Raw genomic sequence first — 112,835 nt, 5'->3', positions numbered from 1 at the left:
GAGACTGCTCCGGACCGCGGGCATCGTGGCCAGTCGCAGGGCGGGCAGGATGATCTACTACCGGCTCGCCGACGTCCATGTCCGAATGCTCCTCGACCTCAGCCGTGAGCACCTACGGCATGGCTGAGGCCGTTCGCCGTCGGCCTGAACGTGCGGCGGTAGGCCATCGGTGAGACCCCGACCGTGCTCTGCATGTGCTGCCGCAGTGAGGCGGCGGTGCCGAAACCGGCCTGGGCGGCCACGGCGTCCACGGCCAGGTCGCTGGTCTCCAGCAGGCGGCGGGCCAGTTCGAGCCGCTGCAGGACGAGCCACTGGCCGGGGCTGAGCCCGACCTCGTCGCGGAAGCGGCGGGTGAACGTACGGCGGCTCATCCTGGCGTGGGTGGCGAGGTCGACGAGAGACAGGGGCAGGTGCAGGCGTTCCAGCGCCCACGCCCTGGTCGTGGCGGTCGTCGCCGCGGCCTCCTCGGGCACCGGGCGCTCGATGAACTGGGCCTGGCCGCCGTCACGCCACGGCGGGACGACACAACTCCTGGCCACCCGGTTGGCCACCTCGCTGCCGTGGTCACGACGGACGATGTGCAGGCACAGATCGACCCCGGCGGCGACGCCCGCTGAGGTCAGCACGTCCCCGTCGTCGACGAACAACACGTCCGGGTCCAGCTTCACCTGGGGAAACAGCTTCTGGAACCGTTCGGTCCAGCTCCAGTGCGTGGTCGCGGGCCGTCCGTCGAGCAGTCCGGCGGCGGCGAGCACGTAGGCGGCGGTGCAGATCGAGACGAGCCTGGTGCCCGGCCTGATCAGGGCGAGCGCGTCGGCCAGGGGAGGCGGCAGCACCCCCTCCACGGCGATCGGGCCGAGCCGGTGGGTCGCCGGGATCACCACGGTGTCGGCGGTGGCCAGCACCTCGGCCCCGTGGTCCACGGAGATCGAGAAGTCGGCGTCCGTCTCGACGGGGCCACCGTCCAGGGTGCAGGTGAGCACCTCGTAGAGGTGTTCTCCCGCGGCGTTCCTGGCCATGCCGAAGACCCGGGACGGGATGCCGAGCTCGAAGGGGATGACACCGTCCAGGGCGAGTACCACGACTCTGTGCATGACCCGATCCTTACACACAAATGATTCGGGCCACCATGACTGGGTGATTCTTTGCGTTTCGTCACCTCGCCCCTCCGGACAGTGGGGGTACTTATCGCCATGTGATCAAGTTTTTGGCGGGGACGGTGGCTCTGTCCTTCGGCGCACTGGGCTTCGCGGCTTCGACACCCGGCGGCTCGTTGCGCCCCGGCGACTTCGCCACGCCCGTGAAACGGCTGCAGCAGGAACTGCTGAGGCTGGGGTTCGCGCCGGGACTGGTCAACGGCTACTACGGCTCGGAGACCCAGGCCGCCGTCTGGGCCTTCCAGAAGTCACAGGGGCTCGTGCCGCGTGACAGGGTCGGCAGGCGGACCTGGCGCGCCCTGGCCCACCCGCGCGTCCCGGCGCCGCTGGTGCCCGGCGGTGAGCCGCGGCGGGTGGAGATCGACCTGGAACGTCAGCTCCTCACCGTCTACCGGGGCCGTCACCGGGCACTCGTCTCCCACGTCTCCCCCGGCGCCGGACCCGCCTTCTGCCGGAACGGCCTCAGCTCGGCGGAGGAGGCCCCGACGGGGGACTTCCAGGTCGCCGAACGCCTTCCGCGTCCCGGGGTCGATCCGCTGGCCCCGATCTACGAGACGTTCTCCTTCGCGGCCTCCGGACCGGGCGGCGGCGGACCCGCACCGGGCGGCGGACCCGAGGCCGGGCCGAGCGGTGGCAGGCCCGAGGCCGGGGCGGACCGTGACAGGCACGAGGTCAGGCCGAGCGGTGGCGGGTCCGAGGTCAGGCCGGTGCGCCGGATGAGGGAGGTCCCCCTCCCGGACGGAACGCCCCGTCCCCGGCCGACGGTCCGGCGGTCCTACCCGATCAACACGGTCGCGCCGGTCAGGCCGGCCCCCACGGTCAAGCCCGTCTACCCGATGGCCACGGTCAAGCCGATCCGCCCGGTCCCCACCGCCGGGCCGTTCCATCTGCGGCCCCCCGCCGAGCCCCCCGTCGGGCCCCCTGTCGGACCGATCGACATCGGGCCGATCAGCCGGGCCCCCGCCGTACGGCCCGTCCTGCCCGAGGTCCGGGCGCAGGCGAGCCCGGAGCCCGCCGCGTCCGCGGTCCGCGGGTGCGTCCGGGTTCCCACGCACGTCGCCGAGCGGCTCTTCGGCCTGGTCGAGCCGGGTGATCCGGTGTACGTCCGCCGCGGCTGAGAGCCGTCACGGCGTCGCCAGGGACAGGGGGAGTTTGAGGACGAGCCTGGCGCCCTGACCGTTCGTGCTGGTGGCCGCGTACAGGACGCCCTGGTGCGCCGAGGCGATGTCCCTGGCGATGGGCAGGCCGAGACCGGTCCCCCCGGCGTCGCGGCTGCGGGCCGAGTCCAGGCGGGCGAACCGCTGGAAGATCCGTTCGCGTTCCTCGGGCGGGATGCCGTGTCCGTCGTCGGCGATCTCGATGACGGCGTCCCCGTCCTGGCGCGCGACGTGGACGTCGACCTTGTTGGCCGCGTGACGGTCGGCGTTGGCGAGGAGGTTGGTCAGCAGGCGCGTCAGCTGGAGCCTGTCGCCCCTGACGACCACGTCCGGGGCGAGGTGCGTGCGGATCTCGTGCCGGGAGGGGCGGCGCCGTACCTCACCGGCGACCAGTTCGCCGAGGTCGATGGATTCGGGGTCGCCGGTGACCCCGGCGTCGAGATGGGCGAGCAGGAGGAGGTCGTTGACGATCGCCTGGAGGCGTTCGGCGTCGTTGAGCGCCGACCGTATCGTCTGGGAGTGGTCCTCGAACTCCGGGTCGGACAGGGCGAGTTCGAGCTTGGTGCGCAGTCCCGTCAGCGGGGTGCGCAGTTCGTGCGAGGCGTCGGAGACGAAGCGGCGCTGGCGTTCGGCGGCCTGGTCGAGCCGTTCGAGGGTGGTGTTGATGGTCCGGGTGAGCGCGCAGAACTCGGTCTCGTCGTCGCCGACGGTCAACCGGCGGCCGAGGTCGGAGGCGCTGATCGAGGCCATCTCCTCGCGCATCTCGTCGACCGGTTCCAGGGTCCGTCCGACGGCCCGCCAGGTGCCCCAGCCGAGCAGCGCCAGGAGCACGAGGGACAGACCGGCGAGCCCGAACTCCAGGGTGTGGCCCGTGACCAGCGCGGACTCGGGCGTCGCCGCGTAGACCATGACGCCCCCGGCGGGGGCGTTCGTGTCCAGCAGGCCCACGACGACGAAGCACGTCCTTTCACCCGCCCGGGTGGCGCACGACCTGGTCTCCACCCGGTTGTCGTTGTCCGGAGGCCAGGCCCGGGTGATGGCGGGACGGCCCCTCATCGCCAGACTGGCCGCGAGGACCCGGCCGTCACGGGCGACGACCTGCAGGCGCCTGACCTGCTGCGTCGGCAGGATGTCGTCGTTCACCCTGCGGTTGACCTCGTACGCCTGCCGGGCGGCCTGCGAGACGAGTTGCACGGCCCGGTCGGAGAGCCAGGCGCGTATGGCGAGCGACGTCGCGGCCGAGCCGATCCCCAGGATCACCGCGAAGATCATGACCGTGGTGAGCGTCGCCCGGGCCCGGATCGAGCGAGGCCTTCGCCATGAAGCCACGCTTCCCCCCAAAAGATCCTCTTCTCCTATTTATAGGTTGTGGATCTTCACAGGAGAGCAAAGGCGAAATAGCCCTTATGTCCTTTTAAACGAGTGCGGCAATCGGATGGTCGATCAGTCGGAGAGGGCGATCGTCGCCAGCTCCCCACGGGAGGCGACCCCGAGTTTGGGATAGGCCTTGTAGAGGTGGTAGCCGACCGTGCGCGGGCTCAGGAAGAGCTGGGCGGCGATGTCCCGGTTCGACAGTCCACGGGCCGCGAGCCGTACGATCTGCAGTTCCTGCGGGGTGAGCAGGGCCAGCAGGCCGGGCGCCGAGGTGGCGGGGGCGGTTGAGCCGGTCGCGTTCAGCTCCGCCCTCGCCCGGTCTGCCCACGGCGTGGCCCCCAGTCGTTCGAAGACCTCAAGCGCGGCGCGCAGGTGGGGCCGGGCGTCGGCCTTCCTGCGCGTACGGCGCAGCCACTCCCCGTACAGCAGCGCGGTCCTGGCCCGTTCGAACGGCCGTCCCTCCACCCGCAGCGCCTCGGCGAAGTGCTCCTCGGAGTCGTCGAGCAGGGCCTGGCAGCGCGCGAGCAGGGCGCACGCCCACGGCTGCCCGATGCCGAGCGCCCACCGGCGGAAGCCGTCCAGGGCCTCGGCCGCCCGTTCGGGGGCGCCGAACCGTACCGCCGCCTCGACCAGGTCGGGAACACTGCGCTTCCCGGCCACCTGGTAGCCGCCCGCGACCGGTTCGAGACGCGAGAGCGCGGCCTCGATCCGGCCCCGCCCGAGGTCGAGGACGCCGAGCGCCCAGGTCGCCCACCCGTGGCCCGCCGGTCCCGCCGCGAGTGCCTCGTCGGCCAGCGCGCGGCAGCGCTCCTCGTCGCCTTCGAGCGCGGCGAGGTAGGCGAGGAAGGCTCCCAGCTGCGCGGCCCACTGCGTCTGCCCGGTGTCGCGCGCGATGCGCAGGCCCTCGGTCGCGGTGGTCAGCGCGTCGCGGTGCCGTCCGTGGAACATCTCGGTCTCGGCGAGGAAGAACAGCAGCGTGGGCAGCGTCCCGATGCCGCCCGTCGACCTGGCCTCGGCGACCAGCGCCCTGGCCGTCTCGCCGACCTCCTCGTCCTGCCCGGCGACCAGCCCCATCCCGCAGACCTGGACCAGGTCACCCGGGCGCGCGCCCGCCTCGCGGGCCTCGGCGATCGTCCTGGCCAGTGAGGGCGCCGTCCCGCTCCGCGTCAGCGTCGCCGTGACGAACGCGGCGACCGGCGCCAGCGGGTCACCGTCCGACAGGGACAGCGCACCGAGCCGGGCGGCGGCGTGGTCGACCTCGGCCGCGCCGATGTACCAGGCGCCGTGCAGGGCCTGGAACAGCATGCGCGCCGCCTCCGTGCCCCCGGTCAGGGCGGCCCCCTCGACCAGCGCCTCGTAGGCGGCGCGCACGGTCCCGCGCAGGAAGTCGGCGGTCGCGCGGACGTGCGTCAGCCGCGCCCCGAGCGCCGCCGTCCCCGAACGCTCCCCCGCCTCCGCGTGCTCCCCCGCCTCCGCACGCTCCCCCGGGCCCACGTGCTCTCCCGGCTCCGCACGCTCCCCCGGGCCCACGTGCTCTCCCGGCTCCGCGTGCTCCCCCGGGCCCAGGGCGAGTACGGCCAGCAACCGGGCGGCCTGTTCCGCGAGCGTCCCCGCCCGGTCGAGCTGGCCCGCCCACGCCGCCGTCTCCGCGGCCAGGGTGAGCCGTCCGGCCCGGGTGTCCGGCCGGAGGCTCAACCTGGCGGCCCGCTCGTAGGCGCTCGACGCGGCGGCGTACCCGCTGCGGTCGCTCGCCCGCGCGGCCGTACGCTCAAGCTCGGCGGCCACCTCCTCGTCGGGGCCGGTCGCGGCCATCGCCAGATGCCAGGCGCGCCGGTCGGCGTCCTCCCGGCCGTCAAGGGCCTCGGCGAGCGCCCGGTGTACGGCCAGCCGCAGACTGGGCGGGATCCCCTGGTAGACGGCGGCCCTGACCAGGGGGTGCCGGAAGGTCACGGTGCCCGCCTGGACCCTGACCAGGTCAGCGCTCTCCGCCGGATGCAGGTCTTCGAGGAAGTCCCCGAACGTGGCCGCGGCCCGCAGCACGACGCGCAGGTCACCGGTGTCCTCGGCCGAGGCGACGGCCAGCAGCCCCTGGGTCGCCTCGGGCAGCCGCTTGACCTGTCCGAGGAAGGCGTTCTGGACCCGGTCGGTCAGCGCCGGCGCCGTACCGTCTCCGGCGGCGGCCTTGGGCAGCTCGATCAACGCGAGCGGATTGCCCCGCGCCTCGGCGAGCACGCGGTAGCGGGTGACGGGGTCGATCTCCGGGCCGAGCAGGGCCGCGGAGGCGGGGGCGTCGAGGCCGCGCAGCACGAGCTCGTCGATTCCCCGGGCGGTGAACGGGTCACGCGCGGCGAGGATCAGCACGACCCCCTCCGCGTCCAGCCGTCGCGCGGCGAACAGCAGCGCGTCCGTCGAGGCCCGGTCGAGCCACTGGGCGTCGTCGACGAGCACCAGCAGCGGCCCCTCCTCGGCCAGCTCGGACAGCAGGGAGAGCACCGCGAGGCCGACCAGCAGCCGGTCCCCGGCCTGTACGGCGGCCAGCCCGAAGGCGGCCCTGACGGCGCGTTCCTGCTGCTCGGGCAGCACGTCCAGCCGGTCGAGCACCGGCCGCAGCAGCAGGTGGAGCCCGGCGAAGGGCAGCTCGGCCTCCGACTCGATCCCGGTGCCGCGGAGCACCCGCGCATCCCCGGCCGCGGCATGGTCGAGCAGCGCGGTCTTGCCGATGCCGGGTTCGCCCCGCACGAGCAGGGCGCCGCTACGGCCCGCGCGGGCCTCGGAGAGCAGCCGGTCGATCACGGCCTGTTCGGCGGCCCGCCCGTACAACATGCCCCGAACCCTACTCAACCAGGATCAGGTGCCCGCACAGGAGTCGTGGGTGGCGTCGAAGCCCTTCAGGCTGTCGAGGTCGTCCTGCTTGAGCGGCTTGAGACCCTTCCAGTCGTCGCCGATGGTGAGGACGAGCCTGGGCGTGGTCGCCCGCCGTACGAGCAGGCCCGAGGACTTGAGCACGTCCCGGGTGAGGGTCGGCGCCGCGGGGGCGCCGTTCGGCGAGTAGGCGATCGTGGTCTTCGGGTACGGCTTGTGCGGCGCGTCGGTGATCTTGGCGATGTGGTAGCCGCGCTCTTCGAGCTGTACGGCCACCAGCGAGCCGAGACCCTTCCTGGCGGTCCCGTTGCGGACCTCGACCTGGATCTTCGACCGGGAGACCTTGGCCTGGCCGCCCCTGACGCCGGACCCCTTGACGGCCGTGTCCTTGGCGACGATCTGGAAGAGCTTCCTGCTCTGCGGCTCGACCCACTCGACCCGGCCCGGATAGGTGACGGAGTAGCGCCACGGTGTGGTGATGAAGTGGATCTGCCCGGCGGCCAGGCCCTGGGCGCTGGTCGCCAGGTCCTTCATCACGCTCGGGGTGAGCGCGGGGTCGGTGGTGACCGACTTGGTGGCCGCGTCGAGGAAGCCGAAGAGCCGGGCCGGGTCGGTGAGCGTCTCGCCGCTCATCACCTTCTTGATCATGGAGGCGATGAACATCTGCTGTCGCTGGATGCGCCCGATGTCCGAGCCGTCACCCAGGCTGTAGCGGGCCCTGACGTAGCCGAGGGCCTGCTCGCCCTTGAGCGTCTGCTTGCCCGCGGGCAGGGTGAGCAGGGCCTTCTTGTCGCGGATCGGCTCGGGGATGCACACCTCGACCCCGCCGACCGCGTCGACCATGTCCTTGAAGCCGGTGAAGTCGACCTTCACGAAGTGGTCGATGCGGATGCCGGTGAGCGTCTCGATGGTCTTCCAGGTGCAGGTGATCCCGCCCGAGTTGAACGACTCGTTGATCATGCCCAGGTGTGCCCGCTGACCGGTGAGCCCCGGCTTCGCCTTGCAGTCGGGGAGCTGGACCATCGAGTCGCGGGGGAAGCTGACGACCATCGCGTTGTCCCGCTTCGGGGAGATGTGCGCGAGCATGATGGTGTCGGTGCGCTCGCCGGGGAACTTCCCGTATTTCGCGTTCTTGCCGCCGCGCTGGTCGGAGCCGACCACCAGGACGTTCAGCGCCTTGGTCGCGACCTTCACGGGACGGGCGCCCAGTTCCTCGTCGGGGACCTCGATGTGTTTGACGTTGCCGCTCAGCCTGAGGTAGGCACCCGCGACCGTCGCCACCGCCAGGACGACGACGGTGGTGACGATGGACACCAGCCACCACAGCCATTTGCGACGTCGCCGTGGGGCCTGGCCTTCCGGCTTCGTGGGCGCCTCTGTCAGCCCGCTACTCACGTGTCTCCCGGGGAGGATGGGTCAGGGACACGCCCATGACCGTGGAGCCGGTTCCCGGCCGTCGCTGAGTGTACTAATCCTCCGTAAGGGTGGGATAAGAACCGGGAATCACCCCATCTGCCCAGAGTGGTGGGGCGCCCCGGCCTGCCCGTCGATCGGCAGGGTAGCGCGTGCGCACGCTCCATGACCTGTGGACCGGTGGCTTCCGTAGAACCTTCGGCGGGAGATGTCCTGTTACGATCCGCCGGTGATGATCCGTGATGGACTGCCGGAGGATGTCCCCGCGGTCCTGGCGATGTTCGACAGCGCGGTCGCATGGCTGACGGCGCGGGGCCGTACCGGACAGTGGGGCGACCGGCCCTTCTCCGAGGACCCGGCCCGCGTCGAGAAGATCACCTCCTGGGCGCTCTCCGGCGGGATGCGCGTGGCCGAGGTGGACGGCGGGCCCGCGGGATGCCTCGTGCTCGGCAACGCCGTCGAGTACGTGGAACCCGCGCCGGAACCCGAGCTCTACGTCCAGGGACTGGTGGTCGACCGCCGCTTCGGCGGCCACGGCGTCGGCGCGGCCCTGCTCGCCAGAGCCCGCGAAGAGGCGATCGAAGGCGGGGCCGTACTGCTGCGGGTGGACTGTTACGCCGGTGACGACGGCCGTCTCGTCGCCTACTACGAGAGCCAGGGCTTCACCAGGGCCGAGCCGTTCACGGTCGGCGCGTGGCCGGGGCAGGTCCTGCAGATGAGGCTGTGACCTGGACACGCTTGTAGACGGGGCTGTACCTGGGCATGCTGGGCGGCTCCCGTGGACGGGAGCGTGACCTGGACATGGGGATGGGCCCTGCGGACGGGACCGTGGACGGGAGTGTGACCGAAGTCGCGGTTGACCTCAAGCCAGCTTGAGGTTGCACGGTTGGGGGTACGAGCCGTGCACCCCGAGGAGGCCACCGTGCTGGACATCGCAGTGATCATCGCCAGTCCCCGCGAGGGCGGCGTCGGCACGACGATCGGCCGATGGTTCCTCACGCAGGCCGGCCGCCGGGCCGACCTGCGCCTCGACGTGATGGAGCTGAGCCGCACCCCGCTTCCCCCCGCCCAGCCGTCCCTGACGGGCGACACCGGGCAGGAGGCCGCCGCGCTGGCCGCCAGGATCGCCGCCGCCGACGGCTTCGTGGTCATCACCCCGGAGTACAACCACGCCTACCCCGCCTGCCTGAAGCTGGCGATCGACGCGGTCCGCCACGAGTGGGCCGCCAAACCCGTCGGGTTCGTCTCGTACGGCGGTCGCTCCGGGGGCCTGCGCGCGGTCGAACAGCTCCGCCTCGTCTTCGCCGAACTGCACGTGGTGTCCCTGCGCGAGACGGTGAGCTTCCACCACACCCCCGTGCTGTTCGACGCCGAGGACAGACCGACCGGGGGCGACGGCGCCGACGGCGCGGTCAAGATCATGCTCGACCAGCTCATCTGGTGGGCGACCACCCTCAAACAGGGCCGACAGGCCAGGCCGTACACGCCCTGAACTCAGGACTCCAGGGGGTAGACGCGTAGCCAGTCGACCTCCATCCAGGCTTCGCCCTGGTCGCCCTGGCCGGGGAACCAGTCCAGTTGCAGGCAGACCGACATGGGGCTGCGGGCCGCGTTCGGCGAGCGGAACCACTCCTGACCGTCGAGGTAGCCGACGACCCCCTCCGAGGTGTTCTCCACGGCGTAGGTGTGCCAGTCGGTCATGTCCACCTGGGCGTGCGCCTGCTCCTGGCCCTGCGGTGTGTGCAGGAAGAAGTTGGGGCGCTGCCGCTGCGGGTCGTTGATGACCTCAAGGAAGTCGATCTCCTCCCCGGTGGAACTGCGCACGTTCCCGCCGCCCTCCTGCGGCCACAGCAGGGCGACCGGGTGATAGGACCCGGCCCCCGGGTACAGCCGGATGCGCGTCTCCCAACGGCCGTAGGTCTGGACGTGGCGGGCGGCCAGCCCGGCGGTCGTGCCGTCGGCGCGGCCGTACAGGTAGAGGGCGCCGTCACCGAGGAAGAGCTGGTCCGGGGAGCGGCGGCCGTTGCCCGCGTGTCCCGGGGAATCGTAGACGACCCACTCGTCCTCGTCGAGGTAGTCGTCGAACTCGGCGCACCAGGTGGGCGCGCCCCAGCCGAGGGCCTCGGCGTTCTCCGAGGGGGAGCAGTCGGCGCCGGACAGCACCTGGCCCTGCGCGACGGTGAGGGTGCTCACCGCCAGCGCGGCCACCAGGCTGAGCACGGCTAATCGTAGGTTCGACCTGGACATCAGGATCGCCGCTCCTGTGGTCTGGCGCAGAGCGCGGAAGGACTGAAGCTCCAGCAACCCGGTGCCTTCGGCGACCAGGTCCCGGACGGGTTCGCGGGACGGCCCTCACGCCCGGCGGGTGGCCCGAAGGCCCACCGGGAGGTCACGGCCGCCGACCACGGCGTGTTCGCCGCCGCGGTGGGGAACTCGGAGGTACGGCTGTGCCACGGCCCGAGGCTCCAGCACGCGGCGAGCTGGTCGGCGCCGCAGACCCCGGAACCGATGGAGTGCCGCAACGGCGGCAACGGGACGACGACCACGGAGAAGGGGGACGAGGGGAAGGGCACAGCGGCGGGCGCAGTGGTGGATTCGGCAGCGGGTCCGGAGGCGGGCACTTCGGACGGTGCTGTGGCGGGTGCCGCGGTCGGTGTCACGGTGGGCACCTCGGACGGCACGGTGGCGGGTATCGCGGTCGGCACCGTGGTCGGCACTGTGGCCGGCACAGCGGGAGTGGCCGTGGGTACGGCGGTCGCGTCCGGCGTGGCCGTGGGTACGGCGGTCGGGGCCAGAGCCGGAACCGAGGTCGGAACCGGGGTCGGGGTCGGCGGGACCGGTTCGGGTGGGGAGGCGACGGAGACCGAGGGGCTCTTGGTCGTCGACTCGGAGTTCGTGCCGGTCTTCGCCTTCTGCCGCGTCTTCCTCCGGGCCTTCTCGTGGGCCTTCTCACCGCCGCTCTTCTTCGCACCGCCCTTCTTGTCACCGGCCTTCTTGGTGGTGTCGTTCTTTCCCTGGTCCTTCTTCTCGTCGTGTTTCGCGCCGGGCTTCTTCGCCGTGGGCTTCTCGCCGGTGGAGTTCTTCGGCGGCTTCGGGGAGGCGGTCAGGTCGTCGCCCGGCTTCTGCGCCGTGGCCGGGGCGGGCGGCGTCGTGGCCACCTGCGGAACCTCACCCTTGCCGGGCTTGCCGAGACCCGGGGTGGGAGCGGGGACCGGGGACGCCGGATCGTCGATCGAGAGCGAATCGATGTCACTCGTCTTCCCGGCGGGCGCCTTCAGCGCCGTGACAGCGGGGGTCTCCTGCGTCGTGGGGACGTCCGTGTCGGAGGAGGGCTCCTTGTGTGCCGCCTTGGGGCGCGCGAGCGGCTTCGACGAGGAGGTCCCCTTGCCGGTTTCGGAGACTTTGGTGGACTTCCCGGCGGACTTCTTGGCGGGCTTCTTCGCGGAGCCACCACCGGAGTCACCGGCAGAGCCACCACCGGAGTCGCCGTCGGAACCGCCATCGGAGTCGCCGGTGGAACCGCCGTCGGAGTGATCGGCTGGCTGGTCGGATTCCGGAACGTCGGGGTCGGACCCCTCGGCGGGCGCCACCTCCCCGGCCTCCTCCGAGCCGCCGGAGCCGCCGGAACCCTTGGAACCTTCAGAGCTCTTGGAGCCCGCAGAGTCTTTGGAATCCCCAGAGCTCCCAGACCCCCCGGAGTCCTTGGACCCCCCGGAGCTCCCGGAACCTCCGGAACCCTTGGAATCCCCGGAGCTTCCGGAGTCCCCGGACCCCTCAGCGTCCCCGGACCCCCCGGACCCCCCGGAGTCCTTGGAGATCGACGAGCCCTCCGAGTCGGAGAGCGCGGAGGTGTCCGACTCGGTCTCGGGAGCCGTCTGGGAGGTGGTCGAGGTCTCACTCGTGGGTTCGGCCAGGGCGCTCCACGGGTGGGCGGCGACCGCTCCCGCCGTCGCGGAGACCCCGGCGAGCAGCAGGCCTGACATCAGGGTGACGCGCCGGGACGGGATGCGTCGGGGCATGGGCGGTCCTCCTCGATCTAGGGGGTGGGGTCGGAACCGGCGATGGGCTTCCAGCCCGCGGCGGTGAACTCGGGACTGCCGGGCAGGGCGACCTGGGGCACCGTGGTCGTGACCGGATCGGGGATGTTGACCCAGTCACCCTGGCTCGGGCCACGCATGGTGGGGTTCCAGCTCATGAGCAGGTTCATGGCGTACGGACTCGAATAGGTGGGGTCGGTGTCCCCGACGCCCTTGGTCGCGGTCACCTGGACCAGGACGGAGACCTGGACCAGGTCCTTCGAGCGGGAACGCCACTGGACGCCGATCGTCCTGGTCCGCATCGCGGCGTCCTCGGGCAGCGGCCCGGTCCTGGGCAGGCCGAGGGTCTGCCGCCATCCGGCGACCGCCGCCCGCGCCCCGGCCAGGGCCGTGTCCCGCTGCTCCGGCGGGGCGTACAGGACGGCGGCATGCTCGGCCTGGGCGACGTCCAGCGTCCAGGCGCCCTCAAGCGCGGCGGCGGCGGCCGAGGCCGCCCCCAGGTCCGTGTGCGGGAACCCGACGGGATAACCCGCCTCGCTCTCGTAGCCGGACGGCTGCGCGAGCACGACGCCCCCGCCTCCGTCCTCGGCGGTGGAGACCGTCGAGACCACCTGGGGTTCCTGGCCGCCTCCCACGACGCGCCACATCACGGCCGCCAGCAGGATGGCCCCGACCATGGAGACGACGACGAGGAGCATCCTGCGGTTGTTGCGTGGCGGGCCGAGGTCCCAGTCCAGGTCGCCGTTCTTGGCCACTAGCGGCTCCGGTCCTGGCGCTGGCCGAACGCCTGGCCCGCCGCGGCGGCCAGACGCAGGTAGGCGCCCCTGGTGGTCGGGCGCAGCCGTACGAGGTCGACCTCGGCGCCCTCCTTGAGATGCGGGTCGTACGGCACGCGGATCACCGAGCGGCAGCGGGCGGCGAAGTGCCGTTCCAGCAGGCTGACGTCCACGTCGGACTTGGGCTCGACGGCGTTGAGCACGACGATGGCGTTCCTGACCAGGTCGGAGTGGCCGTGGGCGGTCAGCCAGTCCAGCGTCGCGGCGGCCGAGTTGGCGCCGTCGACGGCGACGAGGCTGACCAGCACGATCTGGTCGGCCAGCTCCAGCGTCGCCCCCATGGCGCCGTGCAGCAGCCCCGTCCCGCAGTCGGTGATGCAGATGGAGTAGTAACGCTCGATGAGCCCGGCGACCGTCCGGTAGTCGTCGGCGTCGAACGCCTCGCTCACCGCCGGGTCGCTGTCTGAGGCGAGGACCTCAAGCCGGGCGGGCGACTGGGAGGTGAAGGCGCGCGCGTCGGCGTAACGCATGATGTGCGGGGCCTCGGCGAGCATGGTGCGGATGGTCGCCGCGGTCTCCGACTTGACCTTCAGCCCGAGGGTGCCCCGGTCGGGGTTGGCGTCGATGGCGATCACCCGGTCGCCCCGCAGGGAGGCCAGGGTGTTGCCGAGGGCGACGGTCGTGGTGGTCTTGCCGACCCCGCCCTTGAGACTCATCACCGCGATCCGGTGGTGGCCGCTGGCCACCGGGGTCTGGGCCTGGGCGATCAGCGTGCGGCGTTCCAGTTCGGCGCTCGACTCGGCGGGGGTGATCCTCCCGCCGGAGACCTGCCACACCAGGCGGCGCCAGCCGCCGGTCGGTTCGGGACGTCGGTTGATGAGCAGGTGTTCGGCGGTGAGGGGGACCGTCTCCTGGAACGGTTCGCCCTGCGGGGGCGGCGAAGCCTGGATCTGGGGGGACGTCTCCGTCATGGCCAGGGTCCTTTCACAGAGGGCAGCGCGGGAGGTCAGCAGGTCTGCCAGCGCACCGTGGTGGTGATCGAGTCGTCGGGTCCGTGGACGGTCAGGGAGGTCGTCGCGGTGAAGGGCGTGCCGCACCAGTGGCGGATGCGGTGGGCGCGCAGGGCGATCACGTCGGGGCGGCCCGGCCGTGTGGTGCCGCTCGACGGGCGCACCGTCAGGCCGGGGGCCGTGACGCGCCACCGCAGGGGGGAGCCCGTCACGGTGAGGAGGATGTTCCCCTGACCGAACTCGTCGAGCGTCACCAGGGGAGGGACGCGCACCCGCTTGGCGAGTTCCCCCGACCCTCCCGGCTCTCCCGAGGCGGACCCGGACGACTCGGCCCCGGGGAACGTCAGCTGGGGCGAGGCCGTCGGCCGGTCGGGTGTCTGGCTCTGCGTGGTCGTCCGCAGGGAGGTCACCGTGTCCCGCGACCCCATCACGGGCGCCAGGAGGTTCATCCCCAGCAGGGTGCCCGTCGCGCCCGCGACGATGACGATCACGACCTTGACGGTGGTGTTCCTGAGCCACGTCCCGAGGGGGGCGAGCGCCTCCAGGACGCGGACCCCGAGGGGATACCCCTCCGTATCGTCCGGCTCGCGTCCCGTCGCGGGCTTCGGAGCGGGCTTCTGGGGGGACTTCTGGGAGGACTTCTGGGAGGACTTGGCGACGGCGGGCAGGGACGGCATGGTGGCCGAGGCGTCCGTCTCGCGCTCGGCGGTGTTCCGCGCCCACGCCTGGGTGAACAGGGCGTCGTAGAGCGGGGTGTTCTGCCCGGGGACGGGCGGCGCGAGTGGTGGCCCCGAGGGCCCCGGGGGCACCGAGGGCCCCGGGGCGGGCAGCACGGGCAGGGACGGCAGCGTGGGACGGTCCCCGTGCCGCTCGGGGGACCTCGGGGTCTCGGAGGACTTGGGAGGCCTGGAGGACGTGGGGGAGCGGTCTCCCGAGGCCGGGCCGTACGGCATGGAGCGGTCCCGGCGGCTGCGCCGGTCGGTTTCGGTCTCGGGCGCCGGACGATCCCGGCGGTCAGGGCTCTGCTTCGGCCCGGTACGGCTCACGCCCTCGGGACGGACGGTCCGGTAGGGCATCGTGGAGCGGTCCTGCCTGGCGGGACGCGTCCGGGGGTCCACGGCGGCGGGGGGCCCGGAGACGGGTTCGGTACCGGTTTCCGCGACGGCCGTGGGCGCGGCGAGCGGTCCCGCTCCGGCGATGCCCGGGGAACGCCTGGCCGGGGGCTTCGGCGGGGACGGCGGCGGCTCGGGCAGGGCGTCCAGGAGCTGACGCCGGACCTGCGGGGGAAGCGAGCGGATGCGCGGATGGGAGACCATCTGCGGGACCGTGTAACGGATGTTGATCGGCCGCGCGCACACCGGGCACTTCAGCATGTGGGAGATCAGGTCCCCCCGTGCCTCCGCGTCGATGTCGGCGGCCGTCCACTCCTCCTCGGGGAAGATCCGCTCGACGAGGGGGCCCAGCTCGGGGCAGGTGCGGCGGTGGTTGGCGAGGGCGTCGAGCCCGCTGGCCAGGATCTCCAGCAGGTCCTGGGTGCGGGTGGCGAGCCTGGTGACCTCCTCGACCGGCATGGCCAGGACGTGCGCGAGGTCCTCAGTGGTGAGTCCGTGGCGGTACATCAGCCTGAGCGTCTCGGTGCCCAGCGGTTCGACGAGCGACCAGACGCGCTCGGTGACCTCCTCGTCCGGCATGCCGGGCCCCGTGTCGGGGACGTAGATCTCCCGGTGGTCGGGGGACGCCAGGCAGTCACGCCGCAGGGCGGAGAACAGCCGTCCTCTGACGCCGACCCTCTCCGGCGGGGACGGCTCGGCCAGGCACGCGGTCAGCACGGAGGCGACCGCGGGTAACGCCCGGCCTGAGGCGAGGTGGGAGGCGGCGTAGTCCAGCAGGTGCGCGCCGTGTTCGCTCACCCACGCCGCCCCCTCGCCGCCGGCGCCGGGCGTGACACGCCCGACGCCGGTGGAGGTGCTCATGGTCCGGTGGGCCCGTCCTGGTCCGGCTCGACCTGGCCGGGGCCGTTCTTGATGTAGCGACGGGTCTCGTACGGCCCCGCGTCGGACGGGGTCTCCCGCCGCTGCTGCTTGGAGTGGCTCGTCTGCTGGTCGGGCTGCGGCTGGGCGGGTACGAGGCCGCCGGACTGGTCGTGCTTGTCGGGCTGGGCCGGGGGCTGCTGGCCGTACTCGCCGTTCTGGCCCTGCTGGTTCTGCTGGTCGGGCTGGCCCTGCTGACCGGGCTGGTCGTCCTGGCCGTAGGGGTCGTACTGGTCGTTCTGGTCCGGCTGCTGCTGCTCGGGCTGCTGCTCGGGCTGCGCGGGGGCCTGGTCCGTCACCACGAACTCCAGGTTCCGCTCGGGCAGGCCGGTGAACTTGGTCCAGTTGCTGACCTCGCCGGGCGCGGGCTCGGCGTAGAGCCAGCGGACGAAGGCGGGCCACCGGCAGGAGTCGCGGGGGATGACCGCGCCGTCCTGGTCGGCGCCGAGCTCGCGCAGCTCGTCCTCGGTGTAGTCACGGCACGGCGGGGTTCCCGGCGGGGCGATGTTGAGGTCCCACACGCCGTTCTCGTCGGTGTAGCGCATGTTCTTGTCGAGCCCCAGGGCCTCCTGGGCCCGCTTGAGCAACTCGGGGTCCTTGAAGACCGGCAGCGTCTCTACTCCCGCTCCCATGGGGGCGGGCTGGAGCACGGTCTGGTCGGGCTCCTGCTCGGGGGTGAACGCCTCCCCGTTCTCGTCGGTCGTCTCGGTCGTCTCGGGCGCCGACTGCGCGTCCGGGTGGTGTTTGCCCGAGGACTTCGGAGCGGCGTCCGAAGTCTTGGGAGCGGCGTCCGAGGACTTGGGAGCGGCGTCCTGGGGCTGGTTGACCGGGTTCTGGGGCTTCTGCTTGGCGGTTGTCTTGGGCGGCGTGACCGGCTTGGCCGTGCCGTTGGGCAGGGCGGGCTTGAGGGCGCCGGTCGGCTTGGCGGCCTTGGGCGGCTTGGGAGAGTCCGGCTGCGGCTTCTCGTCACGGTCGGCGACCTTCGGCGCGTCCGCGCCGATGCCGAGCTTCGGCTTCTCCGCGAGGGTCGCGGGCTTGTCGATCACACTGCCGTTGTCCGAGATGCCCCCGCTGACCTTCTTCGTCGGCGGGGGTGGGGGCGGGTCGGCCTTGGTGTTCGTCTTCGGGGGCTGGACCGGGGCGGAGACGGGTGCCTTCTGCGTGGTGCCGCCGCCTCCACCACCTCCGCCCCCGCCGCCCGTGTTGCTCTTCGGGGGGGCGTCGTTCTTGACGGGCTTGACCGTCGGCTGCGGCGCGGCCTTCGGCGCTGTGTCCTTGGCGTCCTTGGTGTCCTTGGCCGTCCCGGACTTGGGGTTGCTGGGACGCTGGAGCGGGGCCGTGGCACTGGCCAGCACGGGCAGGCCGATGCAGCCTCCCGCGCTTCCTGAGACGGCGTGCCCGTCGGCGGTCGCGGTCAGGCAGACCTTCGCACCGGCCAGGGCCGTGCCGAGGGGACCCTTCTTGCTGATCGTGCTGCCCGCGTCGGAGCCGGACAGCGACGGGGCCTCGCCCGCCTTCCACGCCTGGGCGAGTTCGTCCAGGTGATAGGTCCCCGCGGCCAGCCGTACGGACTGCTCGGCGGGGGGCTGGGAACGGGCGGCGATGACGGTTCCCAGCCCGGCGCCGGCACCGAACACGCCGATCGCGATGCTCGCGGTGATCACCGTCGCACGTGAGGGCTTACGTGAAGGTGTCATATGGGCGTTCCTCTTCTCCCGGTGGGACGTCAGTCGCCGTGGCTCTCCAGGACCTCACTCCACTCGCCCAGTACACGGACGGGGTCGGTGGAGCCGGCGGGGGGTACATATGTCACGTACATCCGTCCATAGGTGGCGCTCGCCGAGTGGGTGAACGCCTTGTTGCGCGTGCGGACTGCGGCGGAACCCTTCAGGGTGACCTTCGCCCCCGCGCGCTCGGCCATGCGGGTGTCGGTTGAGCGCGCCGAGTACCAGACCAGGGCGCCCCCGTCCCCGGTTCGCAGCGCCCGGATCGGGCCCTCCTGACGGTAGGTCAGGCTGAGGATCCATCCGGCGTCCTCAAGCTGGGCGCGTTCCTGCTGCCAGAACTTCACGGTCTCGCTGGTCCACGGCCCGTCCTCGAATCTCTGGTCGGGCTTGGCGCTCTCCAGGCTCTCCAGGTGCTCCTCGGCGATCTGGCGCGGGGTCGCGACCAGGCCGGTGGCGTTCTCAGGAAGGCTCGTGGCGTAGCCTTCGGCGTCCGTGGCGATCTTGGGGAAGGCGGGCAGGATCGCGCGGGTGTCGAGTCCCGAGGCGACCAGGCGCCAGCCCGCCGGGGTCGAGCTCATCAGGTCGACGACCCGGGCGATGCCGGTCTCGTGGGCGACCGCGACGAACCAGTCGGGGGAGCCCTCGACGTGCCGGGGCACCCACACCTGCGGGTTCGGCCAGGTGCCCGAGGCGACCGTTTCGCCCTGCATCTTGGCGGTCTTGAAGCTGGCCCGGGTCATCTCGACCGCCAGTCCGCCTTCGAGCTTGCCCATGGCCGCCGAGTCCATCCGGGTCTGAACCGCCGACAGGTTCTTCTGGTACGAGCCGTGGATGCGGTAGGCCTGCCGGACGGTGAGCTGGGGGGACTCCTCGGGCTTCGCGGTCGTCCCGATGGCGGTCTTGCCCGGTGGCGCGGTGGCGGAGGCGCCGTCCCCGGCGCCGCTCCGGTCGACGTAGACCGAGGTGGAGGGGGCGGGCTTGCCGGCGTCGGTGTCCGAGGGGCTCCGCGTCGCCGCTCCCCAGCCCGCGCTCGACGTCTGCGGCGAGGGGTCGGCCACGAGGGTCTGCGGGGTCGCGGAGTTGGCCCTGATCAGCCAGACGCCCGCGCCCGCGACGACCACGGAGAGGGTTCCGAACAGTACGGCACGGCGCCAGTTGAACGTCGGCAGGCTCTCGGGGTGCCAGTCGGACTCGTGCTCAGATTCGTCTCCGGTGGAAGTGCCGCCACGACCGGGAGGCCAGGCTTCCTCATCTGGGAAATCTGATGCACGCCATGACATAGGTCCAAATATTAGACTGACCGTGATCCATTGGGAAGGTAAAGCGCAATGGTAATCGGCACTTATGGTTATTAAGTTATAAATAATACATAATCATAGATATGTGCTGTCCGAAACCCCTCCTTTGCGGCCGGGTGCCGAGGCCGTACGGGGGGTGCCGGAACCTCTCTGGAGAGGTTCGCGGCCTGAGGTTTGCGCTGGTCTGCGCTATTTGCTGGTGATCTGATATTTCCCTGAAGCGGGGTTTCCGTTCTCCTTGCGTTGTATTTCCGTTTTCCGGGGGTGGGGGCGGGGAGGGGGAAATCGTTTCCAGCCCCGAGGTGCCGTCCCGGCCCCCCGGCGGCCGGACGGAATGGCCCGCGCCCTTTCGAGGCGCCCGATCGGGCGAGCTGAACACGACAATTAGGGGCTGTCCCTTTTCCCGAACGCGCGAGGGTTTCCCGGCGGGTCAGCCGATCCGCGCGGGCTCGTCGTCCTGCGCGCGGCCCGCGTCGTCGAGGACCACCTCCGGGATCTCCTTGGGAACACCGCGCAGCGTGAACAGCACGGCCACCGCCAGTACGGCCAGCAGCGCGGCCCCCGTCACCAGCGTGGTCCGCATGCCGTCGAGGAAGGCCAGCCTCGCGGCCCGCCCGACGGCCTCCGCGACCTGGGCGGGCAGGCCGGCCGCGACCTGCAGCGCCCCGCCGAGTGACTCCCCGATCTGCCCGGCCACCCGGTCCGGCACCCCGGCGGGCAGCCGCAGGCCGTCGCGGTAGGCGCCGTTCAGCACACTTCCCAGTACGGCGATGCCCAGCGCGCCGCCCATCTCCTGACCGGTCTCCGCGATGGCCGAGGCAGCCCCGGCCCGCTCCCTGGGGACGGAGGCCAGGACGGTGTCACCGGTGACGGCGAAGGCGAACCCGTTGCCGAACCCCGCGAGGACCATGGCGAGCAGCATGTACGGGTAGCCGGTGTCCGTCCCGAACCGGCTGTACAGCACGAACGCCGTCGCGCCGAGGGCCAGCCCGAGGGCCACGACCCGGGCCCTGCCGAGCAGGCCGACCAGCGGGGTCGCCAGGGCGCCGCCGACCGCCGCGCCGAGTCCGCCGGGCAGGCTCGCCAGCCCCGAGACCAGCGGCGACCACCCCAGGACGAGCTGGAAGTACTGCGCGAAGGCCAGTGAGGCGGCCAGCATGGAGAAGATGCACACGACGTTGGCCCCGACCGCGCCGGAGAAGGCGCGGTGGTGGAAGAGCCGCACGTCGATGAGGGGTTCGGCCAGCCGCCGCTGACGCCGGACGAACAGGGCGAGAACCACCACGCCGACCACCGCCGCGACCAGGACGCCGGGGGCGGTCACCCCGTCGTGGGCGGCGTTCTTCACCGCGTAGATGACCGCGACCACCCCGACGATCGACAGCGGGACGCTGACCGGGTCGATCCGCCCCGGGTTCGGGTTGCGCGACTCGGGGAGCACGAGGGCGCCGGCGACGACGATCAGCGCGGCGACCGGGACGTTGACCAGGAAGACCGACCCCCACCAGAAGTGGTCGAGCAGCAGGCCCCCGATCACCGGGCCGAGGGCGAAGCCGAGCGCCGAGACGCTGCTCCAGACGCCGACCGCGGTGGCCCGCTCGCGGGGGGAGGTGAAGACGTTGCGGATGATCGACAGGGTCGAGGGCATGACGGTCGCGCCCGCGACGCCGAGCAGCGCCCTGGCGGCGATCAGCAGCTCCGGCGTCGGGGCGTAGGCCGTCAGCGCGGAGGCGCAGGCGAAGGCGACGAGCCCGGCCAGCAGCAGCCTCCTGCGCCCGATCCGGTCGCCGAGGTTGCCCATCGTGACCAGGAGCCCGGCCAGGGCGAAGCCGTACACGTCGACGATCCACAGGAACTGGGTGGCGGAGGGGCGCATGTCCCGCGTCAGCTTCGGCGCGGCCAGGTGGAGCACGGTCAGATCGATGCTGAGGAGCAGTACGGCGAGACAGGCGACGGCCAGTGTGCCCCACCGGCGGGAGGAGGAGATCATGGGAGGAGCGTCGGTGACGGCGTTGACGGGACGCTGACCGGACGCTGACGGCCCGTCCGGTTGCGCTTCCGTGGATCAGGGAAGCCCTCCGGTAGGCGGGAACGGGGACGACGGAGGGGAAGGCAATGCGGGTAGCGGTGCTCGGGATGGGTCGGATGGGCAGGGCGATGGCCCAGCGACTGCTCGCCCGCGGTCACACGGTGCGGGTCTGGAACCGTACGCCGGGCAGGGCCGCCGAGGTGGTCGACGCGGGCGCCACCGAGGTCCACTCGCCGCTGGACGCCGCGCTGGACGCCGAGGCCGTGCTGCTGTCCCTCGCCGACGACCGGGCCAGCCGCGACGTGATGGGACGGCTCGTCTCCCTTGGGCAGGACGAGGCGACGGTCATCGCCGACACGAGCACCGTCTCCCCTTCGACCTCCCGTGAGCTGCGGGACATCGCGCCCGGCCGCCGTTTCGTGGCCGCGCCGGTCATCGGGGCGCCGCAGGCCGTGGTCGAGGGACAGGCCACGGTGCTGATCGGCGGCGAGCGGGAGTACGCCCGCGACCTCGACCCCGTCTGGTGCGACCTGTTCGCGGTCCAGCACTACTGCGGGGAGGACCCTGGCGGCGCGCTGACGTTCAAGCTGCTCAGCAACTACCTGCTCATGGCCGGGCTCGCCGTGCTCGGTGAGGTGGTCGCGACCGGTCAGGCGGCCGGGCTCGACCAGGAGAGGCTTCGCGACTTCCTGAGCCGCTGGCCGACCGTGGCCCCCGCCCTGCACAACCGGCTCGACGACGTCCTCGACGGTGACCACAAGGGCTGGTTCACCACCCCGCTCGGCGCCAAGGACGTACGGCTGGCCGTCGAGCTCGGGGAGTCCCTCGGCCTCGAACTGCCCGTCGCCCGGCTGGTCGAGCGACGTTACGAGGAGGCCGCGGAGAACGGCTGGGCGGACCGCGACATCGCGGCGGTCGTCGAGCTGGTTCGCCGCCGTCCGGAACCCCCCAGGTGACGGCCGGAAAACACGGCTGATTTCCTTCAAACGCTGATAAACCCCGGCTTGACAGGAATTCCCAACATCCCTACTGTCTGTGTAGGTAATACAGGAAATAGCGCACATATCCCTGATTAGGGTCTGTGCGGGACAGCACTTCCGTGGCCACTCTCGCGATAGGGGCGACGAGATCGATGGCAAGAACGAGAGCTGATCTTTCCGGCGCACGCGGGGCGGCGACGTCCCGCACGGAGCCTGGTGGCACGCCCACCACCTGTCGGACCTGTACCGAGAGCTGAGAGGCCGGGGGCCGCCGCAGCGGCTGACCCGTTTCGTTTTCCGTGGCGCGTGCCCCTGGGGCCGGGGCCGCCGGATCGCCGTGTCCGTCTCACGGGCGCCGTCGCCACAGGCCGAAGGTTGGGCCGACTCCTCCAGAAACCGGGGTTGAATCATCATGCGGACGTTGACGGAGCACACGAACACGCTGCTGGGGATATTTCCCAAGAAAATCGAAGAACTTAAAAAGGACGGGCTTTATCGCAGTTTCGTCCCCTTCTCCCATCTGGCCGCCGAACGCGGCCACGCGGTACACGGCACAGACGGTGCGGGCCGGGTCCAGGTCTGGTGCAGCAACGACTACCTCGGACTCAGCCAGCACCCCGAGGTCATCCGGGCGCAACTCGACTCGACCGTGGAACACGGCACGGGCAGCGGCGGATCACGCAACATCGCGGGCACCAGCGCGGCCCACGTCGAACTGGAGACCAGACTCGCGGCCTGGCACGGCAAGGAACGCGCGCTGGTCTTCTCCAGCGGCTACATCGCCAACTTCGAGACGCTGAGCACCGTCATCTCCGCGCTCCCCGGCATCGTCGTCTTCTCCGACGCCAAGAACCACCGCTCCCTCATCGAGGGAATCCTCCGTACGGGATGCGCGAAACACATCTTCCCGCACAACGACCTCGACGAGCTGGAGAGGGCGCTCGCCCAGTACGACCACGACCGTCCCAAGCTGATCGTGTTCGAGACCGTCTACTCGATGGACGGCGACGTCACCCCGGTGCGCGCCATCTGCGACCTCGCGGAGAAGTACAACGCGCTGACCTTCGTGGACGAGACGCACGCCGTGGGCACCAGGGGCCCGACGGGCGCCGGAGTGTGCGAGGAGGCCGGGGAGAACAGGCCGACCTTCGTGCAGGGCGTCTTCAGCAAGGCCTTCGGGACGGTCGGCGGATACGTGGCGGGTCCCGACGCGGCGCTGGACTACGTCCGCTCCCACGCGCCCGGGTTCATCTTCACCACCTCGCTGCCCCACTCCAGCCTGGACGCCACGCTCAGAAGCCTGGAACTCATCCAGGACGGCGACGCCCTCAGGCGCGCGCTGGCCGACAACGTGCGTCACCTGAAACAGGCGCTGCGCGCCGCCGGGATCGGCTTCCTCGACGCGGACAGCCACCTGGTCCCGGTGCTGGTGCCCGGCGCCGAACGTGTCAGGCGGGTGGCGCGCGTGCTCTTCGAGGAACACGACGTCTACGTCACCCCGATCAACTTCCCCTCCGTGCCCAGGGGCGCGGAGCGCTTCCGGATCACCGTTCCGCCCTTCAGGACCTCCGGCCAGATCGACGACTTCGTGGCCGCGCTGCGCAAGAGCCTGGACTCCTGAACGCCTCAGAATCCGACGAGAGGGCCAACCATGACGATCAGTGAGATCACCCCGTTCATCGGCGCCGAGCTGACCGGCGTCACCTACGAGGACCTCGAACGCCCAGAACTCTTCGACCAGCTCGTGGACAACCTGAGACGGCGCGAACTCGTGGTCGTGCGCGGCGTCGAGCTGACCCCGAAACAGCAGATCACCCTGGCCAGACGCCTCGGCAGACCCGTCCCCTTCCTGCTCAGGGAGTATCGCCATCCGGAGTTCGAAGAGATCATGATCTCCTCGAACGAGGTGCGGAACAACAAACCGGTCGGGGTGGCCAGGGTCGGCAACTTCTGGCACCAGGACTCCTCCTACATCGCCGACCCGGCGCCCTACACCATGCTGCACGGCGTGAACGTGCCCTCGACCAGCGGGCACACGCTCTACGCCAGCGCCGTGGACGTCTACGAACGCCTCCCCGAGGAGTGGAAGCGAAAGATCGCCGGGAGGAACGCCCTGGCGACCGTCAACAAGCGCCTGCGGATCGGCAAGGAGCACGTCGGCCTGTCGGTCGCCGAGTTCCGCGCGCTGATCGACATCGAACACCCGAAGGTCGAGCACCCCCTGGTGCGCGAGGACCCCTTCACCGGACGCCCCTACCTGTACGGCTCTCCCGAGTACCTCGACTCGGTGGTCGGCTTCGACGCCAACGAGAACGCGGCCTTCTTCGCGATCGTCGACGAACTCGTCCAGGACCCCGAGCACGTCTACACCCACCGCTGGACCCCCAACGACCTGGTCATCTGGAAGACCGCGACGACCTACCACTGCGCGACCGCCGTCGAGCCGGGCGTCGGGCGGACGGTGCACCGCGTCAGCATCCAGTCCGGTGACTGATGGGCGGCATCGTCGACTTCGAGGTCCGTCTCCCCAGGGGACGGGCCGCCGTCCACCTGATGCACCGGGCCTCCGGCGTGCCGGTCGAGGCCATCAGGGAGATCACGCACACCGAGGAGTTCCCCGTCCTGGGCGAGACGGAACAGTCCTGGGAACTCGCCGCCGAGGCGGCCAGGGCACTGCTCGGCCGTACGGCGGTGCGACCGGGGGACGTCAGGCAGGTGATCTTCGCGGGCTCCGGTGAGTGGGACGTCCCGTTCTGGTCACCGGCGGCGCGGGTGGCCGCGGAACTCGGCGTCGAGGACGCGCACTGCTTCGAGGTGGCCAACTTCTGCAACGCGGGCACGACCGCGATCAGGATCGCCCTCGACCGGCTCGCCGGGCAGCGCGGCGACGGGTACGCGCTGGTGCTCGTCGCCGACCGGCTCAGCCAGCTGGTCGACCACGCCGACCCCGGGTCCAAGGAGCTGTTCAACTTCGGCGACGCGGCGGCGGCCGTACTGCTGTCGAGGCGGGAGGCCGTTTTCGAGGTGCTGCACACCGCGGTGCGGACCGACCCGAGCTGGGCCGACTACTACCACGGTGAGCAGCGGGACGGGCGCCTGGTGATCCGCAGGGGGCCGCACCGCTCCGGGCTCGCCGACGCCTACGTGGACAACTTCACCCGGCTGGTCGAGGAGACCCTGCGGGCCGTCGGCGGCAAACGGGACGACGTCGCCCACTTCCTGATCAACCAGGGTGACCGGAGGATGCACGAGCGGCTGCTGCGGGAGCTCGGGCTGCCACGGGAGAAGAGCGTCTTCAACTACCACAGGCTCGGCCACATGGGAGGCGCCGACACCCTGATCGCCCTGGACGGGCTCAGGGAACGGCGGGCGCTGCGGCGCGGGGACCTGGTCCTCCTGGCCACGAGCGCCATGGGCTTCAGCTGGGGAGTCACCGCATTGGAGTACGCGCGATGAAGATTCTGGTCGTCCACCAGGTTCCCTACCGGAAGATCGACTACCACCTCGCCATCGACCACGAGGTCCACGACGTCACCTACGTCGGCCGCGCGGAGCGGATCGCCGAACTGCCCGAGGGACTGCGCTGCCGGAGACTTGAGGTCGGCCCCGCCGACGACCTGGCCGGGTGGATCATCGAGAACGTCTCCCCCGCCGAGGGGTTCGAGCAGCTGCTGTCGCTGTCGGAGGACGGCGTCCTGCTGGCCTGGCGGGTACGGCGCCACCTCGGGATCGAGGGCCCCTCCCTCGACCGGCTGCGCCGGGTGCGCGACAAGGTCAGCATGAAGGAGGCGCTCGAAGGCTCGGGGGTTCGTCACCCGCGTTTCGTGGCGGCCGACGCCGTACCCGGTTCGCTGCCGTGGAGCGGCAGGACCGTCCTCAAACCCCGGCAGGGCGCCTCAAGCCAGGAGGTCGTCATCCACGAGACGGCCGAGGCGGCGCTGGCCGCCTGCCGCGCGCTCGGCGACCCCGGCGGGTTCGAGCTTGAGGAGTACGTGGACGGCGACGTCCTGCACGCCGACGGGCTGGTCCAGGACGGCGAGCTGGTCGACGTCGTGTTCAGCAGGTGTGTGCGGACGCCGCTGGACTTCGCGCAGGGGACGCCGATCGCCTCGCACCAGATCCAGCACGACGAACGCCACCGGGTCTTCGCCGAACGGGTGCTCAGGGCCCTGGAGATCGACACCGGCTGCGTCCACCTTGAGTTCTTCGAGACCAAGGAGCAGGAGCTGGTCTTCCTTGAGGTCGCCAACCGGCTCGGCGGCGCGGGCATCGTGACCTCGCACCTGCGCCACACCGGGGTGCACCTGCCCTCGCACGAGATCGCCATCCGGCTCGGCTGGCCCAGGCCGCGACCGCGCCCGGCGAGCGGGCGCTACCACGGCTTCGCCATCTTCCCCGGCCACCACCTGAAGCCGGCGGAGGGCTACACGGTGGACGTGCCCGACCACATCAGGAACCACCCGTGGGTGGACAAGGTACACAGCCTGGACGGCAGGCAGCCGCTGCCCGACCACATCTCCTACCAGGAGTGGGAGATCCCGGTCTTCATCGAGGCCTCACACCCCGACCCCGGCGTGCTCAGGCAGATCCTCGGCGAGTTCGTCCTGGCCCCCCTCGTGAGACCGGGAGGCCCGCCGGTGAGGCCGGGAAGCCCTTCCACCGAGCCGAAGGGCCCGCCTGTCCGGTCGGAGGGCCCGCTCGTCAGGCCGGAGGGCGTGCGGTGAGGCACTACCCGACCGACCTGTTGCTGGCCGTCGAACACGCCGAACGCCATCCCGTGGAGGCGCTCGCCGAACACGGGCTGACCGGCCTGCTGAACGGCACCGCGCTCACCGAGGCCCTCGACGAGCTGTTCGACGGCCTCGGCCGGTATCCGTGGCGGCCCCTGCCCGACGGTGACGTCGAGGAGTTCGCCCCCGTCGGCACGGTGCCGCTGGACGACGAGGAGCCGGGGGCCACCCTGCGCGGCCTGCTGTACGGCCTGGCCACCGGCAACCGGGTCGTCGTGCGCACCGGGCGCCGGGACCTGTGGCTCGCGGTGACCGGCCTGCTGACCGGGGCGGGCGTGCCCCTGCCCGACGTCACGGTGACGGACCGGGACGACCGTACGGCGGGGCCGCCCGTGGAGGTCCCGCCGCCCCGGGTCCGGGGCGCCTTCCCCACCGAGGCCGCCAGGCGGGCCGCCGAACTGGCCGCCGACGCCAGGGCCGGGTGGGTCGGGCGGCTGTTCACCCGCGACCACCTGGCCGGTGTCTCCCTGGCCGTGGCCCGGGGCCGGGACGCGGCCGAGGAACCAGGACGGATCGGGGCGAAGCTTCGCTACCTGGCCGGGCGGGCCCGCCGTACCCAGTACTACCGGGACCTGCCCGCCGTCACCGGGCGGCAGGACCTGACCCGGCTGCCGATCCTGGACAAGGCGGTCCTCGACGCCCACACGCCGCCGGTCAGCCGGGACATGTCCAGCGACGCGCCGCCGAGCGGCGAGATCCTGCGCAGCGGGGCGACCACCGGGGAGCCGCGCTACATCGTCTACTCCCTCACCGACTGGTCCAACATGGTGCGCGAGGCCGTGCCCATGCTGTACGGCGTCGGCCTGGAGAAGGGGGACCGGCTGGTCAACGCCCTGTTCGGCGGCAGTCTCTACGGCGGCCTGATCACCAGCAGCTGCGAGCTGTCGCGGATGCCGATCGAGTGCTACACGACCGGCCAGCACATCACGGTCGACGACCTGCTCGCGCTGGTGCGGAACTTCTCCGTCAACGCCGTCGTCGGCCAGCCCGCGCTGATCCTGCCCCTGCTGCGCGAGGCCGCGGCCCGCGAGCCTGACCTGCGCCTGGAGAAGGTCGTCTACGGCGGCACCGCGATGACCGAGACCGACAAGGCGTGGCTGCGCGAACGGCTCGGGGTCCGGGTGATCTCCAGCATCCTCGCGGCCAACGACGGCGCCCAGCTCGGCTACCAGTGCCCCGGCCTCGACGGCACGCTGCACCACCTGTGCGACGACTACAACCTGGTCGAGGTGGTCGACGAGGAGGGCCGCCCGGTGCCGGACGGCGAACCCGGCCACCTGCTCGTCACCGCCCTGCAGAAGTTCGAGGGGCCGCTGGTCCGCTACCGGATCGGCGACGTCGGCCGCGTCCTGCCCGGCCGTGACTGCGGCTGCGGGACCCCCGGCAGGATCCTGGAGTATCTCGGCAGGTCGGACGGCCTGATCAAGGTCAAGGCCCGCACGGTCCTGTACGACGAGATCCTCACCGCGCTGGCGGTCTTCCAGGTCTCCCGGCTCCAGGTCGAGATCACTTCGAGCGACGGCACGGACACGGTGGTCGTCCGTACCGAGTCGCCGCTCGACCTCGACCCGGAGAAGGTACGGCACCTGCTGGGGAGCGAGTTCGAGGCGCTGAGCGACCGGCACGCCTTCGGCGACGGGCTTGAGGTGTTCCGGCTGCTCGTCGAGTGCCACCCCGAGGGGGGCCTGCCGAGGAACCCGGTGAGCGGGAAGGTCAGACCGGTGATCGACCGGCGCGTCGGATCCGGAGCGGTCTCATGACCAATCGCGTCACGGAGCTGTACAACGAGGAGCTGTTACGCGGCGGCAGTCCCCTCGCGGAGATCGACCTGCACGACGAGGAGCGCTTCCCGTACCTGGCCGGCATCGACCGCCGGTATCTGAACCGGCCCGTCTTCGTCGGGGAGGGGGAGCTGAACCGGTTCGCCGACGACGTGGTCCGCGCCGTGGACATCCTCATGTCGCTGCCCGAACGGCTCTACGACGGCGACCTCGACCGGCTCTGCCGGACCCTGGGCGTCGAACCGCGCAGGGCCCGGCTCATGCGCCGTCTCGGCGGGGCCAGGCCGTACCGCTTCGGCCGGATCGACGCCTACCACGACGGCGAGTCGTTCAAGATCCTGGAGTTCAACGCGACCAGCGAGACCGGCGGCCTCGAATGGGTCGGTCCCGCGACCAGGGCCATGCTCGACCACGACGCGCTGCGCGCCTTCGCCGAACGGCACCGCCTCGGCTTCGTCGACGCCCCGGAGAAGGTGGCCGAAGCCCTGCGTCAGGTCACCGGGAGCCGGGATCCGGTGGTCGCCCTGATCGAGGGGGAGGGCGGGCTGGCCGACTACGGCGTGGCCTGGCGCCCGCTGCACCGGCTCCTGCGCGACCTCGGCCTCGACTGCCGTCTGGGCGAGATCACCGACCTGGACTTCGGGAACGGCCGGGTCCTGTTCCGTGGCACCCCGGTCGACGTGGTCTACCGCGTCTTCGAGGTGGACCAGGTCGTCGACCACCCGGAGGGCCTCCGGCTCACCGAGCGGCTCCTGGCCGCGCACGAGGAGGGGAGCGTGGTCGTCTGGACCCCGCTGGAGACGGAGATCTACCGGCAGAAGGCCTGCATGACGCTGCTGTCCGACCCCGGTCTCGGGGTACGGCTCTCCGCCGAGGAACGGGCGCTGATCGACCGTGTGCTGCCCTGGACCCGCTCCCTTGGGGAGCCCGGCCTGTTCGAGGAGTGCGTGGAGCGCAGGGAGCGTCTCATCCTCAAGCCGAACGACGCCTACAGCGGGCGGGGCATCGTCGCGGGCTGGGAGGTCGGCGAACGCGAGTGGCTGCGGGCCCTGCGGGACGGGGCGGAGACGGGCGCGATCGTGCAGGAACGGGTCGTGCCGCGCCACGAACCGGTCGTCGATCCGGTGACCGGCCGCGTCGAGCCGTGGGAGGCCTGCTGGGGGCTCTACTACACCCCGGCCGGGGGGTACGCGGGCGGCGGCTGCCGCTTCCAGAAGGTCGGCCAGGTGGACATCAGGGCGCTGGGGCCCGGCACGAAGACCAAGGTCGCGGGCGTCCTCACCTACCCCGACGCGGTTGAGGGGGTCGGCTCGTGGTGACCGAGGACACGGCCGTACGGCGGGCGGAAGGGGGCCTGGGGCGCAACTTCAACTACCTGCTCTCGGCCTACTCGATCCAGACGCTCGGCGAGGGCGTGGTGATCGCGGCCCTGCCGCTGCTGGCGAGCAAACTCACCGACGACCCCCGGCTCATCTCCTGGGTGCCGCTGGCCACCGAGCTGCCCTGGCTGCTGCTCGCCCTGGTCGGCGGCGTGATCGTCGACCGCTACGACCGGCGCCTGCTGATGATCGGCGCCCAGACGGCGCAGACGCTGCTGCTCGTCACGGTCGCGTTGATCGTGACGCTGGGCGGCACCAGGATCTGGATGATCTACATCCTGGCGTTCGGGCTGTGCGTCGGCGACATCCTCTTCATGGGGTCGAGCCGGGCGCTGATCCCCACGGTCGTGCGCGGCGCCGACCTGGAGACCGCCAACGGGCGCAACGTGACGGCCGAGACGCTCGGCCGGATGTTCCTGGGGCCCGCGCTCGGTTCGGCGCTGTTCGTACTGTTCATCCCGCTGCCGCTGTGGGTGAACGCCGCGACCTACGTCGTCTCGATCGTGCTGATCTCCCGGATCCGCAACGCGGCCGGTCACTTCAGGGTGCCTCCCGCCCCGGAGGCGGCCGAGGGGCGGCGCGGGGTGGTGGCCGAGATGATGGAGGGCGTGCGCTGGCTGGCCGGGCACCGGGTGCTGCGTGTCGTCGTCCTGCTGGCCGCGACCAGCAACTTCAGCGTCTTCATGGCCCAGTCGGTCACCGTGCTCTTCGCCAGGGACGTCCTGGGCGTGGGGGACGCGGGATACGGCGTCCTGGTGGCCGCGATGGCGATCGGCGGGGTCGCCGGAGGCCTGGTCAGCCGTCGGGTCGTCGGCCGCTTCGGCACCCGTTCCGTGGTCATCGGGGTCTCGGTCGCCAGCGCGCTGAGCCTGGTGGCCATCGGCCTGTTCGGCAGGCAGCCCGTGGTGGTGGTCGCGCTGTTCGGCGTCTGGTCGGCGGGACTGTCCGTATGGAACGTGATGGCCCAGTCGCTCAGCCAGCGGCTGGTCCCCAACCGGCTGATGGGCCGGGTCGGCAGCGCGACCAGGATGATCGCCTTCGGCGCGCTGCCGCTCGGCGCCCTCGCCGGAGGTCTGGTCGCCGCCGCCTACGGCCTGACGGCCCCCTGGGTGGTCGGCGGGGTGGTGCACCTGACCGTCGCCCTGCTCACGCTGCCCGCCCTGCTGCGCTGGCCCTCGGTGATCGAGGCGCCTCCGGCCTGACCGCTGCGGACGGCCCCGCCGCCGGCGTCACCACGCGCCGGGCGCCTGGCCGTACGGCGCGGCCCGGGTGTACGGCACGGCCTGGCCGTACGGCGCGGCCCCGTGGGGCGCCTGGCCGTACGGCGCGGCCTGGGTGGCCCCGGCGGCGCCGGGAGCCGGCGTGGGGGCCGGGGTCGCGGTGACCCGGCCGTGCAGGACGAGCGCCCAGGTGAGGGCGGCGAAGGCGGCGACGTTCGCGACCGTCCTGACGATGTTCCAGGTGACCCACCGCGCCTCGAAGGCGTGGCGTACGGCGGCCAGGTCGGCGATGTCACCGGGTTGGCCCGCCTTGGCGAGCTGGTCGTTGAGCGGCACGTTGACGGCGCTGGTGACGACGAACATGACCGCGTACAGGACGAGGGCCGCGATGATCCAGGGCAGGAGTTCCCGGCCGGTGCTCAGGTGCAGCACCAGCGCCGCGACGGTGAACGCGAGGCCGCCCAGGAAGCAGACCATGAACCAGCCGTTGATGATGGCCACGTTGATCCGCTGCATCGCCTCGACGAAGGTACGGTCGTGCGAGCGCGCCAGACCGGGCATCACCGCGTAGGAGAAGGCGGCGAACAGCCCGGCCATGAGGCCGGTGGTGAGGGTCGCGGCCAGCAGGGAGACCGTCTGCAGAAGCTTGATCATGGTGCTGTCTCCCGGTCTCAGATGTTCCAGACGCCGGTCGCGGCGGTCGCGCGGGCGTAGTCGGCGAAGTCGCGGGGCCGCCGCCCCAGGGCGCGCCGCACGCCGTCGCCCAGGTGGGCGTTGCGGCCGTCGAGCACGGTGGTGAACAGGTAGGTCAGCAGGTCGACGACCTCGGCGGGGACACCCTCGGCGAGCATCGCGGCGGCGTGTTCCCTCGCGGAGACCTGGGTGAGGCCGACATGGCGTCCCGACGCGTCGCCGATCTCGGCGACCGCCTCGGCGAAGGTGAGCAGCCTCGGGCCGGTCAGCTCGTAGACCTCACCCACGTGCCTATCCTCGGTGAGCGCGGCGGCGGCGACGTCGGCGATGTCGTCGGCGTCGACGAACGGCTCGGGCACCTGCCCGACCGGCAGTACGACCTGACCGGCCAGCACCGGGTCGAGCAGGTACCCCTCGCTGAAGTTCTGGGCGAACCAGCTCGCCCGCAGGATCGTCCAGTCGGCTCCCGACGCCCGCACCGCCTCCTCCGCGGCCTGAGCCTCCTCCTCGCCCCTGCCGGACAGCAGCACCAGCCGCCGCGCGCCCTGGGCGACCGCCAGTTCGGCGAAGGCGCCGACCGCCTCGGGCGCGCCTGGGGCCGCCAGGTCCGGGTGGTAGGACACGTAGACCGCCCGCACTCCCTGGAGCGCGGGAGCCCAGGTCTCCCGGTTCTCCCAGTCGAAGGGAACCCCACCGGAGCGGGAGCCGATCCGCACGGGCAGGTGGCGTTCCGTCAGCCGCCGCACGACGCGGCTGCCCGTCTTGCCCGTGCCGCCCAGCACCAGTGTCGGCGTGTGCTCTCCCATGTTCCCCGTCTCCCCGTGGTCTTTTCGGTCTTCCGAAACGTGCTGACCTCTTAAGGATCATTCACTCTGAAACCCGGAACAATGCCGTGTTATGCAACGTTCGTTAACACACAGGTTCACGAACGGGGGTTCGCGGTGGAGCGGCGGGACATGGAGATCTTCCTGGAGCTCGGCAGGGAGCTGCACTTCGGGCGGACGGCCGAGAACCTGCGGGTGTCCACGGCCAGGGTCAGTCAGACGATCAGGCAGCTGGAACGCCGCATCGGGGTCCGGCTGTTCGAACGGACCAGCCGCAGGGTCGAGCTGACCCCGGTCGGCCGTCGCCTGCACGAGGACCTGGCCCCCGCCTACCAGCAGATCCTCGACGGCGTGGCCAGGGCGGTCGCCGCGGGCCGGGGCCTCGACGGAGTGCTGACCGTCGGGTTCATCGGCACCGCCGTCGGCCGGTTCGTCTACGAGGTCGCCGACGTCTTCCACACCCGCAACCCCACCTGCCAGGTCCAGGTCAGGGAGAACGCCTACAGCGACGGCACGACCCTCCTCGACGAGGGGAGGATCGACCTCCTGGTCGCCGTGCTCTCGCCTCAGGAGGGTTCGGGGCTCAGCGCCAGCCCGGTCCTGTTCCGGGAGGAACCGCTGCTCGCGGTCTCCGCCCGCCATCCCCTCGCCCGCCGCGACGCGGTCACGCTCGACGACCTCGCCCACGAGAACGTCCTGCGTCCCCGCCTGCTGCCCGACTTCGCCGACGAGGCCCTGGTGCCGCGCCGTACGCCCGGTGGCGCGCTCATCGAGCGCGGACCGGATTTCAGCACCATCCAGGAGATGTGCGCGCTCGTCGGCGCGGGCAAGGGCGTCTTCCCCGTCCCCACCCACGCCGCGGAGTACGACGCGCGGCCGGACGTCGCCTACGTTCCGCTCACCGACGGAGCCGTCTTCGAGTGGCGGCTGCTGTGGCGTACCGGGGCGGAGACCAACCGCGTCCGCGCCTTCGTCCAGGCGGCCCAGGAGTACGTGGCCGGCAGGCGGGACCCGCTCATCAACCGGTGACTCAACCGGTGAGCAGGGCGGTCAGTGCGGCCGTGGCCTCGGCCAGGGACTTCTCCGCGAACGGCTGGAAGCGGGCCAGTTCCGGGAGCCTGTCCGCCAGCGTCATCTCGGCGCGGACGAGGTGCAGGTGCTCCCCGGCCACCCCGAGGTCGCCGAAATAGGCCCGCAGGTAGGGCTCCTGGAAGTCGAAGGCCTCCCTGGGCGTGCCCGGCCCGTAGGCGCCGCCCCGCGCGAGGACCACGACCACCCTCGTCCCGGCCAGGCTCCCCTCGGGGAAGGCGCCGGGGAAGGAGACCCGGTCGATCCACGCCTTCAGCGCGGCGGGGACGGCGAAGTTGTACATCGGCACGCCGAACAGCACCGTGTCGGCCGCCAGCACCTCGGTGATCAGCGGCAGCGTCAGCGCCCACTCCCGTTCCTCCTGCGCGTTCTCCACCAGGGCGCCGACCTCGGAGGGCGGGACGGACTTCTTGACCTCGACCCGCCTGCCCAGGACGCAGTAGGCCGAGGAGATCGGCGGCACCGGCTCGACGGCCAGGTCCCGGTGGCGGTACCCGGCGGTGCCGTGCCGTTCGCACCACAGGTCGGCGAACAGCGTGGTCAGCCGCCTGCTGACGGACTCGCCGGAGTCGTCGGCACTTGAGTCGATCCGCAGCAGGGACGGTCGCGTGTTGACGGTCATCGGTTCTCCCCGTGTCACCTTGTTCGTGTCGTGTTCGTCATGGAACTGACGAGGGGGAGTGAGCGAAGGTGACCGGGATGGACGGCAACGACGAACTCGCGGAGCGGTTCGAGGCGCACCGGGGCCACCTGAGGGCCGTCGCCTACCGGATGCTCGGTTCGTCCGCGGAGGCGGACGACGCCGTCCAGGAGGCGTGGCTACGGCTCGTCCGTGTCGACGCCGGGGAGATCGGCAACCTCGCCGGATGGCTGACGACGGTCGTCTCCCGCGTCTGTCTCGACATGCTGCGCTCCCGCGCGGCCCGCAGGGAGGACCCGCTCGGACAGCCGGTTCTCGGACAGCCGGACGACGGGGGGAGCGACCCCGAGCGGGAGGCTCTGCTGGCCGAGTCGGTCGGCCGGGCGCTGCTGGTGGTGCTGGACACCCTGGCCCCCGCGGAACGCGTCGCGTTCGTGCTCCACGACCTGTTCGCCGTGCCGTTCGACCGGATCGCGCCGGTCGTCGGACGCACCACGGTCACCACGAAGAAGCTCGCCAGCCGGGCCCGCCACAAGGTCGCGCCGCCCAGGGCCTCCGGTTCGGCCTCTTCCGCCGACCGGCGGGTCGTCGAGGCGTTCCTGGCCGCCTCCCGTGAGGGGGACATGGAGGCGCTCCTTGCGGTGCTCGCCCCCGGGGTGGTGCGCCGCGCCGATCCCGCCACCCTGCCGCCGGGCGTCCCGGCCGTCTCCCGGGGCGCGCGGGCAGTCGCGGGGGAGGTCCTCGTCCTCGGCGGACGGGCCAGGTACGCCGAACCGGCCCTCGTGGACGGGACCGTGGGCGCGGTGGTCGCCCCGTACGGCCGTCTCCTGCTCGTTCTCACGTTCACGATCGAGGAAGGAGTGATCACCGAATACGAGGTGATCGCCGATCCCACCCGTCTCCGCGTCCTGTCCCTCTCTCCATTCCTTTCGCAGAAACATGAAAAATAGAAGAAGGAAAGGTTTGCCCCGTGAGAACGGTTCGTTTCGCGCGTTGTGCGGTCGCGGTGACTCACTTTCCCGATGCGCAGCGTGTTCAGGGGTGAAAAGCGCTCTCTCGCGCCGTTGGATGTCCGGGATCAGGCGACTTTTGGCAGCTTGTTCGCTTGACAGTCCAGGGAGCCTGTGAATCGGGTCGCGTTTACCGTCCGTCACATTTTCCTCAGTTGTAAAGTTTCTTTTCCGTTACCGTTTGACGGTTCCCCAACGATTGGACGCGGGTTATCGTGGCGATCGCGCCAACAGGGCGAAATCCACCACAAAACGCGACCGGTGCGTCCGGCCAGGCGTCGATTCATTCGCCATGGACACACGGGTGTCTTCGGCGTGCGCGAGGAACCACCGGAAGCCGCGGAGAGATTGAGGTCCGATGTCATCGAAGCGTGAGAGGCGAGGTTTATGGGCACGGGCGGTCGCCGTCGTGGTGCCCGCCCTCGTCATGGTAGGCCTGGTCCCCGCGACGCCCGCCGCGGCGAGCGTCCCCGTCATCTCGCAGGTGCACTGCGTCGGCGACGGAACCAGTGGTCACCGCGTCAAACTGATCTACGCCTACGAGTCGGGTTCCAACCGGTTCACCGAGAAGGAACCGCTGATCCGGCAGGCCGCGTGGGTCACGCAGGAGAACGTGAACGACAGCGCCCGCCGGGACGGCGCCGAGCGCTGGGTCCGCTTCGAGACCACCGGCTCGACCGGCTGTGACGTGGACATCGACTCCGTCGAGGTTCCCACCGGCTCGTCCGACGGCGACTGGACCGGGGCCCTGAAGACCCTCGGGTACACCGACACCGACCACATCTACATCGCCTACTTCGAGAACAGCACCGGCTGCGGCGGCACGGTCAGCGACGGCCGGATCAACGACGACAACACCATGGGAACCGGCAACCGCCACAACTCCTACGCCACCTGGATCAGCCTGTCGCCGGGCTGCTCCACCGGGCACGAGATGACCCACGAACTCGCGCACGCCCTGGGCGGAACCCTGCTGGGCTCCCCCAACCACACCTCCGGGGGTCACTGCACCGACTCCAACGAGACCCTCTGCCAGGGCGGCTCGACCGTGGTCTGCTCCGACCCGCTGGACGTCCGGCTGCTGGACTGCGGCAAGGATGACTACTTCGGCGTCGTCCCCGTGGGCACCTACCTGTCCACCCACTGGAACGCCGCCAAGGACAGCTCCTACCTGGAGCACGGCTCCACGGTCCCGGCCATCACCACGGTCCCGCCGCTGGCACCACAGTTGTTCTCGGCCGTGGACGTGGAGGGCACCGAGATCGTCTTCACCTACGTGCCGAGCACCCCGGTCTACGGTTCCGGCGTCACCCGTGAGGCCCAGGTGCTGCGCAACGGCACCGTGGTCGCCACCGTCCCGATCTGGCAGCGTTCGGTCCGGGTGACGGGTCTGCTGGCCAACACCAGCGCGACCTACACGATCCGGGAGAAGATCACCTACGGCGGCGTCTCCCGCACCTCCGCGCCGTCCGACGGGCTGATCGTCCTGACCGGTTCCGGCAGCAACCCCGCGGGCGCCGTCGACAACGGGATCACCACGGTCTTCACCAACGACGTCGTCGACTCCACCGGCCCGAACCAGGCCATGGACCTGTACTCCTTCAGCACCGCGGACAACGCCGCCATCGTGGAGTGGCCGCAGAACAGCCTGAAGAACCAGCAGTGGAAGCTGGACGCGGCGGGCGGCGGCTCCTACACGATCACCAGCGCGCACAGCGCCAAGTGTCTGAGCCCGCTGGCCGGCAGCGGCACCGCGGGGACGGCCATCGTCCAGGTCCCCTGCACCGGCGCGACCGCGCAGAAGTGGACGTTCCCCTCGATCTCCGGGATCACCTACCAGATCAAGGCGAGCGTCGGCACCAACCAGTGCGTCGCGGCGAGCGGCGGTGGCACCACCGGCGGGACCGCCCTGGTCCTGGCCACCTGCAACTCCTCCGACTCGACCCAGCGCTGGACCAGCAACCAGGTCGGCTGACCCTCCCCGACCGCTTCTCCCCGATCACCGAGCCGTACGACCAGCCCCCCGGTCGTACGGCTCGGCCATGCACACCTCGTCGAACCTGTGTACGAACCTGTGGAAACTGGGGATAACTCGTTCGAGGGCCAAGGTCCGTACGGACTTCGGACCTGTCAGGCGGCCCGCCTGAACCCGAAAGCATGGAGGTTGTGCCAGATCAGCGCGTAGCCATCGGTGCTGACCCCCAACGGCGCCGCGGGCAGGTCGCCGCCGAGCACCTTGCCGGTCCTGTCGTCCAGGGCCAGGTAGAGAGGCTCGGCTCCCTGCTCCTGCTTGACCTTGAGGTAGGCGATTCCGCCGAAGGCCGACTCGACCGACACCTCACGCTGGTTTTCCACAGCGGGGACGCGGAGCTCACCGGTCCTGGAGTCGATCAGCGTCAGTGGCCCGTCGCACAGCACGGTATCGCTGTCGGCGTCGAAGGCGGACGTCGCGCATCGCACACCCACCGAGTTCGAAACCTCGAACCCGCCCAACCGCTCACCCGTCATCAGGTCGTACAGCGAGTGCGTGGAGGACATCCCGTCCGACTGCCAGGTGAACAGGGAGTCGCCGACGATGGTTCTGCCCTGCACGTCTCGCGGTAGCCGCCAGAGCAGGCTCCCGCCCTTGGACAGGTCGAAGCCGTGGACGACCGCCGCCTCCTCGTCCAGGAGCATCCCCCTCGGCCAGTACACCGCCTTGTCCTCGATGACGCCGAGCAGGGAGTTCTCCTCCTCGGCACCGATCGGCAGGGCGACAGCCTGCTCGCCCGCGAGGGTGGACAGCTTGGACACGTTGACAAGACCGGCTCCGTCCGCCTCGCCTTCGGCGACGTAGCCACCGACGAAGAAGGTGCCGCCCTCCGGCGAGCGCCAAACCTCCGCCCCTGTCTCGTCAACCACCAGGTCGGACATCTGGATGGACTCGGCGGTCAGCCCCGACGCGGCCAGTTGCCGCTTGTGCCGTACCACTGCCACCGGTTTGCCGTGATCGGTGTCCACGCGCAGGGTCGCGTCCTCGTCTTCGATCGGGATGCTCTTGAGCTCTTTGCCCGTGGCGGCGTCGATCACCTGGAGGGCGAGGGCGTCGGCGGCCCGCCCGAGTACGGCGAAGGACTTGCCGACGGCGACGGCGTCACGGATGGAGCCGAGGGGTATCGTCCACGCCTGCTCCGTCGCGAGGCCCGGCAGGGCGGGGCCCTCGTAGGCGGGTCCTGCCGGTGCGGGTTCCGTCACGGCCGGAGCGGATCCTTCCGGCGTGGGCGCCGAGCACGAACAGAGCAGTAGGACGAGCAGCGGAGCCAGTAACCGACTGGACATTCCTGGAACGTATGTCCAAGATCATCCCTTGTCAACGAGGTCAAGCCAGTTCGTCGGGTACGGAGTTCGGATCTTCGGACCGGTCAAGACGGCGCCGCGCAGGTGAAGACCGCCTAGTTCCCATAGTCACGGAGGACGACGTTCTCGGCGACCCTGCGCGTCTTCGCGACCATCATCTTCTTGCCGGGCAGGTACGGCATGACCTTGTAGTACCGGTGGAGGAACGCGGTCAGAAGGCGGCTCTCCGGGACCATGTACCCGGCCACGCCCTCTCCCATCTTCTGGCAGCCCTTGGCGTACTCCCGCATCGTCTCCTCGTAGCGGGCGAAGGCCGTCCTGTGGTCGCCACGCGCGGCGGCCAGCTCCCCGGCCAGGACGTACGCGCCGACGAGGGCGAGCCCGGAGCCCATGCCCGAGAGCGAGGAGGGACAGTAGGCGGCGTCACCGACCAGGGCGACCCGGCTCTTGGTCCAGCGGTCCATGTGGACCTGGCCGACCGAGTCGAAGTAGAAGTCGGGAGCGTGACGCATCTCCCGCAGCAGCCGGTCACTCTCCCAGCCGTTGCCCGCGAAACGCTCGGCCAGCACGGCCTGCTGCCGCTCCACGTTCCTGCGGACGCCCTCCAGCAACGGTGAGGCGAAGTAGAAGACGGCCCTGGCCTCGGCGTTGCCGTTGGAGCTGTACATCGCCACCAGCTTGCCCGAGGTCAGGTAGGCGTGCCCGGTGCGGTCGAGGCCCAGGTGGTTGCCGGTGGTGAAGATCGCGCAGTAGACGCCCAGGTGCTTGACGTAGTCCTCCTCCGGCCCGAAGGCCAGGCGGCGGGTGTTCGAGTGCAGCCCGTCGGCGCCGATGACCAGGTCGAACCTGCGCGGCGCGCCACGCTCGAAGGTCACGTCGACCCCGTGGCCGTCCTCGGTCAGCGAGGTGATGGAGTCCCCGAAGACGTACTCGGCCCGGTCCCTGGTCGCCTCGTAGAGGACGCGGGCCAGGTCACCGCGGAGGATCTCGACGTCCCCGGAGAACAGGTCGTCGGGCATCCTGGTCTGCGGCCTGCCCGCGCCGTCGACGTACCACGTGGAGGTGATGTCGGTCTGGACGGCTTCGAGGTCGGTGAGCACCCCCATCCGGCGCAGGATCGACAGGTGCGCCTTCCCGCGGAAGTCAACGGCGTAACCCCCCTCCCGCAGCGCCGGGGCACGCTCGACGATCGTGACCTTGAAACCGTGGTGGGAGAGCCAGTAGGCGAGCGCGGGACCGGCGACCGAGGCGCCGGAGACAAGGACGTTTCTCATGCCGCACAGCTTCACGCGACACGCTCACCGCGGGCTCACCGCGAACTCACCGCCTCCGTCCCGAGGCTCACACGACGTTTCCGGGAGCCGCCTTGGCCCCGGGTCATGCGTGTCCGTCTTCGTTCCGGGAGCCGTCCTGAGCCTGCCGGCCTGGTTCCGAGGCCCACATGACCACAGAGGTCACACCGCCCTGGCCCCGGAGCTCACCGCCTCGACAAGGCTCTCGGGCAGGCCGATCAGGCGCAGCGCGTCCGCCCCGGGGGCCCCGGTCACGGCCGTCGCGGACTCGGCGGCCTGCCGGAAACGCGCCCTGGCCGTGGCCCGGTCGCCACGCGTCTCGGCGAGGCTGCCGAGTCCGGCGAGCAGCCGTACCCGGTTGCCCACGCTCCTGATCCAGAGCGGGTCGATCAGCTCAAGCGCCTCGGCGTAGTGGCTCTCCGCCTCGGCGAGGTCGCCGTCCCGCAGGGCGATGTCCCCAAGCCCGCGCAGGGCGGCCCCGACGTAGTTCGAGCTGCCCGCCCTCCGGGCCAGGGCGGCGGCCCTGTCGTAGTCGGCGCGGGCCGCGGCCAGGTCGGTCTCGACGAGCTGGTCACCCCGGTTGACCAGCAGGTCGGCGGCGTCCTCCAGGGCTCCGAGCTGGTCGGTGAGGTCGAGTGCCTCGTCGATCAACGCGACCGCCCGGGTACGGTCGCCACGCGCGACCGCCAGACCGGCGAGCGCGTCCAGGGCCAGCGCGGTACCCCACCGGTCGCCGAACGCGCGGAACTCCTCGACGGCCCCCTCCCAGACACGCGCGGCCTCCGCCATACCGGGCAGGCCGCTCTCCCCGAGGGAGTCGCCCTCGCCGAAGAACTCCCCCAGAGCCCCGAACCCCAGCACGTACCGGGCGACCGCCCGCGCCCACCCGTGAGGGCAGTCACGTTGGGCGGTGACCAGCGCGAACGTCTCCAGCGCGCCCTCCCCGCCCGTGTTGTGCATCATCCACAGCAGCAGGACGGCCGGATACCGCCCCGGCCGGTCACCCGGCCAGGCGGCGGCCAGCGCCCGCCCCGCCGCCGCGCGGTGCCGCCGCCACACCTCCCGACCCCCGGGACCGGAGGCGGCCAGCAGCACGCACACCGCGTACTCCTCGCCGAGCCCGGCGGGCGGCCGTTCACCCATCACGTCGAGCAGCGCGACGGCGTACGGCGCGACCGAGGGGGAGACGCCGCGAATCCACAGGTAGGCCGAGGCCGTGGCGAGCAGCTCAAGGCCCACGGCCGTGTCCGAGGACTCGACGGCCCAGCGCACCGCCGCGGGCAGGTCGCCGTGCTCACGCGCCAGGATCCCGAGCCACTCCAGCTGCCGTGTCCGCAGCAGGTGCGGGGCGGCGGTCCTGAACAGGTCGAGGACGGCACGCGCGTGGGCACGCCGTACGGGCTCGGCCTCCCCGGCCGCGTCGAGCTGTTCCGCACCGTAGGCGCGGATGGTCTCCAACATCCGGTAACGCCCGCCGACGACCTCAAGAAGAGACTTGTCGACCAGGGATTCGAGCGTCTCGCCGTCGATGCCGCACACCCGTGACGCGGCCTCGGCGCTCGCGCCCCCGGTGAAGACGGTGAAACGCCGCGCGGCCCGCTGCTCGGCCTCCGGCAGCAGGTCCCAGCTCCACGCCACCACCGACCGCAGGGTCCTGTGCCGCTCCTGGGCGGTACGGCTGCCGCGCGCCGCGACGGCGAGCCGGTCGTCGAGCCGCCCCGCGAGGTCGTCGAGTTCCAGGGTGCGCAGCCTGGCCGCCGTGAGCTCGATGGCCAACGGCAGATTGTCGAGGGCCGCGCAGATCCGCCGCACGACCCGTTCGGTACCACCGTCGGCGGTGCCGACGGCCGGGGCGACGGCGAAGCCACGACGTACGGCACGGGCCCGGTCGGTGAACAGCCGCACGGCCGCCTCGTCGTCGAGGGGCCGTACCTGCCACAGGTGCTCCCCGGTGATCCCGAGCGGTTCCCTGCTCGTCGCCAGCACCCGCAGCCGGGGGCAGGCGGCCAGCAGCCGGGCCGCCAGCGGAGCCACCTCCTCCACGAGGTGCTCGCAGTTGTCCAGGACGAGCAGGAGCACCCGGTCGGCGAGCGCCGCGATCAGGCGGTCGGCCGGCCGCCGCTCACCGACCTCCAGACGCAGGCCGTTCTCCCGCAGGCCGAGCGCGCCCAGCAACGCCTGCGGCAGCTCGGCGCCGTCCCGCAGCGCGGCGAGCTCGACGAAGCACACGTCGTCGGCGGCCCTCCCCGAGGACCTGGCGCCCGCGGCGGGTCCGGCGACTCCCGGAGCCCCGGCGACCTCGACCGAGAGCCGTGTCTTGCCGACGCCGCCGGGACCGACCAGGGTGACCAGCCGGGCCGTCCGCAGCAACTCGGCGACCTCGGCCACCTCCCCGGCCCGGCCGACGAAGGACGTCAGCTGGGCGGGCGGCGCGACGGGCGGGGGAGACGGGTCGGCGGCCAGCAGTTCCCGGTGCAGCGCGAGAAGTTCGGCCGAGGGGTCGGCGCCCAGCTCGTCGGCCAGGTGCCTCCTGGTCTCCTCGAACGCCGCCAGCGCCGCGGCCTGCCCGCCCTCGGCGAACAGCGCGCGCATCAGCAGCCCCGCCAGCCGTTCCCGCAGCGGGTGACGGCCGACCAGTTCCCGCAGCTCGGGCACGAGCGCGCGGTGCCCGCCGAGCCGCAGCTCGCCCTCCATCCGGTCCTCAAGCGCCGTGAGCCGTAGCTCCTCAAGACGGACGGCGGCCGGACTGCCGGTGAGGTCGGCCAGCGCGGGCCCCCGCCACAGCGCCAGCGCCTCCCGAAGAAGTGCCACCGCGCGTTCGGCGTCCTCCTCCCGCAGCGCGGCCCGCCCCTCACGTGCCAGCCGTTCGAACCGGAAGGCGTCCACGTCGTCGCGGGGCACCACGATCCGGTAGCCCGCCCCGGCCCGTTCGATCGTCGCCGCCGTGCCGAGAGCCGTACGCAACCGGGACATCTGCGACTGCAGGGCGTGCGCGGACAGCGCCTCGTCGGGGTTGACCTCGTCGGCCAGCCGATCGGCGGAGACCACCTCACCGGGGTTCACTAGCAACAGCGCGAGCAACCCGCGACGGGCGGGACCTCCGAGCGGAATCTCACTCCCGTCATCGCGCCACGCACAGGTCTGCCCAAGGAGCCCAAACCGCATATAAGTGATTATCCCCGTTACCGGTCTCCGATCACGCGGGACCACGGCTGGAGAACAGGCCGGTCATCACGGTGCCTCGTGGGAGACGACCCGGACCGCGACCGGCGCCGAAGGACGGTCACCCGATGGGACCGAGGTAGGTCCCTCCGGAGACGTCGACGGTCTGCCCGGTCACCCAGCGGCCCTGGGGGCTCGCCAGGAAGGCGACGACGTCGGCGACGTCCTCGGGCTCGCCGAGCCGTCCCAGCGCGGTGATCGCCTCGAAGGCGGCGACCACCTCGGGGATGGACGTGTGACCCGCGGTCATGTCGGTCCGCACCACACCGGGCGCGACCGTGTTCACCGTGATCCCGCGCCCGCCAAGCTCGTTGGCCAGGGACGGCGCCATCGCCTCGATCGCCGCCTTGCTGACGGTGTAGCCGATCTGCATGGGGACCGCGATCCTGGTGGCCGTCGAACCCATGTTGACGACGCGGCCCCCGTCGTTCAGCAGCGGCAGCGCGCGCTGGATCACGAAGAACGGCGTGCTCACGTTGACCGCGAGCAGCCGTTCGAACTCCTCGGGGGTGACCTGGGAGATCGGGTTGATCGACGCGATGCCCGCGTTGTTGACCAGGATGTCCAGGCCACGCCCGGCCAGCCCCTCGGTCAGCCCGTCGAACAGCAGGTCGATCGCGCCCGGCTCACCGAACCTGGCCCGTACGGCGAACGCCCGGCCGCCCTCCTTCTCGATCCGCGCCACCGTCTCGCGGGCCGCCGCGTCGTCACCGCCGTAGTGGACGGCGACCAGGGCCCCCTCGGCCGCCAGCCGTACCGCGACCGCTCTGCCGATGCCCCGCGAACCACCCGTGACCAGCGCAGTCTTGCCGGCGAGAACACCCATCAGAACTCCTCGATCTCGGCCGGCCCTCGGTGTGGCCCGGCGACCCCCCAACCATGAAGCCCGCCCCTCACCGCGCCCTCACCACGGGCTCACCGCTCCTCCCCTGATACCGGGTCACTCATCGTCCTGGAGGGGTCCCAGCCGGGCTGTCAGGAAGGCCTCGGCGTCGGGCCAGGGGAGGGGCGGGGGGATCGGGTACGTCGTCCTGATTCTGCTGAGTTCCCGGTGGGTGCGGGCCAGGCCGGCGAAGTCGCGTGGGTAGGCCCGGGGATCGACGCCGGTGAACACGCCCACCTTCTCCGCCCGTGCCAGGACCTGACGCCACTGCTCGATCGAGGCCAGCCCGACGGACTCGACCCCGTGGGAGAACAGCAACAGCCTGATCTCGGCGAAGGGGTCGGAGCGGTCGAGATAGCCGGTCAGGCTCGCGAGTGAGGGCTCGGTGTTGAAGACCATCCAGTACGGCACCGACCCGCTGCGCAGCGTCCACCACGGTTCGAGGAGCAGGAAGCACTCGGCGAGCAGCCGGTCGGCGGGCAGGTCACGCCGTCGGTACCGGTCCCGGTAGAGGTCGGCGACCACGGGGCTGAGCTCCTCCGGCTCCGTGAAACGCAGCCGCAGCAGCCGCCAGCCGTTGCGGGCGGCCAGCTCCCGCAGGTCGGGAAGCAGTGAGGGCTCGAACCCCCATTCGGCCTCCGGGCTCTCCTCGTCAACCGGCGGGTAGTCCCACCCGCGATGCGGAGAGCCGTAGCGGCGTAGGTAGTCGGCGACGCGGGGGCCGCCCTCCTCGTACTCCCGTGGCGTCGCCCCGCCGAGCGCGCCGTGCTGGAAGACATGGCGGGGGCCGACCCGTGTCACCGGCCTGCGCAGGCCGCATTCGACGACCACCAGGGTCGCGCCGGGCTCCAGGCTCGCCTCAAGGAAACGCCGGTAGGCCTCGGGCAGCCGCCGCCACTTGACCCGGAAGTAGGTCATCCCCGCGATCATCAGCCGGTCCTGGTTGGCGTCGTGCATCTGGTGCAGGACGAGGTCCGGGTTCGCGCTGGTCAGAGCGTTTCCGGCCTCCTGGGTGGCGAGGAGGTCCCGGCGGGGTTCGTCCGGATGGACGCCGCGACGCCGTACCGGGATCAGGAGGGTCTGCGGCAGCCAGGGGGCGGCCACGGCGGCGGCCAGGTGGACCAGGGCGCCGTTGGACGACCCGACGAAGGCCACCTGGCCACGGCGCCGGGGGTAGTGGCCGGTGACCCACCGCGCCAGGTCGTCCGACCTGATGTCGCCGACCCGGTTGGGTGGTACGGCCTCGGCCCAACCACTGGCGGCGTAGGCCTTTTCCTGGAGCGGACGCGGAAGCCTGTTGGCCAGGCCGAGTACGGCGGAGGCCCACGGCTCCGCCCACGCGGGCCCCTGCCCGATGAGCGGCACGTCACGGCCGTGCAGGAAACGGGAGAGCGCGCGCAGCATGCCGGTCGCCGAGTCGAACGACGCCACGACCTTGCCCGGTTTCACGGCCCGACCTCCCTCGGAAGGTTCGTCACGGCCTGGCCGGGGAGAGGGCTGACAGGCGTCAGCCGGTGGGGCGCTCTCACGTTCGCACCTCCGCCAGGAAGTCCGTCACGATCCGGGCGAGACCCCGAGGGTCGCGGTAGGGCGTCATGTGGGGCAGCCCTTCCATGATCACCAGGCGTCCCCGTGGCAGCAGCCTGGTCGCCTCCTCCGCCCAGGGCTGGGGCACGAGCCTGTCGTACTCTCCCCGCACGACCAGGGTGGGAACGGTGACGAGGGGCAGTTTGTCCTCGATCCGGTCGCGGATCGACTCACCGAACGTCGCCAGCACCCGTCGTAGCCCCGCGTCGCGGTAGTCGGCCACGTTCAACGGCACCATCCGAGGGTCCTCCCGTACGGAGTTGCGCAGCCACTGACCGGCGAGCCGTACCGGGGAGCGGGAGTGCGGATCGACCGTGGGACCGGCCAGCACCAGGGCCGAGACCAGCTCGGGATGACGGACGGCGATGTCGACCACCACCTGGCAGCCGAAGGAGCCACCGAGCAGGCAGGGCCGTTCCAGTCCCGCCTCGGTCACCCAGGCGGCGACGACGTCGGCCAGAGCGGGCAGGGTCAGCGGGCGGGACGGCTTGGCGCTCGCCCCGAAACCGGGCAGGTCGAGGGCCCACGTGTCGTGCCGCTCCCCGAGCGCGTCGACGAAGGGCAGCAGTTCCCTGCTGGACACCCCGGCCCCGTGGACACAGACGACGGCACCACCGGGACCCCGCCGACGGTGACCGGCGACGGTGAGCCCGTCGACGACGAGGTCCCGCCGGTTCACCCGCACCCGCACTCCCCTCCCCGAACCTTGTGGGCCCCAAGGGCCTTCGAGCCTTGTGAGTCCCGAGTTCCCGAGGCACTACCCCCGGTTCCGGCGGTGAATCGGTGGGACGCAGGCCCCGGAGCCTAGCTACGGGTGAGTTCCTCGGGGCGGTGGAGTTGGGCGGTGAACCAGTCGATGGTCCGGCGTAGTCCCTCGGCCGCCGGGACGGTGGCCTGCCAGCCCAGCCGGGCGGCGGCCAGGCCGGTGTCCGGGCGGCGCACGGCCGGGTCGTCGGTCGGGCGGGGGACGAAGACGATCGGTGAGGACGATCCGGCCAGGTCACGGATGGTGTGGGCCAGTTCGAGCATGGTCACCTCGGCGGGGTTGCCGATGTTGACCGGGCCCGCGAAGTCACTGTCGGCCAGGGCCAGGATGCCGGCGACGGTGTCGTCGACGTAGCAGATGGAGCGGGTCTGGGAGCCGTCGCCGGTCACGGTGATCGGCTCGCCGTGCAGGGCCTGGCGGATGAAGGTGGGGATGGCGCGGCCGTCGTACGGACGCATCCGGGGACCGTAGGTGTTGAAGATCCGCACGATCGCGGTGTCGGTGCCCGCGGCGTTGCGGTAGGCGGTGGCCAGGGACTCGGCGAAACGTTTGGCCTCGCCGTAGACACTGCGCGGGCCGACGGGGTTGACGTTGCCCCAGTAGGTCTCGCTCTGCGGGTGTTGCAGGGGGTCGCCGTAGACCTCGCTGGTTGAGGTCAGCACGAAACGGGCGTGCTTCTCCTTGGCCAGGCCCAGGGCATGCAGGGTGCCCAGGCTGCCGACCTTGAGGGTGTCGATGGGGTGGCGCAGGTAGTCGACGGGGGAGGCGGCCGAGGCCAGGTGAAGGACGAGGTCCACGGCACCGGGAACATGGACGAAGCCGGTCAGATCGGTCTCGATGAGCCGGAAGGCGGGCTGACCCATGAGGTGTTCGACGTTGTCGGGCGATCCGGTCAGGAAGTTGTCCATGCAGATCACCTCGTCGCCACGGGCCAGGAGGCGTTCGCACAGATGGGAGCCGAGGAATCCGGCTCCTCCGGTGACCAGGACTCTCATGATGGGCTCCTTTCCTCTGCGGCCGGCAGTGTGGCGATGGCGGCCAGGACGTCGGCGGGGCTGATGGTCAGCAGACCGGGGTCGGGCCGGGTCGCGAAGGGGTTGCCGGTGCCGCCGCGCCAGAGCACCACGTGGTGCCCTCTCCCGGGCGGGGGACCCCAGCGGGCGGGCGGGGTGGGGCCGAAGAGCACGACGGAGGGGGTGGACAGCGCGGTGGCCAGGTGCGCGACCCCGGTGTCCCCGCACACCACCAGCCGTGCCGTCCCGACCAGCGCCGCCAGCCGCTCCAGTCCGGTACGGCCCGCGAGCACGGCTTCGCGAGGCAGCCCGGCGAGGGCGGCCACGGTGTGGGCGAGGTCGCGTTCGGCGGCGTCCCCGGTGATGAGAACGCGGTGGCCGTCACCGGCGAGGGCGGCGGCGACCTGGGCGAACCGGTCGGGGGGCCAGCGGCGGGCGGGAAAGGCCGCCCCGGGATGGACGATCACATGCCCCGGCCTTTCGGCCTCCCCGGCCCATCCGGCGTTCACAGCCGTGCCCGCCGGCCCGGCGACTTCGACGCCTCCGGTGAGCCCGGCCGGTTCGGCCTCCCCGGTCGTCTCGACGGACGGAACGGGCAGTGCCAGGTCGGCGGGGTCGGCGGCGATGCCGTACCACTCAAGCAGGGCGCACCAGCGCTCCACCTCGTGCCGGTCGTCCCGCCAGGCGGGGCCGGACACCTCCGGCAGGGTGGGATGGGAGTGGGTGAGCAACCGGCCGGGGGCGGTGCGCAGCAGCGCCGTGGTGCTCTGCGGTCCCGCGCCGTGCAGGTTGACCGCCACCTCGGCCCCGAGGAAGGGGACGGGCCCGGGACCGTGGACGTTCAGGACCTCGTCGACGGCGCCGGTCAGCCGGGCCAGCCCGGCCAGTACGGCGGGCGCGGCCAGCACGATCCGGTGCCGGGGCCAGGCACGGCGCAGGCCGCGCAACGCCGGTACGGCGGTCAGCAGGTCGCCAAGGCCCAGGCCCCGCAGCACCAGCACCGTCGGCTCACCCGCATGCCGCGGCCCGGGAACCCCGGTGCCCGAAGGTCCCGGGACGGACGGCGGTGTGTTCTCCCCGAGAGCGGCGCCGGAGGGACCGGACGGCGGTGTGCCTGCCGGGAGCCGGCTCCGGGGGCCGGGGGCGGTCACGGCCAGGAAGCCTCGGTCGAGGGGCACACGACCAGTTCCCTGACCTCGCATCCCGGCGGCTGGGACAGCGCGAACAGCACGGTGGCGGCCACGTCCTCCGGCGGGTTGAGCAGGGTGTCGGGGCCGGGTTTGTACTGCTCGGTGCGGCCGTCGAAGAACGGGGTGCGCATCCCGCCGGGCACCAGCAGCGTCACCCCGACCCGTCCGGCCAGTTCCGCGGCCAGGGCGCGGGTGAACCCGACCACCCCGAACTTGGAGGCGCAGTAGGCGGTCGCGTCGCTGAGTGCCCGCAGTCCCAGCGTGGAGGCGCAGGTCACCACCCGTCCCCGGGAGGCGGTCAGGTACGGCAGCGCGGCCCGGACGACCGTGGCGGTGCCGATCAGGTTGACCTGGACGACCCGTTCCCAGGCGTCGGCGGGCACGTCCTCCAGCCGCCCGCAGGCGTCGATCCCGGCGGCGGTGACGACCCCGTCCAGACCTCCGGCGTGGTCGGCCAGTTCGGCCACGGCCCGTTCGGTCTGGGCGCGGTCGGTCAGGTCGGCGATCACGTGGTCGAAGCCGTTCTCCGGCGGGTTGACGTCCACGACCAGAGGACTGCCGCCCTCCTTGGCGACCGCGACGGCCACCGCCCGACCAAGCCCGGACGCTCCACCGGTTATCAGGATATTTCCAAGCATGTGAACCTCTTCTCAACGTCAGGAACGAGTGGTGCGCAGGGCGGTGATCAGCCCGGTGGTCGAGTAGCCGGGCACGGTCGGCAGGATCACGACGTCGCCGCCGCAGCGCCGTACGGTGTCGGCCTCGGGAAGGTCGGCCTCGGTGTAGTCGCCGCCCTTGACCCACACCTCGGGCCGGAGCCGTTCGACGACGGCGGAGGGCGTGTCCTCGTCGAAGACGACGACCGCGTCGACGCACTCCAGCGCCCGCAGCACCTCGACACGGTCCTGCTGGGCGATGACGGGACGGCCGGGGCCCTTCAGACGCCGTACCGACGCGTCGGAGTTGACGCACACGACCAGCGCGTCCCCGAGGGCCCTGGCACGGCGGAGCAGGCTGACGTGACCGGCGTGCAACAGGTCGAAGCACCCCCCGGTCGCCACGAGCCTGCCACCGGAGGCCCGGACGAGGGCGGCCGCGTCCGCGCCGTTCGCCGACACGCGGGGCGGGGGGACACCGGCGGGGGAGACGGACCGGACCGCCGCCGCCCCTCCGGCCTTCACGAACCGGGTGGCCTCGCCGACCGCCGCGGTGACCGCCTCCTCGACGGGCACGCCACCCGCCAGGGCGAGGGCCGCGGAGACGGCGAACCTGTCGCCCGCGCCGCACGGGTCACGCCCGCAGGCCACGTCGGGCGGGGCGATACGGACGTGCCTGCCGTCCCGGCGCGCCAGCACGGCTCCCCGGTCTCCCAGGGTGACGGCCACCGCCCCCACCCCGAGTTCACCGGCCAGCCGCAGGGCGACGTCCTCCGGCGTCGCGTACGGCCGCCCGCACAGCCTGGTGGCCTCGGCCTCGTTCGGCGTGGTGAGGGCGCAGCCCGGCAGCGGGACGGCGCCGCGCGGATGCGGATCCCACACGATCGGGGCGTGGAGACCCTCAAGAAGGAGGTCCTCCAGCAGGGGACGGCACACCTCGGCGACACCGCGCCCGTAGTCGGAGACCAGGACCGCCCGCGCGCCGCGCAGCACCGCCGACAGGCGCCGCCGGAGCACCCGGTCCGTTCCGATCCTGGCCAGGCCGTCGCCCGAGTCGATCCTGACCAGGGTCTGGCCCCCCGCCCTGACCCGGGTCTTGCGGACGGTTGCGCCCCGCAGCGGCAGCCGTACCACCCGGACGCCCTCCGGGAGCAGGCCCGTCAGGTGACGGCCCGAGGTGTCGTCCGCGAGGGCGGTGACCAGGGTCACCTCGGCGCCGTCGCGGGCGGCGAGCAGCGCGGCGAGCCCGGCCCCGCCAGGACGCCGGTGCTCCACACGCACGTCGACGACGGGCGCCGGAGCCTCAGGGCAGAGCCGTTCCGCGCTGCCCTCGATGTCCACGTCGAGCAGGCAGTCGCCGACGATCACGATCGGGCCCGTCACGAGTGGTCCTCCTCGATCACGTCGCAGAGCATGTGGATCACCGCGAGGTGCACCTCCTGCACGGTGGCCACGTCCTGGACAGGGACGGCCAGCGTCTCGTCGCACAGCTCGGCCAGCGGGTTGGGGGCCGGGCCGGTCAGCGCCCACGTGGTCAGCCCGCACTCCCGCCCGGCCTGCGCCGCGGCCAGTACGTTGCCGCTGGCGCCGCTGGTCGACAGGCACATCAGCACGTCCCCCGGCCTGCCGTGCGCGCGCACCTGGCGGGCGTAGGCCTCCTGGGTGCCGAAGTCGTTGGCGATCGCGGTGAGGCTTGAGGTGTCGGCGTGCAGCGGGATCGCCGCGTACGGCCGCCGGTCGGCGCGGTAGCGGCCGACCAGTTCGGCGCTCAGATGCTGCGCCTCCGCGGCGGAACCGCCGTTTCCGCAGGTCAGCAACCGGCCTCCGCCGTTGAGCACCGCGGCGAGCTTGCTGCCCCACGCCTGGATTCTGGAGGTCTCCCGGTCGACGGAGACCAGGGTCGTGCTCAGCCGGAACAGATGAGGATGCATGTCCGCTCAACCTTCCGCGACGGCGAGCCGGTCGAGCCGGCCGCTGATCAGAGCCTGGTAGACCGACTCGGTCTGGGCCGCGATCCGCGGCCATCCGTACCGCTCCCTGGCCCGCCGTACCCCGGCGGCGGCGAGCCGTTCGCGCAGGCCCTGGCGGGCCAGCAGGTCGTTCAGGGCACGGGCCAGGGCGTACGGCCTGCGCGGCGGCACCAGCAGCCCGCATCCGGCCACCGTGTCCAGGTGTCCGCCGACCGCCGAGGCGATCACCGGAACCCCGCACGCCATCGCCTCGACCGGCACGATGCCGAACGGCTCGTACCACGGCACGGTCACCAGCACGTCGGCCGAGCGCAGCAGCGCGGGCACCTCTCCCCGGCTCACGCTGCCGACCAGGCGGACCCGCCCGGCCAGCCCGTACCCGGCGACCAGGAGCCGCAGCCGCCCGACCTCCTCGTCGTCGGGGGAGCCGCCGACGATCACCAGTTCGGCGTCGGGCACCCGGCGCAGCGCGCGGATGACCGTGTCGACGCCCTTGCGGGCGACCATCCGGCCGATGCTCAGCACACGGGGACGCCCACCGGCCGGGGCGGCGGGACCGTCGGGGTGGAAGCGTTCCAGATCGACCCCGCACGGTACGACCGTGACCTTCCTGTCCGGGATCCCCATCGCCCGCAGTTCGGTGACCTCGTCGGAACAGGTGGCCACGATCGCCGCGGCCCGCCGCCCGATGTCGGTCTCCGTCGCGATCCGCTCGGGCGGGCTGGTGTCGGCGGCGCCCTGCCAGCGTCGCTTGACGGTGCCCAGCGCGTGGAAGGTCTGCACCACGGGAACCCCGGCCTCACCGGCGGCCGTCAGCGTGGCCATGCCGCTCATCCAGAAGTGCGCGTGCGCCACGTCCGGCGGTTCGGCGGTCCAGCGGCGCGTCAGGTGGGCCGCGAAGGCGGGCATGTGCGGTGGCAGGTCGTCCTTGGGGATCGGCCTGGCCGGTCCTGCGCTCACGTGCTCGACACTCACCCCGGGCGCCATGACCACCGTTTCCGGCAGGCCGGGGGCGTCCCGGCGGGTGTAGACGACGACCTCGTGGCCGCGACCGGCCAGGGCGGTGGCCAGGGCCGCGACGTGGACGTTCTGCCCACCGGCGTCCACGCCGCCGATCGTCGCCAGTGGGCTGGCGTGCTCGGAGACCAGGGCGATCCTCATGACGCCTCCTCCTTCACCGTCAGACGGCGTACCGTGTCCTCTTCGTCCTCGCCCTCCTCCACCCAGTCCTGCGGCGCCGCCAACCGGCGTACCGCGTCGACGACCTGGGCCGGGGTCACCGAGGACAGGCACGGGTGCCCGGCGACCGGGCAGACCTGGGCCCGGCTGCCCCGGCAGGGCGCGTGCTGGTCCCCGAGCAGGGTCACCGCCACCCCGTAGGGCGCCCACCGGGCGGCGGGGACGGTCGGGGCGAACAGGCTGACCACCGGGGTCGCGACCGCGGCGGCCAGGTGCGCGGGCCCGGTGTTGGCGACCACCACCGCCTCCGCCCCGGCCAGCACCCCGGCGAGCTCCGCCAGCGAGGTCCTGCCGCCCAGGTCCACGGCGTGCGATCCGGCGACCCGCGCGGTGAGCGCCGTCTCGCCGGGGGTTCCGGTGACCACGACCCGGTACCCGGCCGCGGCCAGGTGCCGCACCGCCCGCTCGCAGTGGTCGGCCGGCCAGGCGCGGGCCGGTACCGAGGCTCCCGGGTGCACGACCACGTACCCGGCGGGCCCGGTCAGGTGCCCGACCGGGGGCAGCGGATGCCGTACGGCCAGCCGCCCGTCGTCGCCGGGAGGCAGCTCGAACCCGGCGGCACGGGCCAGGGCGAGCATCCGTTCGGCCTCGGGGACGTCCACCTCCTCGTCGACCGTGTGCCGCACGTCCAGCAGGGAGCCGGGGTAGTCGTTGCTGATCGCGGCGATCCTGGGCACCCCGGCCAGTCGCAGCAGCGCCGCCAGCGGCAGCGCCGACTGGTGGAAGGAGGTGAGGATCAACGCCTGCCGCGGCGCCACCCGCCGGACGGCCTCGATCAGCCGGGCGGCGTGCTCGCCGGTCAGGGGCGGCGGGGCCGGGTCGATCCACGGGGTGCGCCACCGGATCACCTGGTCGACCCCGGGCAGCAGTTCGGCCGCGGCCTGCCCGTTCGGTCCGGCCAGCACGACCACCCTGGCGGCGTGGTTGGCCACCGCCCGGATCGCGGGACCGGCCAGCAGCACGTCCCCCGCGTTGTCCGTCCGCGCCACCAGGACCGTCCCGGTCCGCGACCACGGAGCCGAGAGCGCCTTCGCGGCGGAGGACGAGGCGGTCATCGGCGCACCCGCCATTCGCCGCGCAGCCGATGGGCGCACGCGGCCGGCGGGATGAGCACGCTCGTGACCGTCATCCGCCTGATCTCCTCACCGGTGCGCGGCCCCGGGGCGATCCGCGCCCAGGCGAACTCGGCGGTCAACGCCAGCCACCCGGCCCCGGCCAGTGCCGCGCCGCCCCGCAGGGCGCGGGCGGCGCGGCCGTCGCTCCCCAGGGCGAGCGCGCCCGCCAGCAGGCCCACCAGTCCGAGGCCGGTGGTCAGCGCGTGCCTGCCGAGCCGTCCCCCGCCCTCGCCGACGGCCGCCCGCCAGCCGGGGCCGTGCACCCGGCGCATCAACGCGTCGTCGGCGTTGCCCCGCTGACGGCGCAGGCTGGCCCACGGCCCGTCGTCACGGACCGGGTGCCGCACCAGCCGTTCGCCCCGCACCAGCAGCCAGCCCGCCGTACGCAGCCGCAACGCCAGGTCGGCGTCCTCGCGGTAGGCCCGTGGGAAGCGTTCGTCGAAGCCGTTGACCTTCTCCAGCGCCGCCCGCCGGTAGGCCATGTCGGCGGTGATCCACGCGGCCCCCGCCAGGCCGGCGGTGTTGCGTTCGTCGTCGGTCGGCGCCCTGCCCTGCGGCAGCGGCACCTCGACCCGGCCCTGGCTGCCGGCCGCCTCCTCGGGCAGACCGGTCAGGTCGGCCGTCACCGCCCGCGCCCAGCCGGGCGCCGGGACCACGTCGTCGTCAAGGAACACCACCCACGGCGTCCCGGCCGCCCGCCACCCGGCGTTGCGCGCCGCCGCGGGGCCCCGGCCGCCCGAGCGCACCACCCGCACCCGGTCCGGCCCGGCCCCCGGCAGCTCGCCGACGGCCGTAGGGGGGCGGTCGTCGACCACGACGACCGTCACGTCCGCGCCGAGCGCGGCCAGTGTCGTGGCCAGGCTGGGACGGCCGATCGTGGGAATCACCACCGTGAATTCGCCGGGAGTCTCCGAAGCGCTCATGTGGCGAACACCGCCTCCCGGCGCACGAGGTACGGCCCCAGCACCAGCACGTCCACCGGCGCCGAGCCGAAGCACTCAAGGGCGTCGCGGGGATCGTCGACCATCGGCCTGCCCGCGGTGTTCAGGCTCGTGTTCACCACCACCGGCACCCCGGTCCGGTTGGCGAACTCCTCAAGCATCCGCGCGAGCAGCGGTTCGGTCTCCCGTTCCACGGTCTGCACCCGGGCCGTGCCGTCCACGTGCACGACCGCCGGGATCCGCTCCCGCCACACCGGGTCCACGTCGTGCACGAACAGCATGTACGGACTCGGCAGCGGCCCCCGGGTGAAGATCTCGCCCGCTCGTTCGGCCAGCACCATCGGCGCCACGGGCCGGAACTGCTCACGGCCCTTGACCTCGTTCAACCGTTCGGTGTTGCCCGCCCTGCCCGGGTGCGCCAGCAGCGAGCGCCGTCCCAGCGCCCGTGGGCCGTACTCGCTGCGGCCCTGGAACCACGCCACGATCCGGTCGGCGGCCAGCTCGGCCGCGACCGTCGCCGCCACGTCCGCCGGCTCCTCGTACGGCACGTGCGCCGCCCGCAGCCAGGCCGCCAGCTCCGCGTCCGACCACTCGCGGCCCAGGTCCGCCCCCGGCATCGGCGCGGCCGGTTCGCCGAACTCCCGCGCCAGGTGCAACGCCCCGCCCAGGGCGGTTCCCGCGTCCCCGGCGGCGGGCTGCACCCACACCCGTTCGAACGGGCCCCGTTCGGCCAGGTAGGTGTTGGCCACGCAGTTCAGCGCCACCCCACCGGCCATCGTCAGCACGCGCCGCCCGGTCCGTTCGTGCAGCCAGCAGGCCAGTTCGAGCAGCACCTCCTCAAGCCGGGTCTTGCACACTGGCCGCCAGGTCCGCGTGCTCCTCACCCCAGTCGTGTCCCGGCCGCAACGCCTTGGCGTACGCCGCCCAGTCGATCGGCTCGACGCGGAACCCGCCGTCCCCGGTGGTGTAGATCAGCTCCCGCAGCTCGTCCAGGAAGCGGGGCGCGCCGTATGAGGCGAGCGCCATCACCTTGTACTCGTCGCTGGAGCGCATGAACCCCAGGTGCTCGGTGACCGCCTCGTACATCAGCCCCAGCGAGTGCGGCAGTTCCTGGGCCGCGAGCACCCGCAGCCGCCCGTCCTCGTACACCCCGGCCAGGTGCGAGAGGGCCTCTCCCCGCCCGTCGCACACCAGCACCGCCGCGTCCTCGTACGGCGCGGCCAGCCCGGCGGAGGCCGCGTGCGCCACGTGGTGGGGTACGTACCGCACCTGTGCCGCGTCCAGTCCCGGCAGCACTCCCGCCAGGAACGCCGGGGCCCGCCGCGCGTACGTGGTGCGCAGTTCCTCCCACCGCTCGTCCAGTCCGGCCTGACCCGGTCGTACCAGGTTCGGGTCGTAGGAGTAGGCGACCGCGTCCAGGTCCTCCGGGCGCAGCCCCGCCCGTTCCAGGCACCAGGCCGCCGCCTTTTCGGGCAGCTCCCACGCCGAGAACGGCACCGGCCGTTTACCGTGTTTGCGCCGGCTGAACCGTTCCTCCTCCGCCGCGGCGACCGCCTCACCGTCGACGATCAACGCCGCCGCCGGATCATGAAAGATCGCATTGATCCCGAGAAATCTCATAGGTCCACCTCTCCTGCGCACCGGATAACTACCGACGAAGTCCTCCTCAAAACCGACAAATCAAGAAAAATCATGAAAATGATCGAATATTAGATATATGTGGATTTCTATAGTTAATCGAGGTTTGCTGTCGGAGATGGCGAACGACAAGGCGTTCTTCGGGAAAGCATCGGGAATGATCACCCGCGTCGGACGGTGATCGCAGCCGGGGGTGACGGGTGAGGTACGGGAAAGCTCGGGTAGGGGGGTCGGGTGAACGTCCGAGCCGTACCGGTGATCGCGCTGGCCCTCACGCTGGGCCTGTCGGGATGCGCCACAGAGGGAAAGAGCGCCGCGGAGCGGACCGTCGAGCGTTTCTACACCGCCGTCCGCGACCACGACGGGCAGCGCGCCTGCACCCTGCTGGCCCCCGAGGCGGTCGAGGGGCTGCGCACCGGCGGTGAGGTCTGCGCCAAGGCCGTCCTCGGCCTCGACCTGCCCGGCGGGCAGGTGCGCGAGACCGCCGTCTGGGGAGACGAGGCCCAGGTACGGCTCACGCACGACACCGTCTTCCTGCACCGCTTCCCCCTGGGCTGGCTGGTGCGGGCGGCCGGGTGCAGGTCACGGGGTGACCTGCCGTACAGCTGTGAGGTGAAGACCTGAGATGCGCGCCATGTTCGTCGTCACGATGACCGTCATCACGGCCGGGCTGGTCTACTTCTTCGCCATCGGCCTGCTGCAGCGTTAGGGGGCGCCGTGAGACGTTTCGTGCGGGACAACGCGTTGAGCCTGTTCTTCCTGGTGGCCTTCCTGCTGGCGGTCGTCGGCCAGTCCGTCGCGGGGGTGGCGGACGCCAACGCCGACCAGCTCGCCAACGGCGGGTCGGCCGTCTCCTGGTGGCAGTACGTCACCTCCTCCGACTTCGCCGTCGACGTGGCGGAGAACTGGCAGTCGGAGTACCTCCAGTTCCTGCTGTTCATCGTCATCACCGTCTGGCTGGTGCAGCGGGGCTCGCCCGAGTCGAAGAAACCGGGTGAGGAGGGTACGGGAAGCGACGCCGAGCAGAAGGTCGGGCGGCACGCCGTGCCCGGCAGCCCCGAATGGGCCGGGGCGACCGGGCTGCGCCAGACGCTGTACGGGAACTCCCTCGGCCTGCTGATGGGGGCGATCTTCGTGCTGTCCTGGCTGGCCCAGGCGGTCGCGGGCACCGCGAGCTACAACCGTCGGCAGTTGTCACAGCTGCAGGACCCGGTGAGCCTGGGAGGGTACGTCGCATCCCCGGACTTCTGGAACCGTACGTTGCAGAACTGGCAGTCGGAGCTGCTGGCCGTACTGTCGATGGTGGTGCTCTCGATCTACCTGCGTCAGCGTGGCTCACCGGAGTCCAAGCCCGTCGGCACCCCGCACGAGGAGACCTCAACGGAGAACTGAGCGTCTCAGGGCTTGGGCGTGTCCTTCCGGTCGTCGGGGACGTTCGGCTCGGGGCCTTCGGGGTCGATGCCGACGGGGGCGTCCGCTCCCGCGGCGTTCTCCCGGTCGTCCGGCACCTGGGCCGGAGGCTGTGGCGAGGTGTCCTCGGGGTCCGTCTCGGTCATCGTGATTTCTCCGTTCCGCTTTGCGGCCTTCCATTGCCGGGCGATCGAAATGTTGTCCGGTGATCGATCTCCGGAATTGTCGATGGCGCGACCCAGCCATCGATACCCCGGCATATGCGTATTTCGCATATGCCGCTATGAAATAATGGGAAAAGTTCTACCGATCGTGTCGGTCACGGAACCTGTTCAGCACCGCCGCGAGGGTGATGCCGTAGACCACGTGCCCGACGGCCATGACCGCCGGACGCCCCGGCCGGTCCGCGGAGATCGGCGGCAGGGCCGTCACCCCCGGTACCCACCCCTGGTAACTGGCCAGCCAGATCGCCAGGCCGTACCCGATCCCGACCGGCACCGGAGTCCGGTGCCCCCTGCTGACCAGGCGGAACAGCGCCCCCGCCGTCATCCCGAAGCCGAAGTGGGCCAGGGCGCCCAGCACGCCCTCACCCGGTTTCCTGCGGTGCGGGTGGCCGGGCAGGACGGCGCGGGCGATGTGCTTGGGCGGCTGGTCCGCCATCAGCCCCGCCCGGCTCCCCGCCAGCATCACCGCGCTCATCGCGGCGGTGGCCAGCGCGCCGCCGACCCCGCCTTCGAGCAGCCCCCGCCCGTTCATGTCAGCTCCGGCAGGACCTGGGCGGCGTAGAAGTCGAAGAAGGCGTCCTGGTCGGGGCCGATCTGGTTGACGTAGACCTCGTCGAACCCGGCGTCGACGTACTGGCGGATGGCGGCCAGGTGCCGCCGCGGGTCGGGACCGCAGGGGGAGGAGGCGACCGCGTCGTCCTCCCCGACCATCTCGGCGAGCTGCGCGAAGTGCCGGGGCAGCGGCAGCAGCTGCGACGCCTCCCCCTTGATGCCCTGCGTCGGCCACAGCCGGTGCACGTGCGAGCGGGCCTGCGCCTCGTCGGAGGCGTAACAGACCTTCAGCCCGCCCTGCGTCGTCTTGCCCGCGCCACCCGACTTGTGGAACGTCTCCACCAGTTCGGCGCTGGGACCGGTGGTGATGAAGCCGTCACCGATCCGCCCGGCCAGCTCGGCGGAGTGCTCGCCGAGACCGGACACGTAGATCTCGGGGGGCTCGTCGGGCAGGGTGTAGAGCCTGGCGGTGTCCACCTCGTAGTACTGGCCGCGATGGGTGACCAGCTCGCCGCTCCACAGCCACCGCATGAGCTCGACGGCCTCGGCGAGCATCTCCATCCGTACGGCCGCCGGCGGCCACCGGTCGCCGAGGATGTGCTCGTTGAGCGCCTCGCCGGTCCCCACCCCGAGCCGGAACCGGCCCTCGGTGAGCACGGCGCTGGTGGCGGCGGCCTGGGCGACGACCGCCGGGTGGATCCGCACCAGGGGACAGGTGACGGCGGTGGTGATGGGCAGCGAGACGGCCTGGGAGAGGGCGCCGATCACGCTCCACACGAACGGGCTCTGACCTTGCTCGTCGAGCCACGGGTGATAGTGGTCGGAGATCCACAGGGCCTGGAACCCGGCCTGTTCGGCCAGCTTGGCCTGCCGTACCAGCTCCTTCGGATCGTGTTCCTCACAGCTCAGGAAATAGCCGAACCTGGTCATCGTCGGCTCCCTTCGACGGGGTGGTCCTTCCCCTACCCCGCCCGTCGGGGTGAAACAGATCAGCCGGTGAATAGCCTCTGGAGGCGTGTACCCGAGTTCCGCTCTTGGTGAGTTCCTCCGTTCACGTCGGGCCAGGCTCAGGCCGCAGGACGTGGGGCTGAGCGCCGGAGTGAGGAACCGGCGGGTCGAGGGGCTGCGCAGGGAGGAGCTCGCCTCCCTCGCCGGGGTCAGCGTCGGCTACTGCACGCGGCTCGAACAGGGCCAGAGCCCGGACGTCTCCGAGAAGGTCCTGGACTCCGTGGCCCGCGTCCTCGGGCTGAACGGCGAGGAGGTCGCCCACCTGCACCGGCTGGCCAGGGCCTCCCGGGGCGGGGAGCGGGCCAGGCCGGAACGGCTGCGCCCCGGGGTGCGGCTCATGGTGGACTCCCTCACCGAGATGCCCGCCATCGCGGTGGGCAGGCGGGGCGACATCCTGGCGCACGCCCTGCTCGCGCCGCACCGGCCGTTCGAGGGGGAGGAGAGGCCGAACTTCGTCCTCATCGACTTCCTGGAGACCGAGTTCTCCCGTGGGCTCCACGTCGACTGGGAGCAGAAGGCCCGCGACTCGACGACCAGGAAGACGCCGAGAAGGACCACCGCGGCCGACAGCGCCAGGACATCGCCGGTGGAGACGCCGTAGACCAGGGCGAACAGCCCTCCGCTCGCCAGGATCGCGCCGGGGACGTCAAGCCTGGCCCGAGCCGGGGCCGTCGTCTCGCGGACCACGGCGACCGCGCCGAGCATCACCAGGACGCCGATGCCGAACAGGATGAGCATGGTCCACCGCCAGTTCAGGCCGCTGGTGATGAGGCCGCCGCCGATCGTCCCGATGACGAACCCCAGCGAGAGCAGGGCGCCGTTGACCCCCAGGGCCCTGGTACGCCGTGGCCCCTCCGGGAAGGCGGCGGTCATCAGCGCCAGGGCGGTCGGGCCGATCATGACCGCCGCGACGCCCTGTCCGGCCCGTGCCGCCACGAGCAGCCCAGCACCCGGCGCGAGCCCGGCGAGCAGTGAGAACGCGGTGAAGGCCGCCACTCCGGCGATGAACAGCCTGCGCCTGCCGACCATGTCGGAGGCCCGTCCGAACAGCGGCATCAACGCGGCCGTCGGCAGCAGGCACGCGGTGACCACCCACTGCAGGGCCGCGGCGCCGGAGAAGTGCAGCTCCCGGCCGATCTCCGGAAGCGCGACCGTGATGACCGAGTAGTCCAGCCCGGTCATGAACGTCGCCCCGCACAGGGTGATGAGAATGAGCCGGCCGCGAAGCCCCAGCCTCGCGTCGGGAGGTGTCGTCGTCATGGCGACCAGACTGCGGGCGGCGGCGACGACCAACCAGCACCCCGCCGAAGGTACACCTGCCAGGTGCGGGCAACCGTACGGCCGCGCGGAGCCCGGAGGGCGGCGAGGGTCAATGTTGGGGCGCCGCTGACCGTGGTCGGGGGCCTCATGCCAGGTCGGGCCGATATATCTCCTGGTGGGCGCGAGTGTCGTCCGGGTTCGGGGAGGGGTTTTCGTGAGTGGTGAGTACGGCCGGGTGCCGATCCTGATCAAGGACGTGCGGGTGTTCGACGGGGTGTCCGACGGGCTCAGCGAGCCTCGGTCGGTGTACATCCGGGACGGCAGGATCGCTCGGGAACGGGACGCGCCCGGCTTGGACGCGGTGGTGATCGACGGGGACGGACGTACGCTCATGCCCGGTCTCACCGACGCGCACGTGCATGTGTTCGCGGCCGGGAGCACGCACGCGGACCTGATGACGGGCAGCACCGGCGTGGGGTACTACAACGCGGTGGCCGAGGCCGGACGGATGCTCATGCGGGGCTTCACCGCGGTGCGGGACATGGCGGGAGACGTCGCCTCGCTGCGCCTCGCCCTGGACGCGGGCGTCCTGCCCGGACCCCGCATCTACCCGAGCCAGGCGGCCATCTCCCAGACGTGCGGCCACGGCGACTTCTCCGACATACACAACGACGCGACGATCTTCGGCGGGCCGGGTTCCCGCGCGGAGGAGATCGGGTTCATGCGGGTCGCCGACGGCAGGGACCGGGTGCTCGCGGCGGTCCGCGAGCAGTTCAAGCGCGGCGCCAGCCAGATCAAGGTGATGGCCGGCGGCGGGGTGACCTCCACCTACGACCCGCTGGACGTCGTCCAGTACACCGGAGACGAACTGCGCGCGGCGGTCGAGGCGGCCGCCGACTGGGGCACGTACGTGTCCGCGCACGTCTACAACGACACCGGCATCCGCCGTGCCATCAAGGCCGGGATCAAGGCCATCGAGCACGGCCACCTGGCCGCCGACCAGGACACCCTCGCCCGGATGGCCAAGTACGGCGTCTGGCTCAGCACCCAGCCCTTCCTCGAAAGCGACCACGTCTACACCGACCCCGTCTCGACGGAGAAGAACAAGGAGGTGTGCGAAGGCGTGGCCCGGACGTACGAGTGGGCGCGCGAGTGCGGCACGAAGATCGCCTTCGGTACCGACCTGCTGCTGAACCCCGCCGAGAGCGACCGGCAGAGCGAGATGTTCACCCGTCTGACCACGCACTTCGGGTTCACGCCGGTCGAGGCCCTGAAGATGGCCACCTCAGGCAACGCCGAGCTGTTCCGTCTGTCGGGCGAACGCGACCCCTACCGGCAGGCGCGCTTCGGCGTGATCGAACCCGGTGCCTGGGCCGACGTCCTGGTCGTCGAGGGCGACCCGACCCATGACCTGAGCCTTCTCTCCGACCCCGGCAAGAACCTGGCCGCCATCATCAAGGACGGCCGTATCTACAAGAACCGTCTCACCACCACCGGCCACGGCGGATAGCACCTTCCGGTGAAGCCTCCACCGCTCAGGCCGGTGGAGGCTTCACCGCGGAGACCGTACGGCGTGCCTTCGGCGAATCGGCGGAGGCCGCGCCGCTGGAGGCCTGGCCGACGTCGACCGCTGACGGTTCCCAACGGCCGGAGGCCGGGTCGGCCGTCCTTGAGCCATGTTCGCCCGGGGGACGTGGACCATCCCCACGGCTGTGATACGTTGATGGCAGTTGCAGTTTTGGTACCCATGATGAACTTGTGTGCACCTGACGGTTTGTAGCGTCGGGTGCATTTTTTGTTTACCGGTCTTCTCCGGTGTGGGCTTATCACGGCGACGCGAAATTCGTGTCAGTACGGATTTCGGCTCTACACCTACCAAGAGGAGATCAATATGGCTTCCGGCACCGTGAAGTGGTTCAACGCGGAAAAGGGCTTCGGCTTCATCGAGCAGGACGGCGGCGGCGCCGACGTCTTCGCCCACTACTCCAACATCGTCGGCCAGGGCGGCTACCGCGAGCTGCGCGAGGGCCAGAAGGTGACCTTCGACGTCACGCAGGGCCAGAAGGGCCCGCAGGCCGAGAACATCGTCGCCTCCTGACGACGAACACCGGGATCAGGGCCCGCGCCTTCACGGCGCGGGCCCTTTTTCCTTTTCCACCAACGGAGTCGCGTCTCCCACCGAGGTCATGTCGTACGGCGGGCACGCAGGGCCCGGACCTTGTGGCGGTTGCCACAGCGCTCCATCGAGCACCAGCGCCGGGCACCGGGCCGGGAGGAGTCGACGAAGACCAGCGGGCAGGTCTCGCTGGCGCACTCACGGAAGCGCTCGGCCAGCGGCCCGGACAGCAGCTCGATCATCTCCCGGGCCATCGTGGACAGCGCCTGGGACGCCAGAACCGGCGCCGCCCACCCGATGGTCGTGCCGCTCCCGGTGAGTTCGGGGACCAGTGGCGGTGAGGCGGCGGCCCGGTTGACGGCCGCGACCGCCTCGGCGGGCAGCGGGCGGCGCGCCGCCCTGGCCCGTGCCGCCGCCCAGATCGCCTGGCGGAGGGTCCTGGCCGCGACCAGGTCGTCGGCTGTCACGGGGGCCGTGACGACCGCGTCCAACGGCGGCTGGGCCAGCCATTCGACCAGGTCGGTCGGCTCATGGAGGGTCTCGAACACCGCGTAGCGGCCTTCGCCCCCGGTGTAGGCGAAATCCAGGCAGACGGCGCCCGCGTCGAAGCGGAAGGAGCCGCCCTTGGGGTCGTGGAGCACCCGTCCGGTTGCGTTCATGCGCATGTAACCACTATAACTGGTGTCAGTCGAAACCAGTATTACCGGTGTCATGCAGGAGGAAACACATGGGCGTCCGGCACATCAACCCCGAGGGTCTCCACCGCAGCCCGGCCTTCAGCCAGGCCGTCGTGGTCGAGCAGCCGACGAAGACCATCTACATCGGCGGCCAGAACGGCGTCGGCCCCGACGGCAAGGTCGTCGGCCCCACGGTCGGGGAGCAGGCCGCGCAGATCTTCCACAACCTCTCGACCATCCTGGAGAGCGAGGGTGCGACCCTGGCGAACATCGTGCACTGGACCATCGCCGTGGTCGACGGCCACTCCTTCGACGAGGGCGTGGCGGCCTTCCGTCAGGTCTGGAACTTCGCCGCCCCGCCGCCCGCCATCACGCTCCACATCGTCGCCGGTCTCAACCCCGGATGCCTCGTGGAGATCGACGCCGTCGCCGTCGTGTGACCCGGGTCAGAGGTCGAGCCCGGTGAAGTAGGCGGCGGTCTCCGCGTCCGCCGGGTAGTACGACTCGATCGAGACCTCCTCCAGCGTGATGTCCAGCGGGGTGCCGAACGTGGTGACGGTCGAGAACAGCCGCAGCTCCCGGCCGTCGAAACGGAAGATCATCGGAGTCGCGACCTCGGACCCGGCCCGATGGACCACCTCCGCACCCCCGGGGGCCAGCAGTTCCTCGTGGAGCGCGGCCAATCCGGGGTCGGGGGCGACCGCGAGCTGACGGGAGATCCGGACACGCAGCAGCGAGCGCACCTCCGCCAGGTTCACGATGAACGGGGCGAGTCCACGCGGATCAAGCCCCAGCCGCACCATGTTGACCGGCGGGCGGAGCAGCTCGGGGGCGACGCGCGCGAGAAACGGGGCGACGGCGTGGTTGGTCAGCACGATGTCCCACCGGCGGTCGACGACCAGCGCGGGGTACGGCTCGTGCGCGCGCAACACCCTTTCGACCGCCTCCCGGGCCGCGGGCAGCGCGTCCCCGTCGAGCGGCCGTTCCGGGTAACGGGGGGCGAAACCGGCGGCGAGCAGTAGCCGGTTGCGCTCACGCAACGGCACGTCGAGCTGCTCGGCGAGCCGGATGACCATGTCGGCGCTCGGGCGGGACCTCCCGGTCTCCACCAGACTGACGTGCCGGGCCGAGACGTCGGCGGCGATCGACAGATCGAGCTGGCTGAGCCCGCGGCGGTGCCGCCACCGCCGCAACAGTTCCCCGACCGTGCGCATGGCCGCCGACACTAGCCCTCCTGCGGGCCGTACGCCATGAAACGGCATTTCATCGACAACCCCGGCGGGGGTGGGAACACTGGCGACCCATGACCACAGGTAACAAAGGTGTCGTGGAACGGGCGCTGACGGCCCTGGTCGCGACCGGAGACGTCGACGCGCTCGCGCCACTGCTGAGCGACGGCTTCGTCCACCACCGGCCGGACGCGACCTCGAAGAACAAGACGGAGTGGCTCGCCGCCGTCGGCGCCGCGCTCGGCCCGCTCACCGGCATGCGGGTCGAGGTACGGCACCTGCTGGAATCCGGCGACCACGTCGTGATGCACTCGCTGCGCCGGCTTCCCGGAACCGGGCCGGAGATCGCCGTCGTCGACATCTGGCGCCTCGACGACGGGCTGATCGCCGAGGCGTGGGAGATCATCGAACCGGTGTCCCAGGCCGCGGCCAACCTGACCTGGTGGGCGCCGACCGGCCGCTGACCCGGCCTACGCGGGCTGCCGGGCCGTACAGCAGGCGGTATGGGGAGCGCCGGGCCGTACGCGGGGGCCAGGGGAGCGCCGGGTGGACCGGAGAACGGAGTCGCGAGTTCGCACGGCGAGCCGTCGCCGTACGAGTCGGCACCGTCAGCCGGTGTCCGGTCAGGGTTTGCGGCCCACCGCGGCGTACATGTTGGTCGCGGTGTCCGGGAGGGGCTGCTCGCCGGGGGCGGGGTGCCAGCGCGGCATCGGGACGATCCCAGGGTCGAGCAGTTCCAGGCCGGAGAACAGCCGTTCGACCTCGGCACGGCCGCGCAGATACATGGGGATGCCGCGCTCGGTGTACTCGCGGGCGAGCCGTTCGGACTCGGGGGCCAGCTCGCCGGTCGGGATGGTGATGGCGAGGTGGCTGCCCGGGGCGAGCGGTTCGAGGAGCGACTCCACCACCCCCTGGGCGTCCTCGACGAACTGGAGCATCGCGATCAGGGTGAGCGCGACCGGCTGGGAGAAGTCGATCACCTCGTGGAGTGTGGCGTCACCGAGAAGCGCCTCGGGGGTGCGCATGTCGGCCTGGATGTAGGCGATGCGCCCCTCGGGCGTGCCGGTCAGCAGGGCACGCGCGTGCAACAGCACGATGAGGTCGTTGTCGACGTAGACGACACGCGCGTCCGGCGCGGTCTCCTGGACCACCTGGTGCAGGTTCGGCGAGGAGGGGATGCCGGTGCCGATGTCGACGAACTGCCGTACGCCCAGGCCGGTGAGGTGACGGGCCATCCGGTGCATGCAGGCCCGGTTGGCCAGCATCGAGGTGCGCAGCCCGGGCCAGTCGGCCAGCACCTTGGCCGCGGTCTCCCGGTCAGGGGCGAAGTTGTCCTTGCCTCCCATGATGTAGTCGTAGACCCGGGCCGAGTGCGGCCGGTTGGTCTGCAGATCGACCGAGGCGATCCGGTCCTGGGGGGCGTCCGACATCTGTGACCACTGCCTTCCACTCGCTCCTGCCATAGTGTCATGATCGCGCACTCAAGATCGTCTTTCGTCCACGAATCACGGTTCACCCCTTCGTATCCCACCTTTCCCTCCCCCTGGGAAGGGGAATTCGGGTGAAGATCGAATGACGAAGGCCAGAGCCGCGGCGACCAGTGGAAAGACCGCGACGGCCACCAACGCGCCGCCTGCCCTCCGGCCGTGAGCACGAACACCACCGCCAGCGCGGCGACGGCGGGGGCCGGGGTGCCGACCTCCGAGCCGGAGAGCCGTCGACAGCGTCCCGAACCGCGGCCCGGCCATGAGGGTGCTCATCGGACGTCCCTGCCGGTTTCGTCGACGAAGTGGACGTCGTAGCGTTCCTGCTCGGACAACAGGCCGTCGAAGGGCTCCAGCCCGTGCTGGACGCGTCCCAGCCGCCGGAAGTATCCGAAGCGTTCGACCCCCGGCGTCAGAACGGACAGCACGTCGGCCTCGGAGCCGGGCGCCGCGCCGAACGCGTGGGGCAGCCACGGCGGCACGACGACCAGCCCGCCCGCGGAGACCGTCACCCGCTCATCCCCCAGGAGGAACTCCATGTCCCCGGCCAGGACGTGGAACAGCTCGGTGGAGCGGGAGTGGAAATGGAGGCGGGCGCCGTCGCGTCCCCTCCCCAGCCTCAGCCGGTTGGCGCCGAGCGCGCCCGCGGTGTGGCTCGCGTCGGCGAGCAGCGTGAACGCGCCACCCGCGGGGAGGTCGACGACCTCCGCGGCGTCGGCGGGCATGACGAAGGCGGGTGAACCGGTGACGGTCATGTGGACTCCTGATGAGTTCTCCCGAAAACAGGGACCGGGATCGGAACCCATTGGAGTCCAGGAAGAAGCCGTGAACCAGAAGCGGTTATGACGTGCAGTGATCACCGATCGAGATGAATCAGAGGGCACGGATGGAGCTGCGGCAGCTGGAGTACTTCGTTGCGGTCGCCGAGGAGGGCGGGTTCGGCCGGGCGGCCGAACGGCTCAGCATCGTGCAGTCGGCGGTCAGCCAGCAGATCCGCCGCCTCGAACGCGAACTCGGTGTGCCGCTGTTCGACCGCTCGACCCGGCACGTGCACCTGTCCGGCGCCGGTGAACGCCTGCTGCCCGAGGCGCGCGCCGTACTCGCCGCCGTGCGCCGCACACGTCAGGTGGCCGCCGACATCGGCGCGGGCATCGACGGCGTCCTGCGCCTCGGGATCGTGCAGGGCCCCGGCGACCGGGTCTTCCGCACCCTGAACGAGCTGGCCGCCGTCGCGCCGCGGCTACAGGTCCGGCTGCGCCGGCTCCCCCTGCTCGCCCGCCTGTCCGCGGTCCGCACCGGCGAGCTCGACGCCGCCCTGGTCAGGGCGCTCACCGAGGCGCCCGGCCTCGAACTGCTTCCCGTCTGGACGGATCCGCTGTACGTGGCCTTGCCCGCCGCGCATCGGCTGGCGCGCTCGGCCGAGCCGAGGCTCCAGGACCTGGCGAGACTTCCGCTCCGGCTCGCCTCGCGTGAGGACAATCCGCCCTTCCACGACCTGGTCACCGGAGCCTGCCGGGACGCCGGGGTGGCACCGCCGCCGGGACCGCCGTTCACCACCCTCCAGGAGACCCTCGCCCACATCGGAGCCGGAGCCCCGTCCTGGACCGTCTTCTACGAGGTGGCGGGACTGCCGGAGTTCCCCAGGGTCGCCATCCGCCCGCTGGCCGGACCACGGCTGACCACCTCGCTGGCCGTCCCCCCTGGCTCACCGACTCCCGCCCTGCGCCACCTGCTGCACAGCCTGACCCGCGTCGCACACGACGAGAGGCCGGACGACGCCGGTTGAAGGGTCAGAGGTTCTGGACGAACGGCAGCAACCGCCGCAGTTCGGCCGTGTCGGCCCGCCTGCCGTACGGGGCGAACTGGAAGGTCTCCGTCGACAGGTGGCCCGGCCAGTACTCGCCGACGAAGGCGCGGCAGGCGTCCACGTCGTCGGCCGGGGGGACCCGGTCCAGGAGACCGCGCTGGAACGGGCCGAACTCCAGGAACTGGGAGGCGTGCGCGAGGCAGGCGTCCACCTTGGCCTGCGCGACCGGCGTCACGTCCACCACCACGTCGTCCCGGTGCACCGGGTCGGAGGCGTAGTCGGTCATCAGCAGGCAGACCGGCTGCCGCTCAAGCGGGGGCTTGCCGCACTCGACGTTGCGCACGGTGACAAGTTCGACGGCCTGCTCGACCAGCTTCCCGGCGGCCCGGTTGTCCGGGTGGCCTGAGCCGTCGGCGTGCAGGGCGATCACCAGGTCGGGCCGCCAGGCACGGATCTCCCGCATCACCTGAAGGCGCAGCTCAACGGTCGGCTCAAGAAGGCCGTCATGCACGTCGAAGATCTCGTAGTTGACCACGCCGAGGGCGTCGGCCGCACGCCAGCCCTCCTCCGCCCTGCGGCGGGCCAGCGGAGCCCGTTCGAGCTCGTGGTGTCCGGCGTCGCCGTTGGTGAGCGTCAGGAACTTCACCGCGTGCCCGGCCTTGGACAGCAGTGCGGAGATGCCACCGGCGTAGAGCTCGGGTTCGTCGGGGTGGGCGGCGATCACCAGGGTGCGCAACATTTCTCAGCTTTCGTTGACGGGTCCGGTACGGCCTGCCGTACCGGCGTGGAAGACCTGCTCACGAGCCAGGTCGAGGGCGTGACGGACGGCGCCTTCCAGTACGGCGTTGCCGCTGACGCGGCTGACGGCGACGGTGACGGGCGCCAGACCGGTGGGGACCAGGAGGTCGGCGACGCGGGAGCGCAGCGCTTCCCCGGCCGCCGTGCAGACAGGGCCGCCGAGGACGACGTAGCCGGGGTCGAGTACGCCGACGGCCGCGGTCACGCCGAGCGCGACCCGCCTGGCGACGTCGTCGAGGAATTCGGCGGGGGGTTCGGCGCGGAGCAGCTCGGTGACCGCGCGCAGGGTGGGTTCGACCTCAAGCCCGTGCGCTGCGGCCAGTTCGGCGAGCGGGGCCGTACCGAGCAGCGCGCCGAGCGGGCCGCCGTCGGGGCCGTAGAGCCGCCCGCGGCTGACCGGGTCGGGCACGGTCACCGAGCCGACCTCACCGCCGCGCCCGGTGACGCCGCGCCACAGGACGTCGTTGAGCACGACTCCGGCGCCGACTCCGCTTCCCACCCAGAACAGGACGAAGCTACTGCCCTTGTGCTCCTCAAGCTCGCGGATCGCGACCAGGTTGACGTCGTTCTCCAGCCGGAAGCGTTCGGTGCCCAGCTGTTCGCGCAGGTCACCGAGGTCGTCGAGGTGCGACCAGCCGGACAGCTGCACCGCCTGGCTCAGCCGGTGGCCGCCGGCCTCCACGACGCCGGGGACACCCAGCACGATCTGGTCGAGGTCGTCGAGGGTGACCCCGGCGTCGAGGGCCGCGGCCTGCACGGCCTCGGTCAGGAACGCCACCGCGTCGGTGCCCTCGCCGGGGGCCTCGGCCTGGTGGCCGCCCCGGACCTCACCCGTGAGGTCGGAGACCGACACCTCGACGGCGCGTGCCGTCAGGTCCAGGCCCGCGACCCAGGAGGCCGAGCCGTTCAACTCCCAGAGCTGGGCGGCGGGGCCCGCGTTGCCGGGCTTGGTGCCGGCCTTGCGCGCCAGGCGCCCGTTCTCCAGGCGGCGCAGCACCTCGGCGGCGGAGGCCTTGGAGAGCCCGGTGTGGAACTCCAGCTCGGCGCGGGTGAGGGAGCCGTGCCGCAGCAGCAGCTCCAGGGCCGCCCGTTCGTTGAGGGTTCTGAAGACGGTGGGGTTCCCGGTGGACACTACTTCACTGCTCCTGACGTCAGCCCGGACTGGATGTGCCGCTGGAAGACGATATAGGCCACGACCACCGGCAGAACGGTCATGCTGAGCGCCGCGAACAGGGCCGGCCAGTCCGCCTCATATCCGGCGATGGTGGAGATGTCGGCGATGCCCTGGGTGATGACCCAGTTGCTCTTGTCTCCCGGAAGCAGCACCAGGGGTAGGAGGTACTGGTTCCACTGGCCGAGCACGTTGAAGATGGTCAGGCTGACCATCCCCGGCTTGGCCATCGGCAGCATGACCTGGAAGAAGGTCCGGGTGTAGGAGGCGCCGTCGATCATCGCCGCCTCGGCGACCGCGTCGGGCAGCCCCCGGAAGAAGGAGGTGAGGAAGAAGATCGTGAAGGGCAGCGAGTAGGCGATGTAGACCAGGACCAGCCCGACGTGCGTGTTGAGCAGCCCGAGCCCGTCGACCACGAAGAACAGCGGCACCAGGGCGAGGAAGACCGGGAAGGCCATGCCCGAAACGAACAGGAAGTAGATCAGCCGGTTGCCGGGGAACTTGAACCTCGCCAGCACGTAGGCGGCCATGGAGCTGAGCAACATGGTGCCCGCGACGCCGAAGAAGACGACGATCACCGTGTTGAGCAGGTACCGGCCGACGTTGGCCCGCTCCCAGGCCCGCGCCCAGTTGTCCCAGCGCAGCTCGCCCGGTAGTTGGAGGGCGTCGCCGAAGATCTCGCCGTTGCTCTTGAAGGAGGCCAGCAGCGTCCAGATCAGCGGAGCGATGATGAGCAGGGCCCACACCGCGAGGATGGCCTGCGAAAGACCTCCGAAGAGTTTGCGGCCCATGTCAGTAGACGATCCTCTCGCGCCTGGTGACCCGCATCGTCAGTGCGGCGAAGGTGAGGGTCAGGAAGAACAGCGCCACACCGAGCGCCGAGGCGTAGCCGAACCGCGAGTAGCCGAAGGCGTTCTTGTAGATCTCCGTGGCCAGCACCGTGGTCGCGCCGTCCGGCCCGCCCTGCTCGATGGAGAGCACGTTGACCAGGGCGAAGCCGTCGAAGGCCGCGATCCCGAGATAGATCCAGCCGACCTGGACGGTGTCCCAGAGCAGCGGCAGGGTGATGGAGAAGAACAGCCGGGTACGGCCGGCGCCGTCCAGGGAGGCCGCCTCGAAGACGTCCTTCGGGATGGCGGCCATCCCCGCCGAGAAGAGGACGACGTAGAAACCGACCGCCTGCCAGACCATCACGGCGATGATCGACCAGAGCGCGAGTCTCTGGTCGGTCAGCCACCCGATCGGTTCCAGGCCCAGCTTGACGAGGGCGCCGTTGACCACGCCACTGGCGTCGGGGCGGTAGACGGCCTTGAACAGCACGCCGACCACCGCCACCGCGAGCACCTGCGGCAGGAAGAAGACGACCCGGTAGAAACCGGAGCCCTTGACCCCGGTCATCGTGCCGCCGCGTGAGCCACCCGCCACGTTCAGCAGGTAGGCGAACAGCAGCGCGAGGAGAACCGTGACCAGCGGCATGGCGACGAGCAGGACCGCGTGGTTGCGGATCGCCTGCCAGAAGGTCTCGTTGCCGAACATCCGCCGGAAGTTGTCCAGCCCGACGAAGTTGAGCTTGGCCGAGACTCCCCGCCAGTCGGTCAGCGCGATCTGGAACGCCTGCACGTACGGGCTGATGACGAAGATGCCGTAGAGAACGACGGGAAGGAGCAGGAATCCCGCGACGAAGCCGTGCCGCCTCATCGGTCAGACGGTCCGGTTCTGCTTGGCGATGGAGGAGTCGGCCTTGAGCTCGTCCGCCTTCTTCTGCATGTTCTCGCAGAACTGGTCGGCGGTGATGCGACCGGCCATGACCGAGTTGGTCTGGGTCTGGCCGTGGTCGAACAGCTCCTTGTACCAGGTCTCGAAGCGGGCGTCGGTGATGGTGTTCTTCCCGGCGGCCTCCTGGGCCTTGGCGGCGCTGTTGACCGCCGAGGTGAGCTGCAGACCGTCCACCAGGCCGTTGACGATGGTGAGGTTCTTGGTCATCTCGGTGTAGCCGCGCGCGCCCTCCCTGGAGAGCATCATGCGCAGGTAGTCCAGGCCGCCCTGCGGGTTCTTGCCCTTGGCCGCGACGAAGAAGGCCTCGGAGACCCCGATCATGATCGCCTCGTACGGCAGGGCGTCCGCGGCGGTGATGCTCGGCACCGGGGCGATGGCGTACTCGAAGGTGTCCGGCTTGTCCTTGGCCATCTCGTTCTCCAGCCAGGAGCCGCACGGGTAGAACAGGACCTTGTCCTGCAGGTGCTTGATCTGGGTCTGGGTGTGGTCGAGACCGAAGTAGGCCTTGTCGCCGTAGTCCTTCTGGATCTGCGCCCAGGCGGCGACGGCCTGCCGGACCGGCTCGGCGGTCCAGGCGCCGTCGGCCAGGTTGTCGATGTCGATGATGACCTTGTTGCCGCCGACCTTGGCGGCGCTGTAGACGAGGTTCCACAGCTGGTAGAACGGGCCGACCTGGCCGGGGTAGGCGAACAGGGTGATCCCGGCCTTCTTCGCCTCCTCGCCGAGGGTGTTGAACTCCGCCCAGGTCTTGGGAACGGTCCAGCCCTTGGACTCGAAGAGCTTGGCGTTGTACCACAGGGCGCGGTGGGCCACGGTGTACTGCAGGACCCTCGGCACGCCGTCGATCAGCGAGTTCTCGTAGGCGCCGCCGACGAGGGTGTCCTTGACCTTCTTGTCGGGGAAGGCCAGGGAGGGGGCCTCGAAGAGCGGGGTGAGGTCGGCCAGGTGTCCCTCCTGGACCAGCGACTGCAGGTCGAGCGCCTCGGGGCCCGAGTTGTTGACCACGTCGGGCACGTCACCGGCGATGAAGCGGGGGCGCAGTTGGGTGCCGACCTTCTGTGTGGCGACGTGCTTGAGCTCGGCCTTCGGGTACGCCTTGCGGTAGGCGGCCTCGTGCAGGTCCACGGCGTACTTGTCGCCGTTGCCGCCGCTGAAGATGACGACTTCCAGCCGCCGGGTGGCGTCCACGCCGAGCGGGTTGTTCGTTGAGGTCGCGGCGGCGGAGGCGGTGGGGCTGGGGGCGGCTTCGCGACCGGCGGTCGCGCAGGCGGCGAGAGGGGTGGCGAGCGCGGCGAGACCGAGCCCGCGCAGGACTTCGCGGCGGCTGAGGGACATGCTTCCTCCTGGCGCTAACCGTCCGGATACCTTCCAGACGGTTAGCGGCCGACTATAGGTCGCCTCTCCTCAACCCGTCAAGAGTTCAGAACTGCCCGAGCAGCCGGGCTTTCGCGTCCTCACCTGCGCCGATGTGATCCAGGGCGCTCAACGCCGCGCCCACGACGGGCGGCAGTTCGGCGACGACCCGCTCCGCCAGCGGCATGCGGGCCGCGAACCGTTCGTCGAGCAGCGTGGTGAGCAGCAGATCGCGGGCCCGCAGCACGCCCCCGCCCAGGACCACCTCGGTCGGCGTACCGAGCAGGTCGAGCCGGGTGAGGCAGACCTGGGCCATCGTGGCGACCTCGTCGGCCAGCCGCGAGACCAGCGCACGGGCGATCTCGTCGCCGTCCGCGGCCACCCTGAACAGCCCCGGCGTCAGCTCAAGCAGCCGTTCCCGTCCCAGGGCGCCGAGGTGCAGGTCGATCACCACCCGCTCGACCGTGTCCGCGCCGAAGTGCGACCTGACCAGCTCGGCGAGCCCGGTCGGGGCTCCCCTGCCGTCCTCGGCGCGGGCCGCGTGCCAGAGCGTCTCCGACGACAGACCGAGACCGCCGCCCCAGTCGCCGCTGATCGCCCCCAGGGACAGGAACCGGGCGACCCGCCCCGACGGCGCGACGCCGACCGCGTTGATCCCCGCGCCGCAGACCACCGCGACCCCCCACGGGCCGGACGCCCCCGACCGCAGGAGGGCGAAGGTGTCGTTGCGCACCACGACGTCCCTGGCCAGCGCGCGCCCCGAGATCTCGGCCTCGATCGCCCGCTCCTCCTCGGGCAGGTCCACCCCGGCCAGGAAGGTGACCAGGTGGTCGGCCCGGCCGGTGAACCCGATCGCCTGCCGTACCACCCTCTCGATGACGTCGGTCGCGGGCCCGACCCCCTCGCTCTGCGGCGCGAAGGGGCCACCCCGGCCACGGGCGAGGATCTCGCCGAGCTCGTTCAGCAGCACCACGTCGGTCTTGCTGTTGCCGCCGTCGACGGCCAGCACGTTCACCACGACAGGTACCCGCTGTTCTTCTCCAGCAGCAGCTCGGTCAGCTCGGCGGCGATCGCCTCCTGCCCGACCAGCGGGTGCGCGAGAAGCGCGTTGCGCACCCGGTCCGCCCCGCCGTACAGCGCCGCCTGCAGGGCCAGCTCCTCGTAGGCGGACACGCCCGCGATCAGGCCCGCGTAGAGCGGCTCGACCGGCTCGACCGGCAACGGTACGGCTCCCGCCGCGGTGACCTTCGCGGGCACCTCGACGACCGCGTCGTCGGACAGGAAGGGCAGCGTGCCGTTGTTGCGGGTGTTGACCACCTGCACGTCGCCGCGGTCGCCGAGCAGCGAGGCGATGAGCGCCACGGCCGCCTCGGAGTAGAAGGCCCCGCCGCGCTTGGCCAGCTGCTCGGGCTTGGTGTCGACGGAGGGGTCGGCGTAGAGCCTGAGCAGCTGCTCCTCAAGCGCCGCGACCTCCGAGGCCCGGGAGGGCCGGGTCCGCTGCTCCTCGACCACCAGGTCGTGGGCGTAGAAGTAACGCAGGTAGTAGGAGGGCACGACCTGGAGACGCTCGATGAGCTCCAGCGGCAGGCGCAGGTCGTCGGCGATGGCCTGCCCGTGCTCGGCGATCAGCTTGGGCAGCACGTTCTCGCCGTCCACGTACACCGCGCGCTCCCAGGTCAGGTGGTTGAGCCCGACATGGCCGAGCCGGACCCGCTCGGGGGCCAGGCCGAGGTGGGCGGCGAAGCGGCGCTGGAAGCCGATCGCCACGTTGCACAGCCCGATCGCACGGTGCCCGTCGTCCAGCAGCGCCCTGGTCACGATGCCGACGGGGTTGGTGAAGTCGACGATCCAGGCCTCCGGGGCGTGCTCCCTGACCGTGGCCGCCAGGTCGCGCACGACCGGCACCGTGCGCAGGGCCTTGGCCAGGCCTCCGGCGCCGGTGGTCTCCTGTCCGACACAGCCGCACGCCAGCGGGAACGTCTCGTCGACGTCGCGTGCCGCCTGGCCGCCCACCCTGAGCTGGAAGAGTACGGCCTGCGCGCCCTCGACACCCCGCTGGAGGTCGGAGGTGGCGACGACCTCGGCGGGGTGCCCGGCCCGGGCCAGCATGCGGCGGGAGACCCCCGCGACCAGCTCAAGGCGGGAGGCGTCGGGATCGACGAGCGCGATCTCGGTCAACGGGAGCTCGTCACGCAGGCGGGCGAACCCGTCGATCAGCTCCGGCGTGTAGGTCGAACCGCCTCCGACAACGGCGAGTTTCACTGGCGTCCTTCCGATCTTCCGGTTTGTAGGTTAGGAAACTTTCCTAACTTTTGGACAAATCTAGGAAGAAGGGGAGCATCCAGTCAATACATGACATCGGCTTGCGGCGCGCCGGGAGCGTCGGCGGTGATCCACATCCCAGGACGCCGTGCCGGGGCCGGTGATCCGCGTCCTGGGGCGCTGTGGCGGGAGGCCGGTGATCCACGTCCCGGGCCGTCACACCGGGAGGCCGGTGGTCCACGTCCTGGAGCCGTCGCGCTGGGAGGCCGGTGGTCCACGTCCCGGGCCTCGCGTCATGGGAGAAAGCCGGTCCGTCCTTTTCCCTTCGCGGGACGAGGGCGTGATCGACGACCGGGAGAATTCCGCCGAGGGCGTCTTCGCCGAGCCCTCTGAGCTTTTTCCGGGATCTTCTCCGGGCTTTCCCCAGGGGTTTCCCCGCGTTTCCCGCACTCGGCGCGCGTTCGCCGCCGACCCTCGGGCACCTGCTCTGAGCAGCGGAAACGCAGCGGAAACAATGTCCTTTAGCGGGATCGGTTCTGGCCGACGCCGAATCGGTGCGCGACACGCGACATCAGCCGGGACATCCTCGAAGGAAACGCGTCGGGCTCGGGAACGGCGATGGGGCGGACGCGGCCGTTGTGAATGGCGCCGATTCTCCAGCCGGTTTCCGTCCGCACCACGACGACGGTCTGCCGCGACAGCCGCCGCCTGGGGAGGGCGGACCGCCACGGCATCAGGACGGAGGCCGTACCGTGCACGACCGCCACGTCCGGGGTGAGGTAGCGGATCGACTCCAGGTCGCCGACCAGCGCGGAGCCGGCCAGGACACCGCGGAAGAGCTTGTCATGGTTGTGCTGGTGGGCCCGGCGGCCACGGGCGACGGTCCCGTCGTAGGAGACGTAGTCGGAGTCGTCGGTGAACAGCGCGCCGAACGCCTGGGCGTCGCCCGCCGTCCAGGCCGCGAGGAAGTCGGCGAAGAGCCTCTCGATCTCGGCGGTGTCGTCGGTTCGCGGGCTGGAAGCGGTGCCGGTGAGGATGGTCGAGCGCATGGGGGTCCCTCCGTGACGTGATATCGTCGTTTCGACGAACGAAATGTACGATAACAGAAAGCTTCGAATGTCGAAACAAGCTGTCATCGGAGAGATCGCGACGGAGCTGCGGCGGCTGCAGCAGAGCTTCGACGCCTTCGACGAGGCGGCCGCCGCCCGGCTGCGCCTCAACCGCACCGACCTGCGCTGCCTCGACGTGGTGCTCGCCGAGGGCCCGGTGCCCGCGGGCGCGCTCAGCCTCGCGCTGAAGCTCAGTCCGGCGGCCACCACCACGGTCATCGACCGGCTGGAGCGCGCCGGAATGGTGGCCCGCTCCACGGATCCGGAGAACCGTCGCCGGGTCCTGGTCTCCGCGACCGACGCCGCCCGCTCGGCCGAGGCTGAGATCTTCGTCCCGGTCGGCCGGGCGGGTGCCCAGGCGCTGGGGGAGTACGGGCCGGACCAACTGGCCGTCATCCTCGATTTCCTGCGTACCGCCCGAAGAGTCCAGGAGGATCAGGCCGCCCGGGTCAGGGCCCTCTCCTGAGCCGGGCCTCACCTTCCGGTGAGTCATGCCTGCCCGTGGGGGATCAGTCCTCTGCTCCGACGGGCCCGTTGTGGCCGGCCCGTCGCTGTTGGAACGATGTCACCCTCCGAAGTTGATCGACTACAGAGAGGGAGTGGCATGGGAAGGACCTACCGGACCCGTGGCGGGCGTGGCCTCGCAAGGATGGCGGTGGCCGCGATGCTGCTGCTCGGCTCCTGGGCGATGAGCAGCCTGGGCGCAACCGCCAACGCCGCCGCGGACGGCACCCAGCCCCTGGCCGCCGCCGCGAACGTCTACCGGATCGTCAACACGGCCTCCCACAGCTCGCTGCGGGCATACAACGAGGGCAACGCGGTCTTCGTCTCCAGCACCCGGGAGAATCCGGGACCGTTCGAGCTGTGGGAGATCACCCCGGTCCAGGGCGGGTTCACGATCAAGAACGTCGGCCTGAGCCTCACCCGCGGTGCCGCCGTCTACGCCTCGGTGTCACGGTCGGAGGAGGGGGAACCGGTCATCACCAACCGTCAGCCGACCACCTGGTCCGTGGAGTCGGCGGGCGGCGGCACCTTCGTCGTCAAGGCGCCCAACGAGGACCTGCTGTGGAACGTCGAGCCCCCGGTGGTTCCACGCGGCGATGTGGCGCTGCGCGGCGCGAACGGGTCCGACACCCAGCGCTGGCAGTTCGTGCCCGTGAACGAGTAAGACCCGCAGGACTCCCCTCCTGAGGAGGGTGAAACGGCCCGCTTCCTGATTTTCCGCAGCGCATCACACGCGTGAGCGAGGAGGCGGGCCGTTTTTGTTTGGCCGGCTCCGGTGAACCCCGTCTGATCGACCTCACTCCTCTCCGCCACGCCGGCGGCTTGGGATGTATATTTTGGGCAACTGTCCAAGTCGATTGTCCAAGTCTTATGTCCAAAGGAGTGGGAGACGGTGGAGAAGTCGGTGGAACGAGGTCGAGCGACCAGGCAGCGGTTGTTCGACGCCGCGGTGGCGTTGATCGGCGAGGTCGGTTGGGGCGGCGTCACCACACGGATGGTCGCCGAACGCGCCGGGGTGGCTCCGGGTGTGGTGCACTACCACTTCGCGTCGGTGACGGACCTGCTGGTCGAGGCCTCGACCGCGTTCGCCGGCGCGTTGTTCGGTGAGGTCGCGCACCGGCTGGCCGAACAGCCGGACATCGAGAGCGGCCTCGACTGGCTGCTGGGCGAACTGTCCGGCTACACCGGCACGGACCCCGCCTCCCTGTTGATCGTGGAGACGCACCTGGCCTCCGGCAGGCTCCCCGAGCTCCGCGCCCGGCTCCGCGACATGATCGACGACTTCCGCGCGTGCGTGGTCTCGTGGCTGCGCGCCCGCGGTCACACCGGCGACGCCGAGGCCGCCGCCGTCCTGCTCGCGGCGACCCTGGACGGCCTGGTGCTGCACCACAGCCTCGATCCCGCCATGGACGTCGCCGCGCTCGCCGGTCCCCTGCGGGCCATGCTGCGGGCGGACGGGCACGCGGGGAGTGAGGGGCGATGAGGGCGCTCATCTGCGGCGCGGGAATCGCCGGGCTCACCCTGGCCTGGCACCTGGAGCGCATGGGGTGGCAGGTCGAGGTGGTCGAACGCGCCCCCGCCCTCCGGGACGGCGGATACATGATCGACTTCTACGGGCCGGGATACGAGGTGGCCGAGCGGATGGGCCTGGCCCCCCGCCTGCTTGAGGCCCGCTACCCGGTCAACGAACTCGGCTACGTCGACCGTGTCGGGCGGCGGACCAGCCGCCTGGTCATGCCCGAGTCCTTCAACCGGGTGGTGAGCCTGCTGCGCACCGACCTGGTCCGTGCCGTCCACGACGGAGTGCGCGCCCCGGTGACGTACGGCACCAGCGTCGCGGGCATCGAGCAGGACGGCGAAGGCGTCACCGTGGAGCTGACCGACGGCACGCGGCGCGAGGTCGACCTCCTCGTGGGCGCGGACGGAGCACATTCCCAGGTCAGGAAGCTGGCCTTCGGCGCCGAGAGCGGATTCGTGCGTTACCTCGGTCACCGGGTCGCCGCCTACGTCATCGACGACGAGGCGCTCAGCAGGAAGATCGGCACGCGCTACCAGATGCTGACCGTGCCGGGGCGGATGGCCGGTGCCTACGCGCTGCGCGGAGACCGGCTCGCGCTGCTGTTCCTGTGCCGCGAGCCCGACCCCACCCTGCCCGAAGACCCGGCCGCCTGGCTGCGGCACACCTACGGCGACCTCGGCTGGATCCTGCCGGAGGCGCTCTCCCGCTGCCCGGACCCCGCCGAGATCTACTGCGACCAGGTGACCCAGATCGACATGGAGCACTGGAGCACCGGACGGGTCGCCCTGCTCGGGGACGCCTGCCAGGCGGTGTCCCTGTTCGCCGGGCACGGCGCGTCCATGGCGATGGCCGGGGCGTGGGTGCTCGCCGACGAACTGGCGACGGCCGGAGCGGCCCGTGTCCCGGACGCGCTGGCCGCCTACCAGAGGCGGGTACGGCCGGCCGTCGAGGAGGTGCAGGCGTTCGGTCGCCGGTTCATCCAGTGGATGGCGCCCTCCAGCGGGCTGCGCATCGCCGCACGTGACTGGATGCTCCGTCTGGCCTCCCTGCCGGGCGCTGACCGGCTGTTTCTCAACTCGCTCACCGCCGGTGGACACGGGCTCATCGTCACCCGCGCCGGAGGCGGTCTGCGGGGGTGATGGCCGGCCCGGTGGCCGGTCACGTTCGGCGTCGGCGTTCGCTGGAGAGGACGGCCGGGTGAACGCGGACGAGGGGCAGATCGCCGCGTCAATGGTGATCTAGATGGCTTTATCCACTTGATGGTTGTCGTTGGTCTTCTCTCGCGTCGGCCATGGATACATGCCCATGTGTCGCGTCCTTCGGCCGGACAGGCGAGAGCTCTGACGGCGTCATCCGACAGCGGTGGAAACGGCTGGGTTCATGTCATCGGCGATGCCCCAGGCCTCTGGGCCTGCTTCACGCTCGCCCAGTGCGAACGTGTCCGGCGGGCTGCCGGTGATCCTGAAAGGCGTCGCGCAGGTCATCTTCCAGGCCAATCCGTGGACCGGACTGGCGTTCCTGATCGCGCTGTTCGTGGGCGGCTGGCGGTTCGGCCTGTTCGGACTGCTGGGCACGGTCGTCGCCACACTCACCGCGTACCTGCTGGGCGTCTCGTGGGCCGACCGGGTCGCGCTCGGGCTGGAGGGCTTCAGCGGCACGCTGACCGGGATCGGACTGGTCCTCTACCTTGACGCCAGATGGATCACCGTCCTACTGGTGGTCTTCGGCGCGGTCGCCGGGAGCGTCCTCACCTCAGCCTTGAACGTCCTGCTGAAGCCGTACGGCCTGCCCGCGTCCACCGCGCCGTTCTGTGTGATCACCACGGTGATGGTGGTCGGGGGGCCCGCGTTCGGCAGAGTCTGGAACCGGCACGCGGGCGCGGCTCCCCCGTCCGTGAAGGCACCTGGCATCGAGATGGACTGGACCCACCTGTGGCAGGGCACGCTCAGCGGTGTCGGTCAGGTGATGTTCCAGGGCCAGTGGTACGTCGGCCTGATCTTCCTCGTGGGCCTGGTGATCGCCGGATGGCGGCTGGGCCTGGTGGCCCTCATGTCCAGCCTGGCCGGTCTGCTCACCGGCTGGCTCCTGGGTGCTCAGGCCGCAGACCTGGGAGCCGGGCTCTACGGCTACAACTCGGTGCTGACGGGCATCGCCCTGTTCGGCACATTCGTCGTGGCCACGCCGGTCAGCGCCGTGTACGCGCTGATCGGCGTCGTCGCCGCGGCGGGTTTCACGGCGGGGGTCGGCAACCTGCTCACGGTGACCGGAGGACACACCCTGACCTGGCCGTTCGTGCTGGTGACGTGGGCGTTCCTGGCAGCGGTGCCGATGTTCTCCAGGCTTGAGTACGCGTGACGCGTGATCCGTTCAGAAAGGAACTCTCATGAACCTCACCCCCAGGGAGACGAGCAAGCTGCTGCTCTTCACCGCCGGCCAACTGGCGCGGCAGCGCAAGGACCGCGGTCTGAAACTCAACTATCCGGAGACGGTCGCGCTGATCAGTTGTGCGGTCGTCGAGGCCGCGCGGGACGGCAAGTCCGTCGCCGAGTGCATGGAGCTGGGCAAGAAGATCGTCGGCCCGGACGACGTCCTGCCGGGCGTACGCGGGATGCTGACGTTGTTGCAGGTCGAGGCGGTGTTCGACGACGGGACCAAGCTGGTCTCCTGCCACGATCCGGTCGGCGGGAAATGACGTCGCCCCGCTACGGAACCCTGCTCGCGGGCGGCGCCGAGAGCCTGGGCGGTTCCTGCCTGCCGTCGCTGCTGGGTCCGGACGCCCCGGCGGTGTGCGGGGCGGGCCGCGCGCTGTTGTCGGCGATCCCGCCGGATCCGACCGTGGTGGTGCCGATGACGCTGGGCCGGGAGCCGGAACTGCCGGATGTGACCGCCCAGGCGCTGCGGTGGGCGGCCCGTGGCCGTACGACAGGCGACCTGCTCCTCGCACGGCCGTTGGCCGACTCCGGCCACATGGTCGGCTGGCTGCGGGGAGCGATCGTGCACGCGAGGTTCGACACGCCGGCCACCACGGCCGTCCTGCTGGTGGCGCCCGCGATCGGGCCCGAGCCTGACGCCGAACTGTTCAGGGTCGCCCGGCTCGTCCGGCAGTACACGCCGGTCCGCTGGGTCGAGGTCGCGCTGACCGGAGGAGACCCGGACGTGGACGAGGGCGTCGAACGCTGCCGTGCGCTCGGCGCCGAGGAGGTCGTTCTGCTGCCCGCCTCGTTCGCCCCGGCGCCCGCGCACGCGGAGGCGCGCACGCTGGGAACCGTGCTCGGGCGGGCCTCGCTCACCACGCTCATCGACCGGCGCGCCGCCGAGGCCGTGTGTCGCTGGAGCAGCCACCGCGACGACGGCCTGGCGCGGCGGACACCGCACACCCACACCCACGAGCCCCGCCGGTCGGCGGAACGTCTGAAGGAGAGACACACCCATGTCGGATGATCCGTACATCTACGGCGAGGGCGACCTCAAGCTGAACGTCGGTCAGCCACGCGTGACACTCACCGTGCACAACACCGGCGACCGCGCCGTCCAGATCGGCTCGCACTTCCACTTCTTCGAGGTGAACCGGGCCATGAACTTCGACCGGAAACAGGCCTTCGGCATGCGCCTGGACATTCCCGCGGGCACCGCCGTCCGCTTCGAGGCCGGCGACACCAAGCAGGTCACCCTCGTGGAGTACGGCGGAGGCAAACGCCTCGTGGGATTCGGTGGCCTGCTCAACGGCAGCATCCGAAGCCTTCAGGCCCGCCGCGACGCGTTCAAGCGCATGCACGAACGCGATTACCTCGACGAGCCGGAACCACAGGCGGCCAACCAGCCCAACCAGACCAAGCAGGTCAAGCAGTCCAAACAAACCAGACAGGCCAAGAAGCCGGGCACCGGCACGAAGCAGAAGGGCTGACCCGGATGACCAGCATCAGCCGCCAGCGGTACGCCCAGATGTACGGCCCGACGGTCGGTGACAGGATCCGGCTCGGCGACACCAACCTCGTCGTCGAGGTCGAGAAGGACCACACCGAGGGCCACTACGGCGACGAGACCCAGTACGGCGGCGGCAAGACCGCCAGGGACGGCATGGCCGCCGACCCGGCCTCGGACGGAACCGTCGCCCTCGACCTGGTCATCACCAACGCCGTGGTCATCGACCCGATCCTCGGCGTCGTCAAGGGAGACATCGGCGTCAAGGACGGCAAGATCGTCGGAGTGGGCAAGGCCGGCAACCCGCACACCCAGAACGGCGTCGACCGGCGCCTGATCGTCAGCGCCGCCACCGAGGTGATCTCGGGGGAGAACCTCATCGCCACCCCCGGCGCCATCGACACCCACGTCCACCTCATCTCTCCCGCGCAGGTCGAGAACGCCCTCAGCAACGGGATCACCACCCTCGTCGCCGGTGGCACCGGACCCGCGGACGGCAGCCGCGGCTGCACCACCACCCCCGGTGCCTGGAACATTGGCCGCATGCTGCAGGCCTTCGAGGACCTCCCGATCAACATCGGCGTGCTCGGCAAGGGCAACAGCAGCCTGCCCGGCGCGCTGGAGCGGCAGATCCGGGCGGGTGCCTGTGGGCTGAAGGTGCACGAGGACTGGGGCGCCACCCCGGCGGTGATCGACTGTTCGCTGTCGGTCGCCGACGAGCTCGACATCCAGATCACCCTGCACACCGACACCCTCAACGAGGCCGGTTTCGTCGAGGACACCATCAGCGCCATCAACGGGCGCGCGATCCACACCTACCACTCCGAGGGCGCCGGTGGCGGCCACGCCCCCGACATCCTGCGGGTGACCGGCGAGCCGAACGTGCTGCCCGCCTCGACGAACCCGACGCTGCCGTACACGGTCAACTCGGTCGACGAACTGCTCGACATGACCATGGTCTGCCACCACCTCAGCTACGACGTGCCCGAGGACGTGGCCTTCGCCGAGAGCCGGGTGCGCGCGGAGACCATCTCCGCCGAGACCGTTCTGCACGACCTGGGCATCATCAGCATCGTCGGCTCCGACTCCCAGGCGATGGGCCGCATCGGCGAGTCGTTCACCCGCGCCTTCCAGATCGCCCACCACTGCAAGGACAAGCGGGGCCCGCTGCCGGAGGACTCGGCCCGCAGTGACAACTTCCGGGTGCTGCGTTTCATCGCCAAGCTGACGATCAATCCGGCACGGGTGTCGGGAGTGGACCACACGATCGGCTCACTGGAGGACGGGAAGCTCGCGGACATCGTGCTGTGGCCGGTCGCGTCCTTCGCCGCCAAGCCGAAGATGGTCATCAAGGGCGGCCTGATCAGCTGGGCCCAGATGGGTGACGCGAACGCCTCACTGCCGACCCCGCAGCCCGTCTGCTACCGCCCGATGTTCGCCGCGCACGGCAGGGCACTGGCCGAGACGTGCGTCACCTTCATGTCGGGCGCGGGCATCGAGGCCGGTGTGCCCGAACGACTGGGGCTGCGGCGCATGATCCGCCCGGTCAGGAACTGCCGCACCATCGACAAGCGGCAGATGGTGCGCAACTCGACACTGGGCAACATCCAGGTCGATCCGGAGACCTACAAGGTGTCCTTCAACGGCGAACACGTGCACATCGAACCCGCGAGGAAGCTCCCGCTCAACCGGCTGTTCTTCCTGTGACGAGCGTCGACCAGGCCCGGGGAGAGGAGACGGGCCTCGCCTCGCTCCTGGCCCAGCTCCAGCTGACCGACTCGGGCTTCCCCAGCGGGATGTACACGCTCTCGCACGGGCTGGAGGGGTACGCGCAACTCGGCCTGGTCGAGCCGGACGGGCTGTACGGCCTCCTCACCGACCTGCTGCGCCACATGGCGGGCCCGGCGGACGCGTCCGCGCTCGTCCTGGCCCACCGCGCGGTCCGCGCCGGTGACTGGGAACGGCTCGGGGAGGTCGACCGGAGACTGCACGCGATCAAACTCGTGCGGGAACAGCGCACCGCGTCGGTGCGCACAGGACGCCAGGTCCTCGACACGGCGGCGTTCGCCTTCCCGGTCCCCGAGGTCGCCCGGCTCGCCGAGCTGGTCGCCCGCAAGGCCACGCCCGGCAATCACGCGGTCGTCATCGGTACCGTCCACGCCGGTCTCGGTGTCTCCGAGGCGCAGGCCGTCGCGGGCGACCTCTACGCCTTCGCGGCGAGTTTCACGACCGCGGCGGTCCGCCTGGGCCGTACCGACTTCCGGCGCGCGCAGGCGCTGCTGCGTGATGTCCGGCCTGTCCTTGAGGCCGTCGCGCTCGCGACGCTCGCCGTCGACGATCCACTGGACCTGCACAGCTCGGTCCCCGTCGCCGACGCCGTCGCGGCCGCACACGAGCGGGCTCCGGCCCGGCTGTTCATCACCTGACCGATCACCGGAGGAAACGGCACGATGAAAATGGAAAAAGTCTTCAAGGTCGGGATCGGCGGTCCCGTGGGTTCAGGCAAGACCGCGCTGATCGAGGCTCTCGTCCCCATCCTGCGGGACAGGGGCCGCAGCATCGGGGTCATCACCAACGACATCTACACGCAGGAGGACGCCGAGCACGTCCGCCGTACCCTCGCCGGAATCCTCGAACCCGAACGCGTCGTCGGCGTCGAGACCGGCGCCTGCCCGCACACCGCCGTCCGTGACGACCCGACGATGAACCTCGCCGCCGGAGCCGACCTGCTGGAACGCTTCCCCGACATCGACCTGCTGCTCTTCGAGAGCGGTGGTGACAACCTCACACTCACCTTCAGCCCGGTGCTGGCGGATCTGTACATCTTCGTGCTCGACACCGCAGAAGGCGAGAAGATGCCGCGCAAGCGCGGTCCCGGCACCACGAACTCCGACCTGCTGGTCATCAACAAGATAGACATAGCCCAGTACGTGCGCACCGACCTGGGGGTCATGGAACGCGACGCGCGGCTCGTGCGCGGCGACGGGCCGGTCATCCTCACCGACTGCCTCACCGGTGTCGGCGTCGGCGAGGTCGCCGACCTCATCCAGAACCGGGCCAGGACCGCATGTACCGCTCCGGCCTGATCACGCCCAACGGAGGGGGCTCCACCTTCGACCGGCTCGCACCCGAGCGCTACGAACCGCACTGGATTCCCGAACCGGTCCGGCGGCACTCCACCCAGCCCGACACCCTGCCGGTCGGTTGCCCCGGCAAGGTCGGTGTGCTGGAGCTGGAGTTCCAGCGGACAGACGAGCGGACCGAGCTCACCGGGCACTTCCAGAAGGCGCCGCTGCACATCACCCGTCCGCACTACTACGACCCGATGCTGCCCGGCATGCCGTACGTCATGCTCATGATGTCCGGCGGCGGTGTGCTCCAGGGGGACCGCTACCGCCTCGACGTCTCCTGCGGCGCCGGCGCGTCCGTGCACCTGACCACACAGGGCTTCACCCGGCTCCACCGGATGGAGCGGAACCACGCCACGCAACTCGTCGAACTGGACGTCGGGCCCGGCGGTTACCTGGAGTACCTGCCCGATCCCACGATCGCCTTCGGCGGCAGCCGCTACTACCAGCGGACCGTCGTCACCGCCGCACCCGACGCCACCGTCGTGTTCGGCGAGATGATGATGGCCGGGCGGCTGGCCCGCGGGGAACGGCACGCCTACACGGCGTACTGCACCGACACGGAGATGCGGGAGTCCAACGGTGAGCTGGTGTTCGCCGACCCGCTGCGGCTCGTCCCCGGCGACGGGCCGGTGGACGGGCCCGCGGTCATGGCCGGTTTCGGCGTCATGTCCACCCTGTACGTCGTCACCGGCAGCCGTCCTCCCCAGGAGGTCGCCGACACGATGCACGAGGCTCTGACCGGCACCGGGCTGCGTGCCGGGACGGGCGTGCTGCCCGGTGGCCGGGGCGCCTGGGCGCGTTTCTTCGGCGACCGTTCCCCCGAGGTTCTGGCCGCCTGCCACGGGGTCTGGGACACCGTCCGCCGCGCCCTGATCGGTGTGCCCGCCCCGGCGTCGCGCAAGCCGTGACCCTGGGGCGGCGGACGGGTCAGTCGATACGGAGCTCGCTGTCCAGTCCCTCGGTCTGCTCGTTCTCGGTCGCGCGGAGTCCGAACAGGCGGTCCACGGCCTTGCCGATGAGATACATGAGCACGAAGCTGTAGGCGCCGACGGCGAGAATCGCGACGAGCTGCTTGCCGAGCAGTGAGATCGACCCGCCGTAGAACACCCCGGCGGTCGTGCTGCCGTACCTGCCGGTGGCGAAGAGGCCCAGCAGCACGACGCCGACGATGCCGCCCGCTCCGTGGATGCCCACGACGTCCAGCGTGTCGTCGTAGCCGACGGTGGTCTTGATCTCCACGGCGTAGGCGCAGACCACGGCGGCCACGATGCCGATGATCGTCGCGCCGAGAAGGTTGACGTATCCGCACGCCGGGGTGATGGCCACCAGCCCGGCGAGCGCGCCGGTCGTGCCGCCGAGCCGGGAGAAGCGGCCGAACCGGTGGCGTTCGAGCATCATCCAGGTGATCATCGCGACGCAACCGCACATCATCGTGTTGGTCACCGCGTTGACCGCCAGCGCGCCGTCGGTCATGGCCGACCCGCCGTTGAAGCCGAACCAGCCGAACCACAGCAGCCCCATGCCGGTCATCACCATCGGGACGTTCCTCGGCTGCGGCGGCCCCTCCCGGCGGAACCGTACGGACGGGCCGAGCACCAGCGCCAGGGCCAGGCCGGAGATCCCGGAGTTGAGCTCGACGACCAGGCCCCCGGCGAAGTCGAGCACTCCCCAGCGGTGGAGCCATCCGCCTTCGGAGAACACCCAGTGTGCGATCGGCAGGTAGACCAGCGTGACCCAGACAACCCCGAGGATCATCCAGGGTCCGAGCCGGACCCGGTTGGCGACCGAACCGCTGATCAGCGCGAGGGTGATGATGGCGAAACTGAGCTGGAAGAGTGAGAAGACGTACAACGGCACCTTGCCGTACAGCGTGGACGGGGTGGTGCCGAACGACCAGTCGCTCCAGCCGAGCAGCCCGGCCCCGCCCACGTCTCTGCCGAAGGCCAGCCCGTAGCCGTACAGGAACCAGATCACCGTCACCACGGCGATGGCGACGAAGCTCATGTACAGGACGCTGATCAGGTTCTTCGCACGGACCATGCCGCCGTAGAAGAGCGCGAGACCCGGTGTCATGAGCAGCACCATCGTGAAGCTCACGAGCGCCCACGCGGAGTCCCCGGTATTCAGGCCAGATGGCATGTCAGAGCTCTTTCGGTATGCGGGCCGTGGAGTGATTTATGACCCTCGTCATGCCACGCGAAAACGCTTCGTGAAACCTTTCCATGTCCCGGCCTGATCCTGTGGAGATCCTTTGCCGATGGCGTGTGCGAATGAAATGGTGTCGCAGGTCACCGGCAGCCTGTGGCGTTCCTGACGTGGATGGATGCGGTTTCACGACCTTCTTGCACGACTGCGGTGATTCGCGGCCACAGCGAAACGGTCAGGACGTTCGGCTTCTCGTCGCAGGATTTGACAATGGTCCGGGTCCAGTCAGAGAAACGCTGTGAACATTCCAGCCGTGGGCATTGGGCCGCACTGGAAAAGCTCATCGGACACGCTCGGGAAGAGCCGCGCATCCGCCGTCACCGAGGCCGGGGGAAGGCCGACCGCGCCGGCCACGGTCACGAGGCCGAACTCCTGACCTCCGCCCGCTGCCGGGCGCCTCACCGTCTGAGGCGACGGTCGTTGCGGAGCCGTACGGCCTGGGCCCTGGTCTTCGCGTCCCCCTGGCGCCCCCGCTCCCTCGTGGAGCGCTCGGAGGCTCACGGATCAAGGTCGCAGGTATTTGGTGTTGCTAAGTACCGGTAGTCAGTGTTACTTTCTACTGGTACTTAGCAGTATCGAGTAGCTGAAAGGGGGCACTCCATGGGCAAACAGGCCACGGAGATGCTCAAGGGAACACTGGAGGGCATCGTCCTGGCGATCCTCTCCACCCGGGCCGCCTACGGCTACGAGATCACAGCATGGCTGCGTGAACAGGGCTTCTCCGACATCGCCGAGGGCACCATCTACGCACTGCTGGTCAGGATCGAACAGCGCGGCCTGGTCGATGTGGCGAAGGTCCCCTCGGAGAAGGGGCCGCCACGCAAGGTGTACTCCCTGAACGCCCAGGGGCGGAAGTACCTCGACGAGTTCTGGAGAACCTGGGCATTCCTCGCCGAAAGGCTTGAACAACTCCGCGAAGGGAGCAACTAGACATGACCAGAGAACCGGACGAGTCGAAGAGCCGCTACCTGAAGTACCTGGAGGTCGTCACCGGGTCGCTGGAGGAGAAGAAGCGCTACCGGCAGTACAAGGCACGGATCAAGCAGCTTCCCGAGAACTACCGCATCGCGGTCGAGGCGCTGGAGCGCTACCTGATGCACTTCGGCCCGGTCGACGGCGCGGGCGCGATGGAGATGTACGAGGACCTGGCCGACCTGTTCGAACAGAGCGTGTCGGACGGAACCCCGATCCGCGACGTCTTCGGCGACGACCCCGTGGAGTTCGTCGAGGCCTTCATCCAGAACTACCCGGCCGGGCAGTACCGGGCCCGCGAGCGCAACCGCTTCACCGACGCCGTCGCCCGCGCCGCGGGGGAGAAGGACAGGACCGTCTGATGACGACACAACAAACCCCCGCCATCCAGGTGCGGGACCTGCGGAAGTCCTACAAGGACCTGCACGTCCTGCGCGGCGTGGACTTCGAGGTGGCGCGGGGCAGCGTCTTCGCGCTGCTCGGCTCCAACGGCGCGGGCAAGACCACCGCCGTGAGGATCATGTCCACCCTGCTCAAGCCCGACGCCGGAGTCGTCCGCGTCAACGGCTTCGACGTCACCACCCAGGCGGCGAACGTCCGTGAGTCGATCAGCCTGACTGGGCAGTTCGCCGCGGTCGACGAGATCCTCACCGGCCGGGAGAACCTCATGCTGGTCGCCCGCCTGCGCCACCTCGCCAACCCCGCCCAGGTCGCCGACGACCTGCTGCGCCGCTTCTCCCTGACCGACGCCGGGGGACGCAGGGCGGCCACCTACTCCGGCGGCATGCGCCGTCGCCTCGACATCGCGATGAGCCTCATCGGCGACCCGCCGATCATCTTCCTCGACGAACCCACCACCGGCCTGGACCCCCAGGCCCGCCTGGAGGTCTGGCAGACCGTCAGGGACCTCACCGCCCAGGGCACCACGGTCCTGCTCACCACCCAGTACCTCGACGAGGCCGAACACCTCGCCGACCGGATCGCGATCCTCCACCAGGGCCGCATCATCGTCGACGGCACCCTCGCCGACCTCAAGCGGCTGCTGCCGCCCGCCAAGGTCGAATACGTGGAGAAGCAGCCGTCCCTGGAGGAGATCTTCCTCACCCTCGTTGGCACGAACACCTAGGAACCCCCCCATGACCAGGCACTTCCTCGGCGACACCGCCGTTCTGCTGGGACGATCCCTGCGCCACGTCACCCGAAGCGTGGACACCGTCATCACCACCGCGATCATGCCGGTCGCCATGATGCTCATGTTCGTCTACGTGTTCGGCGGCGCGATCAACACCGGCACCGACTCCTACGTCAACTACCTGCTGCCCGGCATCCTGCTCATCACCATCGCCTCGGGCATCGCCTACACCGCGTTCCGGCTCTTCACGGACCTCAAGAGCGGCATCTTCGAACGCTTCCAGTCCATGCCCACCGCCCGCTCGGCCGTCCTGTGGGCGCACGTGCTGACCTCCCTGGTCGCCAACCTCATCTCCCTGGCCGTCGTCATGCTCGTCGCACTGGCCATGGGGTTCCGCTCCAGCGCCCCCGTGACGGCCTGGCTCGCCGTCGCCGGCATCCTGGTCCTGTTCACCCTGGCCCTGACCTGGATCGCCGTCATCCCCGGCCTGTCGGCCAAGACCGTCGAGGGCGCCAGCGCCTTCTCCTACCCGCTGATCTTCCTGCCCTTCCTCAGCTCGGCCTTCGTCCCCACCGCAACCATGCCCGGCCCCGTGCGCGCCTTCGCCGAGCACCAGCCGGTGACCTCCATCGTCAACGCCATCCGCGCCCTGTTCACCGAGCAGCCGGTCGGCACGGACATCTGGATCGCCCTGGCCTGGTGTGTCGGCATCCTCGTCGTGGCCTACGTCTTCGCGATGAACACCTACCGCCGCAAGATCGCCTAGACCGTGTCAACGACAGGAAGGAGGGCCGCGACGCGGTTCCCCTGAGCGGGAAACAGCACTTCCCCGGCGCGTCTCGCGTCGCCGGCCGGAGAACTTCAGAAGATTCACGCGAGACGAACACCAGGCTGTGAACAGGTCCCCCGGAGCAGGATCCCTGCCCGTGTGAGTGACGAACGGCCTCCCCGCAGAAGGCGTCGATGACTCCGCCGGATGCCGATGTCTCCCTCGATGTCGTTCGCGCACCAGGCCGCCACCGGCCGGGCAGAGCACGCCCTTTCCCGCACCGCGCCCCTGGAACCGCACCGCACCGCACCGCGCCCCTGGAACCGCACGCCACCCCTGAGCAGCACCGCACCCTGGAAGGAAAGACCATGTCCGAGTCCCCCCACACCGCCATGACGATGCCGACCGCGCGTCAGTCCGGCTGTCCCTTCGACCCGCCCAAGGAGCTGATCGAGGCCCGCGAGCAGAGCCCCATCAGCCGTCTGACCTTCGCCGACGGGCACCAGGGCTGGCTGGTCACCGGCTACGACCTGACCCGTTCCATCCTGGCCGACCCGCGCTTCAGCTCCCGCAAGGAGCTCATGGTCCACCATCCGATGATCGACTATGGCGACGTCGAGGTTCCCCCGGCGCCTCCCGGCGAGTTCCTCCTCATGGACGAACCGCGGCACGGCCGCTACCGCAAGCCGCTGGTGGGCAAGTTCACCGTACGGCGGATGCGCCAGCTCACCGAGCGCGTCGAGCAGATCACCGCCGACCACCTGGACGCCATGGAACGGGCCGGGACGACGGCCGACCTGGTGACCGCGTTCGCCAAGCCCGTCCCCGCCATGGTGATCTGCGAACTCCTCGGCGTGCCGTACGAGGACCGGGACTTCTTCCAGGAGCACATCGACAACTTCCTCGGCGGAGAGGTCAGTGACGAGGTACTGATCGCCTCCTACCTCGCGGTCCAGCGGTACCTCGCGGAGCTGGTGGCCGCCAAGCGCGCCAACCCCACCGACGACGTGCTCAGCGACCTCCTCGACAGCGACCTGACCGACGAGGAGCTGAAGGGGATGGCCCTGATCCTGCTGTCGGCCGGCTTCGACACCACCGCGAACATGCTGGCGCTCGGCACCTTCGCGCTGTTGCAGAATCCGGAGCAGCTGGCCGCGCTGCGTGCCGACCCCACGCTCGTCGACCAGGCCGTCGAGGAGCTGCTGCGCTACCTCAGCGTCGTCAAGCATTTCTACCGGGTCGCCCTTGAGGACGTCGAGGTGGGCGGCCACATCATCACGGCGGGCACCATGGTCATCCTGGGCCTCAACACCGCCAACCGCGACCCCGAGCGTTTCCCCGACCCCCACAGGCTGGACCTCCGGCGACAGGACGGCGGGCACCTGGCCTTCAGCCACGGCATCCACCAGTGCCTGGGACAGCAGCTCGCCCGCGTCGAGATGCGTGTCGCCTTCCCCGCCCTGCTCAACCGCTTCCCCACACTGCGCCTGGCCGTACCGGCGGAGGAGGTCGCCCTGCGCCCGGAGATCGCGGACGTCTACGGGGTGAAGAGCCTCCCGGTCACCTGGTCGTAAAACCGCCGTCTCACGTTCGGGGCGTCCCGTACGTCTGCAGGGTGAGAGCGAAAGGAGCCGGTATGAACACGCGACACACCGTGGTGGACACCACCCTGGGACCGGTCACGATCGTCGCCGAGGGTGACGCGGTCACCGGCCTGTACTTCCAGCACCACACCCGCCGTCCGGCGCAGGAGACGTTCGGCGCCGTGGCCGTCGGCGACGCCCTGCTCACCGAGGCCGCCACGCAGGTGAGGGACTACCTCGCCGGCCGCAGGCAGGCGTTCGCCCTGCCGCTGCGGGCGGCCGGGGACGCCTTCCAACAGGCGGTGTGGAGCATCCTGAACGAGATCCCGTACGGCGAGACGACGACCTACGGCCGTGTCGCGGAGCGACTCGGCGACCGTGGCCTGGCGTACCGCGTCGGCCAGGCGGTCGGCGCGAACCCGCTGTGCGTTCTCGTGCCCTGCCACCGCGTGCTCGGCGCGAACGGGAACCTCACCGGGTACGCCGGGGGACTGGGACGCAAGCGGGCCCTGCTGGAACTGGAGGAGCCCGCCCAGGTCACAGCGGGACGCCTGTTCTGATGGGATCGAGATGAAGCAGCCGTTCGAGAAGGTGGTCGCGCGGCACGGGGCGACCGTGCTGCGCGTCTGCCGCGCCCTCCTGGGCGTGCACGACGCCGACGACGCGTGGTCGGAGACGTTCCTGTCGGCCCTGCGCGCCTATCCCGACCTGCCGGAGACGGCGAACGTGGAGGCCTGGCTCGTCACCATCGCGCGCCGCAAGGCGATCGACGTCCACCGGGCCACGAGGCGGAACGCGGTCGCCGTCGAAGACCTTCCCGAGACGCCGAGCGGTCTCGGTGTCCCCGGCGGTGACGACATGGACCTGTGGGACGCGGTGGTGAAGCTGCCGGACAAGCAGCGTCAGGCCATCACCTACCGGTACCTCGCCGGGATGTCGCACGCGGAGATCGCGGCGATTCTCGGCGGCACCGCCGAGGCGACGCGCAGAGCCGCGGCCGACGGGCTGAACACCCTCAGGAAGAGCTACCCGGGCGCTCACGCGAAAGGAGCATCCTCATGAACGACATCCTTGGCGTGCTGTCGGCGCCCGTCGACCCCGAGACGATGGCACGGCTGCACGCCCGGCTCGCGCGTGAGGCGGAGGCCGAAGGACTCGTGGACGTCGCCTACACCGTCGTCGACTCCCCGGTCGGGAGGCTGCTGCTCGCGGCGACCCCGAAGGGTCTCGTCCGGGTGGCCTACCAGAACGAGGACCACGACCGGGTGCTGGAGACGCTGGCGAGCAGGCTCAGCCCCCGCGTCCTGCACGCCCCCCGGCGGCTTGAGGCCGCCGCGCGGGAGATCGAGGAGTACTTCGGCCGCCGCAGGAGGACGTTCGACCTGCCCCTGGACCTGTCGTTGTCGCGGGGGTTCCGGCAGCTCGTGCAGGAACACCTGCCGGAGATCGGCTACGGGCGGACCCTCAGCTACCGGCAGGTCGCCGAACTCGTCGGCAGTCCCAAGGCCGTCCGCGCCGTCGGCACCGCCTGCGCGACCAACCCCCTCCCCGTCGTCGTTCCCTGCCACCGGGTGCTCCGCGCCGACGGCTCCCTCGGCGGCTACATCGGCGGTCTCGACGCCAAGACCACCCTGCTGAACCTGGAGGCCTCGGCATGACGACGAGGGTCGATCCGTGGCGCGAGCGCGTCGACGCCGCCGACTGGGCCGCCGTCACGGCCGAGATCGACGAGTACGGCGGAGCCCTGCTGCCACGACTCCTCACCCCGGAGGAGACCGCCGGGTTCTGTGCGATGTTCGACCGGGACGAACTGTTCCGCAGCACGATCGACATGGGCCGGTACCGCTTCGGCGAGGGGCGGTACCGGTACTTCGCGGCGCCGTACCCGGAACCGATCGAGCGGCTGAAGCAGGCGCTCTACCCGCGGCTGCTGCCCATCGCGCGTGACTGGTGGGCCAAACTCGGCCGCCCCGCGCCGTGGCCCGACACGCTCGACGAATGGCTCGCGATGTGTCACGAGGCCGGGCAGACCAAGTCGACGGCGATCCTGCTGCGATACCAGGAGAAGGACTGGAACGCCCTGCACCGCGACCTCTACGGCGACCTCGTCTTCCCCCTCCAGGTCGTGATCAACCTCAACCGGCCCGGTGTGGACCACACGGGAGGCGAGTTCCTGCTGATGGAACAGCGTCCCCGCGCGCAGTCACGGGGGACGGCCACCCTCCTGCCGCACGGACACGGCTACCTCTTCACCACCCGGGACCGTCCCGTCCGGTCGAGCCGGGGATGGTCGGCGGCGCCGGTCCGTCACGGTGTGTCCGCCATCCGCTCCGGCCTGCGCCACACCCTGGCCCTCGTCTTCCACGACGCCGCGTGAGCGCCGTGGCGCGGCAGGAGCTCGTCGCCCTGCGTGATCTCGCCCACGCCCGGAGAGGGAGGTGGGTGGCGATCGGCGGCGGCAGGACGCCGGAGGCGGTCGCGTTCGCCGACGCGTTCGCGTCCCTCTGGGAGGAAACCGGCGGAGAGGTCGTCGAGACGGTCGCGTGGCCGGAGACGGCCGCGTCGTGGCTGCGCCACGCGAGGCGCTTCGCGGAAACGGACGTGGACCTCTGGATCATGACGGGCCCCCCGGCCGGGTGGGCGCGGATGGTCCGGAGGTTGTTGCGCTCAACCCGGTGGCGGCCGGAACGCACTCTCGTCACCTCGGACATCGGCGATCGCGCGGTCGTGGAACTCGCCGGTGCGGACGATCTGGACGGTCTCGCCGGTGTGGACGCCCTAGGGGCATCATGGTTCGTCGAAGCAGGAAAAATCATACGGTGATCCCGTTCGCCCCTTCTGTTCCTGAACTGGGGCCGGGCGCGAGGTTGGTGCCCGGCTGGCTGACACTCGACCAGCAGGCGTGGATCGTCCGGCGGTTCCGGTCGTGGGCGCGGGGGCCGGTTCCGATCCGCGCCGCGAAGGTCCGTGGCCACAAGATGTCGGTACGCACGGTCTGTCTCGGCTGGCACTGGCAGCCCTACCGGTACACGCGAGAGGCGACGGACGTCAACGGCGCCCGCGTGCTGCCCTTCCCCGACTGGATGGGGAGGCTCGGCAGGCGCGCGCTCCGCGAAGCCGGGTACCCGGAAGAGGAGGCCGCGGGTTACGCGCCCGACACGGCCCTCGTCAATCATTACGACGACAACGCCCGTATGGGAATGCACCAGGACAAAGACGAGCGGTCCCTCGCTCCCGTCGTCTCGCTCTCCGTCGGCGACGCGTGCACGTTCCGGTTCGGCAACACGGAGAACCGGGGCAGGCCGTACACCGATCTGCTGCTCGGCTCCGGTGACCTGTTCGTCTTCGGGGGCGCCTCCCGGCTGGCCTACCACGGCGTCACCCGTGTTCACCCGGGCACGGCGCCGGACGGATGCGGGCTGGACAGGGGCAGGATCAACATCACCATGCGCGTCACCGGCCTCGACGGGTGACGTGTCCGAAAACGAATAAACTCCCCTGTCCTTTTTGAATTCCGGCGACGGGACGCGGCGAACATTTTCTTGTTTCCAAGTAGGGATTTATCCGGCCGTTGATCGGGGAGGGCGTTCGCGGGCGCGGTCCCATATGGAATGTGTGAACTTCACTCATTGGGTGTGAAAACTTCACGAGCGAGATAGGGGAACTTCGCCGAATGCCTGGTCGTGCCGGGGAACCCCACCCGGTGGTGCGTGACCTGCGCCGATGCGGAGTTATGCGGAACCTGAAAGAGGGGCCTTGACTCCCTCTTCTTGCTCGATTAGTAATAGTTACGGTCAAGTTACGCGAGCCGCCAAATAGTCACGGCCGGGTCGCGCCGCCCCCGCTGTGGGCGGAAAGCAACGGCACTCCCCTTCGTCATCCCGGTACCCGTGTCCTAAGAGGGAGAATTCTCATGCGTGACCGCCTGACCTCCGTCGTCTCCGAATTCGGCACACCGTGCTATGTGTACGACGAGAACCTGATCGACAGGAACGTCAGCCGATTCACCGGCCTGGCATACCCGGAGAAGGCGGTTCACTTCGCCTCCATGGCCAACAACAACCCCCGGCTCCTCGAACTGGTCAGGCAGCGGGGCCTGGGCATCTTCGTCAACTCCCTGAAGCACATGAAGCTGGCTCTGAACTGCGGTTTCAGCCCCAGCGAGATCATCTACACCTCGACGGGGGTGCGGCGCGAGGACCTGGCGTTCATCGTCGAGCACGGGGTGGCCGTCAACCTGGACTCGATCGGCCAGCTGCGGCTTTTCGGCGAGGTGAACCCGGGCGGACGCTGCGGTATCCGGCTGAACATCGACGAGAACTCCCTCGACAACGTCTTTATCGGCGCCGAGAGCCGTATCGGCGTCCTCGAAAGTGAATTCGAGAAGGTCATGGCCACGGCCAAGGAGTACGACATCACCATTGTCGGAACGCACGTCTACCTTGGTACGAACATTATCTCCCTGGCGACCATGATGCAGGGGGTCAAACGCACCCTCGAACTCTCGAACCACTTCGCCGACCTCGAATACGTGGACCTGGGCGGCGGCTTCCCGGTCAGGGGCGACGACGCCATCGATTTCGACTACGCCGAGTACGACAAGAGCATCAGCGAGGTTTTCAACGCCTACTCGAAGGAGCGCGGCCGTCCGATAAAGCTCATTCTTGAGCCCGGACGCTCCCTCTTCGGGGACACCGCTGTTTTCTGCACCTCCGTGCTCGACGTGAAGGAAAGGCCGGACCGCTTCCTGGTCTGCTGCGACGCCAGCGCGACCCTGCTTCCGCGGTCGATGTTCTACAACGAGTTCCACAACGTGGACGTCCTGGGCAAGAGCGGAGCCGTGCTTGAGAAGCCGGTCGACGTCGTGGGATCGACGACGTACTCCCGCGACTTCCTGGCCAAGGGCATCCACCTGCCCGCGCTGGAGCCCGGGGACGTCCTGGTCTTCGACCAGGCGGGAAGCTACTGCTACTCGATGATCACGCAGTTCCTCGGCCAGACCGAGCCGTGTGAGGTGCTGCTCGACAGGAGCGGCGAGCCCACGCTCATCCGGTCCCGTGAGCAACTGATCGGGAGCGACCGTTGACCGACGGACGCTGGTCGTTCGAGGAGATCGCCCCGGGCGAGGCTCACCGCCACCGGATCGTCGCGGAGGTCCACTCCACCAGGAGCGCCTTCCAGCACATCCAGGTGCTTGAGACCGAGAGCTACGGCCGGGGCCTCTTCCTCGACGGACGGATCCAGCACGTCGCCGCGGACGAGTACATCTACAGCGAGAGCATGGTCCACCCGGCCATGTTCCTGCTGGGGGGTTCCTGCGAGCGGGCACTGTGCATCGGGGCGGGGCCCGGCGGTGTCGTGCGCGAGCTGTTGAGATACCCCGGGGTCGGCGAGGTGGTCCAGGTGGAGATCGACACCTCGGTCATCGACGTGGCCCGCGACCACCTGCCCCACGTCGGCACCGAGCACTGGTCCGACCCCCGGGTCCGGCTCCGGATCGCGGACGTGCTGGAGTACCTCGACGACGAGCCCGGCCGGTTCGACCTCATCGTCAACGACCTGAGCGAACCGCTGCCCGGCAGCCCCGCCTCCGAGGTGTTCTCGGCGCGGAGCGTCGGCCTGATGCGGTCCAGACTCAGCGAACGCGGCCTCTACGTCTCGTGGTGCGGCTCGGTCGGCCCCCGCTCGTCGGAGATGGCCGCACGGATCGGCGCCGTGGTCGAGCGGGTCTTCCCGCACGCCTATCGCTACGTCACGCACCCGCAGTCGTACGGAACGGTCTGGATGACGGTCATCGGCTCCAACCTGCCGCTCGACCCGCTGGGCACCGGAGCCGCCGAGATCGACCGCCACCTCGCGGAGCGGATGACCGGCACCCTCCGCCTCTACGACGGGATCACCCACCACCACATGTTCCACGTGCCGAAGGACGTGCGCGAGGCCGTGGCCGGCGTCGACCTCGAACAGCCGATCCAGCTTCTCGTCGACGGGAGTGCCCGGACATGAAGACCGAGAACGAGAACTTCACCGCTGTCGCCCAGCTCTACGACGAGGAGATGCCGGGCAACAACCTCGTCCACGACCTCATCTACCCCGAGGTCTACGGACAGGGCGAGTACATCGGCCAGTTCAGCGACAACAGCGCCTCCGAACTCCGGCTGATGGGCTCGGCCATGAAGCTCCCGCCGGACGCGGCGGTGCTCGACATCGGCTGCGGCACCGCCGCCGTCGCGAGCTTCCTCGCAGGAGAGTTCCGCTGGAGGATCACCGGCATCGACGTGGCGGGAAGCCCGCTGGAGAAGGCGAGAGACCGGATCACCGCGACGGGGCAGCGGGAGGAGATCCGGCTCGTGCACGGAAACGTCTACGAGCAGGAGTTCGACGGACCCTTCGACGGAGCCTACGGAACCGGCGCGTTCTGCCACTTCGACGCCGCCAGGCTCTTCGCCCGCTGCCGTGAGCTCCTGCGGCCCGGCGGCTCGCTCGCCTTCCTCGAACGGGTCCGCACGGGGGAGCTGGACGAGCGGGAGTGGCACTCGCTGACCACGGAGTGGGCCTGCCCGAGTGTCTACTCGACCGGCGAGTACGCCGACCTCCTCACCGGCGCGGGCTTCGCGGTGACGGAGTGCCTCGACCTGACCGAGACCTTCCGCGACTGGCAGGACAGGTCGGTCACCGTACGGCACCGCCTCCGCGACCGGATCGTCGCCCTGACCTCGCAGGAGTACTTCGAGACGAGCACCCGGCTGGCCGACTACGAGAACGCCGTCACCAAGGCGGGAAAGCTCGGCTACGCCCTCGTCGTCGCCACCGCCCGCTGACCGTCCACACCTTCGCGAACACAACAGGGGAATCCCATGCCGGCCGGACAGGTTGTCGAACCCATCACCGCCTACGAGCGGCACGTCCACGACGTCGTGACCGTGCACCGCGCCGGCCGTACCCCGGTCCAGGAGTTCGCGATCGTCGAGCTCGGCACGTACGGCCCCGCCCTCCTGCTCGACGGGCGGGTCCAGTCGACCGCGGGGGACGAGGCCCACTACCACGAGGCGCTGCTGTACCCCGCCTACGCGATGAGTGACCGGGTCGAGCGCGTGCTGGTCCTCGGCGGCGCGAACGGCGGTGTCCTGCACCGGCTGTGCGCCCTGCCCGACCTCCGGCGGGTGGTCCAGCTCGATGTCGACGGCGAGCTGTACGAGATCACCAGGTCGATGCTTCCCCACATGCACCGGGGGGCCGACCGCGACCCCCGGTGCCGCGTCGTGTTCGGGGACCCCCGGGCTCTCGTCCGCGAGGTTCGTGAGGCAGGTGACGACTTCGACCTGGTGGTCGCCGACCTTCCCGACGCCACGGAGGGGTCGGCGACCGAACGGCTCTTCACGGCGGAGTTCTACGCCGAGGTCAGAGGTGTCCTGCGGTCCGGAGGGCTCTTCGCGACGCAGGCGGGACCCGCGCACTTCCTCGCCGCGGACTTCTTCGCCGGCACCCTGCGGACCCTGGGATCGGTCTTCCGGTACGCGACGCCGTACGCCATCTCGGTGCCCTCCTACGGAGTGCCGTGGGGGTTCGTCGTCGCCGGGGACACCGTCGATCCCGCGGGTGTGACGGAGGAGCGGGTGGCGGCGGCCATGGCGAAGGTGGACCCGAAGGCGTCCACCGTCTACGACGCCGTCACCCACCGCCACATGTTCGCGCTGGAGCGGCGGCTGCGCGAGGCGCTGGCCGACTCCGGCACAGTGGCCACGGACCGGAAGCCGATCAATGTAGTTTCGTGATCACTTCCGGCTTTCCGCACAGACGACGCGATGGAGAGATGAGACCCGATGGCAGTTCCCGGTAGGTCCTCGCTCGCCGGCACCACGGCCGCTGTCGCGACGGGGATCACCGCCAACCTCATCTGGGGCCTCGCGTTCCTGGTCCCCGTCCTGCTCAGCGCCTTCGACCCGGTGGTCATCACGCTCGGCAGATACGTCAGCTACGGCATCCTGTCGCTGCTGATCCTCGCGGTCACCAGGACCCGGCTCCGTGGCCTCGGAAGAGACGTCTGGCTCATGGCCGTCCTGTTCGCCTTCACCGGCAACGTCGGCTACTACTTCTTCGTCGTCCAGGGCGTCGCCCTGGTCGGAGCCCCCGTCGTCACCGTGATCATCGGTACCCTCCCGGTCACCGTCGCCCTCTACGGCAACTGGCGGCACAAGGAGTTCCCCTTCGGCCGCCTCGCCCTGCCCATCGCCCTCATCGCCGCCGGGCTCGTCCTCGTCAACCTCACCGAGGCCGGTTGGTCGGGCACCGGAGACCGGCCGCTCGCCGCCCAGCTCGCCGGCGCGGGCTGCGCCCTCCTCGCCCTGCTGATGTGGACCTGGTACGGCGTCGCCAACGCGGCCTTCCTCAAGACCCACCCGGAGATGTCCTCGGGGCGGTGGTCGACCCTCATCGGCGTGGTGACCCTCGTCATGGCGCTGCTGGCCAGCCCACTGCTGCTGCTCGGCGCCTCCGCCTCCCCCGCCCCCGGCACCGGTGGGGCGAGGGACTCGGTGGCCTGGCTGATAGCGGGCAGCCTCATCCTGGGCGTCATGGTCTCCTGGGTCGGCACCCTGCTGTGGAACAGGGCCTCCCACCAGCTCCCGGTCTCGGTCTCCGGACAGCTCATCGTCTTCGAGACGATCTCCGGGCTCGCCTACGTCTTCCTCGCCGAACGCCGTCTGCCGCCGCCCGTCGAGATCGTGGGCATCGCCGTCGTCATCATCGGTGTCCTGATCGGCATCCGGCGGTCGATGCGTCAGGCCGTCCGCGAGCCCGTCGGCCACCTCAACGATGGGAAGGACCGATGAACTCCGAAGAACTGCTCGTCAGGCTGACCGCGATCCGGGACAGGGTGACCGTCGCGGCCGAGAAGTCCGGCCGGAACGGCGAGGAGGTGACCGTCATCGCGGTCACCAAGACCCATCCGGCCACGACCGTCGCCCACCTGTACGGCACCGGCGTGACCGATCTCGGGGAGAACCGGATCCAGGAGGCCTCCACCAAGATCGACGAACTGGGCCACGACCCCTGGCGCTGGCACCTCATCGGGTCCCTGCAGTCCAACAAGGCGGCCCAGGCGGTGCGGATGTTCGACGTCGTCCACTCCGTCGACACCCTGAAGCTCGCCCGGCGTCTCGACCGGGTCCTCGCCGACGATCCCGAGCGGGGCCCGATGCGGATCCTGCTCCAGGTCAACGTCGCCGACGAGGCGAGCAAGTCCGGTTTCGACCTCCGCGGCCCCGGTGACGGGGAGAGATGGGAACGGTTCCTCGGCGTCGTCCGTGAGATCGCGGCGCTGCCCAACCTGGTGCCGTGCGGCCTCATGACGGTCGCCCCCCTGGTGGACGACCCGGAACAGGTCCGTCCCTGCTTCCGGGCTCTCGCCCGCATCAGGGACGCGCTGCGCGAACACGTGCCGGACCGCGACTGGCGTGAGCTGTCGATGGGCATGTCCAACGACTTCGAGATCGCCGTCGAGGAGGGTGCCACCCTGGTGCGGATCGGCAGGGCCATCCTGGGGGCCCGGAGCTGACGAGGGCACACCCGTGCGGCGGAATCGCTTCCCGTTGGCGTGAAAAAGCAGATGAACATTCCTATCCTATCGGACTTACCGTCAAATAACGCAGGGTATAGCGAAATTAACGCTTTGCATGTGATCCATGGTGGTTTGGTGTTAAATCCAGCCATGGCGAGGTGGTGACTCGCTCTCAGTGATTTCGTTACGCCTGAAGGGCTGAAACGATCATGAGTGAGAATTCGGCTGATTTTTCGAGACAGGTTCCGACGGCGATCGGGAGTGAAGAGAAGGGCTTCGGCGTCACGGCGGGGCGGGGGGGCGCGCTGCCGCGGTGTGTCTCCGGAGCGGCTCTGATCAGGCGCAATACATCTGAGGTGCCGTGATCGCGGTCGTCGGCCAGAACGGCACCGGTTCTCAGGCGGTGTTACGGGAGCGGACAGGCGAACTTCCGGGATCGATGCGGATCCGGCTGTACGGGGCGGCGCCCTGTCGGGGCAGGCGGGCGCCATTGGCAGGCGGACACCGAACGCCGGAGCCGTCACGCCTTTCCCCTGATATTTCGGGATGCGCCATGAACGTTCCTCACGATCCATCCGATATTCCGGTTTTCCCTGGCGCCGGGTATCTCCTGCGGTTGATCGCCAGGCTCGCTCGTCGGCCGAGACGTGGTGAATGTCCGGTGCCCGACAGTCACAGAGGGGTGAGGCAGGGCAGAGAAGGGCTTCCGATCGTCTACGTCGTCGGTGCCGAGAAGCACACGAAACTCTCCCACGGTCTCGCCCACTTCCTGCGTGAGGCCGATCCACGCCGGGTGCCGTACGGCCTGTGCGTCTTCTCCGACCGGGCGTTGGGCTCGGAACGTGAGTCCGTCGAGGTCACACGCGCCGCGTTGGCGGAACTGGCGCAGGCGTTCGGCCGCGATGTCAACGGCCGTGACGGCAAGGTGCGGTTCCGCAGGTTCGGCCTGGTCAACTGGCTCCTGCAACAGAGCGACGCGGACGCCGTGGACGGCCACACACCGACGCTCCTGCGCAGGCTTCGGGAACGTGAGATCCGCCGCAGGGGGGTGTTCGGGTTCCTGCGCTCACCCCAGGCGGAATTCGCCGTGGGCGAGGTGCCCTGGTGGTTACGGCTGCTCTGCCTGTACGTCTTCCCCCTCGCCTGGTTCAGGATACGTCTCGGGCTCGGCGGAGAGTATCGATGGCTGCTTCGCCAGCCGTACCTCTCACCGGCCGATCCGGGCACGTTCATCGGTTTCGCGGAGAAGCTGACGGGCCCGAACAAGGACGTCGAGAACATCGAGCAGCTCCGCAAACTCATGGCGAACGCGTTCATGGAGGACCTGCGGGTCGCCTACCGCCGTCGGTTCTGGCGTCCCAGAGCCGCGCGGCGCATGGCGTACTGCGTGGCGATATTCGACGGGACGACTTCCGAGAACGGGGGCGACACGCTCCTGGAGACCGTCATCGACGTCCGCATCGACACAGGGGCCTTCGACCCCCTCCTCGTCATAGCGTGCAACACGGCGGTGCCGGAACCGGGGTCGCGCCTTTACGGCCACTGGGGCGACAACCGGCTCTGGACCCTCGACGACCGGCGTTATGACGGCTGGCGTGACGGCTTCCTGCGCCACGCCCGCGCCAGGACACACGATTCCTGGTACCTCCCGCTGCTCGTTCCCGACCCGATGTCGCCGACCGAAGCGGGATACGACTTCATCCGCCAGAAAGAGGTCGCCCAGGACGCGCGGCTACGTGTTCCGGCGCCGCCTCTGTGGGCGCGCCGTTCGACCGGCAGGATGCTCGCCGCCGCCGTGGCCCTGGTGCTGGCCGGTGCCGGTGTCAGGCAGTGGTACGCCATCCAGGACTACCAGAGCGCCCACTGCGGGCTGGACGTGTTCGCCGCCGATTCCGGCACGGTCCAGACCATGCCCACAGGTGAGTGCGTCGGCGTCTCGCGGTACGGATTCTCCTTCCAGACCTCGGACGGAAAGCTGAAGGCGACCCTCCAGACCGTCAACGAGCTGAACCGCAAGGCCGACGAGCTGCACAAGCAGGACCCGAAACGCCCCCTGGTCACGCTCGTTCACCTGTCGGCGTTGTTCAGCACCACCGACAGATCCCCACGGGCACGGGCCTACGTGCGCGAGGCCCTGCAGGGGGCGGCCAGCGCGCAGTCACGTCAACTCCGCAGGTCCGGTCCCGTAGAGCCCATAGTCCGCATCTATCCGGCGAACGCGGGGTCGGGGATGAGGTACGGCCCCCAGGTCGCCGAGATCCTGGCGCGCCTCAAGGAGAAGGACCCCACGATTCTCGGCGTGACCGGCCTCGACCAGAGCAGGGACGCCACCAGCCGGACGATCCGCGCCCTGACCAAGGTCGGGCTCCCCGCGGTGGGCACGATCCTCTCCGCGGACACCCTCATCCGCCAGTCGCCCATGTACTTCCAGATCTCGCCGCAGAACAGGCGTGAGGCCGAGGTCGCCGCGGCGTACGCGGGCCGCCTTCGCTACAGAACAGGGGAGAAAATAGACCGCAAGGTTCGCATACTTTATTCCGACGATCCGATGGACATCTACAGCGACAACCTGAAGGACGACGTCGAGAAGAGCTTCAAGGAGATCGGTTTCGCCACCGAGGTCATTCCGTACTCCACTCCGAGCGTGGACTCCAGCAGGATCTCCGCCGGGCTGATCGACCTGGGAAGACAGGCGTGTCACTACTCAGGGCTGATCTTCTTCGCCGGACGCGCGGAGGACTTCGAGTCGATGCTGGGCGGCGTCAACGAGGCCTGCAACTCAGAACCGCCCACCATTCTCGGTGGCGACGACGTGGCTCGCCTGGCCGCCGACGCCGAACGCCGGAAGAACTTTCCCGGAGTCTCCTACGACTTTCTCGACTTCGCGCTCGACGCCGCACGCTGCGACAGCACCAGCGAGCTCTACGCCGAGCTGGCGGAGCTGTTCCCCGACGAGTGCAGTCAGCTGGAGAGCTCCTCGCTGGACGGGCACGCCGCGATCGCTTTCGACGCCGTCAGGCTCTACGTCAACGCCGTCAGGCAGCTGAAGGAGGAGTTCCTGGACATGCCGCTGACGTCGGCGACGATCTGGCACGCCATCAGCGGCGTCTACGGAGACAAGGCGCTCGACGGGGAAAGCGGCATGATCGACTTCGGCGGTGACGTCGACCGTCAGGTCCCGCTGGACAAGCTCATCTCCGTTCAGCGCGTCGACGGCTTCGGCCGACCGGCGCAGGTGGGGTTCTGCGGCCGGGTCGGCGGCCTGAAACAGGCGTCGTGGTGCCCCGCCCTGGAGGTCGGCCCCGTCCGGTGACCCAACGTCAGGCGGCGGGCCGGCTCAGGTTCGCCCGGCGACTCCACCGGCGACGCGGTGCCGTACGGCCCGCCGGTCCGCACAGGGCGCGGACCCGGGCGCGACCGCCTCCGCGCCACCGAACGGCTCCAGAGTGGAGAGTGGCTTTTCACATACACAAAGTGATGTATGTGGGCAAGTTTTCGATAGATCGAAGCCCTGTCACCAGCTGACGGGCAGGGCGGTCAGGCTGCCGGTCACCACGTTCGCGTCGAAGGTCAGCTCCTCCGGCGCGCAGCCGAGCCTCATGGCGGGAAAGCGACCGGTCAACCGGGAGAAGACCGCCTGGAGTTCGATGCGGGCCAGCGGCGCGCCGATGCAGTAGCGGGCGCCGTGGCCGAAGGTCAGGTGCGGTACGGCCGCGCGACCGATGTCGAAGCGGTCGGGGTCGTCGAACACGGCGGCGTCGTAGTTGGCCGCGCCGGTGTCCAGCAGCACCAGGTCACCGGCGCGTATCCGCACGCCGGCGATCTCCAGGTCGGTGCGGGCGTAGCGCGCGATGCCGTCCCCGCCAAGGCTGAGCGCGCGCAGGATCTCCTCGACCGCCGTGCCGATCCGGGACGGGTCGGCCACCAGCGCCTGCCACTGGCCCGCCGTGGCCAGCAGCCACAGCACCCCCGCGTCGATCGCCGTGACCGTGGTCTCGTGCCCGGCGAACAGCAGGATCATGCTCATCGTGGCGGCCTCCTCGTCGCTGACCCCGTCGGTGGCGGCCAGCCGGGAGATCACATCGGCGTCGGTGTCACCCTCGGCCCGTTTACGGGCCACCAGGCGCCGGCCGTAACCGAACAGTTCCTCAAGGCCCTGCTCGGAACGGGCCCGGTCGGTGACGTCGCTCGCGGCCTGGCTCCAGGCGCCGAACTGCGCGCGGTCCTCGTAGGGCACGCCGAGCAGTTCGCAGATGACCGCGATGGGCAGCGGCAGCGCCAGTGCGGAGTGCAGGTCGGCGGGCGGCCCGGCGGCGGCCAGCTCGTCCAGCAGGGTGGCGGTGAGCGTCTCGACACGGGCGCGCAGGACGCGCATCCGTTTGGGCGAGAAGTGCGGCTGCAACAGCGAGCGCATCCGCCGGTGGTCGGCCTGCTCGGTCTCGAAGTCGCCCATCGGCCCGCCGAACATCACCGACTCCCCGGTGCGGGAGGCGTGTTCGGGATCGTGGTGGGACCGGCCGAGCCGGTCGTCGTTCAGCAACCGGCGCACCTCCGCGTATCCGGTGACCTGCCATCCGGGGGTGCCGAGGGCGGTGCGGACGGCATGGATGGGGCCACGGGCCTGCAGTTCGCGCAGCAGCGGCGCGGGCAGCATCGGGCCGGGCCGCTCGAACGGCAGCTGAACACGAGTGGTCACGATTCCTCCAGAAGGCAGACGCGGGTGTGGACACACGGAGGGGACGGACCTGGGCGCGGCCATCCGCGCCTTCGCCCGCGCCGGATACGCCGCCGACGTCATTCCGGCGGGCGGCGCAGGGGGGAACGCGGCACCGACGTGGACCTGGTGCCGCACGAGCCGGGCGGGTGTTTTGGCCCCTTAAGTCCTATACCCACTTCCCGTACGGCACCGTCGAGGCGTTCGCGCGCCCCGTGGACGATCGGGGCGCCGGGTCGCCGCCGCAGGTCAGATGAGGCCCTGTCCGGCCCCTGACGTCGCGGGCCAGGGATCTGGCACCGCCACAACCCGCATGCTATAGGTAGTCAAACGACTACCAAGAGTGATCGACGTAGGAGAAGCATGCGCCCACCTTCCATCGCCCTGAGCGTCGCCCTCGCCGGTGGCATCGTCGCGAACCTGCTGAGCGGCTCCGCCGCCCACGCCGCCCCGATCACGACCCCGAACACGACGGCTCAGCAGCCGCTGAAGTGGACCGCGCTCGGCGACTCCTACAGCGCAAACGCCCTAGTGCCCCGCTGGGACCCCAGCGACGGCTGCGCCCGGTCCAGTCACAACTGGGAACAGCAGCTTGCCCAGCGGCTGAACGCCGAGACTCCCGGCTGGGTCCGGCTCACCGACGTCTCCTGCGGCGCCGCCGAGATCGACAAGGGAGTTCTGTCCCCGCAGACCTGCGACCTGCTCCTTGGCCCGCCGTTCAACCACGGCACCTGCGCGTGGCCGGCCAGGCCCGCGCAGATCGACGCGCTCAACGGCGACGAGGACGTCGTCACCGTCGGAATCGGCGGCAACACCCTCGGGTTCGCCGGCATCCTGGCCAAGTGCCTGGAGATGGGGGTGAAGCAGGGCGACCCGCCGACCCTGGGCCCGGGGTGCAGGGACTACTACGAGAACGGGGAGGGCCGTCAGTGGCTGGCGGACAGGTTCGCCACCCTGACCCGTGAGTACACCCTCATGATGCGGCGGATCCACGAGCGCGCTCCGCACGCGAAGGTGTTCCTGCTGGGCTACCCCACGGTCGTGTCCAGGCCGTTCAACCAGACCACCTGCTACTGGGGGAACTTCAAGCGGCTGGGCACCGTCCGCCTCGGCGTGGACGGCGACTTCCTCATCGCCCTGGAGCGGCGCCTCAACGAGGCGATCAGGCAGCAGGCGCGGGACAACCAGGGGTGGGCCACCTACGTCGACACCTACGAGTCCAGCCAGGGCAAGGGCGTGTGCGCCAGGGGCGCCGACCAGTGGATGTACGGAGTGTTCGACGACCTGGTGATCCCCGAAGGCGAGACCAAGCCGGCCGACCCGGCCGAATACCGGTGCGATCTCCTGGACGTGCTCCCGGCCGGCGTCCCCAGGGGTGAGGCCTGCACCCTCATCCACCCCAACGTCCGCGGCGCGGCGAACCAGGCCAACCAGATGTACGCGGCGTTCCGCAGCGCGGGCCTGACCCCGAGACCGAGGTCCAAGGGCTAGGCCGCGACCACACCGGCCCGGCGCGGACGCCGGTGTGGTGAGCGGTGCGACGGCGGGCACCGGCCGGATCGTCGGCCGGTGCCCGTCTCATCGACCGGTGTCCACCGGGTGGTCAGGAACAGTGCCGGTCAGGCCGCCGGGACCCCGGTCGGGAGACGGCGGGACGCTGAGGATGATGCCGTAGCCGGTGATGTCGGAGGGCTCGCCGACGGGCCTGCCGTCGGCCTGGATCCAGGCGTGGGCGGCGAAGGGCGGGGTGCGTACGCCGGTGCACCAGGTGGGCCAGTGACCGCGCAGGCGGCACAGCAGGGTCGCGGCGAGAGAGCGCTGCAGGCAGTGGCGTCCGGCGCACATGGTGCTGGTGGCGGTGACGGCGGTGCGGGCGTCCAGCGCCTGGGCGTGTGTGGCGGGACGGGTGCCGTGGCGCAGCAGGGTCAGGACGGCGACGATGCGCCGTGGCGGCAGGTGGGCCAGCAGACGGGCGGCGGCGACGGCGGTGCGGGCGGCGACGCGGGTGCGCAGCGGGGGCCGGGTCTTCGGGGAGCGGAGAGTCTGGCTCACGACCGGACCAGCCCGGTACGACGCAGGTCGTCGAGCAGGGCGGCGATGTCGTCGGCGGCCTGCCGGTGAGTGACCGGTTGACGGCGAACGAGCTGGTCGGCGAGCTGGTCGGCGGTGGTGCCGCCGAGCAGGGCGCGCAGCACCTCGGCCCCGGTGGCGTTGGTCTGCCAGTATCGGCCGCGGCGGGTGTCGAGCAGGATGAGCGCCTGCCCGGTGTCGTAGAGGGTGACATCAGGGCACAGGGCCAGGCTCATGACGGTGGACCTTCAGGTAGGCGGGTTCGGGGTGGGCGGCGATGTCGCGCAGCCAGGCCTCGGCGGCCAGGGTGTGTTCGAGCTCGGCGGCACCGCCGGTGAGCAGGGCGGGGCTGATCAGCGCGCGGCGCAGCGCGCCGGGGTCGGCCAGGCCGATGGCGGCCAGGTGAGAGTCGGTGGCGAAGGCGGCCAGGGTGTGGCGGTTGGCGACCAGGCCGGAGTGCCATTCGTCGCCGCAGTGATCCTTGGTGGTGCGCTCCAGGATCGCGTCAGGGACCAGGCCGCGCATCGCCTCGGCCAGCAACGGCTTGTAGACCCAGGGGGAGGCGGCGTCCTCGGGCCGGACCGCGAGGCACGCCTCAAGCACCGCGTCGTCACAGAACGGCATGTGGATCGGCAGCCCGCCGTGGTCGGGTCCGTGGGCGGCGGTGATGCCGCAGGCGCCCCGACCGGCCTGTATCGCCTGCTCGACCCGTGCGTGGTGACCGCGTCCGGCGGCCAGCGGGCCGTCTCCGTTCTCGGCCGCGTCCCGCAACAGACCGGCGACCAGGTCACGGGCGTGGTCACCGGCCCAGACCGGCAGGGTGACCGGTGGCCCCCAGCCGACCGGCGGCCTGCCGAGCGCCGTCCTGGGGGAGCCGAGCAGCCGGGCCTGCGCGTTCAGCCAGGAGGGGTAGGAACCCATGTCGGTGAGCAGGCGGGCGGCCGACGCGAGCGGCCAGCGGGAGCGGGCCCGGTAGCCGGTGGTGTGACGCAACGCCAGCAGCGGGCGGCGGCGGGCCAGGCCGTGCACGTATCCGGGCGGCGGGATCACCGCGTGGTCGCCGCCGTGCCCGGAGAACCGGGCGACGGCGCCGTGCTCGCGCAGCAGTTCGGTCATGTGCTCCTGCTGGAGCCGGTCGCGGATCCCGAGTGAGGGTCCGTCTCCGGGCTCCAGGCGGAGGTGCAGGCCGTCGAAGTGCCCCGGCACCCGATCGGAGGGGAACGTCAGGTGTGGCACGCCGAGCGCGTCGACCGCCTGGCGTGCGTAGCGATGGTCCTGGTTGTTCGGGTTGGCCCAGTGCAGGGTGGCGGCCACCAGCCGCGCTCCGGCCTCGGCGGCGAGGAACGCCACCGAGGTGGAGTCCGTCCCGCCCGACACGTCCGCTCCCCACACCTGCCCGGTCCGCACCCGCACCGCCACGGCCTCGCACAGGGCGTGCCGCAGGGCGGTCGCGCCCTGCTTCAGCGGTAGCACCGGCTCGGGCGCACGCCACCAGACGCGGGACCGGTCGACGCCGTCCGCGTCCACCAGCAGCGCCCGTCCCGGCCCGATCGACTCCACCCCCTGCCAGGCCACCGCCTCACCCAGCGGGTACGGCACGCCAGGCCCGGCCAGTAAGGCGGCCAGAACGGCCGGGTCCGCCGTCGCCCCCGTCAGATGAGCGAGCGTCCGCGCCCGGTCGGCCACCACGGTGACCCCGCCCATCCGGGCGTGGTAGAGCCGTCGTGCCCCGAACGCGCTTCCCCGCGCGTAGGTCTCTCCGTCGACGGAGGCCAGCACCGCGAACGAACCGGCGGCTCCGTCCAGCACCGCCTCCACCTCCTGTGGGCGGCTCACAGCGACCGATCGCCGTGCCAGTTCGTCCCCGCCGAGGGAACACAGGCCGAGGACCGCCAGCCGTACCCGGCCCGAACCCGCCAGGACCAGTTCGTCGCCGTCCCAGCACCCCACCAGCCAGGGACGGCCGGACGCGTGCGGCACCACATGACACCCACGTCCCCGAACCCGCCCGACGGCGTCACCCGCCGCCGCGCAGTCCGGCAGCGCCACCAGCCACGATCGGCCGCACCCGCGCATCCGGCCGCCCCCTTCCTGTTACGAACAGTCGGTCAGTCTCAGTCGTCGCCCTCGCGGAAGAAGAAGGTGCCTTCCGGGCGGTTGGGGTCGAGGTTGCCGAGAGTCGTGGCGGCGAACGCGCCGACCTCCGCCACCAGTGGCGGCTCGTACACCTTCACCGGCTCCGGCATGTCCTGCTTCATCTGATTCACCTCCTTTCCTGAGCAGTCGATGACGCCATTACAGCTAAAAGTAAGTTCCTGATGACTATCTGTTACTACCTGGGGCGGAGAGCTTCGCATCACGCGGCCACCAGCTGAGCGTCACCGGTTCCGCATGTCACACTGCGTTATCGGCCAAGTTGGCCTGATTCCTGTAGGCGGGGAGCCAAGGGCCGCCGCGACGCCGTCCGGAGGTGTGGATCCCGGCGCCGGTCCGCTGTACGGACGGTCCGGGCGGTCGTCCTGTGGGTGCGGCGCGGGCCTGCCGATGCCGGCCGAGGCTCTACGGCGCCGGGTGAGGTGGGGCCGAGCCCTTCCAGGCGGACCTCGCGCGGCTCTCGCCCCTGAGGCCGGGGTGTCGTCACGCCGCGGGCGGGCGAGCCGTGGATCACGGTTCTGGCGGCGGCCGTGGACGGTGCTACGCCGGGTTCTCTCCGTGCCCGGGGAAGGCGACGTCGCCGCCGGAGGGTGGTTGAGGCAGGGGCCAAGCCTTGTTCGGCCGCGCCCCTGCCCGGTCGGTTGTCAGGCGACGAAGACGCTGCTGCCGAACTCCTGGGTGGTGCGTCCGCCGGGCTGGACGACGGCGACGATCTGGCCCGTGCAGTTGGGACCGCTGTAGACGAGCGCGTACTCGTTGGTCTCGTTGCGCAGGATCAGCGGCCTCAGGCGCGCGTCGACGCAGCCGGACGGGTTCTCGACCACCTGGCCTCCGCCGAACACGAGCCGCCCGTGCGCGGCCATGGCGGTGGTGGGCAGCAGGGTCAGTGCCGCCGCACCGAGGGCGGCGAGAAGGTGGACGCTACGTCGCATGATGGGGCTCCCCTGTTCGGGCCGAGGCGGTGTTTCCGCCGTAGGACATTCCGATCATGCACTTCGCGTAATCGTACGACCACCATCCGTGTGGTCGTGTCGCCGCGGGTGGCGGAACGAGGTGACCGGCGAGCCGGGCCCAGGTGGCATGGGACAGGTCCTCGGTGTGCGACGGCACCACGACCGGGCCGCCGGGAGAACCGTGCGGCCCGGTGCGCTCATGGCGTTCCGGGGTCCGGCCGATCCAGCCGGTGCCGCCGGAGACTTCGGCGGAACACTCACGGACACGGTGATCGATGGAACGGGAGCGCCCCTGCTCAGTGGCGGCCGGCGTCGAAGAGAGCCAGGTAGGCGGTCATGTAGCGGTCACGGATTCCGTCGCCGGCGGGGGCGAGCAGGTCGGCGGTGCGCCCCCCTGAGCCGGTCGGTCAGGCCACCCGGCCGTTCACCGTGGCCGTGACGTCGGCCTCGTCCTTGTAGGCCAGGGCGGCGGCGTGTGCGAGACATCGCGCGTGCGCGAGGTTGTAGGAGGTGTTCGTGTGGTCGAACGTGATCGCGGTCATGAGATGTCCTTCGTTACGTGATCGACAAGGTCGCGGGCCACCGGTGAAGGCCTCTCGCGGGTGCCGTACCGAGCCGTCGTCGCGGGCCTGGGAGCACTGGCCGAGGTGCCGCGACGGGCCGGTACGTCTCCATCACGGTGGACCGGATGCGGGGCGTCGAGACCTTCCCCGGCGGACATGGGGCTTGCGCCCTGTCCTGCCGCCTGTCAGGAGACGTGGACGCCGGTGCCGAACTCCCGGGCGGCGCGTCCGCCAGGTTGGACGACGGCGACGGCCTGGCCCGTGCGGTGGGGACCGCCGTGGACGAGCGCGTACTCGTTGGTCTCGTCGCGCGGGACCAGCGGCCTCGGGTATGCGTCAGCGCAGCCGGAGGGATTCTCGACCACCTGGCCTCCGCCGAAGGCGGTGGTGGCGGGAGGCGGGGTCGGCGCCGCGCCGAGGGCGGCGATCAGGTGGGCGCTACGTCGCATGATGGGCTCTTCTGCTAGGACCTGTTTTGTGGATCTTCGCCGTGGCGAGGATCGTCCAGGTGGATGCCCCGCAAGGCGGAGGAGGAGCTCATAACGGAGTTATGGGCGACAGATTCTCCCCGGGCCCCCACGGCAAACGCGGAGCCTGCGGAGCGTTTTCGTGGGGTGGGGCGACAATGCGGCGGGGGGCCGCCTGGACGACCGCAGTAGGCGGAAAGATCCACAAAACAGGTCCTAGTAGTACTTTGTTAGGTCAGCCTGTTGTAACTGGTCGGTG

107 protein-coding genes and 2 pseudogenes (1 of these 109 running past the window's edge) are annotated in these 112,835 nt (G+C 70.7%); 54 read left to right on the top strand and 55 right to left on the bottom strand.

Features of this window, described 5'->3' with window-relative positions:
* Positions 1-127 carry the final stretch of an ArsR/SmtB family transcription factor gene (locus tag ACFOYY_RS32545; protein ID WP_352015051.1) on the top strand. 242 nt of this gene lie to the left of the window's left edge, so 127 of the gene's 369 nt are visible here — the last part of the coding sequence; its start codon lies beyond the left edge, outside the window; the stop codon is at positions 125-127.
* Here the strand turns inward: ACFOYY_RS32545 and ACFOYY_RS32540 are convergent.
* A complete protein-coding gene (locus ACFOYY_RS32540; RefSeq protein WP_352015050.1) occupies positions 99-1,094 on the bottom strand; it encodes a GlxA family transcriptional regulator in 996 nt (331 codons plus the stop codon). The genes ACFOYY_RS32545 and ACFOYY_RS32540 overlap by 29 nt on opposite strands.
* Before the next feature lie 101 nt (positions 1,095-1,195).
* On the opposite strand from ACFOYY_RS32540, the gene ACFOYY_RS32535 reads away from it, so the two are divergent.
* On the top strand, positions 1,196-2,275 hold the full coding sequence (locus ACFOYY_RS32535) for a L,D-transpeptidase family protein (protein ID WP_386194901.1): 1,080 nt from the start codon (positions 1,196-1,198) through the stop codon (positions 2,273-2,275).
* Positions 2,276-2,281: 6 nt separating this feature from the next.
* Here ACFOYY_RS32535 and ACFOYY_RS32530 read toward each other — a convergent pair whose 3' ends face one another.
* The 3 genes from ACFOYY_RS32530 to ACFOYY_RS32520 form a co-directional block, all read right to left on the bottom strand.
* Positions 2,282-3,643, bottom strand: a complete 1,362-nt coding sequence (locus tag ACFOYY_RS32530; RefSeq protein WP_352015048.1) for a HAMP domain-containing sensor histidine kinase — start codon at positions 3,641-3,643, stop codon at positions 2,282-2,284.
* Between the two features lie 114 nt (positions 3,644-3,757).
* Entirely contained in the window at positions 3,758-6,511 is a 2,754-nt protein-coding gene (locus ACFOYY_RS32525; RefSeq protein WP_386194898.1) for a helix-turn-helix transcriptional regulator, read from the bottom strand.
* A gap of 24 nt (positions 6,512-6,535) precedes the next feature.
* Positions 6,536-7,864 (bottom strand): LCP family protein, encoded by a 1,329-nt coding sequence (locus tag ACFOYY_RS32520; protein WP_386194896.1) that lies wholly within the window; start codon positions 7,862-7,864, stop codon positions 6,536-6,538.
* Positions 7,865-8,195: 331 nt separating this feature from the next.
* Between ACFOYY_RS32520 and ACFOYY_RS32515 the strand changes: the two genes are divergently transcribed.
* Both ACFOYY_RS32515 and ACFOYY_RS32510 read left to right on the top strand, forming a co-directional pair.
* Positions 8,196-8,690, top strand: coding sequence for a GNAT family N-acetyltransferase (locus ACFOYY_RS32515; protein ID WP_352015075.1), 495 nt, complete (start codon positions 8,196-8,198; stop codon positions 8,688-8,690).
* A gap of 195 nt (positions 8,691-8,885) precedes the next feature.
* The gene (locus ACFOYY_RS32510; protein WP_352015045.1) at positions 8,886-9,455 is read left to right on the top strand and encodes an NADPH-dependent FMN reductase; all 570 of its coding nucleotides are present in this window, start codon (positions 8,886-8,888) and stop codon (positions 9,453-9,455) included.
* Positions 9,456-9,457: 2 nt separating this feature from the next.
* On the opposite strand, the gene ACFOYY_RS32505 is transcribed toward ACFOYY_RS32510, so the two are convergent.
* The 8 genes from ACFOYY_RS32505 to ACFOYY_RS32470 form a co-directional block, all read right to left on the bottom strand.
* On the bottom strand, positions 9,458-10,210 hold the full coding sequence (locus ACFOYY_RS32505) for a glycoside hydrolase family 16 protein (RefSeq protein WP_362779564.1): 753 nt from the start codon (positions 10,208-10,210) through the stop codon (positions 9,458-9,460).
* Positions 10,210-11,982: a hypothetical protein gene (locus ACFOYY_RS32500; RefSeq protein WP_386194893.1), complete on the bottom strand. Its 1,773-nt coding sequence runs from the start codon at positions 11,980-11,982 to the stop codon at positions 10,210-10,212. The genes ACFOYY_RS32505 and ACFOYY_RS32500 overlap by 1 nt, the downstream gene beginning before the upstream one ends.
* Positions 11,983-11,999: 17 nt before the next feature.
* Positions 12,000-12,755 (bottom strand): hypothetical protein, encoded by a 756-nt coding sequence (locus ACFOYY_RS32495; RefSeq protein WP_352015042.1) that lies wholly within the window; start codon positions 12,753-12,755, stop codon positions 12,000-12,002.
* Positions 12,755-13,747, bottom strand: coding sequence for a MinD/ParA family ATP-binding protein (locus tag ACFOYY_RS32490; protein WP_352015041.1), 993 nt, complete (start codon positions 13,745-13,747; stop codon positions 12,755-12,757). Before ACFOYY_RS32490 ends, ACFOYY_RS32495 begins: the two co-directional genes overlap by 1 nt.
* Before the next feature lie 35 nt (positions 13,748-13,782).
* Entirely contained in the window at positions 13,783-15,759 is a 1,977-nt protein-coding gene (locus tag ACFOYY_RS32485) for a hypothetical protein (RefSeq protein WP_386194890.1), read from the bottom strand.
* Positions 15,756-17,513 (bottom strand): hypothetical protein, encoded by a 1,758-nt coding sequence (locus ACFOYY_RS32480; RefSeq protein WP_386194888.1) that lies wholly within the window; start codon positions 17,511-17,513, stop codon positions 15,756-15,758. The genes ACFOYY_RS32485 and ACFOYY_RS32480 overlap by 4 nt, the downstream gene beginning before the upstream one ends.
* A 29-nt stretch (positions 17,514-17,542) precedes the next feature.
* Positions 17,543-18,823, bottom strand: coding sequence for a hypothetical protein (locus tag ACFOYY_RS32475; protein ID WP_386194887.1), 1,281 nt, complete (start codon positions 18,821-18,823; stop codon positions 17,543-17,545).
* A 448-nt stretch (positions 18,824-19,271) separates the two neighbouring features.
* Positions 19,272-20,831, bottom strand: a complete 1,560-nt coding sequence (locus ACFOYY_RS32470) for an MFS transporter (RefSeq protein WP_386194885.1) — start codon at positions 20,829-20,831, stop codon at positions 19,272-19,274.
* 125 nt (positions 20,832-20,956) lie between these two features.
* Between ACFOYY_RS32470 and ACFOYY_RS32465 the strand changes: the two genes are divergently transcribed.
* The 8 genes from ACFOYY_RS32465 to ACFOYY_RS32430 all read left to right on the top strand — a co-directional run bounded on the left by ACFOYY_RS32465 (position 20,957) and on the right by ACFOYY_RS32430 (position 31,002).
* On the top strand, positions 20,957-21,826 hold the full coding sequence (locus ACFOYY_RS32465; RefSeq protein ID WP_386194883.1) for an NAD(P)-dependent oxidoreductase: 870 nt from the start codon (positions 20,957-20,959) through the stop codon (positions 21,824-21,826).
* A 445-nt stretch (positions 21,827-22,271) separates the two neighbouring features.
* Entirely contained in the window at positions 22,272-23,471 is a 1,200-nt protein-coding gene (gene hemA / locus ACFOYY_RS32460; protein WP_352015035.1) for a 5-aminolevulinate synthase, read from the top strand.
* 30 nt (positions 23,472-23,501) lie between these two features.
* Entirely contained in the window at positions 23,502-24,344 is an 843-nt protein-coding gene (locus ACFOYY_RS32455) for a TauD/TfdA dioxygenase family protein (protein WP_352015034.1), read from the top strand.
* A complete protein-coding gene (locus tag ACFOYY_RS32450) occupies positions 24,344-25,306 on the top strand; it encodes a 3-oxoacyl-ACP synthase III family protein (protein ID WP_352015033.1) in 963 nt (320 codons plus the stop codon). The genes ACFOYY_RS32455 and ACFOYY_RS32450 overlap by 1 nt, the downstream gene beginning before the upstream one ends.
* Positions 25,303-26,574, top strand: coding sequence for an ATP-grasp domain-containing protein (locus ACFOYY_RS32445; RefSeq protein WP_386194880.1), 1,272 nt, complete (start codon positions 25,303-25,305; stop codon positions 26,572-26,574). The genes ACFOYY_RS32450 and ACFOYY_RS32445 overlap by 4 nt, the downstream gene beginning before the upstream one ends.
* Positions 26,571-28,400: a phenylacetate--CoA ligase family protein gene (locus tag ACFOYY_RS32440; protein WP_386194878.1), complete on the top strand. Its 1,830-nt coding sequence runs from the start codon at positions 26,571-26,573 to the stop codon at positions 28,398-28,400. The genes ACFOYY_RS32445 and ACFOYY_RS32440 overlap by 4 nt, the downstream gene beginning before the upstream one ends.
* Positions 28,397-29,740, top strand: a complete 1,344-nt coding sequence (locus ACFOYY_RS32435; RefSeq protein WP_386194877.1) for a hypothetical protein — start codon at positions 28,397-28,399, stop codon at positions 29,738-29,740. Before ACFOYY_RS32440 ends, ACFOYY_RS32435 begins: the two co-directional genes overlap by 4 nt.
* Positions 29,737-31,002, top strand: coding sequence for an MFS transporter (locus tag ACFOYY_RS32430; RefSeq protein WP_362915640.1), 1,266 nt, complete (start codon positions 29,737-29,739; stop codon positions 31,000-31,002). Before ACFOYY_RS32435 ends, ACFOYY_RS32430 begins: the two co-directional genes overlap by 4 nt.
* 27 nt (positions 31,003-31,029) lie before the next feature.
* Here the strand turns inward: ACFOYY_RS32430 and ACFOYY_RS32425 are convergent, their stop codons facing one another.
* Both ACFOYY_RS32425 and ACFOYY_RS32420 read right to left on the bottom strand, forming a co-directional pair.
* A complete protein-coding gene (locus ACFOYY_RS32425) occupies positions 31,030-31,674 on the bottom strand; it encodes an anthrone oxygenase family protein (RefSeq protein ID WP_386194875.1) in 645 nt (214 codons plus the stop codon).
* Between the two features lie 17 nt (positions 31,675-31,691).
* Positions 31,692-32,519, bottom strand: a complete 828-nt coding sequence (locus ACFOYY_RS32420) for an NAD(P)H-binding protein (RefSeq protein ID WP_386194873.1) — start codon at positions 32,517-32,519, stop codon at positions 31,692-31,694.
* 150 nt (positions 32,520-32,669) lie between these two features.
* Here ACFOYY_RS32420 and ACFOYY_RS32415 point away from each other — a divergent pair, with 150 nt between their 5' ends.
* Positions 32,670-33,566 carry a LysR family transcriptional regulator gene (locus tag ACFOYY_RS32415; protein ID WP_352015026.1) on the top strand — a complete coding sequence of 299 codons (897 nt, stop codon included), beginning with the start codon at positions 32,670-32,672 and terminating at the stop codon, positions 33,564-33,566.
* Position 33,567: 1 nt separating this feature from the next.
* Here ACFOYY_RS32415 and ACFOYY_RS32410 read toward each other — a convergent pair whose 3' ends face one another.
* The gene (locus ACFOYY_RS32410; protein ID WP_386194871.1) at positions 33,568-34,248 is read right to left on the bottom strand and encodes an FMN-dependent NADH-azoreductase; all 681 of its coding nucleotides are present in this window, start codon (positions 34,246-34,248) and stop codon (positions 33,568-33,570) included.
* Between the two features lie 77 nt (positions 34,249-34,325).
* On the opposite strand from ACFOYY_RS32410, the gene ACFOYY_RS32405 reads away from it, so the two are divergent.
* Together ACFOYY_RS32405 and ACFOYY_RS32400 are read left to right on the top strand one after the other, a co-directional pair.
* Positions 34,326-35,216, top strand: a complete 891-nt coding sequence (locus ACFOYY_RS32405; protein ID WP_386194870.1) for a sigma-70 family RNA polymerase sigma factor — start codon at positions 34,326-34,328, stop codon at positions 35,214-35,216.
* 418 nt (positions 35,217-35,634) lie between these two features.
* Positions 35,635-37,251, top strand: a complete 1,617-nt coding sequence (locus ACFOYY_RS32400; RefSeq protein ID WP_386194868.1) for an RICIN domain-containing protein — start codon at positions 35,635-35,637, stop codon at positions 37,249-37,251.
* 155 nt (positions 37,252-37,406) lie between these two features.
* Here ACFOYY_RS32400 and ACFOYY_RS32395 read toward each other — a convergent pair whose 3' ends face one another.
* From ACFOYY_RS32395 to ACFOYY_RS32325, 15 genes and pseudogenes are all read right to left on the bottom strand, one after another.
* Positions 37,407-38,510: a hypothetical protein gene (locus tag ACFOYY_RS32395; RefSeq protein ID WP_386194866.1), complete on the bottom strand. Its 1,104-nt coding sequence runs from the start codon at positions 38,508-38,510 to the stop codon at positions 37,407-37,409.
* A 197-nt stretch (positions 38,511-38,707) separates the two neighbouring features.
* A complete protein-coding gene (locus ACFOYY_RS32390; RefSeq protein ID WP_386194864.1) occupies positions 38,708-39,886 on the bottom strand; it encodes an FAD-dependent monooxygenase in 1,179 nt (392 codons plus the stop codon).
* A 180-nt stretch (positions 39,887-40,066) separates the two neighbouring features.
* Entirely contained in the window at positions 40,067-43,069 is a 3,003-nt protein-coding gene (locus tag ACFOYY_RS32385; RefSeq protein WP_386194862.1) for a BTAD domain-containing putative transcriptional regulator, read from the bottom strand.
* A 118-nt stretch (positions 43,070-43,187) separates the two neighbouring features.
* On the bottom strand, positions 43,188-43,952 hold the full coding sequence (locus ACFOYY_RS32380) for an SDR family oxidoreductase (RefSeq protein WP_386194860.1): 765 nt from the start codon (positions 43,950-43,952) through the stop codon (positions 43,188-43,190).
* A 114-nt stretch (positions 43,953-44,066) separates the two neighbouring features.
* The gene (locus tag ACFOYY_RS32375) at positions 44,067-45,458 is read right to left on the bottom strand and encodes a hypothetical protein (protein WP_386194858.1); all 1,392 of its coding nucleotides are present in this window, start codon (positions 45,456-45,458) and stop codon (positions 44,067-44,069) included.
* Positions 45,459-45,534: 76 nt separating this feature from the next.
* The gene (locus tag ACFOYY_RS32370; protein ID WP_352015017.1) at positions 45,535-46,275 is read right to left on the bottom strand and encodes an alpha/beta fold hydrolase; all 741 of its coding nucleotides are present in this window, start codon (positions 46,273-46,275) and stop codon (positions 45,535-45,537) included.
* 125 nt (positions 46,276-46,400) lie between these two features.
* Entirely contained in the window at positions 46,401-47,357 is a 957-nt protein-coding gene (locus ACFOYY_RS32365; RefSeq protein ID WP_386194856.1) for a UDP-glucuronic acid decarboxylase family protein, read from the bottom strand.
* Positions 47,354-48,553 carry a glycosyltransferase family 9 protein gene (locus ACFOYY_RS32360; RefSeq protein ID WP_386194854.1) on the bottom strand — a complete coding sequence of 400 codons (1,200 nt, stop codon included), beginning with the start codon at positions 48,551-48,553 and terminating at the stop codon, positions 47,354-47,356. The genes ACFOYY_RS32365 and ACFOYY_RS32360 overlap by 4 nt, the downstream gene beginning before the upstream one ends.
* Positions 48,523-49,203: an SDR family oxidoreductase gene (locus ACFOYY_RS32355; RefSeq protein ID WP_352015014.1), complete on the bottom strand. Its 681-nt coding sequence runs from the start codon at positions 49,201-49,203 to the stop codon at positions 48,523-48,525. Before ACFOYY_RS32355 ends, ACFOYY_RS32360 begins: the two co-directional genes overlap by 31 nt.
* Positions 49,204-49,221: 18 nt before the next feature.
* Positions 49,222-50,604, bottom strand: coding sequence for a D-glycero-beta-D-manno-heptose 1-phosphate adenylyltransferase (rfaE2, locus tag ACFOYY_RS32350; protein WP_386194852.1), 1,383 nt, complete (start codon positions 50,602-50,604; stop codon positions 49,222-49,224).
* Positions 50,601-51,152 (bottom strand): D-sedoheptulose-7-phosphate isomerase, encoded by a 552-nt coding sequence (locus tag ACFOYY_RS32345; RefSeq protein WP_352015012.1) that lies wholly within the window; start codon positions 51,150-51,152, stop codon positions 50,601-50,603. The genes rfaE2 and ACFOYY_RS32345 overlap by 4 nt, the downstream gene beginning before the upstream one ends.
* Positions 51,153-51,158: 6 nt before the next feature.
* Positions 51,159-52,352: a glycosyltransferase gene (locus ACFOYY_RS32340; RefSeq protein ID WP_352015011.1), complete on the bottom strand. Its 1,194-nt coding sequence runs from the start codon at positions 52,350-52,352 to the stop codon at positions 51,159-51,161.
* Positions 52,349-53,485, bottom strand: a complete 1,137-nt coding sequence (locus ACFOYY_RS32335; RefSeq protein WP_352015010.1) for a glycosyltransferase family 9 protein — start codon at positions 53,483-53,485, stop codon at positions 52,349-52,351. The genes ACFOYY_RS32340 and ACFOYY_RS32335 overlap by 4 nt, the downstream gene beginning before the upstream one ends.
* Positions 53,482-54,468 (bottom strand): glycosyltransferase family 2 protein, encoded by a 987-nt coding sequence (locus ACFOYY_RS32330; RefSeq protein WP_386194849.1) that lies wholly within the window; start codon positions 54,466-54,468, stop codon positions 53,482-53,484. The genes ACFOYY_RS32335 and ACFOYY_RS32330 overlap by 4 nt, the downstream gene beginning before the upstream one ends.
* Positions 54,465-56,106: pseudogene (locus ACFOYY_RS32325) on the bottom strand (carbamoyltransferase family protein). Before ACFOYY_RS32325 ends, ACFOYY_RS32330 begins: the two are co-directional and overlap by 4 nt.
* Positions 56,107-56,358: 252 nt before the next feature.
* Here ACFOYY_RS32325 and ACFOYY_RS32320 point away from each other — a divergent pair.
* Both ACFOYY_RS32320 and ACFOYY_RS32315 read left to right on the top strand, forming a co-directional pair.
* On the top strand, positions 56,359-56,748 hold the full coding sequence (locus tag ACFOYY_RS32320) for a hypothetical protein (RefSeq protein ID WP_352015007.1): 390 nt from the start codon (positions 56,359-56,361) through the stop codon (positions 56,746-56,748).
* Between the two features lie 93 nt (positions 56,749-56,841).
* Complete coding sequence (locus ACFOYY_RS32315) at positions 56,842-57,516, top strand: DUF6766 family protein (protein WP_362915605.1); 675 nt, start codon at positions 56,842-56,844, stop codon at positions 57,514-57,516.
* 5 nt (positions 57,517-57,521) lie between these two features.
* On the opposite strand, the gene ACFOYY_RS32310 is transcribed toward ACFOYY_RS32315, so the two are convergent.
* From ACFOYY_RS32310 to ACFOYY_RS32300, 3 genes are all read right to left on the bottom strand, one after another.
* Complete coding sequence (locus ACFOYY_RS32310; protein ID WP_352015005.1) at positions 57,522-57,680, bottom strand: hypothetical protein; 159 nt, start codon at positions 57,678-57,680, stop codon at positions 57,522-57,524.
* 157 nt (positions 57,681-57,837) lie between these two features.
* A complete protein-coding gene (locus tag ACFOYY_RS32305; protein ID WP_352015004.1) occupies positions 57,838-58,290 on the bottom strand; it encodes a DUF6789 family protein in 453 nt (150 codons plus the stop codon).
* Positions 58,287-59,240 carry an LLM class F420-dependent oxidoreductase gene (locus ACFOYY_RS32300; protein ID WP_352015003.1) on the bottom strand — a complete coding sequence of 318 codons (954 nt, stop codon included), beginning with the start codon at positions 59,238-59,240 and terminating at the stop codon, positions 58,287-58,289. Before ACFOYY_RS32300 ends, ACFOYY_RS32305 begins: the two co-directional genes overlap by 4 nt.
* Positions 59,241-59,325: 85 nt before the next feature.
* Between ACFOYY_RS32300 and ACFOYY_RS32295 the strand changes: the two genes are divergently transcribed.
* Positions 59,326-59,919 (top strand): helix-turn-helix domain-containing protein, encoded by a 594-nt coding sequence (locus ACFOYY_RS32295; RefSeq protein ID WP_386194924.1) that lies wholly within the window; start codon positions 59,326-59,328, stop codon positions 59,917-59,919.
* 47 nt (positions 59,920-59,966) lie between these two features.
* Here the strand turns inward: ACFOYY_RS32295 and ACFOYY_RS32290 are convergent.
* A pseudogene (locus tag ACFOYY_RS32290) lies at positions 59,967-60,578 on the bottom strand (MFS transporter); the annotation flags it as partial.
* Positions 60,579-60,792: 214 nt separating this feature from the next.
* Between ACFOYY_RS32290 and ACFOYY_RS32285 the strand changes: the two are divergent.
* Positions 60,793-62,088, top strand: coding sequence for an amidohydrolase family protein (locus tag ACFOYY_RS32285; protein WP_386194845.1), 1,296 nt, complete (start codon positions 60,793-60,795; stop codon positions 62,086-62,088).
* Positions 62,089-62,469: 381 nt separating this feature from the next.
* Complete coding sequence (locus ACFOYY_RS32280) at positions 62,470-62,676, top strand: cold-shock protein (protein WP_352015001.1); 207 nt, start codon at positions 62,470-62,472, stop codon at positions 62,674-62,676.
* Positions 62,677-62,762: 86 nt separating this feature from the next.
* Here ACFOYY_RS32280 and ACFOYY_RS32275 read toward each other — a convergent pair whose 3' ends face one another.
* Positions 62,763-63,359 carry a CGNR zinc finger domain-containing protein gene (locus ACFOYY_RS32275; protein WP_386194843.1) on the bottom strand — a complete coding sequence of 199 codons (597 nt, stop codon included), beginning with the start codon at positions 63,357-63,359 and terminating at the stop codon, positions 62,763-62,765.
* Positions 63,360-63,421: 62 nt separating this feature from the next.
* Between ACFOYY_RS32275 and ACFOYY_RS32270 the strand changes: the two genes are divergently transcribed.
* Complete coding sequence (locus ACFOYY_RS32270) at positions 63,422-63,811, top strand: RidA family protein (RefSeq protein WP_352014999.1); 390 nt, start codon at positions 63,422-63,424, stop codon at positions 63,809-63,811.
* 6 nt (positions 63,812-63,817) lie between these two features.
* Here ACFOYY_RS32270 and ACFOYY_RS32265 read toward each other — a convergent pair whose 3' ends face one another.
* Entirely contained in the window at positions 63,818-64,585 is a 768-nt protein-coding gene (locus tag ACFOYY_RS32265) for a helix-turn-helix domain-containing protein (protein WP_386194840.1), read from the bottom strand.
* A gap of 89 nt (positions 64,586-64,674) precedes the next feature.
* Between ACFOYY_RS32265 and ACFOYY_RS32260 the strand changes: the two genes are divergently transcribed.
* The gene (locus ACFOYY_RS32260; RefSeq protein WP_352014997.1) at positions 64,675-65,064 is read left to right on the top strand and encodes a nuclear transport factor 2 family protein; all 390 of its coding nucleotides are present in this window, start codon (positions 64,675-64,677) and stop codon (positions 65,062-65,064) included.
* Positions 65,065-65,223: 159 nt separating this feature from the next.
* Here the strand turns inward: ACFOYY_RS32260 and ACFOYY_RS32255 are convergent, their stop codons facing one another.
* Positions 65,224-66,063, bottom strand: a complete 840-nt coding sequence (locus ACFOYY_RS32255; RefSeq protein WP_362915595.1) for an SAM-dependent methyltransferase — start codon at positions 66,061-66,063, stop codon at positions 65,224-65,226.
* A gap of 293 nt (positions 66,064-66,356) precedes the next feature.
* Positions 66,357-66,839 carry a cupin domain-containing protein gene (locus ACFOYY_RS32250; RefSeq protein WP_362779642.1) on the bottom strand — a complete coding sequence of 161 codons (483 nt, stop codon included), beginning with the start codon at positions 66,837-66,839 and terminating at the stop codon, positions 66,357-66,359.
* Between the two features lie 113 nt (positions 66,840-66,952).
* Between ACFOYY_RS32250 and ACFOYY_RS32245 the strand changes: the two genes are divergently transcribed.
* Entirely contained in the window at positions 66,953-67,870 is a 918-nt protein-coding gene (locus ACFOYY_RS32245; protein WP_386194837.1) for a LysR family transcriptional regulator, read from the top strand.
* A gap of 4 nt (positions 67,871-67,874) precedes the next feature.
* Here ACFOYY_RS32245 and ACFOYY_RS32240 read toward each other — a convergent pair whose 3' ends face one another.
* The 8 genes from ACFOYY_RS32240 to ACFOYY_RS32205 form a co-directional block, all read right to left on the bottom strand.
* Complete coding sequence (locus ACFOYY_RS32240) at positions 67,875-68,630, bottom strand: PIG-L deacetylase family protein (protein ID WP_362915591.1); 756 nt, start codon at positions 68,628-68,630, stop codon at positions 67,875-67,877.
* A 3-nt stretch (positions 68,631-68,633) separates the two neighbouring features.
* Positions 68,634-69,821, bottom strand: a complete 1,188-nt coding sequence (locus ACFOYY_RS32235) for an ROK family transcriptional regulator (protein WP_386194834.1) — start codon at positions 69,819-69,821, stop codon at positions 68,634-68,636.
* Positions 69,821-70,651, bottom strand: a complete 831-nt coding sequence (locus ACFOYY_RS32230) for a carbohydrate ABC transporter permease (protein WP_352014991.1) — start codon at positions 70,649-70,651, stop codon at positions 69,821-69,823. The genes ACFOYY_RS32235 and ACFOYY_RS32230 overlap by 1 nt, the downstream gene beginning before the upstream one ends.
* Position 70,652: 1 nt before the next feature.
* Positions 70,653-71,558 (bottom strand): carbohydrate ABC transporter permease, encoded by a 906-nt coding sequence (locus ACFOYY_RS32225; protein ID WP_386194832.1) that lies wholly within the window; start codon positions 71,556-71,558, stop codon positions 70,653-70,655.
* A 3-nt stretch (positions 71,559-71,561) separates the two neighbouring features.
* Positions 71,562-72,971 carry an N-acetylglucosamine/diacetylchitobiose ABC transporter substrate-binding protein gene (gene ngcE / locus ACFOYY_RS32220; protein WP_362779654.1) on the bottom strand — a complete coding sequence of 470 codons (1,410 nt, stop codon included), beginning with the start codon at positions 72,969-72,971 and terminating at the stop codon, positions 71,562-71,564.
* A gap of 85 nt (positions 72,972-73,056) precedes the next feature.
* Complete coding sequence (locus ACFOYY_RS32215; RefSeq protein ID WP_386194829.1) at positions 73,057-74,007, bottom strand: N-acetylglucosamine kinase; 951 nt, start codon at positions 74,005-74,007, stop codon at positions 73,057-73,059.
* The gene (locus ACFOYY_RS32210; protein ID WP_386194827.1) at positions 74,001-75,251 is read right to left on the bottom strand and encodes a 6-phospho-beta-glucosidase; all 1,251 of its coding nucleotides are present in this window, start codon (positions 75,249-75,251) and stop codon (positions 74,001-74,003) included. Before ACFOYY_RS32210 ends, ACFOYY_RS32215 begins: the two co-directional genes overlap by 7 nt.
* Positions 75,252-75,772: 521 nt before the next feature.
* A complete protein-coding gene (locus ACFOYY_RS32205; RefSeq protein WP_386194825.1) occupies positions 75,773-76,300 on the bottom strand; it encodes an SgcJ/EcaC family oxidoreductase in 528 nt (175 codons plus the stop codon).
* A gap of 67 nt (positions 76,301-76,367) precedes the next feature.
* Here ACFOYY_RS32205 and ACFOYY_RS32200 point away from each other — a divergent pair, with 67 nt between their 5' ends.
* From ACFOYY_RS32200 to ACFOYY_RS32145, 12 genes are all read left to right on the top strand, one after another.
* Positions 76,368-76,826 carry a MarR family winged helix-turn-helix transcriptional regulator gene (locus ACFOYY_RS32200; RefSeq protein WP_386194823.1) on the top strand — a complete coding sequence of 153 codons (459 nt, stop codon included), beginning with the start codon at positions 76,368-76,370 and terminating at the stop codon, positions 76,824-76,826.
* A 138-nt stretch (positions 76,827-76,964) separates the two neighbouring features.
* Positions 76,965-77,528 (top strand): RICIN domain-containing protein, encoded by a 564-nt coding sequence (locus tag ACFOYY_RS32195; protein WP_386194821.1) that lies wholly within the window; start codon positions 76,965-76,967, stop codon positions 77,526-77,528.
* Positions 77,529-77,768: 240 nt separating this feature from the next.
* Positions 77,769-78,347 carry a TetR/AcrR family transcriptional regulator gene (locus ACFOYY_RS32190; RefSeq protein WP_352014983.1) on the top strand — a complete coding sequence of 193 codons (579 nt, stop codon included), beginning with the start codon at positions 77,769-77,771 and terminating at the stop codon, positions 78,345-78,347.
* Complete coding sequence (locus ACFOYY_RS32185) at positions 78,344-79,522, top strand: FAD-dependent oxidoreductase (protein ID WP_386194819.1); 1,179 nt, start codon at positions 78,344-78,346, stop codon at positions 79,520-79,522. Before ACFOYY_RS32190 ends, ACFOYY_RS32185 begins: the two co-directional genes overlap by 4 nt.
* A gap of 298 nt (positions 79,523-79,820) precedes the next feature.
* A complete protein-coding gene (locus tag ACFOYY_RS32180) occupies positions 79,821-80,738 on the top strand; it encodes an urea transporter (RefSeq protein WP_386194817.1) in 918 nt (305 codons plus the stop codon).
* Positions 80,739-80,766: 28 nt separating this feature from the next.
* A complete protein-coding gene (gene ureA / locus ACFOYY_RS32175; protein WP_362779676.1) occupies positions 80,767-81,075 on the top strand; it encodes an urease subunit gamma in 309 nt (102 codons plus the stop codon).
* Positions 81,072-81,824 (top strand): sirohydrochlorin chelatase, encoded by a 753-nt coding sequence (locus tag ACFOYY_RS32170; protein WP_362779679.1) that lies wholly within the window; start codon positions 81,072-81,074, stop codon positions 81,822-81,824. The genes ureA and ACFOYY_RS32170 overlap by 4 nt, the downstream gene beginning before the upstream one ends.
* Positions 81,814-82,287 (top strand): urease subunit beta, encoded by a 474-nt coding sequence (gene ureB, locus ACFOYY_RS42520; RefSeq protein ID WP_449343628.1) that lies wholly within the window; start codon positions 81,814-81,816, stop codon positions 82,285-82,287. Before ACFOYY_RS32170 ends, ureB begins: the two co-directional genes overlap by 11 nt.
* 5 nt (positions 82,288-82,292) lie before the next feature.
* On the top strand, positions 82,293-84,011 hold the full coding sequence (ureC, locus tag ACFOYY_RS32160) for an urease subunit alpha (RefSeq protein WP_386194814.1): 1,719 nt from the start codon (positions 82,293-82,295) through the stop codon (positions 84,009-84,011).
* Positions 84,008-84,730 (top strand): urease accessory protein UreF, encoded by a 723-nt coding sequence (locus tag ACFOYY_RS32155; RefSeq protein ID WP_362779684.1) that lies wholly within the window; start codon positions 84,008-84,010, stop codon positions 84,728-84,730. Before ureC ends, ACFOYY_RS32155 begins: the two co-directional genes overlap by 4 nt.
* Positions 84,731-84,754: 24 nt before the next feature.
* Positions 84,755-85,390: an urease accessory protein UreG gene (gene ureG / locus ACFOYY_RS32150; protein ID WP_362779687.1), complete on the top strand. Its 636-nt coding sequence runs from the start codon at positions 84,755-84,757 to the stop codon at positions 85,388-85,390.
* Positions 85,372-86,343, top strand: a complete 972-nt coding sequence (locus tag ACFOYY_RS32145) for an urease accessory protein UreD (protein ID WP_386194811.1) — start codon at positions 85,372-85,374, stop codon at positions 86,341-86,343. The genes ureG and ACFOYY_RS32145 overlap by 19 nt, the downstream gene beginning before the upstream one ends.
* Positions 86,344-86,362: 19 nt before the next feature.
* Here ACFOYY_RS32145 and ACFOYY_RS32140 read toward each other — a convergent pair whose 3' ends face one another.
* Positions 86,363-87,574 (bottom strand): ammonium transporter, encoded by a 1,212-nt coding sequence (locus ACFOYY_RS32140; RefSeq protein WP_362779692.1) that lies wholly within the window; start codon positions 87,572-87,574, stop codon positions 86,363-86,365.
* A 666-nt stretch (positions 87,575-88,240) separates the two neighbouring features.
* Between ACFOYY_RS32140 and ACFOYY_RS32135 the strand changes: the two genes are divergently transcribed.
* The 18 genes from ACFOYY_RS32135 to ACFOYY_RS32050 all read left to right on the top strand — a co-directional run bounded on the left by ACFOYY_RS32135 (position 88,241) and on the right by ACFOYY_RS32050 (position 104,968).
* Positions 88,241-88,570, top strand: a complete 330-nt coding sequence (locus tag ACFOYY_RS32135) for a PadR family transcriptional regulator (protein ID WP_386194808.1) — start codon at positions 88,241-88,243, stop codon at positions 88,568-88,570.
* 2 nt (positions 88,571-88,572) lie between these two features.
* Positions 88,573-88,974, top strand: coding sequence for a DUF1048 domain-containing protein (locus tag ACFOYY_RS32130; RefSeq protein WP_352014980.1), 402 nt, complete (start codon positions 88,573-88,575; stop codon positions 88,972-88,974).
* On the top strand, positions 88,974-89,738 hold the full coding sequence (locus ACFOYY_RS32125) for an ABC transporter ATP-binding protein (RefSeq protein ID WP_352014979.1): 765 nt from the start codon (positions 88,974-88,976) through the stop codon (positions 89,736-89,738). Before ACFOYY_RS32130 ends, ACFOYY_RS32125 begins: the two co-directional genes overlap by 1 nt.
* A gap of 10 nt (positions 89,739-89,748) precedes the next feature.
* Positions 89,749-90,510, top strand: a complete 762-nt coding sequence (locus tag ACFOYY_RS32120) for an ABC transporter permease (protein WP_386194805.1) — start codon at positions 89,749-89,751, stop codon at positions 90,508-90,510.
* Positions 90,511-90,881: 371 nt separating this feature from the next.
* Positions 90,882-92,087, top strand: coding sequence for a cytochrome P450 (locus tag ACFOYY_RS32115; protein ID WP_386194803.1), 1,206 nt, complete (start codon positions 90,882-90,884; stop codon positions 92,085-92,087).
* Positions 92,088-92,149: 62 nt separating this feature from the next.
* Positions 92,150-92,656, top strand: a complete 507-nt coding sequence (locus ACFOYY_RS32110; protein WP_352014976.1) for a methylated-DNA--[protein]-cysteine S-methyltransferase — start codon at positions 92,150-92,152, stop codon at positions 92,654-92,656.
* Positions 92,657-92,666: 10 nt separating this feature from the next.
* Positions 92,667-93,158 (top strand): RNA polymerase sigma factor, encoded by a 492-nt coding sequence (locus ACFOYY_RS32105; protein WP_386194800.1) that lies wholly within the window; start codon positions 92,667-92,669, stop codon positions 93,156-93,158.
* Positions 93,155-93,754: a methylated-DNA--[protein]-cysteine S-methyltransferase gene (locus ACFOYY_RS32100; RefSeq protein WP_386194798.1), complete on the top strand. Its 600-nt coding sequence runs from the start codon at positions 93,155-93,157 to the stop codon at positions 93,752-93,754. Before ACFOYY_RS32105 ends, ACFOYY_RS32100 begins: the two co-directional genes overlap by 4 nt.
* Positions 93,751-94,473: a 2OG-Fe(II) oxygenase gene (locus ACFOYY_RS32095; protein WP_352014973.1), complete on the top strand. Its 723-nt coding sequence runs from the start codon at positions 93,751-93,753 to the stop codon at positions 94,471-94,473. Before ACFOYY_RS32100 ends, ACFOYY_RS32095 begins: the two co-directional genes overlap by 4 nt.
* Entirely contained in the window at positions 94,470-94,919 is a 450-nt protein-coding gene (locus tag ACFOYY_RS32090; RefSeq protein ID WP_386194796.1) for a hypothetical protein, read from the top strand. The genes ACFOYY_RS32095 and ACFOYY_RS32090 overlap by 4 nt, the downstream gene beginning before the upstream one ends.
* Positions 94,916-95,569 carry an alpha-ketoglutarate-dependent dioxygenase AlkB family protein gene (locus ACFOYY_RS32085; RefSeq protein WP_386194794.1) on the top strand — a complete coding sequence of 218 codons (654 nt, stop codon included), beginning with the start codon at positions 94,916-94,918 and terminating at the stop codon, positions 95,567-95,569. Before ACFOYY_RS32090 ends, ACFOYY_RS32085 begins: the two co-directional genes overlap by 4 nt.
* Positions 95,570-96,009: 440 nt before the next feature.
* Positions 96,010-97,182, top strand: a complete 1,173-nt coding sequence (locus tag ACFOYY_RS32080; RefSeq protein WP_386194792.1) for a diaminopimelate decarboxylase family protein — start codon at positions 96,010-96,012, stop codon at positions 97,180-97,182.
* Positions 97,179-98,102 carry a spermine/spermidine synthase domain-containing protein gene (locus tag ACFOYY_RS32075; RefSeq protein ID WP_386194790.1) on the top strand — a complete coding sequence of 308 codons (924 nt, stop codon included), beginning with the start codon at positions 97,179-97,181 and terminating at the stop codon, positions 98,100-98,102. Before ACFOYY_RS32080 ends, ACFOYY_RS32075 begins: the two co-directional genes overlap by 4 nt.
* Entirely contained in the window at positions 98,099-98,917 is an 819-nt protein-coding gene (locus ACFOYY_RS32070) for an SAM-dependent methyltransferase (protein WP_386194788.1), read from the top strand. The genes ACFOYY_RS32075 and ACFOYY_RS32070 overlap by 4 nt, the downstream gene beginning before the upstream one ends.
* A gap of 36 nt (positions 98,918-98,953) precedes the next feature.
* The gene (locus ACFOYY_RS32065) at positions 98,954-99,871 is read left to right on the top strand and encodes a spermine/spermidine synthase domain-containing protein (protein ID WP_386194786.1); all 918 of its coding nucleotides are present in this window, start codon (positions 98,954-98,956) and stop codon (positions 99,869-99,871) included.
* 48 nt (positions 99,872-99,919) lie between these two features.
* Complete coding sequence (locus ACFOYY_RS32060) at positions 99,920-100,927, top strand: DMT family transporter (RefSeq protein WP_352014967.1); 1,008 nt, start codon at positions 99,920-99,922, stop codon at positions 100,925-100,927.
* Positions 100,924-101,652 carry a YggS family pyridoxal phosphate-dependent enzyme gene (locus tag ACFOYY_RS32055; protein ID WP_352014966.1) on the top strand — a complete coding sequence of 243 codons (729 nt, stop codon included), beginning with the start codon at positions 100,924-100,926 and terminating at the stop codon, positions 101,650-101,652. The genes ACFOYY_RS32060 and ACFOYY_RS32055 overlap by 4 nt, the downstream gene beginning before the upstream one ends.
* Before the next feature lie 664 nt (positions 101,653-102,316).
* Positions 102,317-104,968, top strand: coding sequence for a hypothetical protein (locus ACFOYY_RS32050; protein ID WP_386194784.1), 2,652 nt, complete (start codon positions 102,317-102,319; stop codon positions 104,966-104,968).
* Positions 104,969-105,169: 201 nt separating this feature from the next.
* Here the strand turns inward: ACFOYY_RS32050 and ACFOYY_RS32045 are convergent, their stop codons facing one another.
* Positions 105,170-106,351: a cytochrome P450 gene (locus tag ACFOYY_RS32045; RefSeq protein ID WP_386194782.1), complete on the bottom strand. Its 1,182-nt coding sequence runs from the start codon at positions 106,349-106,351 to the stop codon at positions 105,170-105,172.
* Positions 106,352-106,732: 381 nt separating this feature from the next.
* Here ACFOYY_RS32045 and ACFOYY_RS32040 point away from each other — a divergent pair, with 381 nt between their 5' ends.
* Positions 106,733-107,860 carry an SGNH/GDSL hydrolase family protein gene (locus ACFOYY_RS32040; protein ID WP_386194780.1) on the top strand — a complete coding sequence of 376 codons (1,128 nt, stop codon included), beginning with the start codon at positions 106,733-106,735 and terminating at the stop codon, positions 107,858-107,860.
* 87 nt (positions 107,861-107,947) lie between these two features.
* Here ACFOYY_RS32040 and ACFOYY_RS32035 read toward each other — a convergent pair whose 3' ends face one another.
* From ACFOYY_RS32035 to ACFOYY_RS32005, 7 genes are all read right to left on the bottom strand, one after another.
* Positions 107,948-108,421 (bottom strand): lasso peptide biosynthesis B2 protein, encoded by a 474-nt coding sequence (locus tag ACFOYY_RS32035; RefSeq protein WP_386194778.1) that lies wholly within the window; start codon positions 108,419-108,421, stop codon positions 107,948-107,950.
* On the bottom strand, positions 108,418-108,675 hold the full coding sequence (locus ACFOYY_RS32030) for a lasso peptide biosynthesis PqqD family chaperone (protein WP_386194776.1): 258 nt from the start codon (positions 108,673-108,675) through the stop codon (positions 108,418-108,420). The genes ACFOYY_RS32035 and ACFOYY_RS32030 overlap by 4 nt, the downstream gene beginning before the upstream one ends.
* A complete protein-coding gene (locus tag ACFOYY_RS32025; protein WP_386194774.1) occupies positions 108,653-110,419 on the bottom strand; it encodes an asparagine synthase-related protein in 1,767 nt (588 codons plus the stop codon). The genes ACFOYY_RS32030 and ACFOYY_RS32025 overlap by 23 nt, the downstream gene beginning before the upstream one ends.
* A gap of 134 nt (positions 110,420-110,553) precedes the next feature.
* Positions 110,554-110,697: a lasso RiPP family leader peptide-containing protein gene (locus ACFOYY_RS32020; protein ID WP_386194772.1), complete on the bottom strand. Its 144-nt coding sequence runs from the start codon at positions 110,695-110,697 to the stop codon at positions 110,554-110,556.
* 540 nt (positions 110,698-111,237) lie between these two features.
* Positions 111,238-111,525: a hypothetical protein gene (locus tag ACFOYY_RS32015; protein ID WP_352014959.1), complete on the bottom strand. Its 288-nt coding sequence runs from the start codon at positions 111,523-111,525 to the stop codon at positions 111,238-111,240.
* 428 nt (positions 111,526-111,953) lie between these two features.
* Positions 111,954-112,088, bottom strand: a complete 135-nt coding sequence (locus tag ACFOYY_RS32010) for a hypothetical protein (RefSeq protein WP_352014958.1) — start codon at positions 112,086-112,088, stop codon at positions 111,954-111,956.
* A 206-nt stretch (positions 112,089-112,294) separates the two neighbouring features.
* Entirely contained in the window at positions 112,295-112,558 is a 264-nt protein-coding gene (locus tag ACFOYY_RS32005) for a hypothetical protein (protein WP_352014957.1), read from the bottom strand.
* Positions 112,559-112,835 lie beyond the last annotated feature (277 nt).

The sequence above is a fragment of the Streptosporangium jomthongense genome, assembly GCF_042650425.1.
Taxonomy (GTDB): Bacteria; Actinomycetota; Actinomycetes; order Streptosporangiales; family Streptosporangiaceae; genus Streptosporangium.
This window is presented reverse-complemented; position numbering and strand designations above follow the sequence as displayed.

Bases quoted from the DNA above. Each gene is read 5' to 3' on its own strand.
- ACFOYY_RS32540 (WP_352015050.1), bottom strand. From the start codon at position 1,094: ATGCACAGAGTCGTGGTACTCGCCCTGGACGGTGTCATCCCCTTCGAG.
- ACFOYY_RS32525 (WP_386194898.1), bottom strand. From the start codon at position 6,511: ATGTTGTACGGGCGGGCCGCCGAACAGGCCGTGATCGACCGGCTGCTC.
- ACFOYY_RS32515 (WP_352015075.1), top strand. From the start codon at position 8,196: ATGATCCGTGATGGACTGCCGGAGGATGTCCCCGCGGTCCTGGCGATG.
- ACFOYY_RS32505 (WP_362779564.1), bottom strand. From the start codon at position 10,210: ATGTCCAGGTCGAACCTACGATTAGCCGTGCTCAGCCTGGTGGCCGCG.
- ACFOYY_RS32500 (WP_386194893.1), bottom strand. From the start codon at position 11,982: ATGCCCCGACGCATCCCGTCCCGGCGCGTCACCCTGATGTCAGGCCTG.
- ACFOYY_RS32490 (WP_352015041.1), bottom strand. From the start codon at position 13,747: ATGACGGAGACGTCCCCCCAGATCCAGGCTTCGCCGCCCCCGCAGGGC.
- ACFOYY_RS32485 (WP_386194890.1), bottom strand. From the start codon at position 15,759: ATGAGCACCTCCACCGGCGTCGGGCGTGTCACGCCCGGCGCCGGCGGC.
- ACFOYY_RS32480 (WP_386194888.1), bottom strand. From the start codon at position 17,513: ATGACACCTTCACGTAAGCCCTCACGTGCGACGGTGATCACCGCGAGC.
- ACFOYY_RS32475 (WP_386194887.1), bottom strand. From the start codon at position 18,823: ATGTCATGGCGTGCATCAGATTTCCCAGATGAGGAAGCCTGGCCTCCC.
- ACFOYY_RS32470 (WP_386194885.1), bottom strand. From the start codon at position 20,831: ATGATCTCCTCCTCCCGCCGGTGGGGCACACTGGCCGTCGCCTGTCTC.
- ACFOYY_RS32465 (WP_386194883.1), top strand. From the start codon at position 20,957: ATGCGGGTAGCGGTGCTCGGGATGGGTCGGATGGGCAGGGCGATGGCC.
- ACFOYY_RS32455 (WP_352015034.1), top strand. From the start codon at position 23,502: ATGACGATCAGTGAGATCACCCCGTTCATCGGCGCCGAGCTGACCGGC.
- ACFOYY_RS32450 (WP_352015033.1), top strand. From the start codon at position 24,344: ATGGGCGGCATCGTCGACTTCGAGGTCCGTCTCCCCAGGGGACGGGCC.
- ACFOYY_RS32445 (WP_386194880.1), top strand. From the start codon at position 25,303: ATGAAGATTCTGGTCGTCCACCAGGTTCCCTACCGGAAGATCGACTAC.
- ACFOYY_RS32435 (WP_386194877.1), top strand. From the start codon at position 28,397: ATGACCAATCGCGTCACGGAGCTGTACAACGAGGAGCTGTTACGCGGC.
- ACFOYY_RS32425 (WP_386194875.1), bottom strand. From the start codon at position 31,674: ATGATCAAGCTTCTGCAGACGGTCTCCCTGCTGGCCGCGACCCTCACC.
- ACFOYY_RS32420 (WP_386194873.1), bottom strand. From the start codon at position 32,519: ATGGGAGAGCACACGCCGACACTGGTGCTGGGCGGCACGGGCAAGACG.
- ACFOYY_RS32415 (WP_352015026.1), top strand. From the start codon at position 32,670: ATGGAGATCTTCCTGGAGCTCGGCAGGGAGCTGCACTTCGGGCGGACG.
- ACFOYY_RS32410 (WP_386194871.1), bottom strand. From the start codon at position 34,248: ATGACCGTCAACACGCGACCGTCCCTGCTGCGGATCGACTCAAGTGCC.
- ACFOYY_RS32405 (WP_386194870.1), top strand. From the start codon at position 34,326: ATGGACGGCAACGACGAACTCGCGGAGCGGTTCGAGGCGCACCGGGGC.
- ACFOYY_RS32400 (WP_386194868.1), top strand. From the start codon at position 35,635: ATGTCATCGAAGCGTGAGAGGCGAGGTTTATGGGCACGGGCGGTCGCC.
- ACFOYY_RS32390 (WP_386194864.1), bottom strand. From the start codon at position 39,886: ATGAGAAACGTCCTTGTCTCCGGCGCCTCGGTCGCCGGTCCCGCGCTC.
- ACFOYY_RS32385 (WP_386194862.1), bottom strand. From the start codon at position 43,069: ATGCGGTTTGGGCTCCTTGGGCAGACCTGTGCGTGGCGCGATGACGGG.
- ACFOYY_RS32380 (WP_386194860.1), bottom strand. From the start codon at position 43,952: ATGGGTGTTCTCGCCGGCAAGACTGCGCTGGTCACGGGTGGTTCGCGG.
- ACFOYY_RS32365 (WP_386194856.1), bottom strand. From the start codon at position 47,357: ATGAGAGTCCTGGTCACCGGAGGAGCCGGATTCCTCGGCTCCCATCTG.
- ACFOYY_RS32355 (WP_352015014.1), bottom strand. From the start codon at position 49,203: ATGCTTGGAAATATCCTGATAACCGGTGGAGCGTCCGGGCTTGGTCGG.
- ACFOYY_RS32345 (WP_352015012.1), bottom strand. From the start codon at position 51,152: ATGCATCCTCATCTGTTCCGGCTGAGCACGACCCTGGTCTCCGTCGAC.
- ACFOYY_RS32340 (WP_352015011.1), bottom strand. From the start codon at position 52,352: ATGAGGATCGCCCTGGTCTCCGAGCACGCCAGCCCACTGGCGACGATC.
- ACFOYY_RS32335 (WP_352015010.1), bottom strand. From the start codon at position 53,485: ATGACCGCCTCGTCCTCCGCCGCGAAGGCGCTCTCGGCTCCGTGGTCG.
- ACFOYY_RS32330 (WP_386194849.1), bottom strand. From the start codon at position 54,468: ATGAGCGCTTCGGAGACTCCCGGCGAATTCACGGTGGTGATTCCCACG.
- ACFOYY_RS32310 (WP_352015005.1), bottom strand. From the start codon at position 57,680: ATGACCGAGACGGACCCCGAGGACACCTCGCCACAGCCTCCGGCCCAG.
- ACFOYY_RS32305 (WP_352015004.1), bottom strand. From the start codon at position 58,290: ATGAACGGGCGGGGGCTGCTCGAAGGCGGGGTCGGCGGCGCGCTGGCC.
- ACFOYY_RS32300 (WP_352015003.1), bottom strand. From the start codon at position 59,240: ATGACCAGGTTCGGCTATTTCCTGAGCTGTGAGGAACACGATCCGAAG.
- ACFOYY_RS32280 (WP_352015001.1), top strand. From the start codon at position 62,470: ATGGCTTCCGGCACCGTGAAGTGGTTCAACGCGGAAAAGGGCTTCGGC.
- ACFOYY_RS32275 (WP_386194843.1), bottom strand. From the start codon at position 63,359: ATGCGCATGAACGCAACCGGACGGGTGCTCCACGACCCCAAGGGCGGC.
- ACFOYY_RS32270 (WP_352014999.1), top strand. From the start codon at position 63,422: ATGGGCGTCCGGCACATCAACCCCGAGGGTCTCCACCGCAGCCCGGCC.
- ACFOYY_RS32265 (WP_386194840.1), bottom strand. From the start codon at position 64,585: ATGCGCACGGTCGGGGAACTGTTGCGGCGGTGGCGGCACCGCCGCGGG.
- ACFOYY_RS32260 (WP_352014997.1), top strand. From the start codon at position 64,675: ATGACCACAGGTAACAAAGGTGTCGTGGAACGGGCGCTGACGGCCCTG.
- ACFOYY_RS32255 (WP_362915595.1), bottom strand. From the start codon at position 66,063: ATGGCAGGAGCGAGTGGAAGGCAGTGGTCACAGATGTCGGACGCCCCC.
- ACFOYY_RS32250 (WP_362779642.1), bottom strand. From the start codon at position 66,839: ATGACCGTCACCGGTTCACCCGCCTTCGTCATGCCCGCCGACGCCGCG.
- ACFOYY_RS32245 (WP_386194837.1), top strand. From the start codon at position 66,953: ATGAATCAGAGGGCACGGATGGAGCTGCGGCAGCTGGAGTACTTCGTT.
- ACFOYY_RS32240 (WP_362915591.1), bottom strand. From the start codon at position 68,630: ATGTTGCGCACCCTGGTGATCGCCGCCCACCCCGACGAACCCGAGCTC.
- ACFOYY_RS32230 (WP_352014991.1), bottom strand. From the start codon at position 70,651: ATGGGCCGCAAACTCTTCGGAGGTCTTTCGCAGGCCATCCTCGCGGTG.
- ACFOYY_RS32225 (WP_386194832.1), bottom strand. From the start codon at position 71,558: ATGAGGCGGCACGGCTTCGTCGCGGGATTCCTGCTCCTTCCCGTCGTT.
- ngcE (WP_362779654.1), bottom strand. From the start codon at position 72,971: ATGTCCCTCAGCCGCCGCGAAGTCCTGCGCGGGCTCGGTCTCGCCGCG.
- ACFOYY_RS32205 (WP_386194825.1), bottom strand. From the start codon at position 76,300: ATGCGCTCGACCATCCTCACCGGCACCGCTTCCAGCCCGCGAACCGAC.
- ACFOYY_RS32200 (WP_386194823.1), top strand. From the start codon at position 76,368: ATGTCGAAACAAGCTGTCATCGGAGAGATCGCGACGGAGCTGCGGCGG.
- ACFOYY_RS32195 (WP_386194821.1), top strand. From the start codon at position 76,965: ATGGGAAGGACCTACCGGACCCGTGGCGGGCGTGGCCTCGCAAGGATG.
- ACFOYY_RS32185 (WP_386194819.1), top strand. From the start codon at position 78,344: ATGAGGGCGCTCATCTGCGGCGCGGGAATCGCCGGGCTCACCCTGGCC.
- ureA (WP_362779676.1), top strand. From the start codon at position 80,767: ATGAACCTCACCCCCAGGGAGACGAGCAAGCTGCTGCTCTTCACCGCC.
- ACFOYY_RS32170 (WP_362779679.1), top strand. From the start codon at position 81,072: ATGACGTCGCCCCGCTACGGAACCCTGCTCGCGGGCGGCGCCGAGAGC.
- ureB (WP_449343628.1), top strand. From the start codon at position 81,814: ATGTCGGATGATCCGTACATCTACGGCGAGGGCGACCTCAAGCTGAAC.
- ureC (WP_386194814.1), top strand. From the start codon at position 82,293: ATGACCAGCATCAGCCGCCAGCGGTACGCCCAGATGTACGGCCCGACG.
- ureG (WP_362779687.1), top strand. From the start codon at position 84,755: ATGAAAATGGAAAAAGTCTTCAAGGTCGGGATCGGCGGTCCCGTGGGT.
- ACFOYY_RS32145 (WP_386194811.1), top strand. From the start codon at position 85,372: ATGTACCGCTCCGGCCTGATCACGCCCAACGGAGGGGGCTCCACCTTC.
- ACFOYY_RS32140 (WP_362779692.1), bottom strand. From the start codon at position 87,574: ATGCCATCTGGCCTGAATACCGGGGACTCCGCGTGGGCGCTCGTGAGC.
- ACFOYY_RS32135 (WP_386194808.1), top strand. From the start codon at position 88,241: ATGGGCAAACAGGCCACGGAGATGCTCAAGGGAACACTGGAGGGCATC.
- ACFOYY_RS32130 (WP_352014980.1), top strand. From the start codon at position 88,573: ATGACCAGAGAACCGGACGAGTCGAAGAGCCGCTACCTGAAGTACCTG.
- ACFOYY_RS32125 (WP_352014979.1), top strand. From the start codon at position 88,974: ATGACGACACAACAAACCCCCGCCATCCAGGTGCGGGACCTGCGGAAG.
- ACFOYY_RS32120 (WP_386194805.1), top strand. From the start codon at position 89,749: ATGACCAGGCACTTCCTCGGCGACACCGCCGTTCTGCTGGGACGATCC.
- ACFOYY_RS32115 (WP_386194803.1), top strand. From the start codon at position 90,882: ATGTCCGAGTCCCCCCACACCGCCATGACGATGCCGACCGCGCGTCAG.
- ACFOYY_RS32110 (WP_352014976.1), top strand. From the start codon at position 92,150: ATGAACACGCGACACACCGTGGTGGACACCACCCTGGGACCGGTCACG.
- ACFOYY_RS32105 (WP_386194800.1), top strand. From the start codon at position 92,667: ATGAAGCAGCCGTTCGAGAAGGTGGTCGCGCGGCACGGGGCGACCGTG.
- ACFOYY_RS32100 (WP_386194798.1), top strand. From the start codon at position 93,155: ATGAACGACATCCTTGGCGTGCTGTCGGCGCCCGTCGACCCCGAGACG.
- ACFOYY_RS32095 (WP_352014973.1), top strand. From the start codon at position 93,751: ATGACGACGAGGGTCGATCCGTGGCGCGAGCGCGTCGACGCCGCCGAC.
- ACFOYY_RS32080 (WP_386194792.1), top strand. From the start codon at position 96,010: ATGCGTGACCGCCTGACCTCCGTCGTCTCCGAATTCGGCACACCGTGC.
- ACFOYY_RS32070 (WP_386194788.1), top strand. From the start codon at position 98,099: ATGAAGACCGAGAACGAGAACTTCACCGCTGTCGCCCAGCTCTACGAC.
- ACFOYY_RS32065 (WP_386194786.1), top strand. From the start codon at position 98,954: ATGCCGGCCGGACAGGTTGTCGAACCCATCACCGCCTACGAGCGGCAC.
- ACFOYY_RS32060 (WP_352014967.1), top strand. From the start codon at position 99,920: ATGGCAGTTCCCGGTAGGTCCTCGCTCGCCGGCACCACGGCCGCTGTC.
- ACFOYY_RS32055 (WP_352014966.1), top strand. From the start codon at position 100,924: ATGAACTCCGAAGAACTGCTCGTCAGGCTGACCGCGATCCGGGACAGG.
- ACFOYY_RS32040 (WP_386194780.1), top strand. From the start codon at position 106,733: ATGCGCCCACCTTCCATCGCCCTGAGCGTCGCCCTCGCCGGTGGCATC.
- ACFOYY_RS32030 (WP_386194776.1), bottom strand. From the start codon at position 108,675: ATGAGCCTGGCCCTGTGCCCTGATGTCACCCTCTACGACACCGGGCAG.
- ACFOYY_RS32020 (WP_386194772.1), bottom strand. From the start codon at position 110,697: ATGAAGCAGGACATGCCGGAGCCGGTGAAGGTGTACGAGCCGCCACTG.
- ACFOYY_RS32015 (WP_352014959.1), bottom strand. From the start codon at position 111,525: ATGCGACGTAGCGTCCACCTTCTCGCCGCCCTCGGTGCGGCGGCACTG.
- ACFOYY_RS32010 (WP_352014958.1), bottom strand. From the start codon at position 112,088: ATGACCGCGATCACGTTCGACCACACGAACACCTCCTACAACCTCGCG.
- ACFOYY_RS32005 (WP_352014957.1), bottom strand. From the start codon at position 112,558: ATGCGACGTAGCGCCCACCTGATCGCCGCCCTCGGCGCGGCGCCGACC.